The following is a 112,421-nucleotide window of genomic DNA, read 5'->3' on the forward strand; positions in this document are numbered from 1 at the left end:
CTCGCCAATGCCGGCAAGGTGCGGACTCGCGGTCTGGAGTTCGATTCGGCCTTCCGCCCCACCGAACGGTTCAGCGTCTACGCCAATGGTGCCTATACGGACGCGAAATACGTGAAGTTCGTCGATGCGCCGTGCCCGCCTGAGCTGTCGGGCGGATCCGCACCGACCGCGACAAGCTTGCCAGGTCCGGCCGGGACGGGGACAGTCAGCCCGGCCAATTGCGACATCTCCGGCCAGCGGCTGCCCGGCGTGTCGAAATGGGCGTTTTCGTACGGCGCCGAATATGATTTGCCGGCCACGATCGGCGGCGTCGATGGTCAGGTGTATCTCGGCTATGACGGCAGCTACCGGTCGACCTTCTCGTCGAACCCGTCGCGCTCGCTCTACACCGACATCAAGGGCTATGCGCTCAGCAACTTCCGCTTGGGATTCAAGGCGAAGGACAGCTGGAACGTGTTCGGCTGGCTGCGTAACGCGTTCGACCACAACTACTATGAAGTGCTCGCGCTACAGTCCGGCAGCACCGGCCTGGTCGTCGGACAGCCCGGCGATCCGCGCACCTATGGCCTGACCGTGTCGCGATCGTTCTGATCGCGACACGCGTTGCGTCACGACGCGTTCAGGTTGGGTGCGATAGGTGTTGAATACGGCCCGGAGGGACGTCGCAGTCGGAAGCTTCCGATGTCCCTCCGGTTCCGGATCCGGGACTTCTTGCTGCGTGCCCACGTCCTCTTGCGTAAAGCCCTCGCCGAGCGCAGTCTGCTGCCAATAAACACTCAGGGGCGGCGACATGTTCTTCGTACGACAGGGGCCCTTGTGGTTTCGCATGACGACAGGCGTGCTCGTTCTCTGGGGGCTCGTCGGCTGTTTCATGTGCCTGCAACAGCTTAGGCTGGGCGCAGACGCGATGGGGCAGGCGAGCGCCTATGACCGGGCGCTCTATGCAGCATTGCCCAACTGGTATGATTCGTTGTTCGCCATCGCCGTGCTGACCGGACTCGTTGGCGCGGTCCTGCTGTTCATGCGGCGTGCCAGTGCGCGTCCGTTCCTGATCGCATCGCTGGTGGCGACGATCGCACAGTTCGGCTGGCTGTTCGCCTCGACCGACATCGTTGCGCACAAGGGCGCAAGCGAGACGCTGGGCTTGCCCTTCGTGATCATCGCGGTCGCGGCCTTCACGCTCTGGCTCGTCGGCCACGCCCGGCTGAAGGGCTGGGCAGTATGACGCGCACGACACTGGGCGAGCGCGACGCCGCACGCTATTAGCGCCGCCATGTCCACGACCTACACCCTCGACACCGCGACGAGTCGCGCCAACCCGACGCCCGCTCCGCTCAAGCGCCTTACGATTCCCGCGATCCGCCGCCAGAAGGGCAAGACGCCGCTCGTCATGCTCACCGCCTACACCGTGCGGACCGCGCAGTTGCTCGACCCACACTGCGACATGCTGCTGGTCGGCGATAGCCTGGGCCAGGTGATCTACGGCTTGCCCTCGACCGTGCCCGTAACGCTGGACATGATGGCGGCGCACGGCGCGGCGGTGGTGCGGGGCAGCTATCATGCGGTGGTCGTGATCGACATGCCGTTCGGCAGCTACGAAGCTTCGCCCGAAAAGGCGTTCGAGAGCGCGGCGTATCTGCTCAAGCAGACCGGCGCAGCGGCGGTGAAGCTCGAAGGCGGTATCGCGATGGCGCCTACCGTCAAGTTCCTGACCGAGCGCGGCATTCCGGTGATGGGGCATGTCGGACTCACACCGCAGGCGGTCAACGTGCTCGGCGGCTACGGCGCCCGAGGCCGGACGCCCGAGGAAGCCTCCAAGATCGTCGCCGACGCGCAGGGTATCGCAGAGGCAGGTGCATTCTCGCTCGTGATCGAAGGCGTGGTCGAGCCGATCGCGATCGAGATCACCAACACCATCGCCTGCCCGACGATTGGCATCGGTGCATCCGCGCAGTGCGACGGTCAGGTGCTGGTGACCGAGGACATGCTGGGGATGTTCGAACGTACCGCGAAGTTCGTGAAGCGGTTCGCCGACATCGCCGATACGATTTCCTCCGCGACGCAGACCTATGCGGACGACGTCCGATCGCGCGCGTTTCCGGGCGCCGAGCAGGTCTACGCGCCCAAGGATTGATCCGCTTCCGTTTCGGTTCCGGCGCGGCTAAGGTCCGCGCCGCCCACCCCCTCACTATTTCCGGAGCATTCCTTGGCCCTCCCGCCGAAAACCGATCAAGCATTCCTGCGTGAGGTCGACGAAGAGCTGCGACGCGACCAGCTCGCCGGGTTCTGGACGAACTGGGGCAAATGGGTCGTGGTCGGCGTCGTCGCCGCACTCGCGGCTCTCGCCGGCTTTCTCTATTGGCAGCATCACAATGGCGAGGCCGCTGGTGTCGAGGGCGAGCAGCTTCAGGCCGCTTACGATTCGCTCGGCGCCAACAACGCCGCGGCCGCGTCGAAGCCGCTGGCCGAACTCGCCAATTCGAACCGCGACGGCTACCGCGCACTCGCGCTGTTCACGCAGGCCGACGTGCTCCTCCAGAAGGACGACCTGAAGGGGGCGGCTGCCAAGCTCGGTTCGATCGCTGCGGATACGTCGCTGGCAAAGCCGTTCCGCGATCTCGCGCTGGTTCGCCAGACTTCGGCCGAGTTCGACACGCTGAAGCCACAGGTCGTCGTCGAGCGGCTTCGTCCGCTGGCCGTGCCCGGTGGTCCGTGGCTTGGCAGCGCAGGCGAGATGGTCGCGATCTCCTATCTCCGCATGAACCAGCGCCAGCAGGCGGGGACCATGTTCGGCCAGGTCGCGCGCGATACCGGCGTGCCCGAGACGATCCGTCAACGCGCGGTTCAGATGTCGGGCGTACTGGGTGTGGACGCTGTTGCCAGCACGGGCGCTACTGCCAGGGTAATCACTCCGGCTGCATCAAACGAGGATACCAAGGCGCAATGATGAAGACATATCGGGTGACGGTCGCCGTCGCCGCGCTGGTGGCGCTCAGCGGTTGCGGGATTTTCAAGGGCAGCGTGAAGAAGACGCCGACGCTCGGCGACCGCGTGTCGATCCTGGTGGCGGAGAACGAGGTCGAGACCGACAAGACGATCGCCGACGTCCAGGTCCTGTTGCCGGCGCCTGCGGTCAACGACGCCTGGGCCCAGCCCGGCGGCAACCCCGCCAAGTCGATGGGCCAGCTCGCGCTCGCCGATCAGCCCAAGCGTCTCTGGCAGACCGGTATCGACGGTGGCTCGAACCGCGAACGTCTCGGCGCGGCTCCGGTTGTTGCCGACGGCAAGCTGTTCGTCACCGACGTCACCGCGACGATCCATGCATTTACCGCCGACACCGGCGCCGCGCTGTGGAGCGCGGGGATCACCGAGGGCAAGCTCAACAAGGCGGCACGCTTCGGTGGCGGCGTCAGCTATGACGACGGCAAGCTCTACGCCACCGACGGTGTCGGCGACGTCGTCGCCATGAGCGCTGCCGACGGCAAGATCCTCTGGCGCGCCAAGCCGGGCGCCCCACTCCGTGGTTCGCCGACGGTTGCCAACGGCGCGGTCTATGTTCTGACGCAGGACAACCAGGTCTTCTCGCTTAACCAGACCGACGGCAAGGTTCAGTGGGTCCAGTCGGGCACGCTCGAGACACAGGGCGTGTTCGGCGTCGCGGCACCCGCCGTGAGCCAGGGCACGGTGGTCGCCGGCTTCTCCAGCGGCGAACTCAGCGCGTATCGCTACGAGAACGGCCGTATCCTGTGGCAGGACGCGCTGTCGCGCACTTCGATCACGACGTCGGTGTCGAGTTTGTCTGACATCGATGCCGCACCGGTCATCGACGGCGGCCGCGTCTATGCGGTGGGGCAGGGTGGCCGCATGGTCGCGCTCGAACTGTCGACCGGACAGCGTCTGTGGGAGCAGAACTTCGCCGGCATCTCAACGCCGTGGATCGCGGGCGAATGGCTGTTCGTGGTGACCGACGATGCCAAGCTCGTTTGCTTGTCGCGTTCGAATGGCAAGGCCCGCTGGATCGCTCAGTTGAAGCGGTTCCAAAACGAGAAGAAGCGTAGCAACGCGGTCACTTGGTTCGGTCCGATACTGGCCGGCAACCACCTCGTCCTGACCAACTCGCGCGGCGAGATCAATTTCGTTTCGCCGACCGATGGCACGGTAAGCTCGACGATCGAGACGAAGACGCCGTTCTCGCTTCCCCCGATCGTGGCGAACTCGACGCTTTATACGCTAGACCAGAAGGGTAAGGTCACCGCGTACAGGTGACGTAGACTCCCTCGCCCCTCCGGGGAGAGGGAAGGGGCCCGCCGCGCTGGCGGTGGGAAGAGAGAGGGGAGTGAGGCTCGAAACGCCCGCCCCAACTACCCTTCACCCTTCCGTCGCCTAAGGCTCCTCCCTCCCTCTCCCCAGAGGGGCGAGGGACTAGGTGACCTTTGGCGCGACACGCGCTAAGGGCACGGCATGTCCAAACTCCCCGTGGTCGCAATCGTCGGCCGCCCAAATGTCGGCAAGTCGACTCTTTTCAACCGCCTCGTCGGCAAGAAGCTTGCGCTGGTCGACGATCGCCCTGGCGTCACGCGTGACCGCCGCGAAGGCGACGCGTCGCTGATCGGCCTCGAATTCCGCATCATCGACACCGCCGGCTATGAAGACCACGACGCGCAGACTCTGCCCGGCCGCATGCGCCAGCAGACCGAAGCCGCCGTCGAACAGGCCGACGTCGCGCTGTTCCTGTTCGATGCCCGCGCCGGCATCGTGCCCTTGGACGAAGAAATCGCGCGCTGGCTCCGCACAGCCGATGTTCCAGTCCTCTTGGTTGCCAACAAGGCCGAAGGCCGTGCAGGCGAAGACGGTATCCTCGAATCGCTCGCGCTAGGCTTCGGCGACCCGGTCCAGCTGTCGGCCGAGCACGGCGAAGGCATGGGCGACCTGTTCGAAGGCCTGCTCCCGCTACTCGAAGGCAAGGAAGAGCCGCCCGAGGAACAGCCCGACAATGAATATGAGGGCCCTCTGAAGCTCGCGATCGTCGGCCGCCCGAACGCGGGCAAGTCGACGCTCGTCAACCGCATTCTCGGTGAAGATCGCATGATCACCGGCCCCGAAGCCGGCATCACGCGTGATTCGATCAGCGTCGACTACGACTGGCATCCGACCGGTGGCGAGGCGCGGAAAGTGCGCCTGATCGACACCGCGGGCATGCGCAAGCGCGCCAAGGTGCAGGACAAGCTCGAGAAGATGTCGGTCGAGGACGCGCTGCATGCGGTCGACTTCGCCGAGGTCGTGGTGCTGCTGCTCGACGCGACGTTGGGGCTAGAGGCACAGGATCTCCGCATCGCCGACAAGGTGCTGCAGGAGGGCCGCGCACTCGTCATCGCGCTCAACAAATGGGACATCGCCGAGAGCGCATCCTCGCTGTTCAACGGCGTCAAGCGCGCGCTCGAAGACGGACTGTCGCAGGTCAAGGGCGTCACGGTGATGACCGTGTCCGGGGCGACCGGCAAGGGCATCGACCAGTTGCTCCAGGCCTGCTTCGACACGCGTGATGCATGGTCGAAGCGCGTCGGCACCGGCGAACTGAATCGCTGGTTCGAGCGCGCAATCGAGGCGACTCCGCCACCGGCTCCGGGCGGCAAGCGGATCAAGATGCGCTACGTCACGCAGGTCAAGACGCGTCCGCCCAGCTTCGTCATCTTCGGCACGCGCGTCGATCAGTTGCCGGCTAGCTATGAGCGGTATCTGGTCAATTCGATGCGCAAGGATCTTGGCTTCGGCGCGGTGCCGGTGCGACTGATGTTCCGCGCGCCGAAGAATCCGTACGACGACGGCAAGGGCGGCGGCGGCCACTAGGCGGGGTGTCGGGCGTGGTCCGTATCGACGCCAGGGGCATGCGTTGTCCTTGGCCTGCGGTGCGGCTTGCCCGCGCGTTGCGCGACGGTGCGACCCGCGTCGAGGTGATAGCGGATGACCCTCAAGCCCCGACCGAACTCGCGGCGGTCGCGGCGTCCGCCAATGCAACAATAGAAATCGTTTTGGATGTATCTATTTCAGTCTTTGTCGTAACTTGTCGTTAGTTTTTCAACACTGTGTTTACCTAGGTTATGTATGATACGGCTCTGACCTTCATGGCGCTATTTGCTTAACGGGAGAAGGCGACAGTGGCGTTCGAGGGAAGCACCCTGATCAATTGGCCCGCGTTCGTGCAGGCGCGCAACGAACTGGGCGCGGGATTTGGCCGCATCCTCGGATATTTTCGGGAGGACGGCGTGAAGTCGGTTGCCGCGATCGAAGCAGCGATGCGCGCGCTGAATGCTGCAGCGATGGTGATACCCGCGCATACGCTCAAGGGTGAAGCGCGGCAGTTCGGGGCGGAGCCGCTTGCCGATCTGGCGGAGGCGATCGAGACGATTGCGCGCGATTGCCTGGAAATGCAGGACACGCCCGACGAGGCGCTGGAGCATATCGTTCGGTTGCGGCCGCTGTTCGTCGAGACGCTGACGCTGCTGGAGCGCGAGGCCAACCCGGTCGCAGTGCGCAAGCCCGTTGCGGGCGGTGGGTTTGGGCGTCGTGCCGTACCGACCGGGTTCGGCGGGGAATAGATTCGTCGCCAGACCGGCGGACAACGCAGCCCTGTCATCTCACCTTTTAGGGAGATGACAGGGGGGTGGATCAGCCCTTCAGATACGGCGCCGCGCCCGCCTTGGGCGAGTCATGTTCCGAGATCGAGTTGAGCTGGATGTAGTTGTGGATACCCATCCGCGCGATCATCTCGAACTGGCGCTCGAGCGTGTCGACATGCTCTTCCTCGCTGGCGAGGATGCGGGCGAACAGGTCGCGGCTGATATAGTCCTTGACGTCTTCGCAGTAGGAGATCGCGCCCTTGAGCTGGACGGTGGCCTCGACTTCGAGCGCCAGATCCGACTTCAGGACCTCCTCGACGGTCTCGCCGATGCGGAGACGGCCGAGCAGCTGGAAGTTCGGCAGGCCATCGAGGAACAGGATGCGCTCCGACAGCCAGTCGGCATGCTTCATCTCGTCGATCGATTCCATCCGCTCATACTGGGCGAGCTTGTAGACGCCCCAATGCTCGAGCATCCGGTAATGGAGCCAATATTGATTGACCGCGGTCAGCTCGTTCTTGAGCGCCTCGTTCAGATATTCGATTACTTGTGGGTCGCCGCGCATGGCCATATCTCCGTCACCTCTGAGGAGCATGTAGCGGGCTGACACAGATTAGCACAACCCCCAAAAATGGCGGTTTTCCGGGCTTTCTTAGCTGTTGCGACGCTTATGCAGCGGCGCGTTCCTCGTCGATAATCGCTCGCGCTATCGATGTGCACTGGCCGCATTTGGGTTTCCGGCCCATCGAGCGGAAGGCCTGGCACGGTGTAGTGCAACCGCCGCGTGCGCAGTTGCGAACGTCGGATTCTCGTATGGCATTGCAAACGCAGACGACCATGGGAACTCCCTAGCTGTAAGCCCGGGATACCGATAATGCGAACCAATCGCAAGCTGTTTTGCGTCTTATTCGCAACTAGTCCGATCGGTTCGTCGTGAATGCCGAACCGCGCATCGGCTGCCATGCGAAGCGGGAGAGGCTGCGCCATAGCCATTCGAGCGGACCGTAGCGGAAGCGGTCGAGCCACGGCTTCGACCAGAGTAGCATCAGCAACCAGATCGGCACGACGACGAGGTATAGCTGGGCGCGGGAGAGGTCGCCGTACAGTCCGAAGCCGTAGCCGTAGAAGATGGTCGTACAGATCAGCGTCGTGCCGAGATAGTTGGAGAACGCCATGCGCCCTGCCGCGGAGACGCGAGTCGTCAGCCAGCCGCCGGGTCGTGCAAGCAGGATGATCGCGGCCGCATAGCCGATGATCGTGAGCGGCCTCAGCGGGGTCGCAAGCGTCAGCCACGAAAGAGCGACGTACCGTGCGTCGAACCCGTGGGCGATGTCGAAGGTCGCGATGGCGGCGTACGCTGCCAAGCCGATCGTGACGCCGGTGACCGCCACGACGGCATAGCGCTTTCGTGACCAATCGCCGGTCAGGAAGCCGGATCGCAGCCCGGCCATGCCAAGCAGCATGAAGCCGAGCGTTTCCGGGCCGGTGGCGGTCAGCGACGTGATTGGCCCGACCGCGTGTTGCCAGCGCCACGCGACCATATCGCTCCATCCGCCGCGCCCGACGGCCAGTTCGCGCTCGACACCGGCGGGGGAGGGCTGGCCGAACTGATCCGCCAGCGATTGCCAGTTGGCGATGATCCGCGCCGTTGCACCGGGCCGGTGCGCGGCGGCGTGAAGGTCGAACGTGTAGGCGACGAGCGTCGTCAGCTCGACCGTTTGGAGCGCGATGCAGCCGAGCCCGACGCCGATCAGCCAGCGGACCGGCAACCGCGCGAACATGTACGCGATCGCGCCGACCAATGCGTAGTGCGCGAGGATGTCGCCCCACCACAGCAGGTACAGGTGTGCGATGCCGAACACGAACAGCCACGCCATGCGGCGCAGATGGACGGTCGCCGGGTCCTCGCCATTTGCCTCGGCGCGGTCGATGACCAGCAACATCGACGCGCCGAACAGGAACGAGAACAGCCCGCGCATCTTGCCGTCGATGACGATGAAGGTGGTGGTCCAGGCGATCAGGTCTGGCGTGCTCGGCCAGCCCATTGAGGCGGGGGTCATGTAGGCGAATTCGGGGAAGCCGAACGCGGCAATGTTGGCGGCCAGGATACCCATGACGGCGACGCCTCGGATGAGGTCTAGCGTGGCTATTCTGGCGGGGGTGGGGGTCATGCGAGCTGCCGGAAGTGCACAAAGTGCAGACGCTGGCGCAGTATTTCGCGGGGCTGTTGTAGGGGTAGTGGCATGACATGGGCGCGTTCGGCTGCACTTTAGGAGTGGTCGGCTTTGGCTGGGTTGGACGGACCTAGGCAGCGCTTCATCGACACTTGGGTTCGGGCGCGGCGTCTTGGTAGCGCGGTAGGAGAGTAATGCGGTCATGGTTTGACGCTGGCATATCGCGGTGGTGTAGGACAGGCCGGTTTGACGGGTATCTTAGGGTAGCGTTGCGTTTCGTTTTGGCGGATCCGTCAGCTGGTCGGTGATGTGATCCACCTGTCGTTTCTGCGTGATGCCCTGCCGAACTGCGCCTCTTGTCGTCCAAGCTGCTCCACCTCTCCCGTTACTCTAGGTGAAGCTGGGGTATTGCTGTTGGCGAGCGCTGTGGTCCGATGTGGGAGATCCCAGCTTTCGCTGGAATGACGGAGGGGGGTGGCCGAGCTCTACTTTAGAACGATCGGACGACATCTCTTGGTTCGTTGTTCTCCCGCGAAGGCGGGAGCCCAGACTGGTTCCCTGCCTTTGCGGGGAAACATGGTGGAAGCGCGGCGGCTTCTCAGTGTTGCCACCCCGGCGGAGGCCGGGGCCCAATTGGGGGACGGTTGTGACTGGGGGCAGCGCTTCGTTACTGCGGCTTTCCCGGTTGGGCCCCGGCCTTCGCCGGGGTGGCGCTCGTGGGGGCAGGCAGTGGCAAGCAGCGGTAGCCGGTAGCCAGCAGCAGGCTGCGTTCTAGTTCGCCCGCCGTCGCGTTGCCTTAAGCCAAAGCGGCATCGACCCCCATCAGTTTCGGGAAGAATCCCTCGTGCGCGGTGCGCAACGTATCCAACGCGATGACGTCGTCGCGGTCGGGGCGTTCGAAGATCAGGCGCTTGCCGCCGGTGCGGCCTAGCGGCTCCGCCTCGACGTCCGCCGCATGCGCCGCGCCGAGGAAGTCGAGCAGCGAATGGTCGTCGACCGTGACGATGTAGACGCCCTGGTCCTCGGCGAAGAACGAGCGCGCGCAGTCGAAGGGCTGCTTCCGGTCGATCATCGCGCCGATCCCGCCGGCGAGCGCCATCTCGGCCAGCGTCACGGCGATGCCGCCGTCGGACACGTCGTGTACCGCGGTCAACTGGCCCAGCGCGATCGCGTCGCGGATCAGGTCGCCCACGCGACGTTCGGCGGCGAGATCGACCGGCGGGGGCGGGCCGGCGTCGAGCTGTTCGCGGCCGTGGCATTCGCGCAGCCAGAGCGACTGGCCGAGATGACCACCGCGCGTGCCGACCGCGAGGATGATGTCGCCCGAGCCCTTGAACGCGATCGTCGCGTTCTTCTGCCAGTCGGCCAGCAACCCGATCGCGCCGATCGCCGGGGTCGGCAGGATCGCGGAGCCGCCGCCGGTCGCCTTGGATTCATTGTAGAGCGAGACGTTGCCCGACACGATCGGGAAGTCGAGCGCGATGCAGGCGTCGCTCATGCCTTCGAGGCAGCCGACGATCTGGCCCATGATCTCGGGGCGCTGCGGGTTGGCGAAGTTGAGGCAGTTGGTGACGGCGAGCGGCAGCGCGCCGACCGCGGTCAGGTTGCGCCAGGCCTCGGCGACCGCCTGCTTGCCACCCTCGACCGGGTCGGCAAAGCAATAGCGCGGCGTGCAGTCGGTGGTCATCGCCAGTGCCTTTTGCGTGCCGTGGACGCGGACGACCGCGGCGTCGCCACCGGGGCGCTGCACCGTGTCGGCGCCGACCATGTGATCGTACTGCTCCCAGATCCAGCGGCGCGAGGCGATGTCGGGCGAGCCCATCAGCGTGAGCAGGTCGGCGGCGATGTCGCTGCTGTGCGGCGCGTTTTCGAGCGGCGCGGGCTTGGGCGTCGGGACGTGCGGGCGATCGTAGAGCGGCGCTTCGTCGGCGAGCGGCCCGAGCGGGATGTCGCAGACGGTCTCGCCCTTGAACGTCAGCACCATCCGGCCGGTGTCGGTGACGCGGCCGATGACCGCGAAATCGAGCTCCCACTTCTTGAAGATCGCCTCGGCCTCCGCTTCGCGGCCGGGCTTGAGGACCATCAGCATGCGCTCCTGCGATTCCGAGAGCATCATCTCGTACGGCGTCATGCCGGTCTCACGCTGGGGCACGTCGTCCATCGTCAACTCGATGCCGACGCCGCCCTTCGACGCCATTTCCACGGCGGACGAGGTGAGGCCCGCTGCACCCATGTCCTGGATCGCGACGATGACGTCGGTCGCCATGAGTTCGAGGCAGGCTTCGATCAGCAGCTTTTCGGTGAAGGGATCGCCGACCTGCACGGTCGGGCGCTTGGCGTCCGAATCCTCGCCGAAATCGGCCGAGGCCATCGTCGCGCCGTGGATGCCATCGCGGCCGGTCTTGCTGCCGACATAGACGATCGGATTGCCGATGCCGCTCGCGGCCGAATAGAAGATCTTGTCCTGGTCGGCGATCCCGACGGTCATCGCGTTGACGAGGATGTTGCCGTCATACGCGCTGTGGAAGTTCACCTCGCCGCCGACGGTCGGCACGCCGACGCAATTGCCGTAGCCGCCGATGCCGTGGACGACGCCCGAGATCAGGTGGCGCATCTTGGGGTGATCGGGGCGGCCGAAGCGGAGCGCGTTGAGGTTGGCGATCGGCCGCGCGCCCATCGTGAAGACGTCGCGCAGGATGCCGCCGACGCCGGTCGCTGCGCCCTGATAGGGCTCGATATAGGACGGGTGGTTGTGGCTCTCCATCTTGAAGATCGCCGCCTGATTGTCGCCGATATCGACGACGCCGGCGTTCTCGCCGGGGCCGCAGATGACGCGGGGGCCCTTGGTAGGCAGTTTCATCAGGTGGATCTTGCTGGATTTGTAGCTGCAATGCTCGGACCACATGACCGAGAAGATGCCGAGCTCGACCATGTTCGGCTCGCGGCCGATGGCGCGCAGGACGCGCTCATATTCTTCTGGGGACAGGCCGTGGTCGGCGACGATCTGCGGTGTGATCTCGGTCATGGGGCGGCAGATAGCGGTGCCGGCGGTCCGCGTCACCCTTTGTACGTCAGATTCCTGTGGCGGAGCCGCGTAAAAGGTTTCGGGGCCAGTCCATACGCGTCTCGACCGGTTCGTTTCGGACCCAATCCCGCTGGACTCGACAGTCGTCCCGTGAGGAACTCCAGTAACGGATCAGCATGGATCCGGAGGAGGAAATACTCATGACCGAGCCGGTTGGATATTACCAAGTAAAGCTGGACGTCAAGCATGGCGGATTTGCAGGCGCGCCGACGCTTCATCTCGATCTCGGCGTGAATGCACCGACCGGACAAATCTCCGGATCGGCGCAAATCACGCAAGCATTGCCACCACCTTACGGCACGACCGTCATTCCCCATGTCACGGGTGCGATCCTGCACACTGGGTTCGGGCACGACACCTTGCTCGTGCACGTCACCGGCCAATATGTCGTTTCGGTGCCACCACCCGGAATCGGATCGTATCTCGCCCACTTCAGTGCCGCGCTTGCCGTGGCGAAGGATTGGAACGGCAAGGGTTCGTTCGAATATAGCGGACACGTCATCACCGACTGTACGGTGAAGAACGTGTCCGCAGGCTGACGCTATACGTAAGGCGGCTGCGTGTAGCCCTTGGGGCTGAGCGTGAAGATCTCGCAGCCGTCTTCCGTAATGCCGATCGAATGTTCGAACTGCGCGGATAGCGAGCGATCGCGCGTGACCGCCGTCCAGCCGTCGTCGAGCAGCTTCACGTCGGGGCGGCCGATGTTGATCATCGGCTCGATCGTGAAGATCATGCCGGGGCGAAGCTCGGGGCCGGTGCCGGGCTTGCCGACATGGACGACCTCGGGGGCGTCGTGGAACAAGCGGCCGACGCCGTGGCCGCAGAAATCGCGGACCACGCCGTAACGGTGCTTTTCGGCATGGCGCTGGATCGCGTTGGCGACGTCGCCCATGCGGTTGCCGGGTTTCGCGTGCTCGATGCCGATCATCAGGCACTCATAGGTGACTTCGACGAGGCGGCGCGCCTTGATCGGCACGTCGCCGATCAGGTACATTCGGCTCGTGTCGCCGTGCCAGCCGTCCAGCAGGGGTGTGACGTCGACGTTGACGATATCGCCCGACTTCAGCGTCTTCTCGCTCGGGATGCCGTGGCAGACGACGTGGTTGATCGAGATGCAGACGCTGTGCGTGTAGCCGCGATAGCCGAGCGTCGCGGGGACGCCGCCACCGGCGACGATGAAGTCGTAGATCAACCGGTCGATCTCGGCGGTGGTCACGCCCGGCACCATGTGCGGGACGATCATATCGAGCGTCTCGGCGGCGAGTTGCCCCGCCTTCATCATGCCTTCGAACGCGGCGGGGCCGTGCAGCTTGATGGCGCCGGTGCGTGCGTCGGGCTGGTCCGAGGTGACGGTTACATATTCGGTCATGACGCGCGATATAGCGTGGCGGGCGCGGTTTTGCGAGGCTATGCGAGGAGCATGGTAGAGGAACGCATCTGGACGGCCGCGCTGACGATCATCGGCGACGAGATCCTGTCGGGCCGCACGCAGGACAAGAACGTCGCGCAGATCGCGGCCTGGCTCAACGTGCAGGGCATCCGCCTCGCCGAGGTGCGCGTGGTCGCCGACAAGACCGAGGCGATCGTCGAAGCGGTGAACATCCTGCGCGCGCGCAACGATTACCTGTTCACGACCGGTGGGATCGGGCCGACTCACGACGACATCACCGTAGATGCGATCGCCGAGGCGCTGGGCGTTGCGGTCGAGCATCATCCGCGCGCGATGGCGGTGCTTGAGGCGTATTACGCGACGCGCGGTGGGCTGACCGAAGCGCGCGCGCGAATGGCACGGGTGCCGGTCGGGGCGGACCTGATCGACAACAAGGTGTCAGGCGCGCCGGGGATCCGGATCGGCAACATCTTCATCATGGCGGGCGTGCCGCACATTACCGCGGGGATGCTGGACGCGCTGACGGGTACGCTCGAGGGCGGGCGGCCGGTGGTGTCGAAGACGATCGGGTGCTGGGTCGCGGAAAGCGAGGTCGCGGATATTCTGCGCGATGCGGAGAAGACGCATGAGGGCGTCGCGATCGGCAGTTATCCGTTCTTCCGCGACGGCAGGACGGGCGCGAACTTCGTGGTGCGGAGTTCGGACGAGGCGCTGGTCGACCGCTGCCTCGCGGACCTGACGCGTGATCTGGAGGCGACCGGTCGCGTGGTCACCGCGCAGGGTATCTAGTTCATCCCATTCGGGGGTGATGCGTCACGCGCCGCATTCGGGACCTTCGGGATCGGGAAAGAAGGCGTCCGGATCGAACGACGCCGGGCGGGGCTGTGATGGCGTGGCCGCTTCGGGATCCGGCAGTGTCGGCGCGCCGCCGCCGAAGCGGATGCGAACATAGCCGTAGCTGCCGACCAGGGCCTGGAATATGGCGACGTGCTCCTCCTCCTGCATCCGCCGCCCGATCAGCGGCGCACGTTCGGCGGACAGATAGCCCATCTGCACGCCGCGCTGGCTGAACACCGCCACCGCGTTCGTATCATACGGGTTCTTCGGTTCGCGGCGTAGGTCGACAGGTTCGCCGGGAGTGCAGAGCATCAATTCCATGCGGCGGTTGCTCTTGCTCTTGTCCGCGTTGGGGAAGTCGATGCCGACCACGTTGCACGTCAATTCGTCCATGCCCCACGATAGCGTGGTAACTGCGCGCATGAAAGGCGCACGCAGCGTGCAGCTTACGCACGCGACGTGTTGGATGCTCGTCGACGTGCTGTTGCTATGCCGCGTGGTGGAGCCACGGGGAATCGAACCCCGGACCTCCGCAGTGCGATTGCGGCGCTCTCCCATCTGAGCTACGGCCCCGCGCGGTTGGCCACAGGCCAGGATCGGTGGCTTAGCGGCTCGATTTCGCCGTTGCAACTGGGTTGGTGCGACTGCGCCAACTAGCCTCCGGCATGTCGTCGCAACGTAGCGTCGGGTCACCGTCGAGCCCCGCAATTCCAGGAACATTCCGCCAGTTTGGCGTTTGTAGTCCTCGGAATGTACGACCCCGCGATCGACGGGGCCGGCAGCCGCAGGACAGCAATTAGGAGGTTCCTATGGTCTACGAACGCAACACCCGAGATCGCCAGTCGGGCGACTATTACGGTCGGCCGAACTCGAACGATTATGGTCGCGATTTCCGCGCAGACGGTGGCGGCTATGGCCGTTCCAGCGCGCGTGAATACGAAGCCGCCGGCGAATATGACCGCGACGATAACCGCGGCGGCCGCGGCCAGGGATCTCAGGGGCGTGACGACCAGGGACGCGGCGATCAATATGGTCGCGAGCAGGGCGGTCGTGACTATTATGGCGGCCACAATGACCGCTCGCAGCCATCGGGCGGCGATCGCTACGGCCAGTCGCGCTACGGTCAGGGATCGGGCCAGGGTTATGGCCAGCAGGGTAACGGCCAGCAGCGGTCTGGACAAGGCTATGGCCAGCAGTCCTACGGCCAGCGCAGCCAGGGTTCGGGCGATACCGAATATCACGGTAGCTACGCATCGGATGGCCGTCGCTTCGAGGACGTAGGTCGCAACCGCGATGCCGATGACGACAACCGCAACTCTTCGCGCGGCGGCAGCCGTAACGAGGGGCGTGACTATGGTCGCCAGCCACAGGGCTATGACTATGACGATCGCGGGTTCATCGCGCGCGCAGGCGATGAAGTTCGCTCGTGGTTCGGTGACGACGAAGCGGAGCGACGTCGCGAAGCCGATGCACGCTATGACGAGCGCTCGTATGGCAATTCGGACAACCGTGCGTTCGGTAATCGCTCGTCGAACACGCATGACGACCATTACCATAGCTGGCGGAGCACGCAGATCGCGGCGCTCGACCGCGACTATGACGAGTATCGCAACGAGAACCGCTCGAAGTTCGAAAACGAGTTCTCGTCGTGGCGCAACGAGCGCCAGGGGCAGCGCAGTTCGCTGTCGCAGGTTACCGAGCATATGGAAGTCGTCGGGTCTGACGGCAGCCATGTCGGTACGGTCGACAAGGTGAAGGGCGACCGGATCCTGCTGACCAAGAACGACCGCGATGCGGGCGGCGTGCACCACTCGATCCCGTCGCGCTGGATCAAGACCGTCGATGGCAAGGTCACGCTGTCGAAGTCGGCCGACGAAGCCAAGTCGGCGTGGAAGGAAGAAGAGCGCAACTCGGCGATGTTCGAGTACGGCGATCGCACGGGCGGCGACAAGAAGGATGCCGGCACCAGCGGTTATGCTTCGAACTCGCAGACGGGCAGCACGGCGACCAGCAGCACGGCGACCGGCACGGCATCGACCACTGGCACGACGACCGGCGGCACCACCACTGGCACGACGTCGGACGCGCTCGGCAAGTCGGGGTCGACCACGTACTAACTGGTTGAAAGCGTTGGCTGGCGTCGCATGATGTCAGCCGTAGAGGGGCCCGGGCGGAAACGTCCGGGCCTTTTTGCAGGTTGCGTTGGGTGTGCGTTTCGCCATACCCGCAACACGAATAATCAAGACAGGAGCAAGTTTATGGCCCATGCATGGAGCCTGAAGGCACGTCCGCAAGGCATGCCTAAGCATACCGATTTCGCCATGATCGATCTCGACCAGTCGACGCTCGGCGCCGGCGAGGTGCGGATCGCCAATCGCTGGCTGTCGGTCGACCCGTACATGCGCGGGCGGATGAACGACGTGAAGAGCTATGTCCCGCCGTTCGCGCTGGGCGAAGCGATGCAGGGCGGCGCGGTCGGCGAAGTGGTCGAGAGCAACGACGATGGCATCAAGGTCGGCGACATGGTGCTGCATATGGCAGGCTGGCGCGACGAGGCGGTGGTTCCGGCGGCACAGGTGCAGAAGCTGCCTGCGCTCGACGTGCCGGCGCAGGCGTTTTTGGGTCAACTCGGCATGCCGGGGATGACCGGGTATTTCGGACTGCTTCAGGTTGCCGAAGCCAAGGCTGGCGATACGGTGTTCGTATCGGCGGCGGCGGGTGCGGTTGGATCGACCGTGGTGCAGGTCGCCAAGGCCAAGGGCATGACGGTGATCGGCTCGGCTGGCGGCGCGGAGAAATGCGCTTGGGTGAAGTCGCTCGGTGCGGATGCGGTGATCGACTATAAAAGCGACGTGCCGGTGCTGAAGGCGCTCGGCGAGGCTGCTCCGAAAGGTATCGACGTGTATTTCGACAACGTCGGTGGCGAGCATCTCGACGCGGCGTTGGCGCATGCGCGGATGCACGCGCGGTTCGCGGTGTGCGGGATGATCGACGTCTACAACAGCGGCGCGGCGACGCAGTTGAAGTACCTCGCGCGGCTGATCGGCAACCGGGTGCAGATCCGCGGGTTCATCGTCAGCGACTACATGAATCGTGCCGAGGAGTTCTACAAGGACATGGGCGGGATGCTGGCGGCGGGGACGCTGAAGCGGCAGGAGACCGTGCACGAGGGGCTCGAGACGATGCCGGATGCGTTCCTGGGGCTGTTCTCGGGTGGGAATACGGGGAAGATGCTCGTCAAGGTTTGAGCTGCTCTTCGATCCTCCCCCGCCAGGGGGAGGTGGCACCGAAGGTGACGGAGGGGGAGGAACGCGCAACCACAGTTATCCCTTACCTCCCCCTCCGTCTGGCAAGGGCCAGCCACCTCCCCCTGGCGGGGGAGGATGCAATAGAGGGACGGCTGCATCCCCGCGTCACCCCGGACTAGTTCCGGGGTCCACCGTGCCGCGTATCGACGGCCGACGAGTATGCGGATCGGTGGATGCCGGAACGAGCCCGGCATGACGGAGTGGGTGATCGGTTCCGCTACAACCACTTCGCCTGCTTGAACTTCACGTACAGCGCTGTGCAAACCACCGCGATCACACCCAGTACGACGAAATACCCGTATTCCGTCTTCAGCTCGGGCATGTTCTCGAAGTTCATGCCGTAGATCCCCGCGATCGCGGTTGGGACCGCGAGTATCGCGGCCCAGGCGGCGAGTTGGCGGGTGATCGCGCCGGTGCGTTGCTGTTCGAGCAGGTTGCTGAATTCGAACACCGACGTCAGCACTTCGCGCAGGCCCTCGACCATCGTCTGCACCCGGCGGACGTGGTCGAGCACGTCGCTGAAATACGGTTTCGCCTCGGTATCGATGCAGGGGAGGTCGAGGCGGACGATCTTCCCCGCGACCTCGCCCATCGGTCCGAGGATACGCTGGAAGCGGATCATCTCGCGTCGGAGCCCGAAGATGCGGACGATCTCGTCGCGGCCCAGGAACGCGTCGATCGTGCGTTGCTCCATCGCCAGCACCTCGTCCTCGATGCTCTCGACGATCGGGAGATAGCCGTCGACGACGTAATCGAGGATCGCGTGGAGGACATAGTCGACGCCGTTGATCAGCAAGGTCGGCGCGGCTTCGAGCTGTTCGCGGAGTGCCTTGTGCGAGCGTGCGGAGCCGTGGCGGACGCTGATGATGTGGCTGTGGCCGACGAAGATCGCGGTTTCGCCGTACGCGATCTTGTCGCCCTCGAGTTGCGCGGTGCGGGCGACCGCGAACAACTGGTCGCCATAGACGTCGATCTTGGGGAGCTGATCCGCCTTGATCGCATCCTCCACCGCCAGCGGGTGGAGGTTATACTGGTCTTTGAGCGTCCGCATCTCGGCGTCGGTCGGGTCGCAGATGCCAATCCAGACGAACTCCGAACGGTCCGCGGGGCAATCGACCTTTTCGTCGATCGAGACCGCGCGGACGCGCTTGCCATGGCGATAGAGATACGCGGCGACGACCGTCATGGAGCCTCGATGGTTACGCGGACTGGGGCCGCGCCGGTATCAGAACGCCGGCAGCACCGCACCTCGATAATGCTGCTCGATGAAGGTCTTGGTCGCCGGGCTGCGCAACGCGGCGATCAGCTTCACGACGCGCGGGTCCTTCTCGCCGCCCGGCAGGCCGACGACGAAATTGACGTAGGGGCTGTTCTTGTCCTCGATCGCGAGCGCATCGCGGACCGGGTTGAGCTTCGCGTCGAGCGCGTAATTGGTGTTGATCAGCGCGAGATCGACCTCGCCGAGCGTGCGGGGCAGGGTTGCGCCCTCCAACTCCTTGAACTGCAGGTTCTTCGGGTTGGTGGCGATGTCGTTCAAGCTCGATAGCGGGTTGGTCGGGTTCTTGAGCGTGATCAGCCCGGCCTTCTGGAGCAGCAGCAGCGCGCGGCCGCCGTTGCTCGGCTCGTTAGGGATCGCAACGGTCGCGCCGTTGGGGATCTGCGCGATCGACTTCCACTTGCGCGAATAGGCGCCGAGCGGTTCGACGTGGACGCCTGCATAGGTCACCAGATGCGTGCCGCGCGAGGCGTTGAACTCGTCGAGATACGGCTTGGTCTCGAAATAGCTGACGTCGATCTGCTTCTGCTCAACCTGGAGGTTGGGCTGGACGTAGTCGTTGAAGACGCGGATCTGGAGGTCGACGCCTTCCTTGGCGAGCGTTGGCTTGATCGACTCGAGGATCTCGGCATGCGGCACTGCGGTCGCGGCGACGGTCAGCGTCTTGCCGTCATTGGTCTTGGTGCCACCGCAGGCGGCGAGCGCGAGCAGCGAGAACGAGGCGAGCAAAATGCGGCGGTTCATGCGAATTCCTAGCGGCGTTAAATCAGCGGCGGGTGAAGTGGCGGGCGAGCGCGTCGCCGGCATATTGGATGATCTGGACGAGTACGACCAGCAGCACGACGGTGACGACCATGACGTCGGTCTGGAAGCGCTGATAGCCGAACCGGATCGCGAGATCGCCGAGGCCGCCCGCGCCGACCACGCCCGCCATCGCGGTGAACGAGACGAGCGCGACCGCGGTGACGGTGGCGCCCGCGATCAGCCCGGGGAGCGCCTCGGGGATCAGCGCGCCGGTGACGATCTGACGCGTGGTGGCGCCCATCGCCTGCACCGCCTCGATCGTGGTGCGGTCGACTTCCTTGAGCGATCCCTCGACGAGGCGCGCGTAGAACGGTGCGGCGCCGACGACCAGCGGCGGGATCGCGCCGGCCACGCCTAGCGAGGTGCCGACGAGCATCACGGTGAGCGGGATCATCACGATCAGCAGGATGATGAACGGCACCGAGCGGAGGATGTTGACGATGATCCCGAGCACGGCGTTGGCGACGCGGTTCTGCGACAGGCGGCCCCGGTCGGTGAGGTAGAGCAGGACGCCGAGCGGGAGGCCGAACGCGATCGTGAGGATCAGTGATCCGCCGAGCATGATCAGCGTGTCGAGGCACGCCTGGCCGATGTCCGACCAGTCGATGTTGGCGAAGAAGCTCATGCCGCCAGCGCCGCCAGCATGCGCTGCGTTGCCGGGTGGGCGGCGTTGGCGAAGATGTCGGCGACGTCGCCGGTCTCGACGATGCGGCCGCGTTCGAGCACGGCGACGCGGTCGCAGACGTAGCGTACAACGTCCATTTCGTGGGTGATCAGGACGATCGTCAGACCGAGGTCTCGGTTGAGGTCGCGGAGGAGAGTGAGGACCGAGCGGGTGGTTTCGGGATCGAGTGCGCTGGTCGCTTCGTCGCAGAGCAGGATGTCGGGGTCGGTGGCGAGCGCGCGGGCTATGCCGACGCGCTGTTTCTGGCCGCCGGAGAGTTGGGCAGGGTATTTGGCGGCGTGATCGGCCAAGCCTACGCGGTCGAGCAGCGCGGCGACTTTCGTCTCGCGCTCGGCTTTGGATACGCCCGCGAGCACCAGCGGGAACGCGACGTTCGCCGCGACCGTCCGCGACGACAGCAGGCCGAAATTCTGGAAGATCATGCCGATCCGGCGGCGTAGCGCGCGCAGATCCGCGGCGGACAACGCGGCTACGTCGACGCCATCGACTTCGACCCGGCCCGAAGTCGGGCGTTCGAGTGCGTTGATCAGGCGGATCAGCGTCGACTTGCCCGCGCCGGACTGGCCGATGACGCCGAACACGCCGCTTGCTGGAATCTCCAGCGAGACCCCGTCGAGGGCTGCTGCTTCGCTTGCCGGGTAGGTTTTAACAACGTCGGTGAGGCGGATCATGCGGAGCCCATCACCTGCACCGCGAACCGCTCCATCTCTTCGGCCTGCGGACTCATCTGGAGCAGCAGCAGGTCGAGACCGGCGGCTTCGTACTCCGCCACGCGCTCCTTCAACTGTTCGGGCGTGCCGACCAGATTGGGGCGCAGGCCGCGATTAGAAACGGAGTATTCCTGGATCTTCAACTCGCGTTCGAGCTGCGTGCCCGACAACCACTGGTCGAAATTCGCATAGCCGGCGGGGAGTTCGGTGACGCTGGTGATGCGCTCCAGCTCGCGCTTGGCCTCCGCCTCGCTGTCGCGGACGATCGCGTAGGCAGCCATGCCGTATTGCATCGGCGCGCCGCCGGCTGCCTCTCGTCGCGCGGCCATGTCGGCGATTTTCGGCGCGATCGCGTCGGCGGGGTCGCCGTGCATGACGTACGCGTCGCACTGCGCGGCGATCATCGTCTTAGCCTTCTCGCTTTCGCCGCCCGCGTAGACGGTCGGGCGCTTGGCGGGCTTGGGCGAGCAGATCGCCTGTTCGGTGGTGTAGAACTGGCCCGCGAAATCGAACCGCTCCTGCGTCCAAAGCCCGTCGACGACGGTCAGCCATTCGGCGGTGCGTGCGTAGCGATCGTCGTGCTGGTCGAACTGGAGGCCGTATTGCTTGGCCTCGTCCGCCCACCAGGACGAGACGACGTTCAGCGCGAGCCGCCCGCCCGAGATCCGATCGATGTTCGCTGCTGCCTTGGCGAACAGCGCGGGGTGGTGGAAGTTCGGGCGGACCGCGACCATCAGCTCGATGCTGTCGGTCACCGCGGCGAGCGCGGCCGCGGTCGACCACGCGTCGAGCGCGGGCTGTTCGATGCCCTTGATATCGTTGAGGTTGAGCTCGGCGATCAGCGTCAGGTCGTAGCCCCAGCGCTCGGCGTTCTGCGTCAGCGCCTTGGTATACGCCCAGCTCGCCTCCATCCCCTCGTCGGGGACATTGCGAAGCCAGCCGCCGAAGACGGGAGTCCAGTAACCATAGCGCATCAGCGGGCCTTCTCGATCTGTTCGACGAGGTAATCGACGAGGCGGTCGTGCGGATCCCAGCCGAGCACGTCCAAGGGCTTGGCGACGAAGTTCGACAGCGCGTTGATGTCGTAGAAGCGCGCCACGCCGTCACGGTCGTCGATCATCACCTCGACCCCGCCGACGTCGAGATCGACCGCGCGGGCGATCGCCTCGGCGGCGTCCTTCAGCGTATGCGAGGGCTCGACCGCGGCCATCTTGATGCCCGAGCCGGGGACGACGCACGCATCCGCCGGGCAGAGATCGAACGCGCCGCCGCCTGCGACCTCGATCGCGTAGAGGAATTTGCGGTCGAGCGTCTCGATCCGGGTGATCGCGCCGTCGCGGACGGGGACGTATTCCTGGACCAGCAGCACGCCGTCGACGCTGCTTGGGAGGCCTGCGTCGGCGACGGCGGTGCGCAGTTCGTCGAGGCTGTCGAAGCGGATGATGCCTGCGCCCGATCCGCCGATGTTCGCTTTGACGACCAGCGGGAAGCGGAGCGTCTGCGCGGCGGGGACGACGTCGGCGGCGCGGTGGACGACGCGGGTCTCGGGGATCGCGAGGCCGAGCGAGGCGATCAGCGACAATTGGCGCGCCTTGGAGGCGTCGATCGCGAGCACGTCGGTGCCGTTGATCACGCGCGCGCCTGTGCGGCGCCAGTGATCGAGCATCGCCATCGTGTCGAAGATCGGATGCTCGTCACTTCGCAGGAAGCTCGACATCGCGATGCGGTTGAAGACGACGGGGGCGGGGGCGCTCTGGTCGGCGGGGTTCCAGAAGCCGTCGGGCGTGGCGCGGGTGAACGCGACGCCGCGGCGATCGAGGGCGGCGAACAGCGGTTCGAACCAGAGCGGGTGCTCGTAGAGAATGGCGAGATCGGTCATCGCTCACCGGATACGCATTGCGTGCGGGCGTGCAAACCCAAGCAAAACTTTGCCGCGCGCAATATCGTGTCGCGGGGCCGCTGACAGGAGCGGGGCGACGCGGTAGCGTAGCGGATGATCTCCAGATTCGTCACGCTCGCTCTTGCCGTCCTCGGCGCGGTTTCCGTCTCGGCGCAGGAGGCTCCGCTTGCGCCGCCGCCCGTTGCTCCGGCGACCGTCTCGATCGTGATGACGACGAGCGAGGGGCCGATCACGCTGGCGCTGGAGAAGGAGCGCGCGCCGCTGACGACCGCGAACTTCCTGCGCTATGTCGACCAGAAGCGGCTCGATGGGGTGACGTTCTACCGGGCGATGAAGCTCGGGGCGGACGCGGGGTTGATCCAGGGTGGGCCGCAGGGCGAGGTGAAGCGGCTGCTGCCGCCGGTGAAGCATGAGCCGACCAGCCAGACCGGGCTGTCGCACGTCGACGCGACTATTTCGATGGCACGGTTCGCGCCGGGGAGCGCGACGGCGGACTTCTTCATTACCGTCGGGCCGGTGTTGTCGCTCGATGCGAATCCGGCGGGGAGTGGGGATACGGCTGGGTTCGCGGCGTTCGGGCATGTGGTGGAGGGGATGGACGTGGTTAAGCGCATTCTTGCTGCGCCGACTTCGCCTACTGCCGGGGTCGGGGTGATGAAGGGGCAGATGATCGCCGCGCCGGTGAAGATTTTGACGGTGCGGCGGGTGAAGTAACGGGCGTCGGATAGAGTGCAATCACGCTTCTCAGCGACCACCCCGGCGGAGGCCGGGGCCCAGTTGGGGGACGTCGGCAACTGAGCGCTGCGCGGCGTTACTGCGACCTTTCCAACTGGGCCCCGGCCTTCGCCGGGGTGGTGCACCGATGAGGGTGGTGCAGAATACTGGCGGCTTCCCCCGGTTTTGTGTTTCCCCGCGAAGGCGGGGACCCAGTCTGGGCTCCCGCCTTCGCGGGAGAACAAGTAACTGGGCGGTGCGGCTAGACGTGCGCGCCGTCAGGCCGGCGCCATCACCCGGATAATTCCAGCCGCGACCTTGGCCGTCACCGGGGTCTTCGCCAGAACCTCGCCGTCGATCGAGATAGGCAATGGCGGGATCGTGTTGATCTTCAGGCTCTTCCCCCGAAAATCGCGCACCTTCTCGTGACGTGACTCGAGCCGGAACACGCTGGCATACCAGTTCTGCACCAGCCGCCGCTTCACATGCCCCATCACCGCCTGCACCACGATCTCGCCCGAATCGACTGCCGCCGCATCCACCAGTTCGGTGCCACCGTGATACGGGCCGTTGGAAATCCGCACCTCGACGACGCGGATCTTCACCGCGGTCGGTCCCTCGCCGACGATCAGCGTGAACGGGCGGAAGCGCATGTATTGATACGTCGCCCAGGCCAGATAGCCGACCTTGCCGAAGACCTTCTTGAGGCCGTGCGGGACCGTCTCGGCGATCTTCGGGCTGATGCCCATTGCCGCGCAGTTCGCGAAATAGTCGCCGTCGATCATGCCAAGATCGATCCGGCGCGGCTTGCCGGTCCGGATCACCTCGACCGCGCCCTCGATATTCAGCGGAATGCCGAGCGTACGGGCGAAACTGTTGGCGGTGCCGAGCGGCAGGACGCCGAGGATCACGTCGTGGCCGACCATCAGGTCGACCAACCCGCTGACCGTACCGTCGCCGCCGCCGAGGATCAGCAGGTCCGGCTTTTTCGCAAGCGCCCGTAGCACCGTCGCCTCCAGATCCTTCGGATCCTCGACGGCATGCGCGTCGACCTCATAGGGCAGCCCCGACATCGCCGCACACGCGCGCTTAAACAGCTTCTGGCCCTTGCGCGACTTGGCGTTGACGACGAGCGCGGCAGAGGTGATCGTATCGTTCGACATAACGCCCCCAACGCACGGCATGCGGTTTCGCACCCGTAACGCTTCTCCCGTAAAACTTGATCCGTCGCCGTGCATCCCGCAAAGCCCGCCGCATGACCGCAAGCTATCCCGCGCTTCGCCTCCGTCGCACCCGCGCCTCCGCCTGGAGCCGCCGCCTCCATGCCGAGACCGTGCTGACTCCCGCCGACCTGATCTGGCCGTTGTTCGTCACCGAAGGAGCCGGCGTCGAGCAACCGATCGCCAGCCTGCCGGGCGTGTCGCGCTGGTCGGTCGACGGGATCGTCGCGCGGGGGCGCGAGGCGCGCGACCTCGGCATCCCGTGCATCGCGCTGTTCCCGTACACGCAGGTCGATCGCCGGACCGAGGATGGCCGCGAAGCGCTGAACCCCGACAATCTGATGTGCCAGGCGATCCGCGCGCTGAAGGATGCGGTGCCCGAGGTCGGCGTGCTGACCGACGTCGCGCTCGATCCCTACACGAGCCACGGCCATGACGGGCTGGTCGACGCGGCCGGCTATGTCGTCAACGATACGACCGCCGAGATGCTTGTCGCGCAGGCGCTCAACCAAGCGAACGCGGGCGCCGACATCATCGCGCCGTCGGACATGATGGACGGCCGGATCGGCATGATCCGCAGCGCGCTCGAGGCGGACTCGCACCACAACGTCCAGATCATGTCCTACGCCGCCAAGTACGCCAGCGCATTCTACGGCCCGTTCCGCGATGCGGTCGGCTCGCGCGGGCTGCTCAAGGGCGACAAGAAGACCTACCAGATGGACAATGCCAACGCCGAAGAGGCCTTGCGAGAGGTCGCGATGGATCTGGCGGAGGGCGCCGACACGGTGATGGTCAAGCCCGGCCTGCCGTATCTCGACATCATCGTCCGCGTGCGTCAGGCGTTCGAGGTCCCGGTGTTCGCGTACCAGGTGTCGGGCGAATACGCGATGATCGAGCACGCGGTCGCGGCTGGCGCGGCGGAGCGCGACGTGATGGTGCTGGAGACGCTGATGTCGTTCAAGCGCGCGGGTTGCTCGGGCGTGCTGACCTACCACGCGGCGCATGCGGCGAAATTGCTCGGCGGATGATCGAGACCGAACGGCTGATCTTGCGCGGCTGGCGTGATGACGATGCCGCCTTGCATCATGCGATGTGCGCCGACCCGGCGGTGATGGCGTATCTCGGGCCGGCGCCGACGCTGGCCGACTCCGTCGCGGTGGTGGCACGCCAGAAGGCGATGTTCGCCGACTATGGCGCGTGCTTCTGGGCGCTCGAACGACGGGATACCGGAGCGTTTATCGGCTGGTGCGGGATCAAGCCGGGCCCGGTCGGTACGCCGATCGAGGGGAAACCTGAGATCGGCTGGAGTCTCGCCCAGAGCGAATGGGGGCAGGGCTATGCGCGGGAGGCAGCGGAGGCTTCCCTCGCCTGGGGGTGGCGTGAGATGGACGTGCCGACGGTCTGGGCGATCACCGTCCCTGCAAACACGGCCAGCCGCACACTCATGGAACGGCTCGGAATGACCCGCGTGGTCGACGGCGACTTCGATCACCCGAAGCTCGCCGAAGATGACCGCCTTCGCCGCCACATCCTCTACCGGATCGACCGTCCCGCCCATGTCTGACACCGATGCGATGGAAGTGCGGCCCCTGATGGCGCGCTGGTGCCGGACGATGTTCGTGGCGACGATCTTGACGGGGTCGTTCCTGCTGTTCCTCGTCCAGCCGATGGTGGCGCGGATGGCGTTGCCGCGGCTGGGTGGCGCGCCGGCGGTGTGGAACTCGGCGATGCTGGTGTACCAGGCGTTGCTGCTCGCGGGCTATGCGTATGCGCATTGGCTCGGGCGGGTGAGGCCGCGGGCGCAGGCGGCGATCCATCTGGGGGTGCTGATCGCTGCGGCGTTGTGGTTGCCGATCGGGCTGATCGCGATGGACCTGCCGGCGGACGCGTTGCCGGCCTTGTGGGTGCCGTGGCTGCTTGGGCTGTCGATCGGGCCATTGTTCTTCGCGGTCTCCGCGCAGGCGCCGTTGATCCAGCGCTGGTTCAGTGCGGCGAGCGGGGGCGGCGATCCGTATGCGCTGTATGCCGCGTCTAATCTCGGCAGTTTCGCGGGGCTGATCGCGTATCCGCTACTGGTCGAACCGCTGATGGCGGTGCACGGGCAGAGCCTGTTGTGGAGCGGCGGGTATCTGCTGCTGATCGTGCTGGTGCTCGCCTGCGCCACGCGCCTGCCGAAGACCGCGGCGGTCGATCATGTCGCCGCGACCAGCGCGCCGCCGGGCGCGCGGCGGATCGCGCATTGGATCGCGCTGGCGCTCGTGCCGTCGGGGATGATGCTGGCGACGTCGACGTACATCACTACCGATATCGTCGCGATGCCGTTGCTGTGGGTGATCCCGCTCGGGCTGTACCTGCTGAGCTTCAGCGTGGCGTTTGCGAACGATCGCTGGCTCGCCGACCTGCTGACGCGGATCGCGCCGATCACGATTTTGCTGTTCGGTGGCATCATCATGGGCGGGGTCAACGAACGGCCGTTCTTCAGCGCGGGGATCGCGCTGGTGCTGCTGTTCATGATCTCGGTTGCGCTGCACACGACGCTGTACCGCAAGCGGCCGGCGCCCGATCGTCTGACCGGCTTCTATCTTGCGATGTCGGCGGGTGGTGCGCTTGGTGGTGTGTTCGCTGCGCTGGTGGCGCCGGTGGTGTTCGACTGGACGTATGAGTATCCGCTGCTGATCCTCGCGGCGGGCGCGCTCGTGCCGCAAATCTATCTGTTCGGGCGGTTTCGTACGCTGTGGATGGGCAAGGGGCCGGCGAAACACGTCGCGTTGCTCGCGATCGTCGTCGCGCTGGTCATTCTTACCGGATTGCGGATCGGCAATCCCGATGGCGTGTTCGGCGAGGGGCGGCAGGGCCTCGTGTTCCTGGTGATAGCGGCGATCGGATTCGTCGCGATCGGTGCGCGGCGGCCGTACATGGTCGTGCTGGCGGGGGCGCTGGTGCTGTTCGGCGGGTATCGGTCGCTCGAGTTCTCGCTCGATCCGGGCGCGCGGGTGCGGAGTTATTTCGGCGTCTATACCGTGCGAGACGAGCCGGGGCCGAACGGCGGCACGCGCGAACTCGATCATGGGACGACGGTGCACGGCATCCAGTTGCGCGGTTCGCCTGCGCGCGAGCGGACGCCGACGACCTATTATGCGGCCGGATCGGGCGTCGGGCAGGCGATGCAAGCCGCGCCCGCGCTATACGGCCCGCAGGCGCGGATCGGCGTGGTCGGGCTCGGGACGGGGACGCTCTCCTGCTATGCTCGACCGGGGCAGCGCTGGCGGTTCTACGAAATCGATCCGGCGGTGGTGCGGATCGCGCGGGATACCGGGCAGTTCACCTATCTGTCCCGGTGCCTGCCCAGGTCGGAGATCCGGATGGGCGATGCGCGGATCGCGCTATCGCATGATGCGCCCGACAGCCTCGATCTGCTCGCGCTCGATGCGTTCTCTTCGGATTCGGTGCCGATGCACCTGATGACGCGCGAGGCGTTCGCGACCTATGGCCGGGTGCTGTCACCGCGCGGCCTGTTGCTGGCGCATATCTCGAACCGGTTCATCGATCTGGAGCCGGTGATCGCGGCGGCGGCGCGCGAGGGCGGATGGACTGCGGTCGAGCTGAAATACCGTCCGTCGAGCGTGCTGGTCGATCGCGCGTCGGCGTCGGATTGGGTGGCGTTGTCGCGCGATCCGCGTGTGATTGCTGCGTTGCGGTCGGGTGACCCGGCGTGGGCGCCGCTGGTGCCGCGCAAGCGCTTCACCGCGTGGACCGACGATTATTCGACGATCCTGCCGTTGTTGAAGGGGTTCTAGCCTTCTGATCCTCCCCCGCCAGGGGGAGGTGGCGCCGAAGGCGACGGAGGGGGAGGACACGCGACCGCCGTTTCGCCTTCCTCCCCCTCCGTCTGGCAAGCGCCAGCCACCTCCCCCTGGCGGGGGAGGATTGACGGGTAGGGATCAAGCAGCGGGGAGGCTTGCCTGGATGCGCGTGATCGTGGCGCCCTGGCGATCGTTTTCCGCCTGTGCCTTGTCGCGGATCGCGGCCAGCGCGGGATAGTCGGCTTGCAGCTTGGCAGCGCGATCGGTGGCGCGTTGTTCGATGTCCGTCACCAGCGCGGACGATTGTGCGCGCCAGTCGTCGAGTCCGGCAAGCCCGGTTTGGGCGGCTAGCCACGCATCGCTGCCGACAGAGCCGCCGCGTGCGGTCCGTGCGAGGGCTTCGGTCTTGGCTGCGTCGCGCGTGAAGCCGGTGGCGATCGCGTCGAGCTTGCCCGATATCGTCCGGATATCGGCATCGAGGGCGGGATCGGGGGCGGCCACGGCGGTCTTCACCTCGGGCTCGGCGAATCCGAGCTTCTCGACCGGACGCAGGCCGAGCGACGGATAGGCGGTGGTATCCTTGCTGCATGCGGACGCCGCGAGCAGGGCGAAGAGCGACAGCGAGCGGAGCGGAGCGGCGAGTTTCATGCCCGCCGCTCTATGCGTCCGCGCCGCGCGATACAACTTTATCGCGCTACGCCCTTGCGCCCCCGAAAATGCCTGCTATCAGCGCCCCTCCAGTGCACCCATAGCTCAGCTGGATAGAGCATCAGACTACGAATCTGAGGGTCGGGCGTTCGAATCGCTCTGGGTGCACCAGGATTTTCCGCTTCACGGCGGGCTTGTCGAACCGGTCACGGAACGGCGATGCACCCATAGCTCAGCTGGATAGAGCATCAGACTACGAATCTGAGGGTCGGGCGTTCGAATCGCTCTGGGTGCACCATTTTTCCTATCATCGGGCGTCGAGCCAGCGGGCGATGCGAGCGAGCAGCCTGTCGGTCGCGTCCAGCCTTCCGCCCATTTGCAGGAAGGCGTGGATCATGCCGTCGAACTGGTCGTGGTCGACGGTGACGCCTGCGTCGTGCAGATGCTGGCCATAGGCTTCGCCCTCGTCGCGTAGCGGGTCGTTCTCGCAGGTTACGAGCAGCGTCGGGGGCAGGGCGGCGAGGTCGTCTGCCAGGATGGGTGACGCGCGCGGATCGGTGCGGTCTGCGTCCGAGGCCAGGTACAGGTCGATCTGCCGCTCCAAGGACTTCGCGTCGATGATGTTGCCGTCTTCGCTTTGCCGCGACGGGTGGGTGGCATCGCGGCGCAGGTCGGTGTTCGGATAGAGCAGGATCTGGCCTTGTAGCGCTGGTCCGCCTTCGGATGCCGCGCGGGAGGCGAGCGACGTTGCGAGCGTACCGCCTATACTGTCTCCGGAGACGACGACGCGCGACGGGTCGATATCCAGCGCGCCGGCTTGCGCGACGAGGCCTTGCAACGCCGTCCAGCTATCGTCGAGTTGCGCGGGGAAGCGGTGTTCGGGTGCCAGGCGATAGGCGGGGGCGGCAACCAGCCAGCCGGTTCGGTTCGCCAGCGCGCGCAACGCCGGGTCGTGGCCGTCGATCGAACCGGCGATCGCGCCGCCGCCGTGGATGTGCAGCAGGAGCGGCAACGGGCCGGGTTTCGGGCGATAGAGCCTGACGGTAAGCGGTCCGGACTCGGACGGCAGCAGGAGGTGCGTAATCGCATGGACCGGTTCCGGATCGCCGGAGAAGGCCTTCAGCAGCGCGGTCTGATAGCGGAAGTCGGCCAGCCACTGCGCGTCGTCGGCGTGCGGATCGGCGTCTGGGGCGAGTGTCTTGATCGTGTCGAGTATCGTTCGGGCCTGTGGATCCACCGGCGCATCTCCTTCGCGGACCGGACGTTCGGTGGCCGTAACGGGTTCCCTGCGCGGACGGCTGCGACTTTGGACAAAGCCGGGCGTTCAGCGCACAGAGATATCAAGGAGATGGCTATGAAGCGGACGGGCAAGCGATTGATCGGCGGGGCGCTGCTGGCGGCGGTATCGGGGATTGGGCTGTCGCTCTATTCGAGCCGCGTCGCGCGGCTTGCCGAGGACCTGGTGCCGGCGGAAGGGCGTTTTCTCGACGTCGCGGGCGCTCGGCTGCACTATATCGATGTCGGCAGCGGGCCGGCGATCGTCATGGTCCACGGGCTCGCCGGGCAGTTGCGCAACTTCAGCTATGCGCTCGTCGACCTGCTCAAGGACGACTACCGCGTGATCGTCGTCGATCGGCCGGGGTCGGGCTATTCGACCGCGACGGGGGCGATGCCGGGGATCATCGGGCAGGGCGCGATCATCGCCGACTTCATCCAGAAGCTCGGGCTGGATCGGCCGTTGCTGGTGGGGCATTCGCTGGGCGGTGCGCTCAGCCTCGCGGTCGGGCTCGACCATCCGCATCTGGTTCGCGCGCTCGCGCTGATCGCGCCGCTGACGCAGCCGTTGGAGCAGGTGCCGGAGAGCTTCCGCGGATTGGCGCGGATTCCGTCGGGTGCGCGTCTGGCGTTCGCGCAGGTGTTGGGGACGCCGCTTAGCCGGTTGACGGCGAAGAAGACGCTGGAAGGCGTGTTTGCGCCCGAGGCTGTGCCGGAGGATTTCATCACACGGGGCGGCGGTGCGCTGTCGGCGCGGCCGATCGCGATTGCTGCGGCGGCGACGGATCTTGCCGGGGCGAACGACGATGTGACGGCGATGGTCGGGCGGTATGCGGAGATCGGTTTGCCGGTGCGGATATTGTTCGGGCGGCAGGATGCGATTCTGGATCCGGCTTGGAATGGTCACCGGACTGCGGCGGTGATTTCGGGGGCTAAGATCGATACGATCGAGGGCGGGCATATGATCCCGATTACGGCGCCGGAGGCTTGTGCGCGGTTTGTGAGGGCTGCGTTTGCGGCTGGGTGAGGGATTATTCCAGTAGTTTGTCCACCCCGGCGAAGGCCGGGGCCCAATTGGAAAGGTTGATGTAACTGAGGGTTGCGCTTCGTTAGCTAGCTTCCCCAATTGGGCCCCGGCCTTCGCCGGGGTAGTGCTTTGGTGGGGAGCGCGTTCTCGACAACAAGCACTCGCGGCGTTGGAAGTTGCCGATGCTCGTGTTGATGCAATATCGAAAGCTGTCTGGGAGACGGCAACGAACGCCATCTCCCGCTCCTTGTTCTCCCGCCTTCGCGGGAGAACAAGCTTGCGTTTGAGTACCGGTCAGCCCGCGACGGGGAGCTTCACCTTGCCCTTGTCGTCTCGTTCCAACGGACCGTAGGACAGTACGACCTCGAGCAGCAGCGGCCCGCCATAGATGTGTGGGAACTGCTGTCCCCCACGCGACTCTTCCCACTTCACGTCGTCGCCGAGCGCTTCGAGATCGATCGCAGCCACATGCAGGTCCGACTGACCGGCGAAGTGCTTGTCGACCGTTTCCGTCAGCTGCTCCGCCGTCGACAGGTGGATATAGCCGTCGGCCACATCCACCGGCGCGCCCGCAAAGCTCCCGCTCTCCAGCGTCGCCAGCTGCTCCCCCGTCAGCACCTTATAGGCGATCGGATCGCGGCTCATTCGCCGTCCTCCGGGCCTGCTGCGTCGTCCTCGCCGATCGTCGCGCCGGTGTCCGGAGCGACCTCCGGCACGGCATCCGCCAGGTTGATCTCGGCGTCTTCCTCGGTTTCCTCGATCCGTGCAGCGGAGACGACGTGCTCGCCCTTCGCCACGTCGAACAGCTTCACGCCCGCCGAGTTGCGGCTGATGACGCGGAGCGACGCGAGCGTCGTGCGGATCAGTTTTGCCTGGTTGGTCACCAGCATCAGCTGATGGCCCTTCGCCGCGGCGAAGCTCGCCACGACGGGGCCGTTGCGCGCGATGTTGTCGATGTTGGTGATGCCCTGACCACCGCGACCGGTGCGACGATAGTCATAGGCGCTCGACAGCTTGCCATAGCCGTTCTCGCAGACCGTCAGGATGAACTGCTCGCGGTCCTTGAGGTCGTTGTAGCGGTCGGCGCCCATGCCGTGATCGCCCTCGCGCTCGCCCTTCCACGGCGCGAACTTGAGATAGGTCTCGCGCTCCTCGGGGGTGGCGCCGACACGGTGGAGGACCGACAGCGAGATGACCTCGTCGTCGCCCTTGAGCGTTACGCCACGAACGCCGGTCGACGTCCGGCTCTGGAACTCGCGGACGTCGTCGCCGGCAAAACGGATCGCCTTGCCGAGCTTGGTCGCGAGCAGCACGTCGTCATGCTCGCTGAGCAGCGCGACGCCGATCAGCTTGTCCTCCGAACCCTCCTCGAAGCGCATCGCGATCTTGCCGTTCGACGGCACGTTGGTGAACGCGTCCATCGCGTTGCGGCGGACGAGACCGCGCTGCGTCGCGAACATCACGTGCAGGCGGCTCCACTCGCTCAGGTCCTCCGGCAGCGGGAGCACGGTCGAGATCGTCTCGCCCGGTGCCAGCGGCAGCAGGTTGATCATTGGCCGACCACGCGTGGCGGGGCCACCCTCGGGCAGGCGCCAGACCTTGTAGCGATAGACCTTGCCGAGGTTCGAGAAGAACAGCACCGGGGTGTGCGTCGAGGTGACGAACAGCTCGGTGACGACGTCCTCGTCCTTCGTCGACATGCCCGCGCGACCCTTGCCGCCACGCGCCTGCGCGCGGAACGTGTCGAGGCTGGTGCGCTTGATATAGCCCTGCATGGTCACGGTGACGACCATGTCCTCGCGCTCGATCAGGTCCTCGTCGTCGATGCCGTTGGCGGCGGCGGCGATCTCGGAGCGGCGCGGGGTGGCGAATTCGTCGCGGATCGCGATCAGCTCGCCGCGCATTACTTCGTACAGCTTCGCACGGTCGCCGAGGATGTGGAGCAGTTCGCCGATCGTCGCCGCGAGCGCCTTCAGCTCGTCGCCGATCTCGTCTCGGCCTAGCAGCGTGAGGCGGTGCAGGCGGAGATCGAGGATCGCGCGGACCTGCGGTTCGGACAGCTTGTAGATGCCGTCGGCCTGCTTGTCCTCGACCGCTTCGACCAGCGCGATGTACGGTGCGATCTCCTCGACCGGCCATTCGCGGGCGAGCAGCTTGCCGCGCGCTTCGGCGGGGCTCGACGAGCCGCGGATGATCTTGACGACTTCGTCGAGGTTGGTGACCGCGATGACGAGGCCGAGCAACAGATGCGCGCGCTCGCGTGCTTTGGCGAGTTCGAACTTCGAGCGGCGGGTGATGACCTGCTCGCGGAACGTGATGAACGCGCCGATGATGTCGCGCAGGTTGAGCAGCTCGGGACGGCCGCCGCGGATCGCCAGCATGTTGGCGGGGAAGCTCGACTGTGCGGGTGTGTGCCGCCAGAGCTGGTTGAGCACCACGTCGACGGTCGCGTCGCGCTTCAGGTCGATGACGATGCGGACGCCCATGCGGCTCGATTCGTCGCGGATGTCGCTGACGCCTTCGATCCTTTTGTCCTTGGCGGCTTCGGCGATCTTCTCGACCAGGCCGTTCTTGCCGGTTTGGAACGGGATCTCGGTGAGGACGATCGAGCGACGGTCGCCCTTGCCCTCCTCGACGATATGGCGCGAGCGGACGATGATCGAACCGCGGCCGGTCTCGTAGGCGGACTTTGCACCCGCGCGGCCGAGGATGATCGCGCCGGTCGGGAAGTCGGGACCGGGGACGATCTCGAACAGTTCCTCGGTCGTGATCGCGCCATTGTCCATGTAGGCGAGGCACGCGGCGATGACTTCGCCGAGATTGTGCGGCGGGATGTTGGTCGCCATGCCGACCGCGATGCCGCCCGCGCCGTTGACCAGCAGGTTCGGGAAGCGCGCCGGCAACACCGAAGGCTCGCGCTCGGAGCCGTCATAGTTGGGCGTGAAATCGACCGTATCCTTGTCGAGATCGCCGAGCAGCGCGTTCGCGACCTTGCCGAGGCGCGCCTCGGTGTAGCGCATTGCCGCGGGCGGATCGGGGTCCATCGAGCCGAAGTTGCCCTGGCCGTCGATCAGCGGCACGCGCATCGACCAGTCCTGGGTCATGCGGGCCAAGGCGTCGTAGATCGAGCTGTCGCCGTGCGGATGGTATTTACCCATCACGTCACCGACGATGCGCGCGGACTTGCGGTAGGGCTTGCCGGCGACGAAGCCGCTTTCGTGCGCGCCGTACAGGATGCGGCGATGGACGGGTTTCAGGCCGTCGCGGACGTCGGGCAGCGCGCGCGCGACGATGACGCTCATCGCATAGTCGAGATAGCTCGACTTCATCTCGTCGACGATCGAGATCGTGGCGATGCCGGCGGGCTCGCCGCCCTGGGGTTCGGCGAGTATGGTCTCGTCGGTCAAATCTGAACGCTTTCGGCTTGTTGCGGTATGATGACACACCTTAGCCGAGGGGGGGGCACCTTACTACCCCCGCGCACGCGTACGCACGCGAGGGAGCAAGGTTTCATCGTTAATTTGAGGCTTATTTGCAGGCGGTCTTGGTCTTGTTGCCGGCGAGCGAGCAATCATAGGTGACGGTCTTGCCGTTCGCGAGCTTAGCGCTGACCATGCGGCCTTTCTTGGCCGTCGTCGTGCGCTTGGCGACCTTGGTGTTGCCCATCGGCGTGGTGGTCTTGGTCGTGGTGGTGTGCGTCGCGACGGTTTTCGGCTTGACGGTCTTGGTCTGAGCCTGGGTCGCGGCGACGGCTGCGGTGCCGGACAGCAGCGTAGCGCCGGCGAGGATCGCGAGGGGGAGGGACTTCTTCATGCGGGTATCCTCTCGTTTCGCCCTTGGTGGACGATGCGAGGAGACTGCGCCGGCGGACCTGAACGGAAAATGGCAGAAGGGTGAAATCCGCGTCATGGACGGGCTCCTCCTCACCCCTCCCTGGAAGGGAGGGGTAGGGGGTGGGTAGGCTTCCGCATTGGCTAGCGGTCGTGGTTTACAACCGGCCGACCCACCCCCAACCCCTCCCTTTCAGGGAGGGGAGCAGTTAGGGCGTGACTTCTACCCCATCCCAGGCGAACAACTTGCCGCTGTCCGGTGCGCGCAGGCCGTCGATGACGTCGAGCAACTGCACCGCCGCGCGGTCGGCCTTGAACAGGTTGCCGGGGGTGACGTTGCCCTGGAATGGCTTCGACAGATCGGTGTCGACCGTTCCCGGATGCAGTCCGACGACGATGCCGCTGGAGTTCCGGCGCTTGTCCTCGATCGAGATCGTCTTCACCAACTGGTTTAGCGCCGCCTTCGACGCGCGATAGCCGTACCAGCCGCCGAGCTTGTTATCGCCGATGCTGCCCACGCGAGCAGACAGCACGGCAAACACGATCCGCCCGGCCTTTGGCATTGTCGGCAGGAAGTGCTTCGCCACCAGCGCCGGGCCGATCGCATTGATCGCGAAGTTGCGTGCCATCCACACCGGGTCGAGCTCGCGCATCGCCTTCTCGGGGCCCTTGTCGCCATCGTGGAGCAAACCCGTCGCGACGATGACTAGCGTCGGCGACCCAACCCGCCCCGCCGCCGCCGCAATGCTCGCCTCATCCTCTAGATCGAGACGCCGATCGCCACTCTCCGACCGCGCGAACCCATGGACCTTGTCGAAAGCCCCTTCCTCGATCAGCGCCTCTTCCAGCGCCTTGCCGATCCCACCCGACACACCGATGACGACCGCGCTGCTCACTTGCGTACGAACCGGAACTGCGCGTCGCTGCTGCCCGCCGCGTCATACGCATAGCCATCGCTGTCGAACCCCTTGATCCCCTCGATGTCGTCGACACGGTGCTCGACCAGCCACCGCGCGACCATGCCGCGGGCCTTCTTCGCGTGGAAGCTGACGAACTTCTGCGCCTCGCCCTCGCGGAAATCGATCGCCACGACGCGTATGGACGAAGGCAATTTCCCATCCACCGCGGCCCAATATTCCTGGCTCGCGAGGTTGAGGATCGTGCCAGATCCCTCCGCCTCGACGTCGTCGGCGAGAAGCTCGGCGATCCTGTCCCCCCACCAGTCGGTCAGCTTCGTCTTCCGCGGCGCCCACCGCGTGCCCATTTCCAACCGGTAGGGCCGCATCAGGTCGAGCGGCCGCAGCAGGCCGTAAAGCCCCGACAACATCCGCACGTGATCCTGCGCGTAATCCACCGCCGCCTCGTCGAGCGTCTTTGCCTCGAGCCCGGTATAGACGTCGCCGGCGAACGCGAACATCGCCGGCCGCTCGGGCAGGGTGTCGAAATCGCGATACCGGTCCGCGTTGAGCTTCGCCAGCGCGGGCGAGATATGCATCAGTTCCGACAGCTTCTTCTGCGTCAGGTGCGCGGCGGCATGCGCCAGCGTCGTCGCTTCGTCGGCGAACCGCGGCGTGGTAGGCTCGAGCTTGGGCAGTGCGCTCTCGTAATCGAGCGTCTTGGCGGGCGATAGGACAGCGATCATCGTCGCGATCTAGCGGCGGCGGGGAGCGCGTTCAATCGACGTTCACCCGCTAATTTGCAGGCAGGGGATCCGGACCGCTTGCTTGAACGTATGCACCACGGACCATATAGCGTCGCGGCGCGCCACTTACGTAAGCGGGCCGACGCAGAGGGAGAGTTTCCGCATGAAGACCATTTCCAAGCTTGCACTGATTGCGGCGTTTGCCACCGGCACGAGCGGCCTCGCGCTGTCGGCGCCTGCGTTCGCCAAGGACAAGAAGGCCGAAGAGGCACCGGCAATGAAGCTGAGCCCCGAAGTCCAGAAGCCCGGCATCGCCGCGCAGACTGCGCTGACCGCCAAGGATTACGCCGGCGCGCAGACCGCGATCGATCAGGTCGATGCCGCCGCCAAGACCGATTACGAGAAGTATATCGGCGCGGCGCTGCGTTATCAGCTCGAGAACGAGAAGCTGGTTGCCGCTCAGACCGCCAACCCGAACGCGCCGATGAACGAGACGACGCTGGCAAAGCCACTCGACGCGCTGATCGCCAACCCGGCGACGCCGGCTGCCGATCGTGGTCGCTACGCCTATCGCCGCGGCGCACTCGCGTTCAACGGCAAGCAGTACCCGATCGCGCTTCAGTATTTCGCCAAGGCGAAGGAACTCGGCTACACCGATCCGAACCTGCCGCTGCAGGTCATCAAGGCGAAGATGGACAGCGGCGACGTCGCCGGTGCGACCGCCGACCTGGAGGCCAGCATCGCGCAGATGACGGCATCGGGCCAGAAGGCGCCGGAGGAATATTACCGGTACGCGATCGCCAAGTCCTACGCCGCCAAGCGCAACGCCGACACGATGGCGTGGCTGAAGAAGTGGATCACGGCATACCCGTCGGCGAAGAACTGGCGTGACGTGTTGATCCTGTCGGGCATCCAGGCCAACGCCTTGATCCCACTCGATGAGGCGCAGAAGGTCGACGTGTTCCGCCTGATGCGTGCGACCAATTCGCTCGCCGATCAGACAGACTATCTCCAGTATGCCGACAGCGTGAACCGTCGCGGCTTGCCGAGCGAAGCGCAGGCGGTGATCAAGGAAGGTCTCGCATCGGGCAAGATCCCGGCGTCGAACACGATGGCCAAGGGCCTGCTGGCGGACGCGAGCAAGAACATCGCCAACGACGGTCCGTTGTCGGGTCTCGAGAAGCGCGCTGCGGCCGCGCCCAACGGCAAGCTCGCCGCGGGTACGGCCGATGCCTATCTGGGGCAGAACAACTACGCCAAGTCGATCGAGCTGTATCGCTTGGCGCTGACCAAGGGCGGCGTCGATGCCGACGACGTCAACCTGCATATGGGCATCGCGCTCGCGCGGTCGGGCGACAAGGCTGGCGCCACGACGGCGTTCTCGGCGGTCAAGGCTTCGCCCAAGGCGGATGTTGCTGGCCTGTGGACGACCTGGCTCGGTGCGCCGGCTGCCTAAGCTGCGGCGTCTTGAACGAGGAAGCGGGGTGGCAGCAATGCCACCCCGTTTTCGTTTGAGGGTATGGCTGGCCGATCAAGGCGTCTGAACTCCCCTCCTTGAAAGGGAGGGGCGGGGGGTGGGTTGGCCTGCCTGTGTCATGAAAGTCCGAACCAAGCGGAACCCAACCCACCCCCAACCCCTCCCTTCCAGGGAGGGGCGAGGGCTGGAAGTCAGAAGATCAGTCGACCACCACCGGGATGCCCGACAACGCCTTCGCCGTCCGGATCGTCAGCGACGTCTTCACGCTTGCCACGTTCGGCGCTGGCGTCAGGTGCGTCGTCAGGATTTCCTGGAAGCTCTTCAGGTCGGCGGCGACGATCTTCAGGATGAAGTCGATCTCGCCGTTGAGCATGTGGCATTCGCGGATTTCGGGAATGTCGGCAATGTGATGCTCGAACGCGGCGAGGTCGTGCTCTGCCTGGCTGCGCAGCGACACCATCGCGAACACGGTGATCGGGAAGCCCAGGCGGCTGGCATCGAGATCGGCGTGATAGCCACGAATGGCACCCGCTTCCTCGAGTGCGCGGACACGGCGGAGGCACGGCGGCGCAGTGAGCCCCACCTGGTCGGCCAGGTCGACATTGGTCATCCGACCGTCGGCCTGCAACAGCGACAGGATCTGCCGATCGATCCGGTCAAAACTCATTACACGCAACTCCTGATGGGCATCGCAAACCAAGCGATTCATTCCTCATAGCGATAAGATTGTTGCGGCGAAACGCAATTGTCCCACAATGCGACGAAGGCCTTTGCCTACCAAAATGGGTTGTTCCTTCGCATCGCCGCGCGCGTTAAGGAATCGGTACGGAGAGCGTGCTAAGCCCGCTGAAGCCGGGGAACGATGTGCGGTTCGACGATAGCCTGAAGACGATCCTTGCCGCCGACATGGCCACCGATTTCGGTGCGCAATCGGCGTGGCGGCAGTTGGTCGACCTGATGGGACGCGGTCGCGCGGTCGTCGACGAGCCGGCGATCGCGCGGTTGCGGCTGTTGCGGCAGGCGGTACCGGTCGAGGTCCGTGCCGCGAGTGCGCGGGCGCTGGCGTTTGCCAAGCCCGATGCGCGCCTCGTCGGGTTCTTCGCGGAGGACGTTCTGGCGATCGCCGCACCGGTGTTGCGGACTGCCACGCTGGAGCCGAACGACTGGCTCGCGCTTCTCCCGCGACTGACGCCGCCGAGCCGATCCGTCCTGCGCCATCGACGTGATCTGCCCGCCGAGGTCCAGCGTGGGTTGCAGAGCTTCGGTCCGACCGACTTCGTGTTGCCGCAACCCGAAGCGCCAGTCGAGATCGAGGTGGCCGAGGCTGAACCGGTCGCACCTGAACCGATCGCCCCCGAGCCGGCGCTGAGCAAAAAGGCGCCAGTCCGCGATGAACCGATCGCGAAGCTTTCCGAACCGGCTCCCGCCGACATTCCCGAGCTGTCCTTCTACGCAGCGCCGCTCAGCGAAACCCCGTTCATGGCGCTCGGTGCGGTTGCACGCGGGCTGCCGTTCGTCGCCGAGGCGTTTCGCCACGCCAAGCTAGCCGAGACCGAGCCGAATGTCGTCGAGGAAGCTGAACCAGCGCCGGCGGACCGGTTCGAGATTTCCGACCTCGTCGCGCGCATCGAGGCGTTCAATCGCGACCGCACCGTCGATGCTGCTACGCCAGCGCCCGCGGCGGCCGAAATCGAGGGCTTCCGCTTCGAGACCGACGCGCAAGGCGTCATCCGGATGGTCGACGGCGTCGCCCGCTCGGCACTGGTCGGCGTGTCGCTCGCCTATGCCGCGCAGCAGGGGGAGGCGCATCTCGACGGAGTTGCGGCAGGCGCGTTCCGCCGACGCTCGCGGTTCAGCGATGCGCGGCTTGAAGTGGGCGGCCTGTCCGATGCGTTCGGATCGTGGCGGCTGTCGGGCGTACCGGCGTTCGAACATGCGTCGGGTCGCTTCATCGGCTTCCGCGGAACGGGGCGTCGCCCTCGTCGCGACGAGACGGCCGAGCCGGTTCGCGTCTCGTCACCAGTGTCCGACTCGCTCCGCCAGCTCGTTCATGAACTGCGCACGCCCACCAATGCGATCGCCGGGTTCGCGGAGCTGATCGAGACGCAGTTGCTCGGCCCGGTCTCGCCGACCTACCGCGACCGTGCGACCACGATCCGCACGCAGGCGGGCGACCTGCTCGCGGCGATCGACGATCTCGATACTGCCGCGCGGATCGAAGGGCGTGCGCTCGACCTGCGCCCGACGACGGTGCCGGTTCGTCCGTTGCTCGACCGGGTCGTGCGGGATCTCCAGCCGCTCGCAACGCTGCGGGGGACGAGCCTGGGCGTGGCAATGCCGGCGGGCGACTGCGACATTCGCGGCGACGATCGTGCGGTCGAGCGGTTGATCGGCCGGTTGCTCGCCGCGCTGGTTTCCGCCGGGCGGAAGGGCGAGCAGATCGGTGTAGTCGTGCGGCCGGTCGCCGATACCGTGACGATCGAGTTCGACCGACCCGCCGCGCTCGCCGCCCATGCCACCGATGTCCTGCTGAGCATCGATGCCGAACATGAGAGCGACGGCGATGGCGCGCCCTTGCTCGGGACCGGGTTCGCGTTGCGGCTGGCACAGAACCTCGCGGTCGAACTGGGCGGCGTGCTGACGATCGGCGCCGACCGGCTGACCCTTCAGCTTCCGGCCGCGGATACTGTCGATGCGGAGCGGACCGCCGACGAACAGCGGTGACCTATCGCCCCCCGCGCCTGACCGACGCACAACGCGTGGTATGGCCCGAGGAATTCGGCACGCGCTTTACCGTCTTCGCGGACGTCGAAGAGGAATTCGACTGGAACGCCCCGCTGGATCGCCGCAACCGCGCGACGACCGCGATGGTGGCCTTTCCAGAGGCGCATCGCCGGTTCGCCGAACGGGGCGTCGCGCTGGCCTGCATGGTCGACTATCCGGTCGCCACCGATCCGGCGGCCGTCGCGATCCTGTCGCGGGTCGTCGAGGACGGGCGTTCCGAGATCGGCACGCAGCTCCATGCCTGGGTCAATCCGCCGTTCCCGGACAGCGCGCCGCCGGGATCGAGCTACGCCGGCAACCTGCCGCGCGCATCGGAAGCCGCCAAGCTCGAAACGCTGACCCGGGCCATCACGACCGCATTCGGCCGAGCCCCGCGCGCCTATCGCGCCGGCCGCTACGGCATCGGTCCCAACAGTTTCGCGCTGCTCGCTAGGCTCGGTTACCGGATCGATAGCTCGGTGCGTCCCGGTTACGATTACAGTGCCGACGGGGGGCCAGATTTCTCGATGGCCGACGCCGGCGCCTATCGCGCAGAGGGGATCGTCGAGTTGCCGCTGACTACGGTTTTCACGGGTGGTGCACGATGGGGTGGCGCGCATTTGTACCGGGCACTCGGACGCATTCCGAAGGGCAGGGGCCTCTTCGCGCGCGCGCACCTGCTGTCCCGGATCGCGCTGACGCCCGAGGACATGCCGATCGCCGACGCTTTGGAGGCCGTCGCGGTGGCGGCTGGCGAAGGGCTGCGGTTGCTCAACCTGTCGTTCCACTCGCCGTCTTTGGTCCCGGGTCACACGCCTTATGTTCGTGACGCGGCGGACCTGAAGCGTTTTCATGCATGGTGGACCGTGATGCTCGACGAGTTCGAGCGGCGTGGGATTCGCAACGCCTCGCTTGACGAGATCATCTCGGCGCTCGAGTAGCGGCCGGATCGCGGGCTTGCTCTATTCGAAGGTTCGCAAACAAATTTGATCGCGACGCTACGGCTAAGTCCAACGGGCTCCCCTCCCTGGAAGGGAGGGGCAGGGGGTGGGTTGGTTTCCGCATGTCCGACCGTTGGGGCTCAAGCTGGCCGACCCACCCCCGCCCCCTCCCTTCCAGGGAGGGGAGATCGTCGTGGTTTGGGCTTCGTTGGAACTCCCACCCTCAAATCACAGCTGTACCCCAAAACCAGAAAGGGCGGCCCGTTGCCGGACCGCCCTTCTGATACGCAGATACTGAAAGCGAGATTAGCGCTTCGAGAACTGGAAGCTACGACGGGCCTTCGCCTTGCCGTACTTCTTGCGCTCGACGACGCGGCTGTCGCGGGTCAGGAAGCCTGCTGCCTTTACCGATGCGCGCAGCACCGGCTCGAAGCGGGTCAGGGCTTGGCTGATGCCGTGCTTGACCGCGCCGGCCTGGCCCGAAAGGCCACCACCCTTGACAGTGCAGACGACGTCGTACTGACCTTCGCGCTCGGTGATCCCGAACACCTGGTTGATGACGAGACGCAGCGTCGGACGTGCGAAATACACTTCCTGGTCACGACCGTTGATCGTGATCTTGCCGGTGCCGGGCTTGACCCAGACGCGCGCGACGGCGTCCTTGCGACGGCCGGTCGCATAGGCGCGGCCCTGCTTGTCGAGGATCTGCTCGCGCAGCGGCATCGGCTCGCGGACGGGCTCGTTCGAGACCGGCGCTGCGATATCGCCTTCGCTGGTCGGCAGAGCCTGCTCGGCGGGGGCAGCCGGCGCGGGCTGGTTGGTCAGGCTCGCGAGATCGGCGAGCGACTGGCGGTTGTCGGACATTATGCGCCCACCTTGTTCTTGCGGTTCATGCTGCCGATGTCGAGCACGGCAGGGTTCTGTGCCTCGTGCGGATGCTCGGTGCCCTTGAAGATACGCAGGTTGCGCATCTGCTCACGACCCAGCGGGCCGCGCGGGATCATGCGCTCGACAGCCTTTTCGAGGACGCGCTCGGGGAAGCGGCCGTCGAGGACCTTGGCGGCAGTGATGCCCTTGATGCCGCCGGCGTAACCGGTGTGCTTGTAATAGATCTTCTTCGCGGCCTTGTTGCCGGTGAAGCGGATCTTGTCGGCATTGATCACGACGACGTTGTCACCGCAATCGACATGCGGAGTGAACGACACCTTGTGCTTGCCGCGCAGGACGTTGGCGATGATCGATGCGGCACGGCCGACGACGAGACCTTCCGCGTCGACGATATGCCACTGCTTGTCCACCTCTGCCGGCTTTGCCGACTTGGTGGTCTTCATGAGCGCCTTCATGGGCGTTAGACCTTCCAGATTGAATGCAAGCGCACCAAGGGGAGGCCCCGCAGCGCGAATGCCGGCCTAATGCTGAAAGGGGGGCTTCAAGTCAAGCTTTCCGCCGGTTTCCTGACGGGTATTATTATACCCGCTGCGTAATGCGGGGTGCGCTGCCGACTGCGTGCGCGGCGAACATCGCGGCGATCAGGAGGAGCGCGGCGTTGCCCTGGTGTGCGACCGCGACGTCGATCTGCACGCCGGTCATCAGCGTCGCGATGCCAAGCATGATCTGGAGTGTGACGAGTCCGACGACGAAGAACCCCGCGCTGCTGCCCGTTTTGGTCGCCTTGATCGCCAGCCAGATCAGTCCGGCTGCGGCCGCAAACGCGAACCAGCGGTGGATGAACTGGACGACGATCGGGTTGTCGACGGCGTTGCTCCAGGCGGGGTTCACCATCGGCACGTCCGCGGGGAACAGCCCGTCGCCCATCAGTGGCCAGCTCGCGAACGCATAGCCAGCGTCGAGCCCGGCGGTGAACGCGCCGTAGACAAGCTGCACGAACAGCAGCGCCAGTGCGAGGATCGCTACCGGCGCGAGCCGGGCAGGGGCGGCGAGCGGATTGCAGTGCAGCGCCATTAGGTCGAGCGCGGTCCACACGATCCCGGCGAGGATCGTCAGCGCGGTCAGCAGGTGGACGGCGAGTCGGATGTGGCTGACATCAGTCCTCACCGACAGGCCGGACGCAACCATCCACCAGCCTATCGCGCCCTGGAACGCACCGAGCGCCAGCAACGCCGACAGCCGCCAGCCATAGCCGACCGGGATACGCTTGCGCACCGCGAACCAGATGAGCGGCACCGCGAACACGAAACCGATCACGCGGCCCCACAGCCGGTGCAGATATTCCCAGAAGAAGATCGCCTTGAACCCGCCGACCGTCATGTCTGCGTTGAACGCGGCGTATTCGGGGATGCGCTTGTAGGCGTCGAACTCGGCCTGCCACTGTGCGTCGTTGAGCGGCGGGATGATCCCGCTGATCGGCTTCCACTGCGTGATCGACAGCCCCGACTCGGTCAGCCGCGTGATCCCGCCGATGACGACCATCGCGACGATCAGGCCGGCGACCGTGAACAGCCACAGGGCGACGGAACGAGGACGGGCTTTGGTGAGGAAGGCGGCGCTGGGTTGAAGCATGGTGAGGAGATAGTGGTTTGCGCGGCGGGGCGCCATCGGTTCGTGGTGCGCCGTTGCTTCATGTTGCTGGGGGCGATCGAGGGCCAAGACTCCAGTAGCCGCTGAGGGAGTGAACCCTTCAGAATCTGGCCTAACTTACCGCCAAAATTGACAATGTAATGTTGTATCCTGTCAACGAGGCGTCTATATCCGACGAACGATGACGCCCTCGGCCACGCATACCCACCGCTTCGCCGGACTCGATCGCTATGCGATCGGGCTGTCGGGCCTGTGCATGGTGCATTGCCTGGCGACCTCCGTGCTGGTCGCGCTGATGTCGACCGCGGGCGGTTTCCTGCTCGACCCGATCTTCCACGAAGTCGGCCTGACGATCGCTATCGGCCTCGGCGCGCTGGCGCTCGGTCGCGGCGTGTTGAACCACGGCTATATGATGCCCGCCGCGATGGGTGCACTCGGACTCGGCATCATGGCGGGTGCGATGACGCTGCCGCACGACAGCGGTGGCGGCGAGACGCTGTGGACGATCGTCGGCGTCGGCCTGCTCGCATTCGGCCACGATCTCAACCGTCGCGCGGAAAGCTGAGCGGGTTGCTGGAACCCCTCCGGCATCCTACTTCACCAGCATGGCGCACGCTCACAACCACACCGAACCGCAGGGCGCCGATCTTACCGTCGCAGCACAGACGACGCTCGAAAAGGCCGGCGAGCAATGGACGACGATGCGCGCCAGCGTGTTCGCAGCCCTCGCCAGCTTCGAGAAGCCGGCATCGGCCTACGATATCGCCGAGGCCGTTTCGAAGGCCGAAGGTCGCCGGGTCGCCGCGAACAGCGTGTACCGCATCCTCGATCTGTTCGTCGGCGCGAACCTAGCGCGGCGAGTCGAGAGCGCGAACGCCTATGTCGCCAACGCGCATCCCGATTGCCTGCACGACTGCATCTTCCTGGTCTGCGACTCGTGCGGCCAGACCACGCATCTCGATAACGACACGATCACCAAGGGTGTGCGGAACGCGGCGGAGGCGGCGGGCTTTTCCCCGGTGAGGCCGGTGATCGAAGTCCGCGGGCGATGTGCGGAGTGCGAAGCGAAGTAGAAGCTTACCCCGCACGCTTAATCTCATGATTGAGCCGTCCCTCCCTGGAAGGGAGTGGTAGGGGTGGGTCGGCTGGCTTTGGCCGGCGCCGCCTGGTCCGGAAGCCGACCCACCCCCGGCCCCTCCCTTTCAGGGAGGGGGGACCGTTGTGTTCTTGGCGTGCGTCAGTTCAAATCCTTCCCCATCCGGATCATTGGCACCGGCACGTCTCCCGGAGTCTCGATCCGCTCGATCGGCAGATACCCGCAGGCCCGGTACAGCGGTTCCCCCCCTAGCGTCGCCATCATCTCCGCCCGCGCAAACCCGGCCTCTCGCGCTGCCGCCTCGCAAACCGACAACACCAGCCGCCCGACACCCCGCCGCGTAAAGTCCGGGTCGGTATACATCGCGCGGATCCGTGCCGCGTCGCGCACCGGATCGAGCAACGCCGCATCGCGCAACGCCGTGCTGTGATCGCCGCCATAGAGCGTCGCGCGCCGACTCCATCCGCCACATCCGGCCAGCCGACCGTCCGCCTCGACCAGCAGATACGTCCCGTCCGCGATCAGCTGCGTATCGAGCCCCATCACCGCGCGGCTCGCCTCGACCTGTGCCGGCGTGAGGAAGTCCCCCTGCAACGCGCCGATTGCGCGGGCCATCAGCGCGGAGATCGCCGGAATATCGGCGGCGACGGCAACACGGTGCGTAAAGTTCATATTTGTGCACTTTCCGAGCGATTCCAGCGCGAATGCTACGCCATGACACGGTAACAATCGACACGATACGCGCGCTGCATTAAGCCCGTCCGATGGCCGACCTTCCCTCGACACCGCTGCTCGACACCGTTTCGACGCCCGACGACCTCCGCAAGTTGCGCCCGGACCAGCTCCGCCAACTCGCCGACGAACTGCGTACCGAGACGATTTCCGCGGTCGGCACCACCGGCGGGCATCTCGGCTCGGGCCTCGGCGTTGTCGAACTGACCACCGCCATCCACTATGTCTTCGATACCCCGCGCGACCGGCTGGTGTGGGACGTCGGCCACCAATGCTATCCACATAAGATCCTGACGGGACGCCGCGACCGAATCCGTACGCTGCGCCAGGGCGGGGGGCTCAGCGGCTTCACCAAGCGTAGCGAGAGCGAATACGATCCGTTCGGCGCGGCGCATTCCTCGACCTCGATCTCGGCGGCGCTGGGCTTTGCGATCGCCAACAAGATCGCGGGGACGCCCGGCAAGGGCATCGCGGTGATCGGGGATGGCGCAATGTCCGCGGGCATGGCGTACGAGGCGATGAACAACGCCGCGCAGGCGGGTAACCGGCTGGTCGTGATCCTCAACGACAACGACATGTCGATCGCCCCGCCGGTCGGTGGACTGTCGGCGTATCTGAGCCGAATCGTGTCGAGCCGCGAGTTCCTCGGCTTCCGCGACCTCGCGCGCAAACTCGCCAAGCGGCTGCCACGGCCGATCGCCAGCGGCATGCGCAAGACCGACGAGTTCGCGCGCGGCATGACGATGGGCGGCACGCTGTTCGAGGAACTCGGCTTCTATTATGTCGGCCCGATCGACGGGCATAACCTCGAACATTTGATCCCGGTGCTCGAGAATGTCCGCGATGCCGAGGAGGGCCCGATCCTCGTCCACGTCGTCACCAAGAAGGGCAAGGGCTACGGCCCCGCCGAGGCGGCCGCGGACAAGTATCACGGCGTCCAGAAGTTCGACGTGATCTCGGGCGTGCAGACCAAGGCGCCGCCGGGACCGCCGCAATACCAGAACGTGTTCGGCGCGCAGCTCGTCGCGGAGGCCGCCAAGGACCCGCGGATCTGTGCGATCACCGCGGCGATGCCTTCGGGCACCGGGCTCGACGCGTTCGCCAAGGCGTATCCCGACCGCTTCTTCGACGTCGGTATCGCCGAGCAGCACGGCGTCACCTTCGCCGCCGGGCTCGCCGCACAGGGGATGCGACCGTTCTGCGCGATCTACTCGACGTTCCTCCAGCGCGCGTACGACCAGGTTGTGCACGACGTGGCGATCCAGAACCTGCCGGTCCGTTTCGCGATCGACCGCGCGGGGCTGGTCGGCGCGGACGGCGCTACTCATGCCGGGTCGTTCGACGTCACCTACCTCGCGACGCTGCCGAACTTCGTCGTGATGGCGGCGGCGGACGAGGCCGAACTCGTCCACATGACGCACACCGCGGCGCAGTACGACACCGGCCCGATCGCTGTGCGCTATCCGCGCGGCAACGGCACCGGCGTCGCGCTCCCAGAGACTCCGCAACTGCTGGAGATCGGCAAGGGTCGCGTCGTGCGCGAGGGCAAGAAGATCGCGATTTTGTCGCTCGGCACGCGTCTCGAGGAAGCGCTCAAGGCCGCCGAGGTTCTCGAAGCCAAGGGGCTGAGCACGACGGTAGCGGATCTCCGCTTCGCCAAGCCGCTCGACGTCGATCTGATTCGGAAATTGCTTACCACGCACGAAGTCGCGGTGACGATCGAGGAGAACTCGGTCGGTGGCTTCGGCGCGCACGTGCTGACGATGGCTTCGGACGAGGGCTTGATCGACGGCGGGCTCAAGCTGCGTACGCTGCGTCTGCCCGACGTGTATCAGGACCAGGACAAGCCCGAAGTCCAGTATGCCGAAGCCGGGCTCGACGCGACTGCGCTGGTGGATACCGTGCTCAAGGCGCTCCGCCACAATTCGGGCGGGGTCGCCGAAGCGCGCGCATGACCGGGCCAACCAGAGGTCTTGTGATCATTGCGCTGGCGGTGGTCGTGATGGTGTCGTTGAATATCGCGATGTGGCGGCGGATGCGGGGTGGGCTGGCTGCGGCGAAGGCCGAGCAGGCGGCGAACCCCGAGCTGTTCGATGAGGACGGTTCTCGGATTTCTTGAGCGGACTTTGGTAGCAGCCACCACCCCGGCGAAGGCCGGGGCCCAATTGGGAGACGTTGGTAACCGAGCGCGGTGCATCGTTACTGTGACCTCACCAATTGGGCCCCGGCCTTCGCCGGGGTGGTGTACCGTCAGGTAGGTGAGGTTAACCGCCCAAGTAGTGCGTTTGCGCGGCGTCGGTAGCGCTCACCGCAAGGATCGACCGCGCTTTGCTTGGCGGCAAAGCCTGCCCTCGACCATCGCCACTCGCCGCGATCACCCGCTCCAGCAGATCCTGCCCCTCGCGCCACCAGCCGATCCCACTCGCGGCATTCAAATGTCCCTGCGGGCCTGCATCGACGAAGTGGCTGCCCCAGTCCGCCGCCATGCTGTGCGCGCGTTCCGGCGTGACCCAGGGGTCGTCACTGCTCGCGACCACGATCGACGGGAATGGCAGCGGCGTGCGCGGCGTCGGCGAGAAGCCCTTCAGTTCGGCCTGCGCGCCGCCGCGATCGACGTCCGCCGGCGCCACGAGAAGCGCGCCCGCTACCGGCCAGCCATAAGGCTGCGGGCTGAGTTCGGCCCACCACGCCACTGCGAGGCACCCGAGGCTGTGCGCGGCGAGGATCACCGGCGCCTGTGCCTGCCGGATCGCTTCGTCAAGTCGCGTCACCCAGGCGTTGCGGTGCGGCGTGTTCCACATGCCGAGCTCGACGCGCACCGTGTCGGGCCGCGCCTCTTCCCATAACGTCTGCCAGTGCGAAGGACCCGATCCACCAAGGCCGGGCACGGTCAGGATCGTCGGCTGGACGGAATCATACGGTGCGAAACTACCCACAGCGCTTCTCCTTCTCCAAAACCTCGTTCTTCGAGGTCGGGAGCGTGGCCGAAGGACGCTCTAGGGCACGCCATCCGGTCACGATCCCATGTGCTCAAGATAATCCTACTCGTTCGGTAGGCAATGACATTGCGGCGAAAGGAAGGCAGCTTGCGGCAATCGGATCGGGCGGCGATAGCGGGCGGATGGTGAAGGTACGTGCAGACCAGATGCTGGTCGACAGGGGGCTGGTCGAGTCGCGGACGCGCGCGCAGGCGCTGATCATGGCGGGCCTCGTGTTTGCGGGGACGAAGAAGGTCGACAAGCCGGGACAGACGCTCGCGGACGACGTGCAACTCGACGTACGCGGTCGTGACCATCCCTGGGTTTCTCGTGGTGGGATCAAGCTGGCGCACGGCCTTGCGCATTTCGGCTGGGACGTGACCGGCGCGGTGGCGATCGACGTGGGCTCGTCGACCGGCGGCTTTACCGACGTCATGCTGAAGAACGGCGCGGTGAAGGTCTACGCGGTCGACAGCGGGACGAACCAGCTTGCCTGGTCGCTCCGGCAGGATGAGCGCGTCGTCGTCCACGAACAGACCAGCGCGCGGATTCTCACGCCCGCGCATATCCCGGAGTCGATCGACCTGATCGTCTGCGATGCGAGCTTCATCGGCTTGGCGAAGGTGCTGGAGCGGCCGATATCGTTTGCCAAACCGGACGCGCGGCTGATGGCGCTGGTGAAGCCGCAGTTCGAGGCGGGGCGCGGCGAAGTGGGGAAGGGCGGTGTCGTCCGCGATACCGCGATCCACCAGCGCGTCTGCGACGAGGTCGCGGCGTGGTTGACGGGGCAGGGGTGGAGTGTGGTCGGTGTGGTCGAGAGCCCGATCACGGGGCCCGAGGGCAATGTCGAGTTCCTGATTGCGGCTTTGCATGGCGAGAGTCTAACGGTGGAACAGCCTGCCTCGGACGCGCCAAACGATCCCGAAACGCCTCTGTCATCCTGACAAACGTCAGGACCCAGAGCCACACTGGGTGCGCTCGGTATCCTGGATACTGACTTTCGTCAGGATGACGGCGTGGGGAGGTGGCGTACCGGAATGAACCACTAGCGGAACGATTCTCCACCAAACTCGGTTTACCGATCGCAAAATGCGCGCCAGGACGAGCGCGCGTAGAGGCGGAAGGATTTGTGTGGGCGGTATCGCTTCGAAGGGCCAGTTGAGGATGTCGTTCCTCCGCTGGGCGGTCGTGACCGTGCCCCTGATCCTGTTGCTGGGCTTTCTGTCCGGCCGGTCGGTCAGCGTCGGCAGCGAGAATGCCTGGTACATGGCGCTCGCCAAGCCCGCGCTGAACCCGCCGGGCTGGGTGTTCCCGGTCGTCTGGACCACGCTCTACATCCTGATTGGCCTCGCGCTCGCGATGATCCTCAACGCACGGGGCGCTCGGTTGCGCGGGCTGGCCGTCGCGCTGTTCGTTGGCCAGTTCCTGCTCAACCTCGCCTGGACGCCGATGTTCTTCGGCGCGCACAAGATCGGGCTGTCGGTACTGGTGATCGTCGCGATGCTGGCGCTGTCGATCGCCGCGACCTTCGTATTCGCGCGCATTCGCCCCGCCGCGGCGTGGCTGATGGTGCCGTACATGGTGTGGATCAGCTTTGCCGGCGTGCTCGCGTTCAGCATCGGGCAGTTGAACCCCGATGCCGAAACCCTTGCACCCGCGCCGCATACGTCCCAAATGCTGTGACGCAGCAGTCACTGTAACAGTCACTGCGACAGTCTTTGGGATTTTGAAGCAATGCAGTCCGAAAACCGCGTGTTCGACGATATCGTCAAGGTCTTGAACGGTGCTGCCGGTACGCTTGCGGGCGTCGGTCGCGAAGCCGGTTCCGGCGCGCGGGAACGCGCGCGCGAATGGCTCGGCGGGCTCGACTTCGTCAGCCGCGAAGAGTTCGACGCCGTGAAGGCGATGGCCGCTGCCGCGCGCGACGAGAACGATGCATTGAAGGCCCGGCTCGATGTGCTCGAAGCCAAGTTTTCGGCACAATCGACAGTAGGTGCGCCGGCCGGGGCGTCTTTCGACTGACTTTTCCACAGTTTTCCGCAGAATTGGGGCCGATGGGGTTGCCGGGGCGTTTTTGCCTCGGCACCCTTTGTCGTGCGATAAGGACCGCCAGGACCCTATGATGCTTGAACACGCCGACCACGACCACGAAGACGCCGCCCCGATCGACATGCTCGAGAGCTATTACGCCGCGCATGGCTGGGAGCATGAGCGCCACGACGACGAGATCGTCGCGACCGTCAAGGGAAGCTGGGCGACCTATGAATTGCGCGCGCTGTGGCGCGACGACGATAGCGTCCTGCAATTCCTCGCTTTTCCAGACATCAAGGTGCCCGACGAACGCCGTCAGGCTGTGTATGAGACGATCGGGCTGGTCAACGAACAGCTCTGGATCGGGCATTTCGAACTCTGGTCGTCGAGCGGCATATTGCTGTTCCGGCACGCGGCTATGGTCGACGGCGGCGATGACGGCACGATGTCGCTCGACGCAGCGGAACTGCTGGTCGAATCGGCGATCGAGGAGTGCGAGCGCTTCTATCCGGTGTTCCAGTTCGTGCTGTGGGGCGGGAAGAGCCCCAAGGAAGCGATCGCCGCGGCACTGATCGAAACGCACGGCGAGGCATGAACTTTCCGGCAGGTCCGCTGTGGCTGATCGGCTGCGGCAACATGGGCGGGGCGATGCTGCGGCGATGGATCGCCGCCGGGCTCAATCCGGCGACCGTTACGGTGATCACGCGGAGCGGGCAGGGGGCACCCGAAGGTGTCCGTTCGCTGACTGCGCTTCCCGACGAAGAGGCGCCCGCGACGGTGATGCTCGCGCTGAAGCCGCAGCAGATCGATGCGGCGCAGGCATTGCTGGCGCCCATGCGAGGCAAGCCGCAGCTGCTCCTGTCGATCCTCGCCGGTGTCGACTACGCGGCACTCTCCCAGCGGTTCGCGGCTGACACGATCGTCCGCGCGATGCCCAACCTTCCGGTGGCGATCGGCAAGGGCGTGACGTCGCTCTACACCGCTGGGGCGTCGGAAGAGGCGATCGCGGCGGCGGAAGCGTTCGCTGTGCCGCTCGGTCACTACGAATGGATCGCCGACGAAGCGCATTTCGATGCGGTGACCGCGCTTGCCGGATCCGGCCCTGGGTTCGTGTTCCGATTCGCCGATGCGCTCGCCAAGGCGGGGGCAGCGCTCGGGCTGCCGGTAGACCAGGCGGCGCGTTTGGCGATCGCGACGTTGGAAGGGTCGGCGATCATGGCGGCCGAAGCGGACGTATCACCCGGCATACTCGCCGACCGCGTCGCGAGCCCCGGCGGATCGACCCGCGAGGGCCTGAACGTCCTCGACCGCGACGATGCCCTGGTCGCGCTGCTTACCGCGACGCTTGCCGCCTCGGAACGTCGCAACGCCGAAATGGCAGCAGCGGCGCGCTAGAGGCGGCGTCGAATGTCGTGGGAGTCGCTAGCCGCGCGGTGCAGCCGCAGTGAAGGCCGCGGCGATTGCGGCGTGCATCGGCTTGGCGACGAACGCGGCGTCGTACGGGCAGGGGCGGCGGCGAGCCTTGTCCTTGCGCGGCTCGAAACCCTCGATCCAGCTGTAGCGGTCGGTCATGCCCCACAACAGCACGTCCTTCAGCGCCGGGTAGGCGAACATCAGGTCTAGATAGCTGCGCGTGAAGTCGGCCACGCCTTGGTCGCGTGTGGCGACGTCGGCGGGGAGATTATTGTCGCGGACGTCGAGCTCGGTGATCACGATGGCATAGCCCATCGCGGTGACGGCATCGATGAAACGGCGCCATTCGCCTTCCAGCGCGGCGATCGTGGCGCGGGTGTCGGTGCCTTGCGTGACGAGGTGCGACTGGACGCCGAGCGCGTCGACCGGAACGCCGCGCGCCTTGAACCCCTCCAGCAGTTTGAGGACGCCGGCGCGGTGCTGTGCGTTGCCCGGCTCCCAGCTCATATAGTCGTTATAGACGAGTTGCGCGTGCGGGGCTGCGGTGCGCGCCGTGTGGAAGGCAAGGTCGAGCGTTGCCTCGGGGCTGCCGAGGGCGCGGGACAGGGCGGTCGTGTACAGCGTGCCGTCGGCGGGGGTGACCGCCTCGTTGACCACGTCGTAGCTGCGGATGCGCGTACCGTAGCGCTGGCATACCGTGGTGATGTGCCGGACGAGCAACTGTTCCGCCGCACGCGCAGGCGTCGCGCCGAAATCGTGGCTTTCCTCCCATTTCGGCATCCATTTGGGCTGGTGCCACAGGAGGTTGTGGCCGCGGACGGGCAGCGCGTTGGCATCGGCCCACGCCATCATCGCGTCGAACCGCGTGAAGTCGAAGGTCGTGGCGCTGGGGCGGAGCGCCTGCCACTTCATCTCGTTCTCGGGGACCAGCAGCCCGCAGTCGCGCTTCAGCAGTCTCGCATAGGCCGGGTTGGCGAACGAGCCGCGGTCCGCGCCAGGTTCGCTCCACGCGAAACAGGAGCCGAGGCGCATGCCCTTGGCTGCTGCCAGCGATTGCAGGCTCCCGTCGGCTCCCGTCGCGCGCAGGATCGATCGCGCCTGAGCATTCGCCGCAGCGCCGGCAGCCGCGAGCCCCGCCAGCATGCCCAGTCCGTCCCGTCGTGTAATGTCCACGAAGCATCCTCATTATATTTTTGTGATAGCGCTATCGTTGTTAGATATCGGGACGATGTCAATCGCTTACCGGGCCGCCAAGGCCTGCGCGAAGCCAGGTTGCAGGCGGGTGACGCAGGCGGGTGACGGGGCGGGTGACGTGGCGGCCGGCATCAACTAGATCGACATCATGCCTGGGCTCTTCGATCATCTTATGCCGGCGAAACGCTGGACGCCTTCGCGGTACCGTGCGTTGCTGCGTGCACGTGGGCCACGGTCCGTGCAGTTCCGCACTCGTGCGGCGATTCTGACAGGTGCGATCCTGATCGGCGTCGTCGCGACGCTGTTCGCCGAAGCGGCGGACTGGGCGGCGGGGGTGTTCGCCGGGTACGCGCAGAGCTGGCACTGGCTGCCGCTGTTGACGACGCCATTGACGTTCATGGCGCTGGTCTGGCTGACGCGGCGGTACGCGCCGTTCGCGCGGGGATCGGGTATTCCACAGGTGATCGCGGCACAGGCCGATCCGAACGAGGCGACGCGGACGCTGATCTCGCCGCGCACCGTCGCCGCCAAGGCCGTGCTGACGATCGGCGCGGTGCTAGGCGGCGCGTCGGTCGGGCGCGAGGGACCGACCGTGCAGCTTGCCGCGGCGGTGATGGGCGCGACGCATCGGCTCGTCCGCGTACCGTTGCGGGGCGGCGTGCTGATCGCTGGCGGGGCGGCGGGTGTCGCAGCCGCGTTCAACACACCGCTCGCCGGGCTGTTGTTCGCGATCGAGGAACTGGCGTCGGCGTACGAGCAGCGCGTGACGCTGCTGGTCCTCGCGGCGATCGTCATCGCCGGGATGGTCGCGCAGTCGGTGCAGGGCGACTACATCTATTTCGGCGCGATCGGCGCACATATGCCGTTGCTGTCGGCGCTGCTGGTAGCACCGGTCGCCGGGATCGCCGGCGGGATGGCGGGCGGTCTGTTTTCCCGCACGCTGCTGGCGATGGCGCAGAGCCGCAACCGCATGACGACCTGGACCCGCGCCAATCCGGTCAAGTTCGCCGGAGCGTGTGGTGCCGTCGTCGCGGTGCTAGGCGTGTTCACCGGCCTGACCTGGGGAACGGGCTATTCCGCGGCGCGCGCGATGATCGTCGGTGTCGATGCGCCCTTGTGGTTCGGACCCGCCAAGTTCGTGGCGACCGCCGCGACCGCGATCGCGGGGTTGCCGGGCGGGATCTTCGCGCCGTCGCTTGCTGTCGGGGCTGGCGTCGGCAATTTGCTCCGCGAAGTGTTTCCCGGCGAACCCGCAAGCGCGATCGTGATCCTGGGGATGGTCGCGTATTTCGCGGGTGTCGTCCGCGCGCCGCTGACCGCGGTCATCATCCTGTCGGAGACGACCGCCAGCCGCGGACTGATGCTGCCGATGTTCGCGACCGCGTTCATCGCCGATGCGGCCAGCCAATGGGTCTGCCGCGAGAAGCTGTACCACGGGTTGTCGAAGACGTTCGCGATGCCCGGAACGTCGAAAGCCCCTTAAGGCCCGATATCGATCGCCTGCGCCTCGGCGCGTTTGGCGGATGCCTTGGCGAAGCCGAGTTGCTCCGCGATCGGATCGTTCCAGCCGTAAGGATCGGTCCGAAACGCGACCTTGCCGGCATCGTCGACATAGACGTTGTGGTACAGCAGCCGGACCGGAATGCGGCGGGGCAGGGGGACGAAGCTCGTCTCGCCCGAATCCTGCGCCGTCTGCCACGCTTCGCCGACGCCTTCGTCCTCCGCGAGGATACGCGCGAACCCCAACGCATCCTCCACACGGACGCAACCATGGCTCAGATGACGCTGGCTGCGATCGAACAAGCCCGGCGCGGAGGTGTCGTGCAGGTAGATCGCCTGATCGTTCGCCATGTCGAACTTGACCATGCCTAGCGCGTTGCTCGGCCCCGGCTGCTGGACGATCCAGCCATCGCGGACGACCATGTTGTGCGCGGTGAGATACTCCTCGCCGACATTGGCCATCTCGCCGTTCTGGATCGATTTCGGCACGGTCCAGGTGGGATTGGCAACCAGACGATAGATCGGTGACGACAGCGCCGGCGTCTCGCGGCCGGGTTCGCCGACGATCACCTTGCGCTGATCGATCATCGTGCCGTCGCGGTAGTAGCGAAGCTGTGCGGCGGCGGTGTTGACGTCGATCCGGGTGGGCGGCGGCGTTCGTGCCAGCCATCGCCGCCGTTCGAGCCCGACCGCGAGCGCGCGCGCACGGTCGCCCGCACCAAGGTTCAGTACCTTTAACGTCTCGGGGCCGACCACGCCGTCGGCGGCGATGCCGTAGTCGGTCTGGAGCCCTTTCAGCGCCTCGGCCATTGCCTGCGTGTAGATCATTGGTGCCGCGGTCGTCGGCGTGGTCGCTGTCGGCGAAAATGGCGTCGGTACGGGCGCTACGGCGAGCGGGTCGGTCGACGAGGGAAGATATCCGCTCTCAGCGAGCTGCTCGACGATCGTGGCGACGCGCGCGTCGCGGTTGCCGACGCGGATGACGCCGGAGGGTATCGCTTGCACCGGCGTTGCGGTCGACGCCTTGGCGCTGAACGCGAGATACGCGTCGGAGAGTTGCTTATACTCGGCATCTTGCGGTGGGAGACCGTCGAACCAAGCGACGAGATCGCCCTTGGCCAGCGCGCGGGAGAGGCCGGTGGCGAGATCGACCTTGGGACGGGGCAGAGTGTAGACCTGATGCAGCGAGGCGGGGTCGATGCGGCCCTGTGCGAGCGCGCCGGCATAATCGAGTGCGGCCTTGGTTCGCGCGGCATCGTCGATCGGCGTGGCGCCATCGGCGGATGCGGGTAGGAACTCGACCCGATCGAGGCCGTGGCGCGCACGGTCGGCAAGGATCTGATCGAAGGCTGCGATGTTTCCCGCGGTCCAAGTTGCCTTGGCCGGAGTGGCCTTGCCAACTGCCTTTGGTGCCGACTTCGACGCGGTGCGGGACTGGCCTTCCGCGATGGCCTTTGTTGGGACGATGGGCTTCGGCGCGGGAGCAAATCCACCGAGCGCCAGAGCCAGGACCGGCATGCAACCCAAAGCGAGCTGCATCCGTGAAGTTCGTACTGTCATAGGTGGATAACGTTTGGACGGTTCGATGGGCTCACATTAGCGGCAGATTTCTCGGTTTCTCGGTTCGGCTCTCGTCGATCAGCGGAAATCGAAGACGCCGCCGGGTGGCGCTGCGACAAACCTCTCGCGAGGTATCGCCGCTGCGGCCAGCGCTTCGGCCAGCGCGATTTGCGGCGCGTCGCGTGCTTCGTCGGTCAGCTGGAACGTGCCCCAATGGATGCCGAGCGCCCGTTTCGCGTCGACCTCGCCGAAGATGCGCACCGCCTCGGCGGGATCGACATGCTGCCCGGCCATGAACCAGCGCGGGGCGTAGGCGCCGATCGGGATCAGCGCGACGTCGGGCGCGCCAAGACGCTCGCGGATCTGGCCGAAGATCGCGCCATTGCCGTACGCGGTATCGCCCGCAAACCAGATCGCACCGGCTGGCGTGTCGAGCCAGTGCCCGGCCCATAAAGCCATCCGGACGTCGCTCGGCCAGCGGTTCGCCCAGTGATAGGCGGGCGTGATCGTGGTAGAGATGCCGTCACCGATCGGCAGGCGGTCCCACCAGTCGCCGACGATGCACCGGGCGTCGAGCACCGCGGCGCGCAGGATCGTATCGTTGCCGAGCGGGAGGACGAACAGAGGCGCATGCGCCGCCTGGAGCCTGCGCAGAGTGGCGACGTCGAAATGATCGTAATGGCAGTGGCTGATGAGGACGAGGTCGATCGGCGGCAGGTCGTCGAAGGCGATACCGGGCGCGGCGACTCGCTTTGGCCCGGCGAACGAGACGGGGCTCGCGCGCTCCGACCAGATCGGGTCGGTCAGGATGTTGAGCCCGGCCACCTGGATCAGCATCGAGGCGTGCCCGATCATCGTGATGCGGATGCCGTCGACGCGCGCGTCGGGCTTGGCCGGCGTGACCGGTACCGAGCGCGGCCATTTCGCGACGCCGGGCGCCAGCTTCCACCGTAGCACGTCTTTCAGGCCGCGGTCGGTCGGCGCCTGCCCCGGATTGAAGAACCGGAGACCATCGAAATGGTCGGACGGGGGACCCTGATAGTAACGGTTCTTCGGCATGTGCCTGCCTAGCCCGAAGCCCCCCGGCCGCCCAGACGCTACTTTGCGTTCTTCACGTATTTGTCGAACCACGCGATCGACCGCTGCCGGACGTCCGCGGACTGTTCGGGGCCCGTCACGCAGTGGCCCGCGTCGGGATAGATCACGAGGCTCACGGGGACGTTGCGATCCTTCAGCGCGTGCCACCATTCGATCGACTGGGTCGGCGGCACTTCGATATCGCGTTCGCCGACATAGACGAACGTCGGCGTCCGCGCGGTCTTCGCGTGATAGATAGCGGAGACGTCCTCATACGCCTTCATGTCGTCGTACATCGACTTGCCGAAGAACGGCAGCAGCCACTGGTCGATGCCGTTGGTGCCGTAATAGCTGACCCAGTTCGACAAGCCGGCACCCGCGACGATGCCCTTGAAGCGGTTGGTCTGCGTGTTGGCCCACATCGCCATGAACCCGCCATAGCTGCACCCGCCGAGGCCGAGGCGCTTGTCGTCGACCGGCGCGACGCGTTCGACCGCATCGACGCCGGCCAGTACGTCGCGCAGGTCGCCACCGCCGAAGTCGCGCTTGTTCGCGGCGGTGAATGCCTCGCCCTGGCCGTAGCTGCCGCGCGGATTGGGCAGGAAGACGTAATAGCCCGCCTTGACCAGCGCAGCGTTGAGCGAGGTCGGATAGAGATAGCCGGGGGTCGAGGCCGCCGATGGGCCGCCGTGGACGATCGTGATCATCGGCGCCTTGCCGGTCGGTGCGATGCCCGAGGTGGGGCGGGGCGCGAGCAGCCAGCCCTGGACGTCGAAGCCCTCGTTCTTCCAGCTGATGCTTCGCGCGGCGGCGAGCGCGGGCATCGCGTCGTTGTCGTGCGTGATCTGCTTCACGCCCTGTCCCTGGGGGTTGAGCGGACCTGCGTAGATGGCCGGTGCGTGATCGTAATCTTGTACCACGGCGGCAGCGATCCGCCCGTCCGCTGAGAACACGGCGCGGCCATCGCCTGCGCTCGAGCTTGCCGGCTTGGCAAACCCCGGCACGACCGGCTGGCCGGGGGTGAGCGTGCCGAACTGCATCTGGTCGCCGGCCAGCGTCACCGTGCGCAGTCCGCCACGGGTCCAGGCGATCGTCGTCACCGTTGACTTGGCGCCGGCGGTGACATTGCGCGGGGTGCCGCCCTCCAGTCCGACCGTAAAGACGTCGCCGCCGATCGAGCCGAAATCGCTCATCAGGCCGCCGACATAGGCGATGGTGCGGCCATCGGGGGACACGCGCGGCTGGTTGATCTGCGTCGTCGGCTTGGCGATCGAGCGGACCGCGCCGGTCTGCGCGTCGATCGCGTCGAGCGTCGCCACCCACCAGTTGTTGTCGCCATTGCCGAGCGCGGTCGTCGCGACGAACCCGCGGCCGTCCGGCGTCCAGTCATATTCATAGACATAGCGACCCGCAGGCGACAGTGGCGTCACCGTCGTCGTCGCCTTGGCGATGTCGAACACGGCCAGGCGCTGCTCGTCGCTCTTCTCGCCGATCTCGCCGATCATCCGTACGCCGGCCTGCGTCGCGCCGGACTCCTTGGCGGCGCCGAGCGTCACCAGCAGCGCAATCCGCTTGCCGTCGGGCGACACGCGCGGCGTCTGCGCGATACCGGCGATGGTCGCGACGGTGCGCGTCGCCTTGGCGTCGGCATAGGTCAGCCGGACGTTGCCCGCCGCGGTGTCGCGGACCAGGAATACGAGGTCGCCATTGGGCGCGAACGTCAGCCCCGCATAGCTGCACGTCGCGCAAGGATCGATCGTCCGCAGCACGCGCCCGTCGGTGACGTTGCGCAGCGTCACTACCCCGTGCCCGCCGCTGCTCTCGATGGTCGCGATGCGATCGCCCGCGGGAGACAGTGCGAGCCCACCATATTGGTGAAGCGTCTGCGCGGACGCAGGCGCGGCGGTCGCGAGGAGAAGGGCGGCGGTGACGGTAAGACGCATCGGGGGCTCCGGCAGAACAGCGGTTGCCCCTGCTTAACGCGTGGCGGACCTGCGGCAAGCCGGTGTCGCGACTACGCCGGCCAAAGACTTCGCGCCGCGACCGCCAGGCATCCTTAGCGGGCCGAAATCGTCCGTGATCGCGGGTTTGTACCTGCTAAGTCTGGCAGTGAAATCCACGAGACGCGCTTAAGCCTATTTTTGCCGCAGTCACTAGCGCTGACGCTTCACCAAAACCGGTCGTTCGCCGTCGATCAACGCTTTGAAGCCACCGAAACCAGACTGCTTGATGATGACCGCGGTGCCGGGGCGCGGTGCGAGCGTCAGAGGCTCGATCGTCTCCCACGCCGTATTGTTGGCCAGCTGGATTAAGTAACGCGCGTAACTTGACGACCTTACACCAGTGATTGTCGTCTTCACCTCGGTAACCCTTGTGAGCCGGTCGGCCTCGCCGCCGCCAAGGGGGTTTTTTGCCGCATCTGCGAGCCCAAATCGCTGCTGTTTACGCTCGACGACAGCCGCGCGGTCCAGCGCCAGCAAACTGCCGGACTTGCGCGCGCTCGCTATCTCGCGAGCGGCTGCGTCGAAGCATGACAGCCGAGCAGCATCGGTCGCAACCTGCTGGCATTCGGCAAGCGCGTCCAATGTTCGCGACGAGGTCCGATCGGGGGCGGCGGTTGCCGGTGCACCGCCGGAGAAGCCCGTAAAAGCGAGGAGTGCAAACGGAACGCAATAGGCACGCAAATCACGCATTGGACTACCTCGAGACGAATAAAGGAAAGAATCTATCGGCCGAAACCGGCGGGGGACACTATGTTGCGCTTATGTCACTCTACTGTCGCAAACGGAACCCAAAAGGGCCGAATCGACGATATTCGTTGCAGTGCGCCAATAGCGATCGATACACCTCTCCCAGAGCCGGTTCTTTTCCGGGGGCAAATGCACGGCGATACGCCGGCAAATAAGGGGCTAATATGACATCTGCTGCTCGTGCACACCTGCTTGCGACCACGCTGCTCATGGGAGCGGCGACGCTTGCCACGCCAGCGTTCGCGCAGGTCCAGGGTGACAATTCGGGGATCCGCGCTGGCGGCGCGACCGCAACCCAGGCGACCACGCCGGGCGCGAACGCCCAGGGCGAAGTCGGCATGACGACGTCCGAAGCAGCGCCGACCACCGAGAACAGCCAGGGCGACATCGTCGTCACTGGCTCGCTGATCAAGAACCCGGCGCTGATTGCGTCGGCACCTGTTCAGGTCGTTGGCCAGGAAGAAATCAGGCTCCGCCAGTCGAACACGGCCGAAGACGTTCTTCGCACGTTGCCGGGCGCAACGCCGAGCATCGGTTCGGCCGTCAACAACGGCAATGGCGGCGCATCGTATGTCGATCTTCGCGGTCTGGGGTCGTTCCGTAACGTCGTTTTGATCGACGGCAATCGTATCGCTCCGTCGGGCCTGTTGGGTCGCGTCGATTTGAACAACATTCCGCTCGCATTGGTCGAGCGCGTCGACATGCTGACCGGCGGCGCGGCGACGACTTACGGCGCTGATGCCGTGTCCGGCGTCGTCAACTTCATTACCCGCTCGGATTTCTCCGGGATCGACGCATCGGTGTCCAACCAGATCACCGAGCGTGGCGATGGCGCGTATTTCCGCGGCGATATCACGATCGGCGCGAATTTCGACGATGGTCGTGGCAACGCGGTCTTCTCGGTCGGCTATCAGCAATCGGATCCGGTCTATCAGGGTGACCGGCCTTACTCGATCCAGAACTACGATTCGTTCTCGGGCGCATCGAGCGGCTCGGGTACGACCACTCCATCCGTGTTCACGCTCGGCGGTCGCCGTCAGATCAACCCGACCACGGGCGCACTGTCGACGGCGGTAACGCCGTTCAACTTCAACCCGTACAACATCTTCCAGACGCCCTTCGAGCGTTTCAACATGTATGGCGCAGGCCATTACGCCGTGTCGGACACGGTCGAAGTCTATACCCGTGGCCTGTTCTCGAAAAACACCGTCGACACGATCATCGCGCCGTCGGGCGTCTTCAACTCGTCGGTAGTTGTCCCGCTGTCGAACCCCTATCTCCCAGCAGCAGCGCGTTCGCAGTTCTGCACCGCCGCCGGAATCACGGCAGCGCAGTGCACGGCTGCTGCCGCAGCGACCAGCCCGACCGATCCGAACTTCCGCACGATCACGACCAACCTGTCGCGGCGTACGACCGAAGTCGGTCCGCGCATCTCGAACTACCAGACGACGATCTTCGACTATCGCGCTGGTGTGAAGGTCGGCCTCACCGAAGGCATCAAGCTTGATGTCTCGGGCGGTTATGGCGAATCCGAGAATACTCAGACGCTTCAGGGCTATGTCCTGACGTCGCGAGTCCGCTCGGCAGTATATGCAACCAACACCACGTCTTGCCTGGGCAATGCACCACAGGGTGCGGCGATCACCGCCGGTAGCGGCTGCGTTCCGCTCAACATTTTCGGCGCAGACGGTTCGATTACCCCGGCGATGACCAACTACATCACGGGCGAAAGCACGACGACCGTCCGGACGTCGCTGGCGCAGGCCCGTGCGGTTCTGAACGGCGATTTCGGCTTTGCCTCGCCATTCGCAAGCGACGCAATTGGCTTCGCGGCTGGCGGCGAATACCGCAAATATCGTGCGTCGCAGCGCTCGGACACGCTGGCGCAGACCGCCGGCGAGCTCGGTGGTGCCGGTGGCGCCGCGCCGAACATCGACGGTGGCTATGAGGTAAGCGAAGGCTTCGGCGAGTTGATTGCGCCCCTGATCCAGGACAAGCCCTTCTTCCAGAGCCTCACTCTCGAAGCAGGCGTCCGCTATTCGCACTACAAGATCCTTGCCGACTCGTCGCCGACGTTCAACACCACCACCTACAAGGGCGGTGGTAGCTGGGAGCCGGCAACCGGTCTGAAACTGCGCGGGACGTATCAGCGGGCCGTGCGGGCTCCGAACATCAGCGAACTTTTCTCGCCGGTGAATACGGGCCTCACCAATCTGTCGACCGATCGTTGCGCGGGTGCGGCACCGGTCAACAATGCGAACCTCCGTGCGGTGTGTCTTGCGCAGGGCGCTCCGGCGTCGACGATCGGGCTGATCACCAACCCGACGGCAGGGCAGGCGAACATCACCTCCGGTGGCAACATCGCGCTTCGTCCTGAGAAGTCGGACAGCTACACACTTGGTGTCGTGATCCAGCCAACCAGCTTCATTCGCGGGCTGTCGATCACGGTCGATTACTTCAACATCAAGATCAAGGGTGCGATCTCCCAGTATGCTCCTGGCGATCTCATCTCGGCGTGCTTCGACAATCTGGGTGCTGCAAGCGCAACTAGCCCGGCTTGCCTTGCGATCTCGCGCAACCCGGTGACGGGCGGTCTGGATGGCGATCCGGCGACCACCCGTGGTCTGGTCGCGGCAATTTCGAATCTCGGGACGGTCAAGACCGACGGTATCGATCTCAACGTGACCTATCGTACGCCGCTGATCGAGGGCGTTAAGATGGCGTTGGCGTTCCAGGGTAGCTGGGCGAACTCCTCCACCTTCCAGGCAGCGCCCGGCCTCATCAATCGTGAGTGCATCGGCTATTACTCGATCAACTGCGGTGGCGCTGCCAGCGCAGTTGCAGGGGGCTCTGGTTCGATCCAGCCGGAATTCACCTGGAACACCCGTGCGACCTTCACAGTCGACAACAACATCGACCTGTCGGTTCTGTGGCGCCATATCGACGGTGTTCGTCAGGAGCCGGACGATATCGCCAACGGCAACGGGCAGGCCTTCGCTGGCAATCTGTCGGGTGGCGCGCTTGCTGGTCAGGCCGTCGATTTCACGCGTATTCCAGCGTACGATTACATCGATCTGGCAACGCGGATCGGTGTTGCCGAGAATTTCGACCTGACCGTGACGGTGGCCAACCTGTTCGACAAGCAGCCGCCGCTCGTCGGTTCGACGGTTGGCTCCACCAGCTTCAACAGCGGCAACACCTATCCGTCGACGTACGACGCGCTGGGCCGTCGCTTCTCGGTCGCTGCCCGCCTGCACTTCTAGGATCGGTTGCGATCCGACTTCTGGGGTGGCTCTTCGGAGCCACCCTTTTTTTGTCTGCTTTCGAGCGACCCGGTAACGGCACAGTGCTCGCCAGTCCGTCTGATATGGGTTGACCAGGGGCTCGAGTTGGCTTCGAGGCTTTTAGCCGAGCAGTGGCGCCGGCGGATCGAGCGCCACCCCGGCACCGCGCGCGACGGCTTCAGCCCATATCAGGACCTTATCGATCTCGTCGGCGTACAAGGTTGCGCCGTCCATCTGCTCGCGAGTGCGGTCGGCCGCGCGATAGGTCGTGCCGTCCTTGGCATTGCGCGCAAAGGCTTCGCTATGTTCTAACGCATCCAATGTGGCGATGTTTATCGGCAAGGCATATAAATCGCAGATTGCGTGCAATGCCGCGCGCGGCGCCGCGACCAACGTCTCGCTTTGCAGCGACCGGACCCGGCCTGGGAAGCGGTGGGCAAGCGCCGCAAACAGATCCGCCTGTGCGATCCAGCCGACCGCAGCTGCTTGCAGATCGGTCAGCCGGAAGTAATCCTCGGGCGCAAATCCTAGATCGACCATGCCGTCGGCGAGTTGCTTGGCCAGCAGTTCGCGGACCCATAACCGCCCCCACATCCCCTTACGCGCGATCGACGTCAGGAACACGCGAAGTGGTGCATACAGGAGCACCGCGCGGGCGTCGGGACGAAGGTTCAACATCGTCGGCGCCAACGCGTTGACGACGTTAGACGGCTTGATGATCATTGCCTCGCCCGGAACGAACGCACGCGCCGATAATGTAAGCGCGTCGTTAAGCACCTCTGCGATCTTAGCGGGATCGCCGCCGCGATGTCGCCAGCCGACCAGATCGTTGAGGATCACAGGCTCCTTCAACGTCGACGCGAACCCGACGCGATCAAGCGCTCGCGCGAGCAGGGTCGAGCAGCAATAGGCCGAATGAAAGATGAAATGGACCGGATCGATACGCTGTACGGCGGCGACTGCCTCACGTCGGGCGACGACGACGGGGTTCGCTGCGGTGGGTAGATGTTCGTCGGTCAGGAAGGTCGCTGTGCCACGCATCGCCCGATCCGCCGCGACAAGATGCACGGCGTCGTGTTCCGGATCGTAGCGGTGCGCTAGCCAGCAGGGATCGGCGATCCCTGTGGCATTGCCGGTCGTGTCTCGATTCTTGGGGGGCGTGCTTCGAGCCTGGCTGGTCATCGCTATTGGATGGCATATCGCATTCGCGTTCGCCATCGGCGAAGTACATTGCGAAACCGTCGGATTTGGATTGTGCGCCGACACGAATAAGGCATGATGCCGGTCTTATCGAAAATGTCGAAAAGGGTGGGCAATGATAAAGCAGGTTACGTTCGGTTTGGCGTTCGTCCTCGCGACGGCCCCAGCTATCGCGCAGCAGCCGGCGACCACGGACAAGGTGGCTGACAAGACGGCCAGCAAGCCGCATCCGAAGATCTGCAAGCGATCGGCCCCGGCGGGGTCGATGATCGAAACGCGTCGTGACTGCCACACGCGAGAGGAATGGAACGAGATGGCGCAATCCGCTCGCGCGACGGGCCAGGATATGGTCGATCGGTCCGCGGCGGGCGGCCACTAAGTAGAGCCTCACGGTCATTATGAACGCCGATGTTACTTCGCGGTTAGACGGCCTGCTGCGCGACGCCGATCGCGCGCAGCGCGCGGGCGACAAGGCTAGGGCTATTGCGGCGTTTCGCGATATCCTGGCGATCGCGCCCGACCATCCGATCGCGCTTAACGCCCTCGGGATGGCGGCGTTGGGGCGTGACGACCGCGCGGCGGCGGAATATTTCGCGCGGGCAGCGGCCGCCGATCCCGCCGCCGCACCGCTCTGGATGAATCTGGCGAGCGCGCATCGCGGGGTGGGCGATGCCGTGGCGGAACGCACCGCGCTGGAGCGGGCGCTGGCGCTCGACCAGCGCAACCTGATGGCGAACGTGCGTCTTGCCGAACTGCACGACCGGACCGGCGATGCGGCCCAGGCGGCGTTCCGCTGGGGCGGGGTGGCGACGATCGTCCAGTCGATGGCGGACCGATCGCCACCGCTCGATCAATTGCTAGCGCGCGCGTCGGACCGTATCGCATTTCACGCGCGTGCGCTGTCGGACGATGTCGATGCTGCGATGCAGCCGTTGCGAGCGGGCGCGGACCCTGCGCAGCGTCGCCGGTTCGATGCGTGCGTCGATGCGATGCTGGGGCGTCGGACGATCTACGCACCCACGCCGCATGGGATGCATTTCCCGTTCCTCCCGGCCGACGAGTTCTTCGCACGCGACCATTTCGCCTGGCTGGCCGAGTTCGAGGCGGCGACGCCCGTCATCCTCGCCGAACTGAAGGCGTTGCTCGCCGAACCGTCGGCGGGCTTCACGCCTTATGTCGCGATGCCGCTCGGCACGCCGGCCAATCTGTGGAGCCCGCTCGATCGCTCGGACCAATGGAGTGCACGCTATCTCTGGCGCTACGGGGTCCGCGACGATGCGGTCTGCGCGCGGTGTCCGCAGACCGCGGCGATCCTCGATGCGTTGCCGCTGGCGGATATTCCTGGCCGCGCACCGACCGCATTCTTCTCGGTCCTCAAACCGGGCACGCATTTGCCGCCGCACACCGGGGTCAGCAACATCCGCTCGGTCGTGCACCTGCCGCTGATCGTGCCCGACAAATGCGGCTTCCGCGTCGGCGGTGAGACCCGCGAATGGCGCGTCGGCGAGGTGTTCGTGTTCGACGATACTATCGAGCACGAGGCCTGGAACGACAGCGACACGATCCGTGCCGTCCTGATCGTCGACGTCTGGAACCCCCATCTGACGCGCGACGAGACGACCATGCTGCGCCGCCTATTCGGGGCGCTCGGCAGCAAGCTCGGCAATAGCGGAGACGTTGCCGACTGAAGCCGGTGGCAACGGGCCAACGGCGGCGATGGACTCAGCCGGTGTCGATCGCTGCGCCCTGATAGGTGTCGATGGCCTCGAAGATATCTGTCAGCGCGGCGCGTTCGTCGGCGGTCAGTTCGGGTCGCCAAACCTCGAACAGCAGAACGATCCGGGTTTCCGTGCCGCGGTTCCACGCCTCATGCTCGAACGAATCGTCGAAGATGAGCATCTCGCCGGCTCGCCACGCGCGCGTTTCGGCCCCCACCCGCAGCGCGCATCCCTCGGGAGCGATCAGCGGTAAATGACAGATCAGTCGTGTGTTGAGCATCCCGTGATGCGGCCGAATGTGCGTGCCCGGCTTCAGCAGCGAAACGATCGCCATCGGCGAGCGGCCCGCGATGATCGGGATCGGTGCCTTCTCCAGCGCGGCCATCGTATGCGGACAGGAGGATGCGTTGGGTTCCACGCGCTCGCCACCGCGCCACAACTGGAACGCGCTCCAGCTAGGATCGTCGAGCAACGGGTTGGCCGGCGCTGGCCGGTCTGGCGTCGACTGGACATAGGGCGCAAAGCCCTTCTCGGCCGCGACGATGCTTTCGAGCTCGGCATGCATGTCTGCGGTCGCGGCCTCGATGGCGGCAACCCACGCGAACTCGTCGCGCTCGAAGAACGCACGCTGCGCAAGCCCGGGAAAATAGAACATCGACGGCTGTTGTAGATACAGTTCGCGCCGTCCGAGCAGCAGGTCGAGCGCGTACCGCGTACGCCCTCCCGATACGCCAGCGGCAAGGCCAGTACCCGCCAGCGCATCGCCAAGATGTGCGGCAAACCGTTTCGCGCAATCCGCCAGGAATGCCTCACCCGCCTTCAGCATCGGCACCAGCACGGGCGCGATCGGGGCATCCGGCAGGGTGGCGACGTTCAGTGCAGTGCGATAGAATGATTGCGCCGCGCGCTCGTCGCCGCGTCGAACCTTCAGCGCGGCCATCGTCAACAGCGCAGCCAAGTGGCGTGGTTCTGCTGCCAGGAAATGCACCAGCGCGGTTTCCGCCTCGTCGTCGCGGCCGAGCGACTGTGCGGCTTGTGCGATCAGGAACCACGGCGCGGGCATGCCCGGTGCACCGTCGCGTAGAAGGGACAGCATTTCATAGGCGCGTGCCGCGTTACCGTTGCGGAGCGCAGCCATCCCCTCGCGCGCGAGAGTTTCTGCTTGAGGCCGGGTGAGTTGCATTCCTCCAGCGTAACGATGTGGAGGCGGATGCCAAGTGCGCGGGTCGCAACCTGACTTGAGGCGTGGCATGCTCCAGCCTGGGAATGCCACGCGACCACGATAGGCACATTTCGAAGTGTCGATAATCGATCAGGCGACGTGGTGATAAAGGACCCGGAGCGAGCCAAGACTGTGACCAGTCCGCGGCCACGCTGTTGGCACAGTCGGGCGTGCTACTGGCGGCGGCTTGCCGATCAATACGGCAGATCCGGAATATTGTAAGACTTGGCTGGGGCGGCAGGGTTCGAACCTGCGCATGGCGGCATCAAAAGCCGCTGCCTTACCACTTGGCGACGCCCCAACAGAGGCGGCCTTATAGCGGGGCAGCGGCGTGTGAAAAGCCCTTGCGGACGTCAATCCGCGAGATGGTGCAGCCAGTTGTTCTCGTCCGGCGCGGTGCCGCGCTGGATCGAGACGAGCGCGTCGCGCATCCGCATCGTCAACGCACCCGGAGCGCCGTCGCCGATCGTGAAGCGGCCCTCGGGGCTCGCGACCGTGCCGATCGGCGTGACGACCGCCGCGGTGCCGCAAGCGAACGCCTCGACCAGCCGGCCGCTGGCAGCGTCTGCGCGCCACTGGTCGATCGTGTAGCCTTCCTCGCGGACCGTAATGCCGTTCGCGCGAGCGAGCGTCAGGATCGAGTCGCGGGTGATGCCGGGCAGGATCGTGCCGGTTAGAGCAGGGGTCGCCATGCTGCCGTCGTCAAACACGAAGAAGATGTTCATGCCGCCGAGTTCCTCGACCCAGCGCCGCTCGGCCGCATCGAGGAAGACGACCTGGTCGCAGCCGTTGCGGATCGCCTCCGACTGCGCGAGCAGGCTGGCGGCGTAGTTGCCGCCACACTTGGCCGCGCCAGTGCCGCCCTGTGCGGCGCGCGTGTATTGCTGGCTGACCCAGATCGACACGGTGGGGGCGCCGCCCTTGAAGTAGGCGCCGACCGAAGAGGCGAGCACCATGTAGAGATATTCCGCGGACGGCTTCACGCCGAGGAACACTTCGGAGGCGAACATGAATGGGCGCAGGTACAGCGCGCCGCCATCGCTCTCCGGGATCCAGTTCGCGTCGGTCTTCACGAGGCGCTCGACCGACTCGAGGAACAGCTCGGTCGGCAGCTCGGGCATCGCCAGGCGCCGTGCCGAATCCTGGAAACGGCGCGCATTCGCCTCCGGACGGAACAGCGCGGTGCCGCCATCGGCGAGTCGATACGCCTTCATCCCCTCGAAGATCTCCTGCGCGTAATGCAGCACCGACGATGCCGGATCGATCGTCAGCGGCGCGCGTGCGGTGATCCGCGCGTCGTGCCAGCCCTCGGTCTCGCTGTAGCGGATCATCGCCATGTGATCGGTGAAGACTCGCCCGAATCCGGGATCGATCAGCCGCTTCGCCCGCTCGTTCGCCTCGACCGGAGTCGCGTTCGGCTCATGGCGGAAGGCGGAAGACGGCGTAAAAGCTGGAACGGACATCGAAAATCTCTCTCGTTGCGGGTTGCCGACGACTACGGGCGATGTCTAAACCGGTCAACATGCCTGCCACTCCGTCTTCTGCTTCACCCCTGTTCCTTCGCGAACCCGAACTCCGCCGCGGCATGGAGCTGCTGTACTTCGGTTATAGCCACCTGACGCGGTCGATCGACCAGGGTCTTGCCGAAGAGGGGCTGGGCCGCGCGCACCACCGAGCGCTGTATTTCATCGCGCGAAAGCCCGACATGACGGTGAGCGAGCTGCTGTCGTTGCTGGCGATCACCAAGCAGTCGCTGGGACGCGTGCTCAACGAACTCGCGGACCGCAAGCTGGTCGAGACGCGGCCGGGCGAGCGCGACCGGCGGCAGCGTTTGCTGCGGTTGACGGCCGAGGGTTCGAAGATGGAGCGCGAACTGTTCGAGGCGGCGCGGATCCGGATGGCGGACGCATATGCGAGCGCAGGGCAGAGCGCGGTATCGGGGTTCTGGGCGGTGCTCGAAGGGCTGGTGCCGGAGGCGGACCGTTCGCAGGTGTTCGGCCTGCGCGGTTAGTCGATCCGCGCAAGGCGGGTCGGTTCACGCGGGACGATTTGGCGTTGACGTCGCCGCAAGGACTGTGGCACTCGGCCGGTCATCGAGAGCCGGTGCAAGACCCGGACCGACAGGCGTAGATCGCCGTTCGCGGGTGTAGCTCAATGGTAGAGCTTTTGCTTCCCAAGCAAGTGACGAGGGTTCGATTCCCTTCACCCGCTCCACGTTTTCGCTGAAATCACTAACGTCGCCGTTCCGCGTCCGCCATTCTACATCGGCTCCGCGAGTTGCGTACGGTTCCTGCCGCCGGATTTCGCCGCGTAGAGCATCGTGTCGGCCCGTTCGAGCCAGGCGGTAAGCGTGTTGAAGGATGCGGACAGTTCAGCCACGCCGAAGCTCGCGGTTACGTGGATCGTACCGCCGCCATGGAGCGTCATCGGATGTTCGGCGATGGTATTCCGCAGTCGCTCCGCGACGACGAGGGCTGCCGCGCCGCTGGTTTCCGGCATCAGAAGGGCGAATTCCTCGCCACCGAGGCGACCGAACAGATCGCAAGGGCGTAGCGTGGTTTCGGCTAGGCTGGCGATCTGCTTCAGGACCTGATCGCCGATCGAGTGGCCGTAAGTATCGTTCACCCGCTTGAAATGGTCGACGTCGATCATGATCAGCGAACTTGCCCGCCCGTAGCGAAGCGTACGCTCCATTTCCCGTTGCGCCTGGTCGACGAAGCCACGCCGGGTCAGCGCCCCAGTCAGATGATCGACTTGTGCGATCAGCCGCAGTTCGAGTTCGTCACAAACGATGTTGGCGAAATTGCTCAGGATGGCGATGTCCGCAGGGCTGAACCGTCTGGGCCGGGTATCCATCGCGCACAGCGCCCCGACATTATATCCTTCGGGCGTGCGCAGGGGGATGCCCGCATAGCTCCGCACATAGGGCGGGCCCACGACCAGCGGACTTTCGGCGAACCTCGGGTCGTCCAGCGCGTTTTCGATGATCAACGGGTCGCGTTGCTGGATCGTATGCGTGCAGAAAGATACCACGCGGGGCGTTTCGCTCTGCTCCATGCCGCGCCGCGCCTTGAACCATTGCCGATCGCGATCGACGAGCGTCACGGTCGCTATGGGTACCGCGAGCACCGTGCGGACGAGCGTGACGATCTTCTCGAAGGGCTCTTCGACCGCGGTGTCGAGCACGTCGAGGCGACGCAAGGCTGCGACCCGGCCATCGTCGTCGTCGAGCAGCAGGGCGTTATCCATGATCCGGTGCCTTCATCATCGCGCGGATTGCTACGGTGAGATCGTCGGCATAGCTGTCGACCAGCGTGCGGATGCTCGCATCGACGACGTCCTCGCCGAGTCCCGCCGCCCGCAGGCTGACGATCAGTTCGGCAAGATGTGCTTGGTGACGCTGTACGCTGGCCAACAACTCCGCGGGGATCTCGAGCGGTTCCGCCACACTGGGAGTAGGCTGAAGTTGATCGATGCGCACTTTCGGCCCCTCATGGTGGTCCCGAGTCTTTACAACCGAACGGTTAACAGAGCTCAAACGAGGGAGTGCGACACCATGGCAGAACGAAGAGGCTGAGCGGTACCGCATCGATGCGAACGATGACGCGTGCCTTGCGCCACTCGCCAGTACTGGCTCGCGTAAACGACGTGGCGGACCGTCAGGCGAACGTCTCGCTCGGCGCGTACCAGCCTAGCGCTTGCGAAATCTGCGTTGCGGCGCGCTTCAGTGCGACCAGTGCTTCTTCGGCGGAGATATGCGGCGTTTCGTCGATGACCTCGAGGAACGGGATGGTCAGCGCGGCAACGACGTGGCCGTCAAAGCCGAAGATGGGGCAACTTATGTCGGAAACGCCGCCCATCCGCGCGCTGCGGATCGATTCATAGCCGCGTTCGCGGATCTCGGCGAAAGACGCATCGAGCGCGTCGCGGGCCGCCGGGTCCATCGTTTGGTCGAGTATCGTGGATCGGGCATCGTCGGTCATGAAGGCGAGCAGGACGTGACCCGAGCAGTTCGTCGCCAAGGCTATGCTGGTGCCGAGACGGACGGCGAAACCGGTCGGGCCGGGGCTTTCCTGCCGAAGGATGATCAGCCCGGACGTGCCGTTGACGACGACGAGATGGCAGGATTGCATCGCGGTCGCCGCCAAGGTCTGCATCAGCGGCGCGGCGACGTGCGTCAGTTCCTGCGCAGGGGTCGCGCGGTGCGCCGTTTCGAGGAGCTTGTAGGTCACGCGGTAGCGATCGCTGCCGGGATCCTTGTGCAGCCAGCCGCGCCGGTCGAGCACGACGATCACGCGGAAGAGTTCGCTGATCGACCGCGACAGGCGGGCTGCGATTTCGCTGACCGTCAGGCCGTTCGGTTCGCGCGCGAGCAGTTCGATGATGTCGATCGCCTTTTCCAGCGCGGGCGCCGAATAGACGCGCGGACTGGCGCTATTGGTGTCTGGCGGGGGCGGCGGCGAGGGAAGCGGCATGGTCGAAGCTAACGTGATTGCGGGCGCGATCCTTATGCCGCAAGCGCGCGGCGTCGAAACAACAATCTTTCATATCTGAAAGTTGCTGGCGGGGGCGTTGGCTTGCTAGGGGACGTTGCACGCCGCGATTCCGGGATCGATGCGCATAATATGGGAGACGCCGCATGACGATCGCCTCGACGCTCGATTTCCGCGAGGCTGCACGCAAGCGGCTGCCGCGATTCCTGTTCGAGTATGCCGATGGCGGTTCCTATGCGGAGGCAACGCTGGCGCGCAACGTGAGCGACCTGTCGGGGATCGCGCTGCGCCAGCGAGTGTTGCGCGACGTGTCCGATATCGATCTGTCGACGACGCTGTTCGGCCAGCATCAGGCGCTGCCGGTCGGGCTTGGGCCGGTCGGGATCGCGGGCATGTACCATCGCCGCGGCGAGACGCAGGCGGCGCGGGCCGCGCATGCCGCGGGCGTGCCGTTCTGCCTGTCGACGGTGTCGCTCTGTTCGCTTGGCGAGGTGGTGAAGGCCGCGCCGACCGGCCCGACCTGGTTCCAGCTCTATGTCATCCGCGATCGGGCGTTCATGCGCGATCTGCTCGCCACGGCGAAGGCGGAGGGTGCGAAGGCGCTGGTGTTTACGGTCGACATGCCGGTGCCGGGCGCGCGCTACCGCGATCAGCATTCGGGGATGTCGGGCCCGCGCGCGCCGCTGCGCCGGATGTTGCAGGCGATGGGCCGACCCGGCTGGGCGTGGGACGTGGGCTTGCATGGGCGGCCACACCAGCTCGGCAATCTCGAGCCGGTGCTGGGCAAGGCGAGCGGGTTGAACGATTACATGGGCTGGCTTGGCAACAATTTCGATCCGTCGATCGCGTGGAAGGACCTCGAATGGATCCGCGAAGGCTGGGATGGGCCGCTGATCATCAAGGGCATCCTAGATCCGGATGACGCGCGCGAGGCGGCGGCGATCGGTGCGGACGGGATCGTCGTGTCGAACCATGGCGGACGGCAGCTCGACGGCGTGCTGTCGAGCACGGCGGCACTGCCGGCGATCGCGGAGGCGGTGAAGGGGCAGCTTACCGTGCTCGCGGATTCGGGCGTGCGGTCGGGGCTCGACGTGGTGCGGATGCTGGCGCTGGGGGCGGATGGCGTGCTGTTGGGACGGGCGTGGCTGTATGCGCTGGCGGCGCGGGGCGAGGCTGGGGTGACGCAGCTGTTGACGCTGATTGAGCGGGAGATGCGCGTGGCGATGGCGCTGACGGGGGTGCGGTCTATCGCCGAGATCGACCGGAGTATTCTGGTCTAGGTTCCGCGCACCTTTCCTCCCGAAAGAAGCATGTTTCCCCGCGAAGGCGGGGACCCAGACTGGGCTCCCGCCTTCGCGGGAGAACAAGGAGGTGGGTGGCGCGCTAGGTTGCTCAGTGGATCGTCGGCTGAAGCGCCTCGCCCGACAGCGTCCGCCCGGCCTTCACCGCGAACGCCAGCACCACCAGGAAGCAGACCGCCGGCACGAGCATCGCGGTGTCGATCCCAGCGAGATCGGACATATGCCCCATCAGCCCGGTCAGCACCGCGCCGCCGATGATCGCCATGATGATCAGCGAGGCTCCCGCGCGACGGAGCGGACCAAGGCCGTCCATGCCAAGCGCGAAGATCGTCGGGAACTGGATCGACATGAACAGGCTGGCGAGCACCAGGGCGTACAACCCGACCTGCCCACCGACGAGACCCGCGACGGCGGCAAGCACGGCGCTGACCACCGCGAAGATCGCGAGCAGGCGAGGGGGCGCGATCTTGCCCATCAGTGCGGTGCCGGCGAAGCGGCCGATCCCGAACAGCACGAGGCTGGCGAACAGGTAATCCGCGGCGTCGTGCTCGGCCATGCCGGGCACGTTCGCCTGCGCATACCGGATGGTGTAGCTCCACATCCCCACCTGCGCGCCGACGTAGAAGAATTGCGTCACCGTCGCGAAGATCAGCCGCGGGTGGCGAAACACGTCGACGAACCGCGACGGTGCACCGACGGTCTCTTCAGCACGGTGCTCTGGAAAGCGTATCACGGCGGCGGCAACCGCGAACAGCAGCACGACCAGCCCGATCACGAGATAGGGCGTCTGCACCGCGACGACTTCGCTGCGATAGAATGCCTCGCGCGCCGCCGGGCTCATCGCCGCGACCGCGCTCTCGTCGTGGACGATCGCCGAGAGGATGAAATACTTGCCGATCAGCACGCCCGCGACGGTGCCGACCGGGTTTGCCGCCTGCGCCCAGTTCAGGCGCTTGGCCGCCGTCGTCGGGTCGCCGAGTTCAGTCATCAGCGGGTTCGCCGACGTTTCGAGGAACGCCAGCCCGCACGCGATCACGAACAACGCGGCGAGGAAATACAGATACTCCCCGTAATGCGCGGCCGGATAGAAGAGCAGCGCCCCCGCCGCATACAGCACCAGCCCGGTGACGATCGCGGTCTTGTAGCCCTTCGCGCGCGTCACCAGCGCGGCCGGCACCGCGAGCAGAAAATAGCCCATGTAGAAGGCCTGCTGGACGAAGCTGGTCTGGAAGTCGGTGAGCGTGAACGCCTTCTTGAACTGCGCGATCAGGATGTCGTTGAGGTTGTTCGCCATCCCCCAGAGGAAAAACAGCGCGACCGTCAGCACGATCGCCGGCACATATCTTTTGTCGGCGGTCGTTCCGCGCATTGATCCACTCCTGATTATGTTTTTTGTCAGTCTATCGCGCGGTCGAGATGGGTGTATCCGCCATCGACGTATAGCCATTGCCCGGTCGTGTGGCTCGCCCGGTCGGAGAGCAGGAACACCACCGTATCGGCAATCTCGCGATCCTCTGTCATGCGGTGGCCTAGAGGAATGCGCGATACGATGCCGCCCAGCTTCGCCTGCGGATCGTCGAAACTGTCGATCCAGCGCTGGTACAGCGGCGTCATCACCTCGGCCGGGATCACCGCGTTGACGCGAATCCCGTCGCCGCGCAGCGCGACCGCCCATTCACGGGTCAGCGCGAGTTGCGCCCCCTTGGCGGCGGCATAGGCGCTGGTGTCGCCTTGCCCGGTAACCGCGGTCTTCGACGAGATGTTGACGATCGCGCCGCCGGTCTTGCGCAGATGCGGCACCGCGTGATGCGCCATCGCGAAATAATGGACGAGGTTCTGGTCTAGCGAGGCGCGAAACTCAGCCGGCGTCCGGCCGAGCCCGATATTGTCGTTGGCGCCGGCGTTGTTCACCAGCCCGTCGATTCGACCATAGCGCGCGACCGCCGCTTCGACAGCCGCTGCGCACGCGTCGTCGTCGGACAATTCGGTCGCGACGAACAGATGCTCGGGGGTGAAATCCTCCGGCGCGCTTCGCGACACGATCACCGGGATCGCGCCCTCCTCCGCCAGCCCGCGCGCGATGGCGAGGCCGATCCCGGCCCCGCCACCCGTGACGATCACGACCTTGCCGTCGAGACCGAGCTTCATCCGGCGAACCGATAGTCGATCAGCGACTGCGGCTTCATCTCGATCGAATAGCCCGGCAGCGTCGGCGGCATGTACGCTGCGTCACGGATCACGCAGGGGTCGACGAAATGCTCGTGGAGATGGTCGACATACTCGATCACGCGCCCCTCCTTGGTCCCGGAGAAGCAGAGATAGTCGATCATCGACAGATGCTGGACATATTCGCACAGCCCGACGCCGCCCGCATGCGGACACACCGGCAGGTCGTACCGGGCCGCCAGCAACAGCACCGCGAGCACTTCATTGACGCCGCCCAGACGGCAACTGTCGATCTGTACGACGTCGATCGCGCCTGCCGCCATGAACTGTTTGAACATGATGCGGTTCTGGCACATCTCGCCGGTCGCGACCTTCACCTCGCCGATCGCTTCGCGGATCGCCTGATGGCCGAGGATATCGTCGGGGCTGGTCGGCTCCTCGATGAACCACGGCTTGGCGAAGGCGAGCGCGTTCACCCATTCGATCGCCTGCGGCACGTCCCACACCTGGTTCGCGTCGATCATCAGCTTGCGGTCGGGGCCGAGCACTTCGCGCGCGATCGTCAGGCGACGGATGTCGTCCTGCAGATCGCGACCGACCTTCAGCTTGATATAGTCGAAGCCGGCATCGACCGCCTCCTGCGCGAGCCGCCGCAGCTTGTCGTCGGGATAGCCGAGCCAGCCCGCCGACGTGGTGTAGCAAGGGAAACCGGTCGCCTCGAGATCGGCGATCCGCTCCGCCTTGCCTTCCGCGCGCTTGGTCAGCAACGTGAGAGCGTCCTCCGGCGTGATCGCGTCGGTCAGGTACCGGAAGTCGATCGTCCGGACCAGTTCCTCCGGCGTCATCTCCGCGACGAGGCGCCAGACGGGCTTGCCGACCGCCTTCGCCCAAAGGTCCCAGATCGCGTTGACCACCGCGCCGGTCGCGAGATGGATCGCGCCCTTGTCAGGGCCGATCCAGCGCAACTGGCTGTCACCGGTCAGATGCCGCCACATCCGCCCCGGATTCTCGATGATCCAGTCGAGATCGAGCCCGATGACGAGATGCCGCATCGCCTCGATCGCCGCGACGCAGATGTCGTTGCCGCGGCCGATCGTGAAGGTGAGGCCGTGACCTTCGAGGCCGTCCGTATCGGTGTCGAGCACGACATAGGCGGCCGAGTAGTCCGGATCGGGGTTCATCGCGTCGGACCCGTCGAGTCCCGCGCTGGTCGGGAAACGAAGGTCGATCGTGCGCAGACCGGTGATGGTCGTCATGCGGCGGCGACCATCGTCTGCGTCTGCTCGCCAAGGCCATCGATACCAAGCCGCACCGTCTGGCCCGCACGCAGATAGACCGGCGGCTTCTGGCCGAGACCGACGCCCTTCGGCGTACCGGTCGAGATGATGTCGCTGGCTTCGAGCGTGCAGAAGTCGCTGAGGTAGGAAACGATCGTCGCGACGTCGAAGATCATGTTGGCGGTGGTGCCGTCCTGATAGCGATGGCCGTCGACTTCGAGCCACAGGCCCAGCTTTTGGGGATCGCCGACCTCGTCCGCGGTGACGAGCCACGGACCGATCGGCCCGAACGTGTCACAGCCCTTGCCCTTGTCCCACGTGCCGCCGCGCTCGAGCTGGAACGCGCGCTCGGACACGTCGTGGACGACGCAATAGCCGGCGACGTGCGACAGTGCGTCTTCCTTGGCGATGTGGCGGCCGGGCGTACCGATGACGACGCCAAGTTCGACCTCCCAGTCGGTCTTCTCCGAACCGCGCGGGATCTCGACATCGTCGTTCGGGCCCTGGATCGCGCTGGTCCACTTGCCGAACACGACCGGCTCGGCGGGGAGGGCCATGTTGCTCTCGGCGGCGTGGTCCGAATAGTTCAGGCCGATGCAGATGAACTTGCCGGTGCGCGTGACGCACGGGCCGATCCGCGGCGCGCCCTCGACCTTGGGCAAGGTCGTCACGTCGAGCGCGGCGATCTTCGCAAGCCCCTCGGGGGAGAGCAGTTCGCCGGCGATATCGCCGAGGTCCGCGGGCAGCGCGCGGATCGCGCCGTCCTGATCGAGGATACCGGGCTTTTCCTGGCCGCGCGGGCCGTAACGAAGAAGTTTCATCTGATGATCCTTAGTTGACCCAGCCGCCGTCGATCACGTGGACCGCGCCGGTGGTGAAGCTCGATTCGTCGCTGGCGAGATACAGGAACAGCGCGGCGATCTCCTCGGCGCGGCCCAGCCGGCCCATCGGCTGGCGCGCGACGAACGCCGCGTCGGCCTCGCTGACCGATATGCCCTGCGTTCCCGCCTGCGAGACGATCCGTTCGCGAAGGGACGGGGTCTCGATCGTGCCGGGGCACACGCAGTTGCAGCGGATCCCGCGACCGACGAAATCGGCGGCGATCGCCTTGGTCAGTCCAACCACCGCCGCCTTCGACGCGCCATAGGCGTAGCGGTTGGGGATGCCCTTCACGCTCGACGCGATGCTGCTCATGTTGACGATCGCACCGCCACCGCGTGCGAGCATGCCGGGCAGGAACGCGCGGGTCATGCGGTGCATCGCGTGGACGTTGAGGTCGAACGACAGCATCCAGTCGTCGTCGCTGCCCTGGAGAATATCGCCTGCCGCGACGAAGCCGGCGACGTTGGCGAGAATGTCGATGTCGCCGATCGTGGCGGGCAGGGCGGCGATCGCGCTGGCGTCGAGCAGGTCGACGACCAGACGTTCGACGCTGTCGATCGCCTGCAGCGCATCGCCATCACGGTCGAGCGCGAAAACACGTGCGCCCTCGTCGCGGAAGCGTTCTGCGGTGGCGCGGCCGATGCCTTGTGCCGCCGCGGTCACTACCGCGGTCTTGCCGGACAGTCTCATTCCATCTCCTGCGCGTCGTTATGCGTTTCGCCGGTTTTATTAGTCAAAGTGACTTTTGAAAAGGGGCGGCGGCGCTATTGTCGCGGGAGTACGCCGTATCGAAGGAATTTCCGTGACGTATCGCATCGTGACCGCGCTGGACCTCGTCGACGACGCAGCGCTGATCGCCGCCTACCGCGAACGACACGCGCCGGGCGCCGTGTGGCCCGAGATCGTGCGCGACATCGTCCAGCGGGGGTATCGAGAGATGGAGATCTGGCAGGTCGCAGACCGGCTCGTGATGATTGCCGAGGTCGAGGACGATTTTCCGCGCGCAGCCGACCCGGCGTTGCAGCCGGTCGTCGCGTCCTGGGAGACTGCGATGGACGTGTATCAGAAGCCGATCGCTGCGGCAGGGCCGAAATGGGCGGTGATGGAGCGGATCTTCTCACTCGCGGATCAGACCGCCGGCTGATCGTTTTCCCGGTTGATGCCGTTAGGGCGTGAGTGTCACGAAGCTGTCCATCACGCGCTTGCGGCCGGACTGTTCGAAGTCGATCTCCAGCTTGTTGCCTTCGATCTCGGCGATCGCGCCGTAGCCGAACTTCTGGTGGAACACGCGCATGCCGAGCGACAGGTCGTCGCGGCCCTTGTTGCCGAGGCTGATCGCGCTGGAGCGGCTTTCGACGACGCGGGCGGGTTTGGTGGAGAAGGTGCTGCCGGTGCCCGACGCGCGTTGCCAGCCGGGGCCGCGGCCGGTGCCGCGGGCGACGTCGGCGAACGGATCGGCGCGGTCGGACCAGTTGGCCTGCCACAGGCTCGCGCCGCCCGACATCGTGGTTTCGGTGTCGATATGCTCAGACGGGAGTTCGGCGACGAAGCGCGAGGGGATCGACGAGTTCCACTGGCCATAGATGCGGCGGTTGGCGGCGTGGATGATGACCGCAAGCCGGCGTGCGCGCGTGATCGCGACATAGGCGAGGCGGCGCTCCTCTTCGAGGCTCTTCACGCCGCCTTCGTCCAGGGAACGCTGCGACGGGAACAGGCCTTCCTCCCAGCCGACCAGGAATACGGTGTCGTATTCGAGGCCCTTGGCGGCGTGGATGGTCATGATCGTGACCTGTGGATCTTGCGCGCCGCCCTCGTTGTCCATCACGAGCGACACGTGTTCGAGGAACGCGCCGAGCGAGTCGTACTCCTCCATCGCGCGGACGAGCTCGCTGAGGTTCTCCAGGCGCCCGGTGGCCTCGACCGATTTCTCGGCCTGGTACATCGCGGTGTAGCCGCTTTCGTCAAGCAGCTGGCGAGCGAGTTCGGCGTGCGGCAGGCTGGTCGCCATATCGCGCCAGCGGGCGATGTCGCCGACTAGGCGTCCGAGCGACTTCTTCGCCGCGCCGGTCAGTTCGTCGGTGTCGAGGATGCGCGCGGCGGCGGTGGTCAGCGGCGTCCCGGTGGCGCGCGCGAGCTGATGGATGCGCGCGACCGCCTTGTCGCCGAGGCCGCGCTTGGGGACGTTGACGATGCGTTCGAACGCGAGGTCATCGGCCGGCTGGTTGACGACGCGGAGGTACGCCAGCGCATCGCGGATTTCGGCGCGTTCGTAGAAGCGGAAGCCGCCGACGATCTTGTACGGCATGCCGATCGCGATGAAGCGGTCCTCGAACTCGCGCGTCTGGTGCTGCGCGCGGACCAGGATCGCGACCTCGTCGAGCGACTTGCCCGAGCGACGGACGATGTCGATCTCCTCGCCGACGCGGCGCGCTTCCTCGGGGCCGTCCCAGACGCCGATGACCTTCACCTTCTCGCCGACGTCGCGTTCGGTCCAGAGCTGCTTGCCGAGCCGTCCGCCATTGTTGGCGATCACGCCCGACGCGGCGCCGAGAATATGCGGCGTGCTGCGGTAATTCTGTTCGAGGCGGATGACCTTCGCGCCCGGAAAGTCGCGTTCGAACTTCAGGATGTTCTCGACCTGCGCGCCGCGCCACGAATAGATCGACTGGTCGTCGTCGCCGACGCAGGCGATGTTCTTGCGCTCCTGCGCGAGCAGCCGAAGCCAGAGATATTGCGACGAGTTGGTGTCCTGATACTCGTCGACCATGATGTATTTGAAGCGCTGCTGGTACAGGCTCAGCACGTTGCGGTGCGTCTTCAGGATGACCAGCATGTGCAGTAGCAGGTCGCCGAAATCGCACGCATTGAGCGCGATCAGCCGCGCCTGATATTGCTGGTACAGCTCGCCGCCGCGACCGTTGGCGTAGCGCTCGCTCTCGCCCGCATCGATGTCCGCGGGGACGAGGCCCTTGTTCTTCCACTGGTCGATCAGCCCGGCGAGGCTGCGGGTCGGAAAGCGCTTCTCGTCGATGTCCGCGGCGAGGATGAGCTGCTTGAGCAAACGCAACTGATCGTCGGTATCGAGGATGGTGAAGTTCGATTGCAGCCCGACGAGTTCGGCGTGGCGCCGCAGCATCTTCGCGGCGATCGCGTGGAACGTGCCGAGCCACGGCATGCCCTCGACCGCGTCGCCGACCAGCCGACCGACCCGCTGGCGCATCTCGCGCGCGGCCTTGTTGGTGAAGGTGACGCTGAGGATCTCGGACGGCCATGCCTTCTTGGTGAAGACCAGATGCGCGAGGCGGGCGGTGAGCGCCGCGGTCTTGCCCGTGCCGGCGCCTGCGATGATCAGGACGGGCCCGTCGGTGGTCAGCACCGCCTCACGCTGCGGCGGATTAAGGCCGCGCAGATAGGGAGGCTCTGCTTGCGGCGCGGACGTTTGGGCGATCTGGTTCACCGGTGAACAGGTAGGGAACGGGTGGCGATGGGGCAAGCGGGTATGGCTTGCGCGGTTCGACGATACGTGGAACAAGTTGAGAACATAGAGGGAGGCGGGCATGCTGGCGGGACGATGTCATTGCGGAGCGATCAGCTATGTCGCGGAGGGCGAGCCCGAGCATCACGCGCTGTGCCATTGCGGCGATTGCCGGCGAAGCGCGGGTGCGCCGATGGTAGGCTGGATCGCATTCAGGTCCGAGCAGGTGACCATCTCGGGCGATCCGATGACGTATGAATCGTCGGCGAGCGGTCGGCGTCAATTCTGCGGACGGTGCGGGACGGGACTGTTCTATACCAATGCCGAGTATCTGCCGGGGATCATCGACGTTCAATCCTGTACGCTGGACGATCCCGAGGCGGTCGCGCCGGGTGCGCATATCCAGGTGGCTGACCGATTGGCGTGGATGGCGGATGTTGCCGCTCTGCCTGCGTTCGAGCGATATCCGGGGATGTGACCTAACGCCTCATCTAGAGTTTCGGCGCGTCGTCGGACCGACGCCAAACCGTCGCGCGAGCGTAACGAACCACGGGTAGGGGATGCGTAGCGACGTGGTTCGTCGTCGGAGATGCCGCACCCAGAAAGGTGTCCCGACGCGCTGGCGCCGTCGCCCGCAGGCATCGCCTTGCGGACCGCAGGACCATTTGAGGAACATCATCATGAAGCTTTTCATCAGCGTCGCTTCGGCGGCGATCGTCGGCGCTTGCCTGTTTTCCACGGGTGCTTCCGCGAGTTCCGGGCGCGACCCGGTATCGGTGCGTGTGTCGCGCGCCGGGCTCGACCTGACCAGCGACGCCGGGCGCACCGCGTTCCAACGCAGGTTGCGTTCGGCGATCACGAGCGCTTGCCAATCGCACGGTGCCGGCCTCGCGGCGCTCGCCGACGCGCAGCAATGCCGCAAGGAAATGACCGCGGATGCGGACGTGAAGATGGCCACATTGTTCGGCCGCAATGGCATGCAGCTTGCCAGCATCGGTGAAGTTCGGTGAATTAACTTACTCACGTCCAACGAAGTCGGTTCCGAACGATCCTCCCCCGCAGGAGGGAGGTGGCGCCGAAGGCGACGGAGGGGAAGGACACGGAACGCACGTTGTCCTCTGCCTCCCCCTCCGTCTGGCGAGGGCCAGCCACCTCCCCCTGGCGGGGGAGGATTGTAGGGGGCGACGTCCCAAATAGGGTCGAACGATCGCTTGATTTACATCTGTCATAAGATTGTCATCGTAAGGGCCGACTGCACATTCCTATGGCAACCTCCACATTTGCACCCGATGCGGTGACGGCTGATTCGAGCGCTACCGCTGCGCCGCATACCGGTCCCAAGCTCGATCATTCGCTGCATCCGTCCGGGCGCTGGATATTCCTCGCCGTGCTGATCGGCGGGCTTGCCTATGCGGGGTTCAGCATCGCCTTCGATACCGCGCAGGTCGGCGAGAGCCTGGCGGGCGGGGCGTTCGCGTTCCTCGCGCTCGCGCTGCTGATCGCGCTCGGGTTCGAGTTCGTGAACGGGTTCCACGACACCGCCAACGCGGTCGCCACCGTCATTTATACGCATTCGATGCCCGCGCCGCTCGCGGTCGTCTGGTCGGGGTTCTTCAATTTCCTCGGCGTGATGCTGTCGTCGGGCGCCGTGGCGTATTCGATCGTCACGTTGTTGCCGGTCGACCTGATCCTGAACGTCGGCAGCGTCGGCGGGTTCGCGATGATCTTCGCGCTGCTGCTCGCGGCGATCCTGTGGAACCTCGCGACCTGGGCGGTCGGGCTGCCCAATTCGTCGAGCCATGCGCTGATCGGCTCGATCCTCGGCGTCGGCCTTGCCAACCAGATCATCAATGGCGGCGGCGCGGACGGCACGTCGGGCGTCGACATGGTGCAGGTCTGGAAAGTTCTCTCCGCACTCGCGTTCAGCCCGATCGTCGGGTTCGTCGGCGCGCTCGTGCTGCTGCTCGTGATGAAGGCCTTCCTGCACGACAAGAAACTGTACGAGGCGCCGGAGGGCCAGACGCCGCCGCCACGCGGCATCCGCGCGCTGTTGATCGGCACCTGCACGGCGGTCAGCTTCGCGCATGGCAGCAATGACGGCCAGAAGGGGATGGGGCTGATCATGCTCATCCTTATCGGCTGCGCGCCGACCGCCTATGCGCTGAACCGGACGATGCCCGAGAGCGCGATGCCCGCATTCGTGCAGTCGGCGCAGGCTGCATCGGCCGCGTACCGCGCGCATGCCGGCGGCGCGCCGGCCGACGTCGCCACGTCGCGTGCGCAGGTTACGCAGGCACTGAAGACCAAGCATGTCGCCGACCCGGTCATCTATGCCGCGCTGGCGACGCTGTCGGACGACGTGTCGAGCCGGATCGAAAGCTATGGCTCGCTCGGCAAGGTGCCCGCCGCGGCGACCCCGAACCTGCGCAACGACATGTACCTCGTGCTCGATACGACCAAGCTGATCGCCGAGGACAAAGCCGCGCAGAGCCGGTTCACCGTGCAGGAGATCACGACGCTCAAGAGCTACAATAGCGGGCTCGAGCAGGGCACGCGCTACATCCCGACCTGGGTGAAGGTCACCGTTGCGCTGGCGCTGGGGCTGGGGACGATGGTCGGGTGGAAGCGGATCGTCGTCACCGTCGGCGAGCGGATCGGCAAGACGTATTTGACCTACGGCATGGGCGCGTCGGCCGAGCTGGTCGCGGCGGCGACGATCCTGCTGGCGGTGAAATACGGCATGCCGGTGTCGACCACGCATATCCTGTCGTCGGGTGTGGCGGGTGCGAGCGTTGCGAACGGCGCCGGTTTGCAGCGGCGCACGGTCATGAACATGGCGCTGGCGTGGGTGATGACGCTGCCGGTGGCGATGCTGCTGTCGGGCGGGCTGTATTGGCTGCTGCTGACGCTAGCGCATTCGCTGGGGTACTGAGCGGGCGCTTGATCCTCCCCTGTAAGGGGAGGTGGCTGGCTCTTGCCAGACGGAGGGGTGTCGCCCTGAGTTGTTGGCGGATACCCCTCCGTCAGTCCCTATGAGCCTGCCACCTCCCCCGATGGGGGAGGATGTAGGTAGGGCGGAACCGGTCCTTAGCGCCGCGGGTTGCCGGAAAATGCGATTACGATGCTCGATCTGTGGGAACTGGGACTGGCTCGTGCGCGAGGATTGGTTCGAGTGTAGCCACTGCCGCCTGCTTGTTCGCGACGCGAACGAGGTCGGTGCGGTTGCCGACGAGATCGTCGCGCGGTTGCGAAGCGGGCTTGTCGACCTACAGCGCGATCCTGCGGAGCGCTGGATGCTCGACCCAGCCGGTTTGCGGAACGCGGCGTGGCGGTTCGGGTTCGAGGTGGAGCCGGTCGCCGTCGCGCGGGGCGATGTCCGCTTTCCCCCTGATTACCGTCCAGCCCAAGCGCGTTCGGCTCCCGCGACGACTGTGCCGCACGCGATAGGGCTCGGCATCATGGCGCGGCCCGCCGACGCCAACGACATCGTCGAGATCGCGACACACTATCGCACCGCGTTTGCCCGGATCGTCGTCCTGCTCGACGGCACGGCAGACGAGGCAGGGGAAATCGCAGCGCAGGTCCCGTGGATCGAGGTCGCCCATCACCCTCTCACCGGCGATTTTGCCGCGCAGCGCAACCGCCTTCAGGACACGATGCAGACCCGCTGGGTCTTGCAAATCGATACCGACGAGCGCCCCGACGGCGCGTTGCTCGACGCGCTCGGCTGGCTAGTCGCGGCGGCGGATCGCGACGGGTTGCGCTCGCTCGGCCTGCCGCGCCGCAACCTCGTCGATGGGGTGCAGTCCGCGTCCTATCCGGACATCCAGTACCGCCTCAACCGCAGCGACATCCGCTTTGCCGGGCGCGTCCACGAACGGCCGGTCGTGCCGTTCGTCGAGAGTTCGCTAGCGCTGGCGGGTGCGCTCGAACACAGGCTCGACGGCGAGCGGGTGCGTGAGCGGACGCGGATCTACGAGGCGATGTCGACCGGCGCGGGCAGGCCGGAGGACGAGGCGTTGCTGCTCGCCCCCTTCGACCCGATCGCGGTGCGATAGACCGCGGTCGTCTGCGCGGACAGGGTATCGCGCGTGAACATCCCCGACGCTTGGCGGCTCGCCGCAGCGTAATGCTGACGCAATGCCGGGTCCTCGATCAGCCGCTGGATCTGCGTGGCTAGGTCGTCGCCGGTGCAGGTCTTGGCCAGCAATCCTGCACCGCTTTCGCCGATGAACAGCCGTGCGCTCGGATCCTCGGCGCAGGCGACGACCGGTCGGCCGAACATCATCGCCTCCTGGTACACCAGCCCGAAGCTCTCGTAGCGTGAGGGTGCGACGATGACGTGCGCCGCGCTCATCAGGTCGTGCAACATCTGTTCGTCGACACGGTGATGGCATCGCAGCCGCGCACGAGCAGTGGACGGGAGCGCCTTCACGTCGTCCGCATGCACGCCAACGATCGTGAGGCGGAAATCGCGCATCCCGGCATCCGCACGCCGCGCAAGGATCCTCAGCGCCATGATCAGGGCATCGAACCCCTTGCGGTGCTCATCACGTCCGACGAACAGCAGTTCGATCGGCTGGTCCTCGGGGATATCGTCGGGATAGGCTGCGGCCGTTCCTCGTGCAACGATCTCCGGCGGCAGGCTGAGGCCGATGACCGCGTGGCGCCCGGTTGGTCCGGGGGCCTCGACACCGTACAGATGGGCGATCTTCTCGCCGTGGAGCTGCGTGTTCGAGACCAGCGCCTTGCTGAAGCGCGCTGCGACCTGCTCCGCAAGCATCGCCGCGCGCCGATCGAACCGGTCGCGGAGACTGGTTACCGTCTCTGCCGAGGTCGCTGCTGGGGTCGAGTTTCTCGTCACCAGCGGCGCGGGGCCGGTGAGCGCGATCGCCAGTCCTGGTGCGTACCAATTGGTTGCCTCGACCACGTCAAACGGTGCCCGTCGGTGCTCGCGCGCGACCGCTCGACGGAACGCGAACGGCGCGACGAGGTGCCCGATACCCGCAATCTTGCGGAGGCGCGCGGCGAACGATCCCTCGCGCAGACCGCAACCGATGACCGACACCCGGCCGTCGTGGCTGTCCTCGCGCCGGTCCATAGTGAAGACCCAGACGTCGTTGCCAGACTGTGCCAACGACTGCGCTATCTCGCGCGCGGCGCGAGTAAGTCCGCTCTTTTCAGGAGGATAGGCCCAGGTGAGTAGAGCGATTCTCACAGCGATCGATCACCGAGCGAACGAAGCACCGCAGGGAACGTAATAACCTGCGTCAATACCGGCATGTAAAGTATCATCGGCCCGGAACTCGGCAACCCCGTGAGCGGTTCCTTACGTGAATTGCAGATGAACGGGGGAAGGGTGTTCGTACTACATATCGCGTTGCAGGGGTGTTTACGCGCAACCGACGTCGAATACGGAATCACCGCGGATACCGGGGGCCATATCCGGTACCTTCTCGATCTCGTCGCTGCCAGCGGCCGCAATCCGGCGATCGACCGCATGGAAATCGTTACGCGTGCATTCCATCATGCGGCGTATGCCGAATGCTATGCCGAACCGATCGAGACGATCGACGGCACGACGCGTATCGTCCGATTGCTGACCGCGTCCGATGCGTATCTCGTCAAGGAAGACCTGTGGACCGAGCATGACAGCCTGGTCGAGGCTTTGGTGGCGCATATCGCCACGCTCGATCGCGCGCCCGACGTCATGCACGCGCACTATGCCGATGCCGGACTGATTGCGGCGCGCGTTTCTGCAAGGACCGGCATCCCCTATGTTTTCACCGCGCATTCGCTCGGCCGGGTGAAGCTTGCCGCGTTCGATCGTGAGTGTGCGGAAACCGCGGGCCTCGATCGCCGGATCGCGATCGAAGAAGAAGCCATCGCCGGGGCGGCCGCGATCATCGCGTCGTCGCGTGACGAGGCCGAAGTCCAGTATGCCGATTATGATGCGTATGATCCAGGCCGGATCCGAGTGTTCGCGCCGGGTAGCGATCTCAAGCAGTTCGCGAACTGTGGCACCGATGCTCGCGTCGATGCGCTGATCAATCGGTTCCTCGACGATCCCGCCAAGCCGGTAATCCTCGCGATTGCGCGCCCGGTGACCAAGAAGAACCTTGCGGCGCTCGTCCACGCTTATGGCCGGTCACCCGCGCTTCAGGCCGCGGCTAACCTCGCGATCCTGGCGGGCACGCGTGACGACAGTGCGACGCTGGAGCCCGAGATCCGCGACAACATCGCCGAGCTGTTGCAGTTGATCGACCGCTACGACCTGTACGGCAAGGTCGCCTATCCGAAACAGCACCGGCCGGACGATATCGCCGCGGTCTATGCTCATGCTCGAACCCGGCGCGGCGTCTTCGTCAATCCGGCGCTCAACGAACCGTTCGGGCTGACTTTGCTCGAAGCGGCGGCGAGCGGCCTGCCGGTGGTCGCGACCGACAGCGGCGGTCCGAACGATATCGTCGAGACCTGCGGCAACGGCATTCTCGTCGATCCGCGTTCGCCTAGCGCCATCACCGATGCGATCCTGAAGATATTAGACGATCCGGCGCTGTGGTCGCGCTACTCAGCGGCAGGATCGGTAGCGATCCGCGCCTATGACTGGGACCGGCACGTACAGCTTTATACCGGGTTGCTCGCAGAGGTCGTGAACGCCGCGCCTGCGGCCACGGACCGGAAGCCGGAATTGTTGTTGGTGTCGGACATCGACGGAACGCTGCTCGGCTGTGCAAAAGGCGTCGATGATTTCACCGCGTGGCACGACGCGCAGACCGATGTCGCGTTCGCGATCGCGACGGGGCGCAGCTTCCACAGCGCAATGGCGGTGCTCGGGCAGCATGATGCGCCACGCCCCGAAATCCTGATCACTTCGGTCGGCTCGGAGATCTATTACCGGACGGTACGCGGGGCCGTGTACGACCGCGATACCGAATGGGACGGGATCATCGCTGCCGGTTGGGACCGCGAGGCGGTCGCCGCGCTGATCGGGCAACATGCCGGACTGACGCCGCAGAGCCCGCTCGAACAGCGCCGGTTCAAGCTCAGCTATTTTGCCAATGGCGACATTGCGGCGGCCGAGCGGGTGCGGGCTTTGCTGGCGGAACACGGTCACAGTTGCTCGATCATCCAGAGCCACGGTCGCTATCTCGACATCCTGCCGCATGCCGCATCGAAGGGTACCGCGGTCGAGCATGTCCGCCGTCGCCTCGGTCTCGAACCGCGACAGGTGATCGTCGCGGGCGACAGCGGCAACGATATCGAAATGCTGCGATCGTCACGCCACGCGATCATCGTCGGCAATTATTCGGATGGGTTAGGGTCGCGCGCGGACTTGGCGCACGGCTATGTCGCGATCGGCCATCACGCGCGCGGCGTGATCGAAGGCGTCGCGTTCTTCCGCGAGGCCGCGGCTGGGATCGACGTCGAGGGTATCAGGAAGGCATCGTGACGTCCTCGACGGTCAGCGTGCTGACGCTGGTACGCGGTCGCCGCGCGCATCTGGTGAACCTGATCGCCGGCCTCAACGCATCGACGCGCAAGCCTGACGAATTGGTGATCGCGTACATGCAGGATGCGCCGTACGCCGATCTCCCGCCGACCGACTTTCCGGTGCGCGCGGTGTTCGTCGCGGGGGAGGCGATGCCGTTGGCGGCGGCGCGTAACCACGCGGCGGCGGCTGCGCGTGGGGATCAGCTGATCTTCCTGGACGTCGATTGCGTCCCTGCGCCGACGTTGGTCGAACGCTATGCGGCTACGGCGATCGAGCCGGGCGGTATTCGGTTGGGCGAGGTGCTGTATCTCCCCGCTGGCGCGATCGATGCCGGGCTGGACTGGGAAATGCTCGACCGGGTCGGCCTGCGTCACCCGGCCAAGCCGCCGATCGCGCCCGATGAAATACGCCCGACACCGAGCCATGGCGAGCTCTGGGGCCTGTCGTTCGCGATCTCCGCGGCGGACTGGACGAGGGCCGGGGGGATGGACGAGCGCTATGTCGGCTATGGCGGCGAAGAAACCGACTTTGCCGCGCGGCTCGAGCGTGCCGGAGTGCCGATGTGGTGGGTCGGCGGTGCGCGGGCGTATCACCAGCATCATGTCGTGCACACGCCGGCCTACCAGCATTTCGATGCGATCGTCCGCAACGCTCGGCTGTTTCGCGGCACCTGGGGGAGGTGGTGCATGGACTATTGGCTTGGGCATTTCGCCGAGCGCGGGCTGATCGCCTGGGATGCGGATACGATTACCGTGTTGCGGGCGCCGACTGCGGACGAGGTGGCCGCGTCGAGGATGCCGCCGGAGGTTTTGTTTAGCTGAGATGCTGCGGAACGTTTCGATCCTCCCCTGGCGGGGGAGGATCGACTAGCGCTCGATTTCTAAGCGGGCGCCCAAAGCGAGACGGCCAGTCCTTCCAGATAATCCGCGGCGACCTTGGCCGCATCCGCGTCGTACAGGTCCGCGAGCGAGACCGGATCGAGTGCCTTCGCCTCGTCGAGGATACCGCGCCATGGTGCCAGTGCGCCGGGCCATGACGGTAGCGCGACCGCAGCGCCAAGCTCCGCGAGACGCTCCGCCTTCCGGGTCTGTTCGCCGAAATACCGCCATTCGGGCGCGCAGACATAAGGCCGACCGACGCGGGCGATCTCGTGCACCGTGTTGTCGCCGGCCGATGCGATGACGACGTCGGCGGCGGCGATGTGATCGGTGACGCCGGGGACCCAGCCGAGTTCGACGAGATTGCCGAAGTCAGTCTCGTGCCCCTCGCGGTGGACCGGCCCGAGCACCAGCCACAGCGCATCCGGCACCGCGCGCGCCGCCATCGTCAGCGGCGCGTAGGGCGTGCCCGCACCGCCGCCGCCGGTGAGGACGACGATGATTTCCTTGGTCGGATCGAGGCCGAGCTTGGCGCGCGCTTCTTCCTTGGTCGGAACGGGATCCACGGTCGTGCACAGGCCGCCTGCGTAGCACGTGTTGGCGCGGACCCAGTCCGGCGTGTCCGCCTGTTCGAGTGCCTCGCCGAACGGTGCGAGCAGGCCCACGCTTGCCTGGTAGGCGCCCAGATGACCCGGATCGAGCCGGTCGCCGTGCATCCGGATGCTGATTGCGGGTACGCTCGCGATCCGCGCTAGCAGCGCGATCTCGGCGGAGACGTCGACGACGAACAGCGCCGGATCGACGTCGTCGAGATGGTCGACGATCGTTCGCATCGTCGCGCGCGTCTTTGCCACGCCGAGCGGGACGCAGTGCATTACCTCGGGCGTCGCCTGCGCGAACAGCCCCGGCGTCGGCACCGGCGCGCCGATCATGTCGGGCAGCGCGGCAATCGTGATCGGCCGCTCGAACCCGTCGAACAACGACGGCTTGGCGGTCAGGATCGTCACCGCGCGCTCGGCAGGCAGCTCGCGGATGATCGCCATCGCACGGTTGGCGTGGCCGCGACCCTGGTGGTGGATGAAGAACGTGATCGGCTTGGTCATGCCGAACATTGTACCGATCCGGCCTCCGAAGGCGATTGATATCGATCAGCATAGTTCGCGCTCAGTCCGAATGCCGCCTCGACCTCGGGATCAAGCCACGCGGTGATGTGTTCGGCATCAGCAGGCGCGAGTTCGGGATAAGCCGTCGGAACATAGGGCGCATAGCCTTGCCCCTTGTAGCTGGTGATCGGCACATATTCTTCGCGCCGCGGGATCCCGGTCGCCTCGGACAACGCCTCGACGAACGCCAACGGTGCTCGCGCGAACGCATCATAGCCGAGCAACGCGACGTTGTGCGTCCGGTTGGTCAACGACGCCCAGTGGCGCAGCTTCGCGGTGCGCTTGGCGATGCAATTGGCGAAGCGTTCGCCGGTTTCCGGATCGCGCTCGTGCAGCATCTCGTCGCCCTGCATTGGGTGCCCCGGCTCGATGGGACCGAAATGATCGTCCCAATAACTGTGCCACTGGCTGCGGATGAACACGTCGAACGGCTCCGCCTTGAGGTCCGGGTGCGCGTGCCACGGCTGGCGGTGAAGGCTACGGGTCCAGTCGAACGCGTCGCGCGCGACCACCAGCACCAGCGTATCCTTCACGAACAACGTCTGCGGCGGCACGAACCAGTGCTTGAAGCCGAAATCCTCGGTGATCGTCACGCTCGGCATGTTCGCCTCGATCGCGCGCGTGACGAGGTTGGTCCCGCTGCATCGCTGGCCGTAAACCTGGACTCGCGTGATCGGCACGTCGCCGCGTTTCAGTATACGCAGGCCATCCAAAGGCTGGAGCCAGTTCAAGGGTTTAACGTGCGGTTTGGCGGGCGTCGACATGGGGAATGCCGCTAGCGCCGACTCGTGTCCGGTACAACCATCGCGCCGGGAAACGCGTCAATGGTCGTGATGGTATTTAAAAAGCGGAGATCATCCGGACGGTCCGCGGCAACGGCTATATTTTCAAGCCAACGGTCGTCGGGAAGTAGCGCTCGGTCAAAGCAACACGTCGGTCCGATTGCTGCGCCGGCGTGCACGCGGTACGTTCTTCGGATGCAGACACAACCGACAAGCCAGGCGCGGATCGCCGCGTGACTCGTATCGACGCGCACCAGCATTTCTGGTCCTATTCGGCGTCTGCGTTCGACTGGATCGATTGCGACAGCGTGCTCGCCCGGGACTTTTCGCCTGCCGATCTGATGCCATTGCTGGACGGCGCTGCGATCGATGGTTGTATCGCGGTACAGGCGCGGCAGAGCGAGGCCGAGACCGACTGGTTGTTGGAACTCGCGGCTGCGCATCCGCGGATCATGGGCGTGGTCGGCTGGGTCGATCTGCGGGCCGACAACATTGCGCAGCGGCTGGAGACGCGGTCGGGATCGTCCAAGCTGGCTGGGTTTCGGCATATCGTCCAGGACGAGCCGGACGACGATTTCCTGCTGACACCCGACTTCGTTCGCGGGGTGCGGGCGAGCGTGGAGCGCGGTTTCAGCTACGACATTCTCGTCAAACCCCGCCAGGCGATCCATGTCCGTCGCTTCTGCGATCTGGTCGCGGCGGGGCGTACAACGGCGCCGCGGCTGATCCTCGATCATGGTGCGAAGCCCGACATCGCGCGCGGTGGCTGGCAGCCCTGGGCGGACGCGATCGCCGACATGGCGCAGGTGCCGTCGCTTTATTGCAAGATATCCGGGCTCGTCACGGAGGCGGATCACGCGACGTGGACGGTAGACCAGATCGCGCGGTATCTCGATCACCTGCTTGCGTGCTTCGGCCCCGATCGTTTGATCTTCGGCTCCGACTGGCCGGTCTGCCGCCTTGCCGCCGAGTATCGCCAGGTCGTCGACCTGATCGACGGATTGGTCACGCGCGCTTGCTCGGAGGCGCGGGACGCGATCTTCGGTGGCAATGCTCGGGCGGCGTACGGGGTCTAGAGGTTCACGCCCGACCAGTCGCCGCGGCTGATCCGTTCCGCCGCATCGGCGATCGCGGACCGGGCGGCTGCGTCGTCGCGGAGTTCGGGGGGGAAGCCCAGTCCCGAGTCGATCAGGCGCGCGACGACCTCGCTCGGCGTTCCATCGCGTGCTGCGTCCGCCAGGTGATCGCCGGCTGGATCGACGATCGGAATATTGTCGCGGGTGCGCTGCATCAGGAACGCTACCCACGCGCCGAGCGCGGTGACGACGCCCGCGGGCATGCGACCCGCGCGGCGGTTTGCGACCAGTGTGTCACCTAGCCGGTAGGGTAGCTTCTGCGATCCGTCCTGCGCGATCTGGTCGAGCCGGTGGACGATGACCGGGTTGCGGAACCGCTGGAGCACGGCGGCGCGGTAGGCATCCAGGTCGAGGCCGGGGGTGCTGGGCAGCATCGGAATGATGTCGTCGCGGATCATCGCGTCGACGAACCCGGCGAGCGCCGCATCGTTCATCGCGTCCGCCACGCTCGCCGCGCCGCGGAACAGGCCGACATAAGCGAGCGTCGAATGCGCGCCGTTGAGAATGCGCAACTTCGCCTTCTCGTAGCTGGCGACGTCGGTTGTGATCGTGGCGCCGACCGACGCGAGATCGGGGCCGAGCGGCGTGCCGATGTCCTCGATCACCCACTGTGCAAAGGATTCGCGTTGGACCGCGGCGAGGTCTTCGAGCCCGATCGCTTGGGCTACGTCGTCGTAGAGAGCAGGATCGGACGCGGGCGTGATCGAATCGACCATCGTCGACGGGACGCGCACTTCGCCGGCGATCCAGTCCGCCAGATCCGTATCGCCCACGCGCGCGAAGGCGACCAGGGCGGCGTGGAGCTTGGCGCCGTTGCTGGCGAGATTGTCGCATGGCATCGGCACGAACGGCGCGATCCGCGCATTTCGGCGCGCGGCGAGGCCTGCGACTAGCCATCCGACCAGGCTGCGCGGCGTTGTCGTCCCGGCGAGGTCATGGACGATATCGGCATGCGACAGGTCGAGTGTGCCGTTGGCGGCAAGGCAATAGCCCTTCTCGGTCACGGTCGAGGTCACAAGCCGTACCGCGGGATCGGCGAGCAGCGAATGTGTTTCTGCGGCGTCGTCGGGTCCGAGGAATCGGCGATGTGCCCCAATTACCCGGTTCGACGACTCGGCGTCGCGGATCGCGAGCGTGTAGAGTCCGTCCTGCTCGGCGAGTGCTGCGACCGTCCGCTTGCTGCGCATCGAGACTGCGGCAATGCCCCAGCGTAGATCATGGTCCAGCAGCGCGTCGATATACGCCGCCTGATGCGCGCGGTGGAATGCGCCCGGCCCGAAATGAACGATGCCGATCGAGGGGAGGGGGCGGCCTCGAGGGCTCTGGATCGTCGCTGCAAGCTGGTCGAGCGTCGCATGGGTCAGTCGTGTCAAAGCGTTACTCCACGTTTCCATATCGCGATTTCGCGTTCGCCATTGCGCTCGGCGGCGGTCTCGCGGCCCGATGCGATCGCGGCGATGCAGTCGAGCAACGCCGTTTCGGCCGAGGCGAACCCCTGGTCGAGGACCTGCCCGGCGTCGAAATCGATCCAGCCCGGCTTGCGCTGGGCAAGGTCGCTGTTCGACGCGATCTTGATCGTCGGTACGGGAAAGCCGAGCGGGGTGCCGCGTCCCGTCGTGAACAGGATCACGGTCGCGCCGGCGGCTGCGAGGGCGGTCGAGGATACCGCGTCGTTGCCGGGCGCCTCCAGCATCGTCAGCCCGTCGGTCCGTGCCTGCGCGCCATAGCCGATGACGTCGACGATCGGCGAGCGGCCGGCTTTCTGCACGGCGCCCAGCGACTTTTCCTCCAGCGTCGTGATTCCGCCGACGACGTTGCCGGGCGACGGGTTCTCCGACACCGGCTCGCCATGGTCGATGAAATATTGCTTGAAGCCGTTCACGACGCCGACGATCGCGTCGAACACCGAAACGTCGGCAGCGCGGTTCATCAGCGCCTGTTCCGCACCGAACATCTCGGGAATTTCGGTGAAGATCACGCGGCCGCCGGCGCCGACGACCTCGTCGCTCATCCGGCCTACCAGCGGGTTGGCGGTCAGCCCTGACAAGCCGTCGGACCCGCCGCACTTCACGCCGAGCACGAGCCGGTCGAGCCCGACCTCCTGCCGTTCGCAGGCCGCCAACGCCGCCAGTTCCTCGACCAGCGCGATGCCTTCCTCGACCTCGTCGACGCTCAGCTGTGCCGTCAGCGTGCGGATTGCCGGGCGTCGCCATGCGGGGATCGCCTCGACCAGCGCATTGATCTGGTTCTCCTCGCAGCCGAGTCCGACGATCAGCACGCCGCCGGCATTGGGATGGCAGGCGAGGCTCGCGAGGATCTGGCGCGTGCCGTCGAGATCGTGGCCGAGTTGCGAACAGCCGTGCGGGTGGCTGAACGCGTGGACGCCGTCGATCTTGCCGGCCAAGGTCGCCCCGGCCCTGGTGGCGATCCGCTCGGCGGTCCGCGCGACGCATCCGACGGTGGGGAGTATCCAGATCTCGTTGCGCGTGCCGACCCGGCCGTCAGGACGAACGTAACCGTGGAAGGTCGTATGGCGGGGGGATGCCGCGACCGGCTCATCCGTTGGGGCGAAACCGTAATCGAGCGTGCCGGCCAATCCGGTCGACAGGTTCTGACTGTGGACATGATCGCCCGGTGCGATGGTGTCCGTCGCCCGCCCGATCGAATAGCCGTATTTCGTCACGTCCGCCCCGGGTGCGATCGCGTCGAGTGCGATCTTGTGGCCGCGCGGAACGGCCTGCGTCAGGGTGAGCAGGGCGTCGCCGGTATCGATCCGGTCGCCGATATCGCAGTCGCGCAGCAGCGTCGCGACGCTGTCGCCTGCGCGGACTATTACTGCATCGACCATTCCGAACCCTCCGCCCCGTTTTCCCGTGCAGGACCGCATAGTATCAAATCGGCGCACGACGCACGAATAAAGCTATCGGGTAGCATCATCGGATCGAGCAGGGCGCGCGTGTCTCCGCTACGATTATTGGTAGTTCGGCGCTTTTTGAGGGCCAACGGCAATGAAGTGCGTGTCTCGACGCGGCTTCAGCCGAGCCCAAGTCGATTGGACCGGTGCATGACACCGGTCCAACAGATTAGTTGCTGTCGGAATCGTCGCCATCGTCGATCGCGAGATACAGACCACCACCGACCGCAACGGCGGCAAGAGCGATGATAATGAAACCGCCGTCGGCGACTTTGGATTTCTTGACGGTCGGCGTACCGACGCGTGCCGACTTGATCGTCGAGAGGCTGGATGCCGGGTTGGCGGAAGCCGCGTTCGCTGCAACTGGTGCGGCGAGCAGCATGAGGCCAGCCGATGCCGTGGTAAGTGACTTAAGAAACATGAAATCTCCACTGTTTGAGTAAGACTTCATCCTAAACCACAAAGTATCTTAACATGAAATAAGTTTCATGAACTAAAGAATGTTCGTCAGACCTAAGTGTCGGTAGAAGCTACGAATTTGCGCGAATACCCGCCAAATGCCGCCCATCACGAACGCGTCCCGCCCGGGATCTGCTTTGAGCTTGGACTTTTAGGCATCTGGGGGGAGCGGCAGGTCAGACGTCGTCGCAAGAATGACCGAAACTGGCTGAAGGCATTTGCAAAGGGGGTTCCGGCCTACCGGCATCTCGCGAAGAAGCGAGGACTTGTCCGGCTAAAAAAATGGCTCCCTGAGTAGGATTCGAACCTACGGCCACTCGATTAACAGTCGAGAGCTCTACCGCTGAGCTATCAGGGAACGTTGCCGGAGGCGGCTCTATAAACGGCCGGTCGGACGATGCAAGCGCGTTTCGCCGCAAAAATGCAAAGTCCGCGATAAACCGCGTTCAGGCGACGAACTGTTCCATCGTGATCCGGTCGTCGAGCGCGTGCTCGGGATCGAACAGCAGCGTGAGTTCGCGGGCGCGGTCCATGCAGATGTCGACCTGCGCGACGTCGCGGATCTCGCGCTGGTCGGCGACCGCGGAGACGGGGCGCTTGCCGGGGTCGAGCACGCGGATGCGGATGCGGGCCTTGTCGGGTAGGATGGCGCCACGCCAGCGTCGTGGGCGGAACGGGCTGATCGGGGTCAGCGCGACCATGCCCGAGCCGAGCGGCAGGATCGGACCGTGCGCGGAGAGATTGTACGCGGTCGAGCCGGCCGGCGTGGCGACGAGGATGCCGTCGCAGGCGAGTTCGGCGAGGACGACGCGGTCGTTCACCGTCACTTCGAGATTGGCGGTCTGGCGGGTCTCGCGCAGGAACGAGACTTCGTTGATCGCGGGCAGCGTGTGCGTCCGGCCATCGACGCCGATCGCGGTCATGCTGAGCGGGATGACCTTGAACGGTTTCGCGCGCTCCAGCCGGTCGGTGAGGCCGTGGTGGCGCCATTCGTTCATCAGGAAGCCGACCGTGCCCAGGTTCATACCGAATACGGGGACGGGCGGCTTGCGGCGCTCCAGCATCGTGTGCAGCGTCTGGAGCATGAACCCGTCGCCGCCGAGCGCGATGATGACGTCCGCGTCCTCGACCGGCACCCACTCGCCCATGTCGGCGAGCTCCGCTTCGGCGGCACGAGCAGGCGGGGTATTGGACGCGACCAGCGCCCGCCGCTCGTATCGGCTCATCCGCCGGTGACGCTCATGTGGCGTGCGACCGCGGGTCCTTCGCCCTGGCCGATGCGGAAGTCATGCGCCTTGGGCTTGGCGAACAGACCAGCGTCGATCGCTTCGTCGAGACCAGCGGTGCCACCTTCGCGCAATGCCGCCTTCAGGTCGACCTGATCGTCATGGCCCAGGCACATGTACAGCTTGCCCTCGGTGGTCAGGCGCACCCGGTTGCAGCCTTCGCAGAAATTGGCGGTCAGTGGCGAGATCAGGCCGAGGCGCGTGCGCGTGCCGTCGACGTTCCAATAGCGTGCGGGGCCGCCGGTCTTGTGCGCGTCGCGGGCAAGCGTGAACTGTTGGCCAAGGTCATCGAACACCTTGGTCAGCGGCAGGAAGCGGTCGGTACGGTCCTCATCGATCGCGCCGAGCGGCATCGTCTCGATCAGCGACAGGTCAAAGCCCTCATCGCGACACCAGGCGAGCATCGGTGCGATCTCGTCCTCGTTGAAGCCTTTCAGCGCGACCATGTTGATCTTGATCGCAAGCCCCGCGTCGCGTGCGGCGTAGATCCCGCCGATCACCTGCGACACGTCGCCGTGGCGGGTGATGTAGCGGAACCGCTCGGGATCGCGGCTGTCCATGCTGACGTTGACGCGGCGGATGCCAGCGTCGACCATCGCCTCGGCATGCTGCGCGAGGCGCGTGCCGTTGGTGGTCATCGTCAGCTCTTCCAAGCCCGATCCGATGTTGTGACCCAGGCGCTGGACCAGTTCGGCGACGTCGCGACGCACGAGCGGCTCACCGCCAGACAAGCGAATCTTCGTCACGCCGCGCGCGATGAAACGCTCGGCGATGATCGCGATCTCTTCGAGGCTCAGCAGCTTGCTGCGCGGCAGGAACGTCATCTTTTCGGACATGCAGTACCGGCAGCGCAGATCGCAGCGATCGGTCACCGAAATCCGCAGATACTTGATCGTGCGACCATGCGTATCGCGCAGCGGCTTTTGCTCGAGGGTGGGCGCGATCGTCATCTCCTCCGAGCTAAGACCTGACTGTCCCACTAACAAGGCCAGATCGGCTGGTATTGGATTGGCGCGCGGCGATACGGCGGCTAGGCTCGCACCGATCGAGCGAGGTGCGACGGATATGGAAGACATGCAGATCGCAACGACGCTGTTCGCGGTATCGTTCCGTCAACGTGATGAGATCGCGGAGATTTTGGCAAGCGCAGGCGCAGGTGCGGGCTGGCAGGCGGCGGTCGTGAGCGATGCCGATGGGTTGGAAAGCCGGTTCCTGGGGAGTGGTGCCGCGGTCGCGTTGATCGATGCGCGCGGTGCGCTCGACGACGGACTTTCGGCGACGCGCAGGCTGGGCGGGTTGGTCGCCACCAACGGTGCGGCCTTGCTGGTGCTGGTATCGCGCGGCGATGTCGAGGCGATCGGCGAGTTCTTCGATGCGGGCGCGACGCAATTCCTGGCTAGTCCGGCCAGCGAAGGCGAACTCGTCCAGGCGCTGCGGTTCGCGGGGCGCCACGCCGCCCGCGCATCCGGCGGCGCGATCGATCGGCGCGGCATACCGGGCGCATCGCACTATGACAGGGAGACCGGCGAAGCGCGGCGCTGGATCGTCAGCCGTATCGCCGAGGAGCGGCCGGTGGCGGTGGTGCTGGTCGCGCTGTCGCGCCTCGACATCGTAAATGCGGCGCATGGCCGTCCCGCGGTGGATGGCCTGATCGAAGCCGCGGTGTTGCGCGCGGAGACGGTCGCGCGCCAGGCGATCGGCGTGGATGCGATGGTCGCGCGGCTTGGCGGGTCGGAGTTCGTGCTCGTGATCGAGGCGGCCGGTGCGGCGGTGACGGCGGCGATCACCGCGCTGGATGCCGCCCTCGCGCGGCCGTTCGCGGTGGCGGATACGCGCGCCGTGCTAGGGTGCCGCTTCGGCGTGGCGCAGCGCCAGCCGGGCGACGATGCGGCGGCGTTGCTGCGCCGGGCGAGCGAGGCGCTGGCCGAGGCGAAGGCGAGCGACGGATCGGTGCTCCACGTCGCGCTGCCCGACGGCGTCGCGCCGATCGACGCGCTTGCGATCGACCTGCACCATGCGATCGAGCGCGACGAGATCGACCTGCGCTGGCAGCCGCAGGTCGAGATCGCGAGCGGCGAGATCACGGGGGTCGAGGCCTTGGCGCGCTGGAACCACCGGGCGCTCGGGCCGCTCGGCGCGGATACGCTGTTCGACGCCGCCGACCGCGCCGATCTGGGCATCGCGTTGTCGGACCACATCCAGCGGCTGGTGCTGGCGCGTGCGGTCGCGTGGCCGGAGGTTCTGGGGACATTGCGCGTGTCGCTGAACCTGACCGCGGCGGATATCACGCGGCCGGGGTTTGCGGCGCTGTTCCTCGCGCGGATCGACGAGAGCGGCTTCCCGCGCGGGCGGCTGACGGTCGAGATTACCGAGACAGGGTTGATCGAGGATCTGGCGGCGGCATCGGCACTGCTGGCGGAACTGCGTGGGGCAGGGTGCCGGGTGGCGATCGACGATTTCGGGACGGGCTATTCCAGTCTCGCCTATCTGAAGTCGCTGCCGCTCGATTACGTGAAGATCGACAAGTCGCTGGTGCGAGACATCGACGGCAGCGCGCGCGACCGCGTGGTGGTCGCCGGCGCGATCACGATGGCGCGTTCGCTGGGGCTCGCGGTGATCGCCGAGGGGGTCGAGCGGCCGTCGCAGCTCGAACTGCTCGCCGCGGGTGGATGCAGCCTGTACCAGGGCTTCCTGCTGTCCGAGCCGGTCGGCGAGGCGGCCTTGCTCGAACTGATGGCGAGAGAATGATGCGTACCCTGATGCTACCCCTCGCGATCGTCGCGATCGCAGCACCCGCGATCGCGCAGACGCCCGCCGAAATCGCGATCCGCAAGGGCATGGAAGCGAGCGGGGCGGGCTGGAACGCGGGCGATCTCGCGCGGTTCATGGACATCTATGCCGAGGACGCGGTGTTCGTGACGCCGAAGGGATTGCTTCGCGGCAAGCCGGCGATTTCGGATAAATACCGGTCCAGCTTCAGCGGCACGGGCAATGCGCGCGGCAAGCTGTCGTTCGCGTTCCTGGAGATGCGCGGTCTGGATCCGGCGCATGCGATGCTGTTCGCACGGTGGACGCTGACCGGGGCGTCGACCAGCGAATCGGGCATGACGACTTTGGTGTTCGAACGGCGTGGCGGCGCGTGGAAGATCATTTCGGACCACAGCAGCTGAATGTCCGACGAACGATGTGGGAGGACACGATGACACAGCGGCTCGACCGCGCGACTGCTGCGCGATTTGCCGGGCTGACGCTGGGGCATCTGACGCGCGAATGGCCGTACAAGCTCGACCAGGTCCTCGACGGGCCCGGTGACCTGGCGCTGCCGAAGACGCTGCATCCGGTGTTTCACGGCAGTTTCGACTGGCATAGTTGCGTGCATGGCTGGTGGCAGGTGATGCGCCTCGCGCGGCTGTATCCGGACATGGCGGAGGCCGCCGCGGTCGAGGCGCTGGCCGACCGGATGCTGGTGCCCGCGCTGATCGCGGGAGAGGTGGCGTATCTCGATCGGCCGGGCACCGGCGGGTTCGAGCGGCCCTATGGCTGGGGATGGCTGCTCGCGCTGCACGACGAGTTGGCGCGGCGGCCAGATCGGCCCTGGGCGGCGGCGGTCGAGCCGTTGGCACGCGCGTTTGCGGCGCGGTTTGCGGCGTATCTGCCGAAGCTGATCTACCCGGTGCGGAGCGGGAAGCATGACTGCACCGCGTTCGCCTTGGTCCATGCGCTGCGCTGGGCGCGGGGGCACGATGCGTCGCTCGCCGCGTTGATCGAGGCGCGCGCGAGGGACTGGTACGGGGACGACCGCGACTGTCGGCCGTTCGAGCCTAGCGGGGAGGATTTCCTGTCGGCGACGCTGTGCGAGGCGGCGTTGATGAAGGACGTGCTCGGGGCCGAGTTCGCGGCTTGGTTGGCGACGTTCCTGCCCGATCCGTTCGGTGCCGCGACGGCGTGCCTGCGCTCCCCCGCGATCGTCAGCGACCGGTCCGACGGCCGCCTCGCGCATCTCGATGGCGTGAACCTGTCGCGCGCGTGGTGCTGGCGGACGATCGCCGACGCGCTGCCCGATCCTGCCGCCGCCCGCGCGATCGCCGACGCGCATCTGGCAGAGGCGCTGCCGCATCTCGCGGACGATTACATGGGCGAGCATTGGCTGGCGACGTTCGCGCTGCTCGCGCTGGAGGCTGCATGATCTGAAGAGAAGGGCTGGCGTAGCGGACCGCGCTGCCTACAGTCGCATCACTGAACGATAAGAGAGTGATGATGCAAAGACGCCTGCCGTTCCTGGCCTTGCTGGCCCTTTCGACGACCGCGCTGGCCCAGACGCCGGCCCCCGCTACCGATCCGAATGCGTATCTCGAGGACATCCACGGCACGCGTGCGCTCGATACGGTGAAGCGATGGAACACGCAGTCGCTCGCCGCGCTCGAAGCCAAGCCCGGCTATGCGCGCTACCGCCAGCGTGCGCTCGACCTGTTGCAAGCAGACCGCCAGATCGCGACGCCCGACCAGATCCTCGGCGATCAGGTGCTGAACCTGTGGCAGGACAAGACGAACGTGCGCGGGCTGTGGCGGGTGGCCTCGCTCGCGTCGTTCACCAGCGGCAAGCCGGTATGGCGGACGCTGATCGACGTCGATGCGCTGGGCAAGACGGAGGGCAAGAGCTGGGTGTGGAAGGGCGCGACGTGCCGCTCGCCGTCCTATGATCGCTGCATGGTCGCGCTGTCGAACGGCGGCGGCGATGCGGTCGAGGAACGCGAGTTCGACATTCCGACGGGCAAGTTCGTGACCGACGGCTTCGTCGTGCCGAGCTTCAAGACCGGGCTGAACTGGGCCGGGCCTGACGCGCTGTATGTGGCGACCGATTTCGGCGCCGGCAGCCTTACGAAATCAGGCTATCCGCGCACCGTGAAGCGGTGGCAGCGCGGCACGCCGCTCTCGGCCGCGGCCACCATGACGAGCGCGACGCCGGACGATGTCGGGATCGAGACCAGCGTCTTCACCGATGGCGACCGGCGCTATCCGCTAGTGTCGCGCAACGTCGATTTCTTCCATTCGAAGCGCAGTCATATCGCCGAGAATGGCCGGCTGGTGCCGTCGCCGTTGCCCGATGACGCGGAGATCAACGCCGTCCTCGATGGCCGGTTGATCGCGACGCTGGCGTCCGACTGGAAGGGGATCCCGAGCGGGTCGGTCGTGGCGTACAGCGTCCCCGACGTGCTGGCAGGCCGCGCGCCGACGATCGAACGCGTGCTGGTACCGACCGCGACGCAGGCGGTGGAACAGGTCGATTCGAGCAAGTCGGTGCTGTGGGTGAAGATGCTCGACGACGTCTCTGGCCGGCTCGTGTCGCTGACGCGGGGCGCGGACGGCGTCTGGACGCAAGGCGTATCGGCGTTGCCGACCGCATCGACGATCCACCTCGAGGCGACCGCGGGCAAGGACGACGTCGCGTTCGCGGTGGTCGAGAGCTTCCTCAGCCCGCCCGCGCTCTATGCCGTCCGCCCAAATGCCAAGCCGGTCACGGTCGACACGCTGCCAGCGCGGTTCGATGCCTCCGCAATGCAGGTCGAACAGCGGTTCGCGACCTCGAAGGATGGTACGAAGATCCCCTATTTCCTCGTGCGCAAGAAGGGCACGACGGGCCCGATGCCTGCGCTCGTCCACGCCTATGGCGGGTTCCGCAATGCGCAGACGCCGACCTATCTCGTCGACCAGCCCTATCGCTCGGGCCCGGCCGGGCTGTTCTGGGTCGAGGAGGGCAACGCGTTCGTGCTCGCCAACATCCGTGGCGGTGGCGAATACGGGCCGCGCTGGCACCAGATGCCGCTGCGCGAAAACCGGCAAAAGGCATATGACGATCTCCACGCGGTCGGCGACGATCTTGTCCGGACCGGGGTGAGTGCCAAGCGCAAGATCGCGGTCTCGGGGCGGTCGAACGGCGGCCTGCTGGTCGGCGTCGCGATGGAGCAGCGGCCCGACCTGTACGGCGCGATCGTGATGGGATCGCCGCTGCTCGACATGCAGCGCTATTCGCATCTGTCGGCGGGCGCGTCGTGGATCGGCGAATATGGCGACCCGGACAAGCCGGCGGACTGGGCGTTCATCTCGCAATATTCGCCGTACCAGAATTTGAAGCGCGGCGTGAAATACCCGACGCCGTTCATCTACACCTCGACCGAAGACGACCGCGTCCACCCCGGCCACGCGCGCAAATTCGCCGCGCGGCTGGAGGCGTATGGCGATCCGTTCTTCTATTACGAGAACCCCGAAGGCGGTCACGCGGCGGGCGCCGACAAGATCGAGGACGCCAAGCGCGCGGCGCTCGTCACCGTCTATCTGAACGCACAACTCGCGCCACAGCGCTGATCGTCAGGAATACATGATGCGTAATTTCCGTCTGTTGCTCGGCGCCGCGATGCTCGCGCTGCCCGTCTCGTCGATCCCCGCGCCCGTGCTTGCCGCGCAAGCCGAGACGAGCGCGTTCGCGTCGCTCTCGAAGCGCTACGTCGATGGCCTCGCCCGCCTCAATCCGTCGTCGGCGACATCGCTCGGCGATCATCGCTTCGACACGCAGGTCACCGACATGTCCGCCGCAGGGCGTGCCAAGCGAGAGGCGTTCTCCAAGGCTATGCTCGCCGATCTCCAGCGGATCGATCGCAAAGCCCTGTCGCGCGAGGAGCAGGTCGATGCGGCACTGCTCGACAACGCGCTGCGCTACGACATCTGGGATACCGAGACGCTCGGCGGCTGGGCGTGGGATCCGCAGGTCTATAACGACATCGCCGGCAGCTCGCTCTATTCGCTCGCCGCGCGGGACTTCGCGCCGTGGCCACAGCGCCTGAACGCGGCGACCGCGCGGATGGCGGCGCTTCCTGCGTTGCTGGCACAGGCGCGCGCCAACATCGTGGTGGCGCGCGTGCCGTCGATCTACGCGACGACCGTGGCGAAGCAGAACAGCGGCATCGTCGACATCGCCGAGAGCATGCTCGCCCCACACAAGAGCGAATTGTCGGCAGCGGACGCCAAGCGGTTCGACGCCGCGCTCGTGACACTGAAGGCGGCGGTCGCCGAGCACCAGGTCTGGCTCGACAAGACGCTCGTGCCCGGCGCGAAGGGAGATTTCCGCCTCGGCGCGGCGCTATACGACAAGAAGCTCGGCTTCGCGCTGCAATCCGATCTCACCCGCGCTGAAATCAAGCGACGGGCGCAGGCCGCGATCGTCGACACGCGCGCGCAGATGTACGCGATCGCGCGCCAGATATTCGGCGCCAAGAAGGGCGCGCTGCTGCTTCCCGACAAGCCGTCCGAAGCGCAGCAACAGGCTGCGATCCAGGCTGCGCTCGATCTCACTTACGCAAAGCGTCCCGCGCGCGACGGCATGATCGACGCCTCGACCAAGGCGCTGGCGCAGGCGACCGCCTTCGTCCGCGAGAAGGGACTGGTCGGCATGCCCGACAGCCCCGTGAAGATCATCACCATGCCCAAGTTCCAGCAGGGCGTCGCGGTCGCATACTGCGATTCCCCCGGCCCGCTGGAGAAGAACCTCGGGACGTTCTTTGCCGTCTCGCCAATCCCCGACGACTGGACCGAGGCGCAGGCGACCTCGTTCCTCAGCGAATATAACGACTACATGATCCACGACCTGGCGGTGCACGAGGCGATGCCGGGGCATTATCTCCAGCTCGCGCACGCCAACGCGACGCAGTCGACGTTGCGCGCGGTGCTCGGCTCGGGGCCGTTCGTCGAGGGCTGGGCGGTCTATGCCGAGGGCATGATGGCGGACGAGGGCTATCTGAACGGCGATCCGCTGTTCAAGCTCACCGTGCTCAAAATGCGGCTGCGCTCGATCTCGAACTCGCTGCTCGACATCGGTATCCACACCGAGGGCATGACTCGCGAGCAGGCGATGCAGCTGATGACGCACACCGCGTTCCAGCAGGAGCGCGAGGCGGCGGGCAAATGGGTCCGCGCCTCGCTCGGCTCGACGCAGTTGCTGAGCTATTTCACCGGCTATTCGGAGCACATGGCGCTGAGGGAAGAGGCCAAGAAGCGGCAGGGCGCGGCGTTCGATCTCAAGCGCTACAACGACGCGTTGCTCGCGCATGGTTCGCCGCCAGTGCGCTACGTCCGCGAACTGCTGTTCGACCTGCCGATCGAATGACGGCAGGGGCGCGCGTGACGCATATCCCGTGATCGATCCGGTCGTCGGCACGGGCGGCGAGGGGCATGTCTCGCCCGGCGCAGTACGCCGTTCGGATCCCTCGCGACCCTATTCGATGACGCCGTATTGAGAATGCCGTCGTGATCGTCGTTGGGTTCGCCCGTCCGGGCGCAGAGCGATTGACGCGGATCGCACTACGCCGACAGCGTATGGTTTCATACAGTGGCCACGGTAACGGGCGCACGCTTTCAGATTGTCACAGCCCATGCGTCTTCCTCGCCTGTTCAGCCGCCCGTCGAACGACATGGCGATCGATCTCGGAACGGTGAACACCGTCGTCTATCTGCGCGGTCAGGGCATCGTCCTGAACGAACCGTCGGTGGTGGCGATCGAAACGCGCAACGGCGTACAGCAGGTGCGCGCGGTGGGTGCCGAAGCGAAATTGATGATGGGCAAGACGCCCGACGGGATCGAGACCATCCGGCCGATGCGCGACGGCGTGATCGCCGACCTCGACGTCGCCGAGCAGATGATCAAGTTCTTCATCGAAAAGGCACATGGCGGGCCCAGCCGACTGCCACGCCATCCCGAGATCGCGATCTGCATCCCGTCCGGCGCGACCTTGGTCGAGCGTCGCGCGATACGCCAGGCGGCGTCCAATGCCGGCGCGCGCAAGGTCTATCTGATCGAAGAGCCGATGGCGGCGGCGATCGGTGCCGGACTACCGGTGACCGAACCGGTCGGGGCGATGGTTGTCGACATCGGCGGTGGCACGACCGAAGTGGCGGTGCTGTCGCTGCGAGGGCTTGCCTACAGCACGTCGGCGCGGGTCGGCGGCGACAAGATGGACGAAGCGATCAGTTCGATGATTCGTCGCAAGCACAATCTCATGATCGGTGAAGCGACCGCAGAGCGCGTCAAGCTGGCGGTCGGCATGGCACGGATGCCGGAGGATGGAATCGGCGAGGTCATGCGCGTCAAGGGACGCGACCTGCGCGCAGGGGTACCACGCGAGATCGAGGTGACGCAGGCGGATATCGCGGCGTCGCTGGCGGATCTGATCGGTCAGATCGTCGAAACCGTGCTGACTGCGCTCGAGAAGACCGAACCCGAACTGGCTGCCGATATCTGCGATCAGGGCATCGTCATGACGGGCGGCGGATCGCTGCTCGCGCGGATCGACGAAGTATTGTCGGACGCGACGGGGCTGCCGGTCACGGTCGCCGAGAACGCGCTGACCTGCGTCGCGATCGGTGCGGGCCGCGCGATGGAGGAGCCGATCTATCAGGGCGTGATGACGGAAATCTGAGTTGGGGGAGCACCGGCGCTCTACGGTTTCAGCAACATCGGCATGCACTGCACGTTGTGAAGGTCTCGAACCCGACATCGGTATTCAAGCGCTTGGCTCGATGACGGGGAAAAGGGTTGGTGGGCCCGGCAGGAATCGAACCCGCAACCTAGCCGTTATGAGCGGCCAGCTCTAACCGTTGAGCTACAGGCCCAACCCGTGACCGCGTTAGCGCAAGCGTCCATCCCGCAAAAGGGCGCACAAGCAAAACGGCAAAGAAAAAGGGCGCTCCCGAAGGAACGCCCTTTCCGACACTAATACTCTATCGAGCGCGAACGCCCGACAGGGTCTTAGTTCATGTTGTCGGTCTTCTCGTCGGCAGCGTCACGGACGTTGTCGGCAGCTGCGTTCATGTTGTCAGCAGCGTTCTCGAGCACGTCGGTAGCGACTGCGTTCGAGGTGTTGTCCGCCATAGCGTCCATGTTGTCAGCCTGCATTTCCATGTTGTCAGCCAGCATGTCCGCGTTGTTCTCAACTGCGGCGGCTTCTGGCGACTTGCTGCAGGCTGCGACGGACATCAGGCCGGCGGCAGCAGCGATCAGAACGATCTTCTTCATTCGAATGCTCCCAAGCATAGTTTCACTCGCGGCCGACCCGATTGCCGTCGCGAAGTCACGTCAAATAGCGGCCCCCGGCGGGGGGTCAATCCGCTAAATTCATCTGTCCGCAAGGTTTGCGGCAGAACGATGACAGATTGGTTCATGCAATTCGTCACTTCTGGGGCACAATTGACCCGATTTCCTCGGGCGCATTGGCCACCGTCGCGATCACCGTGGTCCAGGCCGCGACGTTCTGGCGGAGCTGTTCGGGGTCGATCAGATCCAGCGTGTCCTCGGGCGTATGGTGATAGTCGAAGTAGCGCAGACCCGACTGGTTGAGGTCGATTCCGGCGACCCCCGTGGCGATCACCGGGCCGACATCGGTGCCGCCATGCGGGGCATCGGCGCCGCGAACGATTCCGAGCGGCGCAAGCGCGACGGCCAAGCGATCCTCGATCGGCTTGGCAGCGTCGGGCAGGCTGCTCTCGAACCGCCAGACGCGATCGGCGCCGAAATCCGATTCGGCGGCAGTCGCGTGGCGTTCGCCGGCATGTGCCTTGGCGTAGGCGGCTCCGCCGAAGCCGCCGCTCTCTTCGTCGCCGAACCAGACGACGCGGATCGTCCGGCGCGGGCGCTGGCCACTGTCCATGACGATCTTGGCGGCGGCTGCGGTGATCGCTATGCCCGCCCCGTCATCGATCGCGCCGGTGCCGAGATCCCAGCTGTCGAGATGGCCACCGACCAGCACGATCCCGGCCTTGGGATCGGTGCCGGGGACTTCGGCGACGACGTTGCCCGATTCGCGCATACCGACCTGCTTGTCTTCCAGCACCAGCTTCAGCGTCACCGGCTTGCCGAGCTTCATCAGCCGCTCGACATGCTCCGCGTCCGCGACCGACAGCGCGGCGGCGGGAATCGGCGTCACGCCGGCTTCGAAATTGGTGTTGCCTGCGTGCGGCCCGCGACCGTGATCGGTGCCGATCGACCGGATCACGATCGCCGCCGCGCCCTTCCTGGCGGCGACGTTCGGTCCGACGAAGCGCGCGGTGCCCTGCGATCCATAGCTCGACCCGTCCTGCGTCGGCTGCATCGCGTTCGACACGAAGGCGATCTTGCCCTTCAGGCTGCCGTCGGCGGCGAGCGCCAGGTCGTTATATGTCGGGAAATAGACGATCGGCAGGGTCAGTCCGCCCGGCGGCGTCGCGCCCGAATTGCCGAGGCCGACCAGATGCAGCTTCTGCGCATAGGGAGCGACCAACTCGCCACTCTCCGTACCGCGCGACCAGACGGGCAGCTGGTAAGGCTCGATACGCACGTTCTTGAACCCCAGCGCCTTCAGCTTGGCGACCGACCACGCGCGCGCGCGCGGTGCCGCCTCGGTGCCAGTCATCCGCGGGCCGACCTCGGTCGTGATCCCCTCGACGATCTTGTACGCGGTATCGTCGGTCAGCGCCTTGTCGCGCAGCGCCGCGACCTTCGCGTCGACCGCGGTCGCGGGCGCAGCGGTGCGCTGCGCGGCAAGAGGAACGGCGGTGATTGCGGCACAGGCCGCCAGAAATGGTGCGATACGCGTCATCAGCAATTCCCCTTGGTGTCGGCCTCCTTCGTTAGGTCCCAGCTCGCGCGTTGCCAACCTTCGCGGCTGCCCTTACATGCGCAGATCAATCCCTCCCTCACGAACACCCGAACGGAGACCCCCGTGGCCGGCCAATACGCCTATGTCATGAAGGACATGACGAAGACCTTCCCCGGCGCGCCCAAGCCGGTGCTGTCGAACATCAATCTGCAATTCTATCATGGCGCCAAGATCGGCATCGTAGGCCCCAACGGCGCGGGCAAGTCGACGCTGATCAAGATCATGGCCGGCATCGACAAGGACTATACCGGCGAGGCCTGGCCGGGCGAGAACGTTACCGTCGGCTATCTGGAGCAGGAGCCGCAGCTCGACGCCACCAAGACCGTGCTGGAGAACGTCAAGGACGGCGCGCGCGGTGTCGCGGACATGGTCGATCGCTTCAACGCGATCTCCGCCGAGATGGGCGATCCCCAGGACGACACCGACTTCGACGCGCTGCTGGAGGAGATGGGAACGCTTCAGGAGCAGATCGACGCGATCGACGGCTGGACGCTCGACAACCAGCTCGAGGTTGCAATGGAAGCGCTGCGTTGCCCGCCGGGTGACTGGCCGGTCGACAAGCTGTCGGGTGGTGAGAAGCGCCGCGTCGCGCTGACCCGCCTGCTGATCCAGAAGCCGGGTATCCTTCTGCTTGACGAGCCCACCAACCATCTCGATGCGGAGAGCGTCCAGTGGTTGGAGAATCATCTGAAGGATTATGCGGGCGCGGTGCTGATGATCACCCATGACCGCTATTTCCTCGACAACGTCGTTGGCTGGGTGCTCGAACTCGATCGCGGCAAGTATTTCCCGTATGAGGGCAATTACTCGACGTATCTCGAGAAGAAGGCCAAGCGCCTCGAGCAGGAGGATCGTGAGGAGTCCGGTCGTCAGACCGCGATCAAGAACGAGCTCGAATGGATTCGTCAGGGTGCCAAGGCGCGCCAGACCAAGTCCAAGGCGCGTATCGCCAACTTCGAACGCCTCGTCTCCGCACAGGAGAACCGCTCGCCGGGCAAGGCGCAGATCGTCATCCAGGTGCCCGAGCGTCTCGGCGGCAAGGTCATCGAGCTCGAGAACGTCTCCAAGGCTTACGGCGACAAGCTGCTGTTCGAGAACCTCTCGTTCACGCTGCCCGCGGGCGGTATCGTTGGCGTCATCGGTCCCAACGGCGCCGGCAAGTCGACGCTGTTCAAGCTGATCACTGGGCAGGAGACGCCGGACAGCGGCACGATCGACAAGGGTTCGACCGTGCGGCTCGGCTATGTCGACCAGAGCCGCGATCATCTCGACGACAAGAAGAACGTCTGGGAGGAGATTTCCGACGGCCTCGACTCGATGAAGGTCAACGGGTTCGACCAGTCGACGCGCGCCTATGTCGGGGCGTTCAACTTCAAGGGCCAGGACCAGCAGAAGAACGTCGGCAAGCTGTCGGGCGGCGAGCGCAACCGCGTCAACATCGCCAAGATGTTGAAGCGCGGCGGCAACGTGCTGCTGCTCGACGAGCCCACCAACGATCTCGATGTCGAGACCTTGGGCGCGCTCGAGGAAGCGATCGAGAATTTCGCAGGGTGCGCGGTGGTGATCAGCCACGATCGCTTCTTCCTGGATCGTCTCGCCACGCACATCCTGGCGTTCGAGGGCAACAGCCATGTCGAATGGTTCGAGGGCAATTTCGAATCCTACGAAGAGGACAAGCGCCGCCGTCTGGGCGATGCGGCGGATCGTCCTACCGCGCTGTCCTATAAGAAGCTGACGCGCTGACCCGATGTTGCGGGGGCTCGACGAGGAACTGGTCGCTCACAAATACGCGCATGTCGAGCGCGAGCGCCGGTTTCTCGTCGATCCTGCGCGTCGGCCCGATCTGGCCGACGCGTCGTATATCCTGATCGAGGACCGGTATATCGAGGGCACGCGGCTGAGGTTGCGCTCTATGACCGATAGCGTCTCGGGGCGTGTGGTCCTTAAGATCGGCAAGAAATACGACGTTGCCGATGTACTGAGCAGGCCGACGGTCACGACGTATCTCGATCGGGACGAGTATGACCGGCTGGCGCAATTGCCGGCCCGATCGTTGAGGAAACGCCGGTATCCGGTGGGCGCGGACTTCGGCATCGACCTGTTCGAAGGAGCGCTCGCCGGGCTGGAACTCGCCGAGATCGAGCAGGACGACGCGGCCGCTTTGACGTCGATCGTCAGCCCCGAATGGGCAATCGCGGACGTCACCCATGATCCGCGATTTCAGGGTGGGCGACTGAGCCTGCTGGATGCGGCAGGCGTGACGAGACTTATTGCCAGTAACATCGAGTGAGTATGACGGTTATCGAACAATCTCCCGGCGGCGATCGGCCCCCTGGCGCAGGCGAACTGGAATATCGTCTTCGTCAGCAGTCGATCCTGGCTGATTTCGGGATCGAGGCGCTGCGGGCGCGGGATCTGCAGCCGATGTTGCAGCGCGCGACCGAGCTGTGCGGCGAGGGAATGCGGTCGAAATACTGCAAGTTCCTCGAATACCGTCCCGAACAGAACACCTTGTTGGTCCGCGCCGGGATCGGCTGGGCGCCGGGGGTGGTCGGGTCGACCGAGATGCGCACCGATCTCGGATCGCCGGCGGGGTTCGCGCTGGAGACCGGGC

General features: G+C 65.7%; 105 protein-coding genes and 7 tRNA genes (2 of these 112 only partly in view). 55 read left to right on the forward strand and 57 right to left on the reverse strand.

What is annotated here, in order from left to right; all coding sequences use genetic code 11:
- The 8 genes from ASE82_RS10635 to ASE82_RS10665 all read left to right on the forward strand — a co-directional run.
- A protein-coding gene (locus ASE82_RS10635; RefSeq protein ID WP_056062634.1) for a TonB-dependent receptor crosses the window boundary here: on the forward strand, positions 1 to 591 show its 3' portion. The gene continues 1,851 nt to the left of window position 1, outside the view; only the last 591 of its 2,442 coding nucleotides appear in the window; its start codon lies beyond the left edge, outside the window; the stop codon is at positions 589 to 591.
- A gap of 235 nt (positions 592 to 826) precedes the next feature.
- Positions 827 to 1,225, forward strand: a complete 399-nt coding sequence (locus ASE82_RS10640; RefSeq protein WP_235524659.1) for a hypothetical protein — start codon at positions 827 to 829, stop codon at positions 1,223 to 1,225.
- 48 nt (positions 1,226 to 1,273) lie between these two features.
- Entirely contained in the window at positions 1,274 to 2,134 is an 861-nt protein-coding gene (gene panB / locus ASE82_RS10645) for a 3-methyl-2-oxobutanoate hydroxymethyltransferase (RefSeq protein ID WP_056062638.1), read from the forward strand.
- A gap of 72 nt (positions 2,135 to 2,206) precedes the next feature.
- Entirely contained in the window at positions 2,207 to 2,947 is a 741-nt protein-coding gene (locus tag ASE82_RS10650; RefSeq protein WP_056062641.1) for a tetratricopeptide repeat protein, read from the forward strand.
- The gene (locus ASE82_RS10655) at positions 2,944 to 4,266 is read left to right on the forward strand and encodes an outer membrane protein assembly factor BamB family protein (protein WP_056062644.1); all 1,323 of its coding nucleotides are present in this window, start codon (positions 2,944 to 2,946) and stop codon (positions 4,264 to 4,266) included. The genes ASE82_RS10650 and ASE82_RS10655 overlap by 4 nt, the downstream gene beginning before the upstream one ends.
- A 195-nt stretch (positions 4,267 to 4,461) precedes the next feature.
- Positions 4,462 to 5,847, forward strand: coding sequence for a ribosome biogenesis GTPase Der (gene der / locus ASE82_RS10660; protein ID WP_056062647.1), 1,386 nt, complete (start codon positions 4,462 to 4,464; stop codon positions 5,845 to 5,847).
- A gap of 14 nt (positions 5,848 to 5,861) precedes the next feature.
- The gene (locus tag ASE82_RS18915; RefSeq protein ID WP_333961718.1) at positions 5,862 to 6,071 is read left to right on the forward strand and encodes a sulfurtransferase TusA family protein; all 210 of its coding nucleotides are present in this window, start codon (positions 5,862 to 5,864) and stop codon (positions 6,069 to 6,071) included.
- A gap of 84 nt (positions 6,072 to 6,155) precedes the next feature.
- Entirely contained in the window at positions 6,156 to 6,596 is a 441-nt protein-coding gene (locus tag ASE82_RS10665; protein ID WP_056062651.1) for an Hpt domain-containing protein, read from the forward strand.
- Between the two features lie 70 nt (positions 6,597 to 6,666).
- On the opposite strand, the gene bfr is transcribed toward ASE82_RS10665, so the two are convergent.
- From bfr to purL, 4 genes are all read right to left on the reverse strand, one after another.
- Positions 6,667 to 7,182 (reverse strand): bacterioferritin, encoded by a 516-nt coding sequence (gene bfr / locus ASE82_RS10670; RefSeq protein WP_056062654.1) that lies wholly within the window; start codon positions 7,180 to 7,182, stop codon positions 6,667 to 6,669.
- A gap of 103 nt (positions 7,183 to 7,285) precedes the next feature.
- Positions 7,286 to 7,456, reverse strand: a complete 171-nt coding sequence (locus ASE82_RS20070) for a (2Fe-2S)-binding protein (protein WP_082441433.1) — start codon at positions 7,454 to 7,456, stop codon at positions 7,286 to 7,288.
- A gap of 75 nt (positions 7,457 to 7,531) precedes the next feature.
- Positions 7,532 to 8,731, reverse strand: a complete 1,200-nt coding sequence (locus tag ASE82_RS10675) for a DUF418 domain-containing protein (protein ID WP_235524660.1) — start codon at positions 8,729 to 8,731, stop codon at positions 7,532 to 7,534.
- A gap of 856 nt (positions 8,732 to 9,587) precedes the next feature.
- The gene (gene purL, locus ASE82_RS10680; RefSeq protein ID WP_056062659.1) at positions 9,588 to 11,816 is read right to left on the reverse strand and encodes a phosphoribosylformylglycinamidine synthase subunit PurL; all 2,229 of its coding nucleotides are present in this window, start codon (positions 11,814 to 11,816) and stop codon (positions 9,588 to 9,590) included.
- A 200-nt stretch (positions 11,817 to 12,016) separates the two neighbouring features.
- On the opposite strand from purL, the gene ASE82_RS10685 reads away from it, so the two are divergent.
- Positions 12,017 to 12,415: a DUF1842 domain-containing protein gene (locus tag ASE82_RS10685; RefSeq protein WP_056062662.1), complete on the forward strand. Its 399-nt coding sequence runs from the start codon at positions 12,017 to 12,019 to the stop codon at positions 12,413 to 12,415.
- 2 nt (positions 12,416 to 12,417) lie between these two features.
- On the opposite strand, the gene map is transcribed toward ASE82_RS10685, so the two are convergent.
- The gene (gene map / locus ASE82_RS10690; protein ID WP_056062665.1) at positions 12,418 to 13,245 is read right to left on the reverse strand and encodes a type I methionyl aminopeptidase; all 828 of its coding nucleotides are present in this window, start codon (positions 13,243 to 13,245) and stop codon (positions 12,418 to 12,420) included.
- Positions 13,246 to 13,296: 51 nt separating this feature from the next.
- Between map and ASE82_RS10695 the strand changes: the two genes are divergently transcribed.
- Positions 13,297 to 14,055, forward strand: a complete 759-nt coding sequence (locus tag ASE82_RS10695) for a competence/damage-inducible protein A (RefSeq protein WP_056062668.1) — start codon at positions 13,297 to 13,299, stop codon at positions 14,053 to 14,055.
- Between the two features lie 24 nt (positions 14,056 to 14,079).
- On the opposite strand, the gene ASE82_RS10700 is transcribed toward ASE82_RS10695, so the two are convergent.
- Complete coding sequence (locus ASE82_RS10700) at positions 14,080 to 14,526, reverse strand: HIRAN domain-containing protein (RefSeq protein ID WP_235524661.1); 447 nt, start codon at positions 14,524 to 14,526, stop codon at positions 14,080 to 14,082.
- A gap of 74 nt (positions 14,527 to 14,600) precedes the next feature.
- A tRNA-Ala gene (locus tag ASE82_RS10705) sits at positions 14,601 to 14,676 on the reverse strand.
- Between the two features lie 236 nt (positions 14,677 to 14,912).
- Here ASE82_RS10705 and ASE82_RS10710 point away from each other — a divergent pair.
- Both ASE82_RS10710 and ASE82_RS10715 read left to right on the forward strand, forming a co-directional pair.
- Entirely contained in the window at positions 14,913 to 16,220 is a 1,308-nt protein-coding gene (locus ASE82_RS10710) for a DUF2171 domain-containing protein (RefSeq protein ID WP_056062673.1), read from the forward strand.
- 141 nt (positions 16,221 to 16,361) lie between these two features.
- On the forward strand, positions 16,362 to 17,351 hold the full coding sequence (locus ASE82_RS10715) for an NADP-dependent oxidoreductase (protein WP_082441434.1): 990 nt from the start codon (positions 16,362 to 16,364) through the stop codon (positions 17,349 to 17,351).
- 277 nt (positions 17,352 to 17,628) lie between these two features.
- On the opposite strand, the gene ASE82_RS10720 is transcribed toward ASE82_RS10715, so the two are convergent.
- Genes ASE82_RS10720 through ASE82_RS10745 form a run of 6 tightly spaced genes read right to left on the reverse strand, consistent with a single transcriptional unit; the run spans position 17,629 to position 22,765 of the window.
- Positions 17,629 to 18,597: a magnesium and cobalt transport protein CorA gene (locus ASE82_RS10720; protein ID WP_056062677.1), complete on the reverse strand. Its 969-nt coding sequence runs from the start codon at positions 18,595 to 18,597 to the stop codon at positions 17,629 to 17,631.
- A 39-nt stretch (positions 18,598 to 18,636) separates the two neighbouring features.
- On the reverse strand, positions 18,637 to 19,431 hold the full coding sequence (locus ASE82_RS10725; RefSeq protein ID WP_056062680.1) for a MetQ/NlpA family ABC transporter substrate-binding protein: 795 nt from the start codon (positions 19,429 to 19,431) through the stop codon (positions 18,637 to 18,639).
- A gap of 22 nt (positions 19,432 to 19,453) precedes the next feature.
- A complete protein-coding gene (locus ASE82_RS10730) occupies positions 19,454 to 20,116 on the reverse strand; it encodes a methionine ABC transporter permease (RefSeq protein ID WP_056062682.1) in 663 nt (220 codons plus the stop codon).
- The gene (locus ASE82_RS10735; protein ID WP_056062685.1) at positions 20,113 to 20,847 is read right to left on the reverse strand and encodes a methionine ABC transporter ATP-binding protein; all 735 of its coding nucleotides are present in this window, start codon (positions 20,845 to 20,847) and stop codon (positions 20,113 to 20,115) included. The genes ASE82_RS10730 and ASE82_RS10735 overlap by 4 nt, the downstream gene beginning before the upstream one ends.
- Positions 20,844 to 21,860: an LLM class flavin-dependent oxidoreductase gene (locus ASE82_RS10740; RefSeq protein ID WP_056062688.1), complete on the reverse strand. Its 1,017-nt coding sequence runs from the start codon at positions 21,858 to 21,860 to the stop codon at positions 20,844 to 20,846. The genes ASE82_RS10735 and ASE82_RS10740 overlap by 4 nt, the downstream gene beginning before the upstream one ends.
- Positions 21,860 to 22,765, reverse strand: coding sequence for an ATP-grasp domain-containing protein (locus ASE82_RS10745; protein WP_056062690.1), 906 nt, complete (start codon positions 22,763 to 22,765; stop codon positions 21,860 to 21,862). Before ASE82_RS10745 ends, ASE82_RS10740 begins: the two co-directional genes overlap by 1 nt.
- Before the next feature lie 114 nt (positions 22,766 to 22,879).
- Here ASE82_RS10745 and ASE82_RS10750 point away from each other — a divergent pair, with 114 nt between their 5' ends.
- Complete coding sequence (locus tag ASE82_RS10750; RefSeq protein ID WP_056062693.1) at positions 22,880 to 23,500, forward strand: peptidylprolyl isomerase; 621 nt, start codon at positions 22,880 to 22,882, stop codon at positions 23,498 to 23,500.
- Between the two features lie 278 nt (positions 23,501 to 23,778).
- Here the strand turns inward: ASE82_RS10750 and ASE82_RS10755 are convergent, their stop codons facing one another.
- Entirely contained in the window at positions 23,779 to 24,663 is an 885-nt protein-coding gene (locus ASE82_RS10755) for a diacylglycerol/lipid kinase family protein (RefSeq protein ID WP_056062698.1), read from the reverse strand.
- Positions 24,664 to 24,755: 92 nt separating this feature from the next.
- Between ASE82_RS10755 and hemB the strand changes: the two genes are divergently transcribed.
- The 3 genes from hemB to ASE82_RS10770 are packed head-to-tail and all read left to right on the forward strand — an operon-like array spanning position 24,756 to position 28,517.
- A complete protein-coding gene (gene hemB, locus ASE82_RS10760) occupies positions 24,756 to 25,748 on the forward strand; it encodes a porphobilinogen synthase (RefSeq protein WP_056062701.1) in 993 nt (330 codons plus the stop codon).
- A complete protein-coding gene (locus ASE82_RS10765) occupies positions 25,745 to 26,284 on the forward strand; it encodes a GNAT family N-acetyltransferase (protein WP_056062702.1) in 540 nt (179 codons plus the stop codon). Before hemB ends, ASE82_RS10765 begins: the two co-directional genes overlap by 4 nt.
- The gene (locus ASE82_RS10770; RefSeq protein ID WP_056062705.1) at positions 26,277 to 28,517 is read left to right on the forward strand and encodes a spermidine synthase; all 2,241 of its coding nucleotides are present in this window, start codon (positions 26,277 to 26,279) and stop codon (positions 28,515 to 28,517) included. The genes ASE82_RS10765 and ASE82_RS10770 overlap by 8 nt, the downstream gene beginning before the upstream one ends.
- Positions 28,518 to 28,661: 144 nt before the next feature.
- Here ASE82_RS10770 and ASE82_RS10775 read toward each other — a convergent pair whose 3' ends face one another.
- Entirely contained in the window at positions 28,662 to 29,171 is a 510-nt protein-coding gene (locus ASE82_RS10775) for a hypothetical protein (RefSeq protein WP_056062708.1), read from the reverse strand.
- Between the two features lie 94 nt (positions 29,172 to 29,265).
- Here ASE82_RS10775 and ASE82_RS10780 point away from each other — a divergent pair.
- Positions 29,266 to 29,342 (forward strand) — tRNA-Arg (locus tag ASE82_RS10780).
- Positions 29,343 to 29,392: 50 nt separating this feature from the next.
- Positions 29,393 to 29,469 (forward strand) — tRNA-Arg (locus ASE82_RS10785).
- A gap of 9 nt (positions 29,470 to 29,478) precedes the next feature.
- On the opposite strand, the gene ASE82_RS10790 is transcribed toward ASE82_RS10785, so the two are convergent.
- A complete protein-coding gene (locus ASE82_RS10790) occupies positions 29,479 to 30,408 on the reverse strand; it encodes an alpha/beta hydrolase (RefSeq protein ID WP_056062710.1) in 930 nt (309 codons plus the stop codon).
- A gap of 117 nt (positions 30,409 to 30,525) precedes the next feature.
- On the opposite strand from ASE82_RS10790, the gene ASE82_RS10795 reads away from it, so the two are divergent.
- A complete protein-coding gene (locus ASE82_RS10795) occupies positions 30,526 to 31,473 on the forward strand; it encodes an alpha/beta fold hydrolase (RefSeq protein WP_200910711.1) in 948 nt (315 codons plus the stop codon).
- Between the two features lie 294 nt (positions 31,474 to 31,767).
- On the opposite strand, the gene ASE82_RS10800 is transcribed toward ASE82_RS10795, so the two are convergent.
- From ASE82_RS10800 to yaaA, 5 genes are all read right to left on the reverse strand, one after another.
- Entirely contained in the window at positions 31,768 to 32,118 is a 351-nt protein-coding gene (locus tag ASE82_RS10800) for a DUF952 domain-containing protein (RefSeq protein WP_056062717.1), read from the reverse strand.
- On the reverse strand, positions 32,115 to 34,880 hold the full coding sequence (gene gyrA, locus ASE82_RS10805) for a DNA gyrase subunit A (RefSeq protein WP_056062720.1): 2,766 nt from the start codon (positions 34,878 to 34,880) through the stop codon (positions 32,115 to 32,117). The genes ASE82_RS10800 and gyrA overlap by 4 nt, the downstream gene beginning before the upstream one ends.
- A 121-nt stretch (positions 34,881 to 35,001) precedes the next feature.
- Positions 35,002 to 35,286, reverse strand: coding sequence for a hypothetical protein (locus tag ASE82_RS10810; RefSeq protein ID WP_056062722.1), 285 nt, complete (start codon positions 35,284 to 35,286; stop codon positions 35,002 to 35,004).
- 226 nt (positions 35,287 to 35,512) lie between these two features.
- Positions 35,513 to 36,199: an SDR family NAD(P)-dependent oxidoreductase gene (locus ASE82_RS10815; RefSeq protein ID WP_056062725.1), complete on the reverse strand. Its 687-nt coding sequence runs from the start codon at positions 36,197 to 36,199 to the stop codon at positions 35,513 to 35,515.
- Positions 36,196 to 36,945, reverse strand: a complete 750-nt coding sequence (yaaA, locus tag ASE82_RS10820; protein ID WP_056062728.1) for a peroxide stress protein YaaA — start codon at positions 36,943 to 36,945, stop codon at positions 36,196 to 36,198. Before yaaA ends, ASE82_RS10815 begins: the two co-directional genes overlap by 4 nt.
- A gap of 163 nt (positions 36,946 to 37,108) precedes the next feature.
- Here yaaA and ASE82_RS10825 point away from each other — a divergent pair, with 163 nt between their 5' ends.
- The gene (locus tag ASE82_RS10825) at positions 37,109 to 38,401 is read left to right on the forward strand and encodes a hypothetical protein (protein WP_056062732.1); all 1,293 of its coding nucleotides are present in this window, start codon (positions 37,109 to 37,111) and stop codon (positions 38,399 to 38,401) included.
- A gap of 220 nt (positions 38,402 to 38,621) precedes the next feature.
- On the opposite strand, the gene ASE82_RS10830 is transcribed toward ASE82_RS10825, so the two are convergent.
- Positions 38,622 to 39,089, reverse strand: a complete 468-nt coding sequence (locus ASE82_RS10830) for an Lrp/AsnC family transcriptional regulator (protein ID WP_055880606.1) — start codon at positions 39,087 to 39,089, stop codon at positions 38,622 to 38,624.
- Positions 39,090 to 39,256: 167 nt separating this feature from the next.
- Here ASE82_RS10830 and ASE82_RS10835 point away from each other — a divergent pair, with 167 nt between their 5' ends.
- Both ASE82_RS10835 and ASE82_RS10840 read left to right on the forward strand, forming a co-directional pair.
- A complete protein-coding gene (locus tag ASE82_RS10835) occupies positions 39,257 to 41,146 on the forward strand; it encodes a histidine kinase dimerization/phospho-acceptor domain-containing protein (protein WP_235524662.1) in 1,890 nt (629 codons plus the stop codon).
- Positions 41,143 to 42,126, forward strand: coding sequence for a polysaccharide deacetylase family protein (locus ASE82_RS10840; protein ID WP_056062734.1), 984 nt, complete (start codon positions 41,143 to 41,145; stop codon positions 42,124 to 42,126). Before ASE82_RS10835 ends, ASE82_RS10840 begins: the two co-directional genes overlap by 4 nt.
- A gap of 306 nt (positions 42,127 to 42,432) precedes the next feature.
- On the opposite strand, the gene rpsI is transcribed toward ASE82_RS10840, so the two are convergent.
- The 3 genes from rpsI to ASE82_RS10855 form a co-directional block, all read right to left on the reverse strand.
- Complete coding sequence (rpsI, locus tag ASE82_RS10845; protein ID WP_082441435.1) at positions 42,433 to 42,990, reverse strand: 30S ribosomal protein S9; 558 nt, start codon at positions 42,988 to 42,990, stop codon at positions 42,433 to 42,435.
- Positions 42,990 to 43,469: a 50S ribosomal protein L13 gene (rplM, locus tag ASE82_RS10850; protein ID WP_082441436.1), complete on the reverse strand. Its 480-nt coding sequence runs from the start codon at positions 43,467 to 43,469 to the stop codon at positions 42,990 to 42,992. The genes rpsI and rplM overlap by 1 nt, the downstream gene beginning before the upstream one ends.
- Positions 43,470 to 43,593: 124 nt before the next feature.
- Entirely contained in the window at positions 43,594 to 44,646 is a 1,053-nt protein-coding gene (locus tag ASE82_RS10855) for a COX15/CtaA family protein (protein WP_056063395.1), read from the reverse strand.
- Positions 44,647 to 44,845: 199 nt separating this feature from the next.
- Between ASE82_RS10855 and ASE82_RS10860 the strand changes: the two genes are divergently transcribed.
- Complete coding sequence (locus ASE82_RS10860; protein WP_056047781.1) at positions 44,846 to 45,229, forward strand: MerC domain-containing protein; 384 nt, start codon at positions 44,846 to 44,848, stop codon at positions 45,227 to 45,229.
- Positions 45,230 to 45,269: 40 nt separating this feature from the next.
- A complete protein-coding gene (locus ASE82_RS10865; protein WP_056062737.1) occupies positions 45,270 to 45,737 on the forward strand; it encodes a Fur family transcriptional regulator in 468 nt (155 codons plus the stop codon).
- Between the two features lie 164 nt (positions 45,738 to 45,901).
- Here ASE82_RS10865 and ASE82_RS10870 read toward each other — a convergent pair whose 3' ends face one another.
- Positions 45,902 to 46,432, reverse strand: coding sequence for a GNAT family N-acetyltransferase (locus ASE82_RS10870; RefSeq protein ID WP_056062740.1), 531 nt, complete (start codon positions 46,430 to 46,432; stop codon positions 45,902 to 45,904).
- 92 nt (positions 46,433 to 46,524) lie between these two features.
- Between ASE82_RS10870 and dxs the strand changes: the two genes are divergently transcribed.
- Positions 46,525 to 48,447 (forward strand): 1-deoxy-D-xylulose-5-phosphate synthase, encoded by a 1,923-nt coding sequence (gene dxs / locus ASE82_RS10875; protein ID WP_056062743.1) that lies wholly within the window; start codon positions 46,525 to 46,527, stop codon positions 48,445 to 48,447.
- Positions 48,444 to 48,611 (forward strand): hypothetical protein, encoded by a 168-nt coding sequence (locus ASE82_RS19470; protein ID WP_156348866.1) that lies wholly within the window; start codon positions 48,444 to 48,446, stop codon positions 48,609 to 48,611. The genes dxs and ASE82_RS19470 overlap by 4 nt, the downstream gene beginning before the upstream one ends.
- Positions 48,612 to 48,756: 145 nt before the next feature.
- Here ASE82_RS19470 and ASE82_RS10880 read toward each other — a convergent pair whose 3' ends face one another.
- A complete protein-coding gene (locus ASE82_RS10880; RefSeq protein WP_056047792.1) occupies positions 48,757 to 49,428 on the reverse strand; it encodes an RBBP9/YdeN family alpha/beta hydrolase in 672 nt (223 codons plus the stop codon).
- Between the two features lie 185 nt (positions 49,429 to 49,613).
- Between ASE82_RS10880 and ASE82_RS10885 the strand changes: the two genes are divergently transcribed.
- The 5 genes from ASE82_RS10885 (at position 49,614) to proC (ending at position 52,896) form a co-directional block, all read left to right on the forward strand.
- Positions 49,614 to 50,414, forward strand: a complete 801-nt coding sequence (locus ASE82_RS10885) for a TlyA family RNA methyltransferase (RefSeq protein ID WP_056062746.1) — start codon at positions 49,614 to 49,616, stop codon at positions 50,412 to 50,414.
- Positions 50,415 to 50,634: 220 nt separating this feature from the next.
- Entirely contained in the window at positions 50,635 to 51,153 is a 519-nt protein-coding gene (locus tag ASE82_RS10890; protein ID WP_056063399.1) for a TspO/MBR family protein, read from the forward strand.
- 51 nt (positions 51,154 to 51,204) lie between these two features.
- Positions 51,205 to 51,492 carry an accessory factor UbiK family protein gene (locus ASE82_RS10895; RefSeq protein ID WP_056062749.1) on the forward strand — a complete coding sequence of 96 codons (288 nt, stop codon included), beginning with the start codon at positions 51,205 to 51,207 and terminating at the stop codon, positions 51,490 to 51,492.
- A 97-nt stretch (positions 51,493 to 51,589) separates the two neighbouring features.
- Positions 51,590 to 52,096, forward strand: coding sequence for a YbjN domain-containing protein (locus ASE82_RS10900; RefSeq protein WP_056062753.1), 507 nt, complete (start codon positions 51,590 to 51,592; stop codon positions 52,094 to 52,096).
- Entirely contained in the window at positions 52,093 to 52,896 is an 804-nt protein-coding gene (proC, locus tag ASE82_RS10905; protein WP_056062756.1) for a pyrroline-5-carboxylate reductase, read from the forward strand. The genes ASE82_RS10900 and proC overlap by 4 nt, the downstream gene beginning before the upstream one ends.
- A gap of 27 nt (positions 52,897 to 52,923) precedes the next feature.
- Here proC and ASE82_RS10910 read toward each other — a convergent pair whose 3' ends face one another.
- Positions 52,924 to 54,087: an endo-1,4-beta-xylanase gene (locus tag ASE82_RS10910; RefSeq protein WP_235524664.1), complete on the reverse strand. Its 1,164-nt coding sequence runs from the start codon at positions 54,085 to 54,087 to the stop codon at positions 52,924 to 52,926.
- Between the two features lie 169 nt (positions 54,088 to 54,256).
- On the opposite strand from ASE82_RS10910, the gene ASE82_RS10915 reads away from it, so the two are divergent.
- Positions 54,257 to 55,591 (forward strand): chloride channel protein, encoded by a 1,335-nt coding sequence (locus ASE82_RS10915; RefSeq protein WP_056062762.1) that lies wholly within the window; start codon positions 54,257 to 54,259, stop codon positions 55,589 to 55,591.
- Here ASE82_RS10915 and ASE82_RS10920 read toward each other — a convergent pair.
- From ASE82_RS10920 to ASE82_RS10935, 4 genes are all read right to left on the reverse strand, one after another.
- Positions 55,588 to 57,126: a L,D-transpeptidase family protein gene (locus ASE82_RS10920; RefSeq protein ID WP_082441437.1), complete on the reverse strand. Its 1,539-nt coding sequence runs from the start codon at positions 57,124 to 57,126 to the stop codon at positions 55,588 to 55,590. The genes ASE82_RS10915 and ASE82_RS10920 overlap by 4 nt on opposite strands.
- A 120-nt stretch (positions 57,127 to 57,246) precedes the next feature.
- Positions 57,247 to 58,227, reverse strand: a complete 981-nt coding sequence (locus ASE82_RS10925; protein WP_056062765.1) for an MBL fold metallo-hydrolase — start codon at positions 58,225 to 58,227, stop codon at positions 57,247 to 57,249.
- A 38-nt stretch (positions 58,228 to 58,265) separates the two neighbouring features.
- Positions 58,266 to 60,188, reverse strand: a complete 1,923-nt coding sequence (locus tag ASE82_RS10930) for a S9 family peptidase (protein ID WP_056062769.1) — start codon at positions 60,186 to 60,188, stop codon at positions 58,266 to 58,268.
- 210 nt (positions 60,189 to 60,398) lie between these two features.
- Positions 60,399 to 60,938 carry a hypothetical protein gene (locus tag ASE82_RS10935; RefSeq protein ID WP_056062772.1) on the reverse strand — a complete coding sequence of 180 codons (540 nt, stop codon included), beginning with the start codon at positions 60,936 to 60,938 and terminating at the stop codon, positions 60,399 to 60,401.
- 221 nt (positions 60,939 to 61,159) lie between these two features.
- Here ASE82_RS10935 and ASE82_RS10940 point away from each other — a divergent pair, with 221 nt between their 5' ends.
- On the forward strand, positions 61,160 to 64,258 hold the full coding sequence (locus tag ASE82_RS10940; RefSeq protein WP_056062775.1) for a TonB-dependent receptor domain-containing protein: 3,099 nt from the start codon (positions 61,160 to 61,162) through the stop codon (positions 64,256 to 64,258).
- Positions 64,259 to 64,399: 141 nt separating this feature from the next.
- On the opposite strand, the gene ASE82_RS10945 is transcribed toward ASE82_RS10940, so the two are convergent.
- Positions 64,400 to 65,461, reverse strand: a complete 1,062-nt coding sequence (locus tag ASE82_RS10945) for a hypothetical protein (RefSeq protein ID WP_235524665.1) — start codon at positions 65,459 to 65,461, stop codon at positions 64,400 to 64,402.
- A gap of 133 nt (positions 65,462 to 65,594) precedes the next feature.
- On the opposite strand from ASE82_RS10945, the gene ASE82_RS10950 reads away from it, so the two are divergent.
- Both ASE82_RS10950 and ASE82_RS10955 read left to right on the forward strand, forming a co-directional pair.
- Positions 65,595 to 65,858 carry a hypothetical protein gene (locus ASE82_RS10950; protein WP_056062779.1) on the forward strand — a complete coding sequence of 88 codons (264 nt, stop codon included), beginning with the start codon at positions 65,595 to 65,597 and terminating at the stop codon, positions 65,856 to 65,858.
- Positions 65,859 to 65,877: 19 nt separating this feature from the next.
- Positions 65,878 to 67,167 (forward strand): aspartyl/asparaginyl beta-hydroxylase domain-containing protein, encoded by a 1,290-nt coding sequence (locus ASE82_RS10955; protein WP_056062782.1) that lies wholly within the window; start codon positions 65,878 to 65,880, stop codon positions 67,165 to 67,167.
- 34 nt (positions 67,168 to 67,201) lie between these two features.
- On the opposite strand, the gene ASE82_RS10960 is transcribed toward ASE82_RS10955, so the two are convergent.
- From ASE82_RS10960 to ASE82_RS10970, 3 genes are all read right to left on the reverse strand, one after another.
- Entirely contained in the window at positions 67,202 to 68,335 is a 1,134-nt protein-coding gene (locus tag ASE82_RS10960) for an aspartyl/asparaginyl beta-hydroxylase domain-containing protein (protein WP_156348867.1), read from the reverse strand.
- Between the two features lie 310 nt (positions 68,336 to 68,645).
- Positions 68,646 to 68,720, reverse strand: a tRNA-Gln gene (locus ASE82_RS10965).
- Between the two features lie 52 nt (positions 68,721 to 68,772).
- On the reverse strand, positions 68,773 to 69,882 hold the full coding sequence (locus tag ASE82_RS10970) for a branched-chain amino acid aminotransferase (RefSeq protein WP_056062788.1): 1,110 nt from the start codon (positions 69,880 to 69,882) through the stop codon (positions 68,773 to 68,775).
- Between the two features lie 41 nt (positions 69,883 to 69,923).
- On the opposite strand from ASE82_RS10970, the gene ASE82_RS10975 reads away from it, so the two are divergent.
- The gene (locus tag ASE82_RS10975) at positions 69,924 to 70,430 is read left to right on the forward strand and encodes a MarR family transcriptional regulator (RefSeq protein WP_056062791.1); all 507 of its coding nucleotides are present in this window, start codon (positions 69,924 to 69,926) and stop codon (positions 70,428 to 70,430) included.
- A gap of 129 nt (positions 70,431 to 70,559) precedes the next feature.
- A tRNA-Gly gene (locus ASE82_RS10980) sits at positions 70,560 to 70,633 on the forward strand.
- Positions 70,634 to 70,678: 45 nt separating this feature from the next.
- Here ASE82_RS10980 and ASE82_RS10985 read toward each other — a convergent pair.
- From ASE82_RS10985 to ASE82_RS10995, 3 genes are all read right to left on the reverse strand, one after another.
- Positions 70,679 to 71,668: a sensor domain-containing diguanylate cyclase gene (locus ASE82_RS10985; RefSeq protein ID WP_056062794.1), complete on the reverse strand. Its 990-nt coding sequence runs from the start codon at positions 71,666 to 71,668 to the stop codon at positions 70,679 to 70,681.
- Positions 71,661 to 71,900 (reverse strand): hypothetical protein, encoded by a 240-nt coding sequence (locus ASE82_RS10990; RefSeq protein ID WP_133018988.1) that lies wholly within the window; start codon positions 71,898 to 71,900, stop codon positions 71,661 to 71,663. Before ASE82_RS10990 ends, ASE82_RS10985 begins: the two co-directional genes overlap by 8 nt.
- Before the next feature lie 178 nt (positions 71,901 to 72,078).
- Positions 72,079 to 72,894: an IclR family transcriptional regulator gene (locus ASE82_RS10995; protein WP_056062799.1), complete on the reverse strand. Its 816-nt coding sequence runs from the start codon at positions 72,892 to 72,894 to the stop codon at positions 72,079 to 72,081.
- Between the two features lie 164 nt (positions 72,895 to 73,058).
- Here ASE82_RS10995 and lldD point away from each other — a divergent pair, with 164 nt between their 5' ends.
- Complete coding sequence (gene lldD / locus ASE82_RS11000; RefSeq protein WP_056062802.1) at positions 73,059 to 74,192, forward strand: FMN-dependent L-lactate dehydrogenase LldD; 1,134 nt, start codon at positions 73,059 to 73,061, stop codon at positions 74,190 to 74,192.
- A gap of 112 nt (positions 74,193 to 74,304) precedes the next feature.
- Here the strand turns inward: lldD and fucP are convergent, their stop codons facing one another.
- Genes fucP through ASE82_RS11025 form a run of 5 tightly spaced genes read right to left on the reverse strand, consistent with a single transcriptional unit; the run spans position 74,305 to position 79,228 of the window.
- A complete protein-coding gene (fucP, locus tag ASE82_RS11005) occupies positions 74,305 to 75,582 on the reverse strand; it encodes an L-fucose:H+ symporter permease (RefSeq protein ID WP_056062807.1) in 1,278 nt (425 codons plus the stop codon).
- A gap of 26 nt (positions 75,583 to 75,608) precedes the next feature.
- A complete protein-coding gene (locus ASE82_RS11010) occupies positions 75,609 to 76,361 on the reverse strand; it encodes an SDR family oxidoreductase (RefSeq protein WP_056062809.1) in 753 nt (250 codons plus the stop codon).
- Positions 76,358 to 77,635, reverse strand: coding sequence for an L-fuconate dehydratase (locus ASE82_RS11015; protein WP_056062812.1), 1,278 nt, complete (start codon positions 77,633 to 77,635; stop codon positions 76,358 to 76,360). The genes ASE82_RS11010 and ASE82_RS11015 overlap by 4 nt, the downstream gene beginning before the upstream one ends.
- On the reverse strand, positions 77,632 to 78,477 hold the full coding sequence (locus ASE82_RS11020) for a fumarylacetoacetate hydrolase family protein (protein ID WP_056062815.1): 846 nt from the start codon (positions 78,475 to 78,477) through the stop codon (positions 77,632 to 77,634). Before ASE82_RS11020 ends, ASE82_RS11015 begins: the two co-directional genes overlap by 4 nt.
- Positions 78,478 to 78,487: 10 nt before the next feature.
- Positions 78,488 to 79,228 (reverse strand): SDR family oxidoreductase, encoded by a 741-nt coding sequence (locus ASE82_RS11025; RefSeq protein WP_056062819.1) that lies wholly within the window; start codon positions 79,226 to 79,228, stop codon positions 78,488 to 78,490.
- 112 nt (positions 79,229 to 79,340) lie between these two features.
- On the opposite strand from ASE82_RS11025, the gene ASE82_RS11030 reads away from it, so the two are divergent.
- Complete coding sequence (locus tag ASE82_RS11030) at positions 79,341 to 79,682, forward strand: L-rhamnose mutarotase (protein WP_056062822.1); 342 nt, start codon at positions 79,341 to 79,343, stop codon at positions 79,680 to 79,682.
- Between the two features lie 21 nt (positions 79,683 to 79,703).
- Here ASE82_RS11030 and ASE82_RS11035 read toward each other — a convergent pair whose 3' ends face one another.
- Positions 79,704 to 81,986: an ATP-dependent helicase gene (locus tag ASE82_RS11035; protein ID WP_056063409.1), complete on the reverse strand. Its 2,283-nt coding sequence runs from the start codon at positions 81,984 to 81,986 to the stop codon at positions 79,704 to 79,706.
- Between the two features lie 109 nt (positions 81,987 to 82,095).
- Between ASE82_RS11035 and ASE82_RS11040 the strand changes: the two genes are divergently transcribed.
- From ASE82_RS11040 to ASE82_RS11055, 4 genes are all read left to right on the forward strand, one after another.
- Positions 82,096 to 82,491 (forward strand): GFA family protein, encoded by a 396-nt coding sequence (locus ASE82_RS11040; RefSeq protein ID WP_056062825.1) that lies wholly within the window; start codon positions 82,096 to 82,098, stop codon positions 82,489 to 82,491.
- Between the two features lie 202 nt (positions 82,492 to 82,693).
- The gene (locus ASE82_RS11045) at positions 82,694 to 83,023 is read left to right on the forward strand and encodes a UrcA family protein (RefSeq protein WP_056062828.1); all 330 of its coding nucleotides are present in this window, start codon (positions 82,694 to 82,696) and stop codon (positions 83,021 to 83,023) included.
- Positions 83,024 to 83,277: 254 nt separating this feature from the next.
- Positions 83,278 to 84,945, forward strand: coding sequence for an inorganic phosphate transporter (locus tag ASE82_RS11050; protein ID WP_082441440.1), 1,668 nt, complete (start codon positions 83,278 to 83,280; stop codon positions 84,943 to 84,945).
- A 220-nt stretch (positions 84,946 to 85,165) separates the two neighbouring features.
- On the forward strand, positions 85,166 to 86,071 hold the full coding sequence (locus ASE82_RS11055; protein WP_235524666.1) for a hypothetical protein: 906 nt from the start codon (positions 85,166 to 85,168) through the stop codon (positions 86,069 to 86,071).
- Here the strand turns inward: ASE82_RS11055 and ASE82_RS11060 are convergent.
- A complete protein-coding gene (locus ASE82_RS11060) occupies positions 85,987 to 87,231 on the reverse strand; it encodes a glycosyltransferase family 4 protein (RefSeq protein ID WP_056062834.1) in 1,245 nt (414 codons plus the stop codon). The genes ASE82_RS11055 and ASE82_RS11060 overlap by 85 nt on opposite strands.
- Before the next feature lie 141 nt (positions 87,232 to 87,372).
- Between ASE82_RS11060 and ASE82_RS11065 the strand changes: the two genes are divergently transcribed.
- Positions 87,373 to 89,466 carry an HAD-IIB family hydrolase gene (locus tag ASE82_RS11065; RefSeq protein WP_056062838.1) on the forward strand — a complete coding sequence of 698 codons (2,094 nt, stop codon included), beginning with the start codon at positions 87,373 to 87,375 and terminating at the stop codon, positions 89,464 to 89,466.
- Complete coding sequence (locus tag ASE82_RS11070) at positions 89,463 to 90,329, forward strand: glycosyltransferase family 2 protein (RefSeq protein WP_056062841.1); 867 nt, start codon at positions 89,463 to 89,465, stop codon at positions 90,327 to 90,329. The genes ASE82_RS11065 and ASE82_RS11070 overlap by 4 nt, the downstream gene beginning before the upstream one ends.
- A 59-nt stretch (positions 90,330 to 90,388) precedes the next feature.
- Here ASE82_RS11070 and ASE82_RS11075 read toward each other — a convergent pair whose 3' ends face one another.
- Both ASE82_RS11075 and ASE82_RS11080 read right to left on the reverse strand, forming a co-directional pair.
- On the reverse strand, positions 90,389 to 91,489 hold the full coding sequence (locus ASE82_RS11075; protein ID WP_056063415.1) for a glycosyltransferase: 1,101 nt from the start codon (positions 91,487 to 91,489) through the stop codon (positions 90,389 to 90,391).
- On the reverse strand, positions 91,486 to 92,313 hold the full coding sequence (locus tag ASE82_RS11080; protein WP_056062844.1) for a hypothetical protein: 828 nt from the start codon (positions 92,311 to 92,313) through the stop codon (positions 91,486 to 91,488). Before ASE82_RS11080 ends, ASE82_RS11075 begins: the two co-directional genes overlap by 4 nt.
- A 251-nt stretch (positions 92,314 to 92,564) precedes the next feature.
- Here ASE82_RS11080 and ASE82_RS11085 point away from each other — a divergent pair, with 251 nt between their 5' ends.
- Positions 92,565 to 93,407: an amidohydrolase family protein gene (locus ASE82_RS11085; RefSeq protein WP_056062846.1), complete on the forward strand. Its 843-nt coding sequence runs from the start codon at positions 92,565 to 92,567 to the stop codon at positions 93,405 to 93,407.
- On the opposite strand, the gene ASE82_RS11090 is transcribed toward ASE82_RS11085, so the two are convergent.
- From ASE82_RS11090 to moaA, 6 genes are all read right to left on the reverse strand, one after another.
- Positions 93,404 to 94,840, reverse strand: coding sequence for a mannitol dehydrogenase family protein (locus tag ASE82_RS11090; protein WP_235524668.1), 1,437 nt, complete (start codon positions 94,838 to 94,840; stop codon positions 93,404 to 93,406). The two genes, ASE82_RS11085 and ASE82_RS11090, sit on opposite strands and share 4 nt — an antisense overlap.
- Positions 94,837 to 96,315 carry a UxaA family hydrolase gene (locus ASE82_RS11095; RefSeq protein ID WP_056062853.1) on the reverse strand — a complete coding sequence of 493 codons (1,479 nt, stop codon included), beginning with the start codon at positions 96,313 to 96,315 and terminating at the stop codon, positions 94,837 to 94,839. The genes ASE82_RS11090 and ASE82_RS11095 overlap by 4 nt, the downstream gene beginning before the upstream one ends.
- Positions 96,316 to 96,550: 235 nt before the next feature.
- The gene (locus ASE82_RS11100) at positions 96,551 to 96,802 is read right to left on the reverse strand and encodes a hypothetical protein (protein ID WP_235524669.1); all 252 of its coding nucleotides are present in this window, start codon (positions 96,800 to 96,802) and stop codon (positions 96,551 to 96,553) included.
- A gap of 321 nt (positions 96,803 to 97,123) precedes the next feature.
- A tRNA-Asn gene (locus ASE82_RS11105) sits at positions 97,124 to 97,198 on the reverse strand.
- 88 nt (positions 97,199 to 97,286) lie between these two features.
- Positions 97,287 to 98,066: an NAD kinase gene (locus ASE82_RS11110; protein WP_056062860.1), complete on the reverse strand. Its 780-nt coding sequence runs from the start codon at positions 98,064 to 98,066 to the stop codon at positions 97,287 to 97,289.
- On the reverse strand, positions 98,063 to 99,076 hold the full coding sequence (gene moaA / locus ASE82_RS11115; protein WP_056062863.1) for a GTP 3',8-cyclase MoaA: 1,014 nt from the start codon (positions 99,074 to 99,076) through the stop codon (positions 98,063 to 98,065). Before moaA ends, ASE82_RS11110 begins: the two co-directional genes overlap by 4 nt.
- A gap of 124 nt (positions 99,077 to 99,200) precedes the next feature.
- On the opposite strand from moaA, the gene ASE82_RS11120 reads away from it, so the two are divergent.
- From ASE82_RS11120 to ASE82_RS11145, 6 genes are all read left to right on the forward strand, one after another.
- Positions 99,201 to 100,874: an EAL domain-containing response regulator gene (locus ASE82_RS11120; protein ID WP_235524670.1), complete on the forward strand. Its 1,674-nt coding sequence runs from the start codon at positions 99,201 to 99,203 to the stop codon at positions 100,872 to 100,874.
- Positions 100,871 to 101,296 (forward strand): YybH family protein, encoded by a 426-nt coding sequence (locus ASE82_RS11125; protein ID WP_162236738.1) that lies wholly within the window; start codon positions 100,871 to 100,873, stop codon positions 101,294 to 101,296. Before ASE82_RS11120 ends, ASE82_RS11125 begins: the two co-directional genes overlap by 4 nt.
- A gap of 29 nt (positions 101,297 to 101,325) precedes the next feature.
- The gene (locus ASE82_RS11130) at positions 101,326 to 102,312 is read left to right on the forward strand and encodes a DUF2891 domain-containing protein (RefSeq protein WP_056063419.1); all 987 of its coding nucleotides are present in this window, start codon (positions 101,326 to 101,328) and stop codon (positions 102,310 to 102,312) included.
- Positions 102,313 to 102,380: 68 nt separating this feature from the next.
- Positions 102,381 to 104,489, forward strand: a complete 2,109-nt coding sequence (locus ASE82_RS11135) for a prolyl oligopeptidase family serine peptidase (RefSeq protein WP_056062873.1) — start codon at positions 102,381 to 102,383, stop codon at positions 104,487 to 104,489.
- Between the two features lie 16 nt (positions 104,490 to 104,505).
- Positions 104,506 to 106,284 carry a DUF885 domain-containing protein gene (locus ASE82_RS11140; RefSeq protein ID WP_056062876.1) on the forward strand — a complete coding sequence of 593 codons (1,779 nt, stop codon included), beginning with the start codon at positions 104,506 to 104,508 and terminating at the stop codon, positions 106,282 to 106,284.
- A 265-nt stretch (positions 106,285 to 106,549) separates the two neighbouring features.
- The gene (locus ASE82_RS11145; protein WP_056062879.1) at positions 106,550 to 107,593 is read left to right on the forward strand and encodes a rod shape-determining protein; all 1,044 of its coding nucleotides are present in this window, start codon (positions 106,550 to 106,552) and stop codon (positions 107,591 to 107,593) included.
- 117 nt (positions 107,594 to 107,710) lie between these two features.
- Here ASE82_RS11145 and ASE82_RS11150 read toward each other — a convergent pair.
- The 3 genes from ASE82_RS11150 to ASE82_RS11160 all read right to left on the reverse strand — a co-directional run bounded on the left by ASE82_RS11150 (position 107,711) and on the right by ASE82_RS11160 (position 109,747).
- A tRNA-Ile gene (locus ASE82_RS11150) sits at positions 107,711 to 107,786 on the reverse strand.
- A gap of 136 nt (positions 107,787 to 107,922) precedes the next feature.
- Positions 107,923 to 108,189: a hypothetical protein gene (locus ASE82_RS11155; protein ID WP_031393308.1), complete on the reverse strand. Its 267-nt coding sequence runs from the start codon at positions 108,187 to 108,189 to the stop codon at positions 107,923 to 107,925.
- Positions 108,190 to 108,343: 154 nt separating this feature from the next.
- Positions 108,344 to 109,747 (reverse strand): M20/M25/M40 family metallo-hydrolase, encoded by a 1,404-nt coding sequence (locus tag ASE82_RS11160; protein ID WP_056062882.1) that lies wholly within the window; start codon positions 109,745 to 109,747, stop codon positions 108,344 to 108,346.
- Between the two features lie 123 nt (positions 109,748 to 109,870).
- Between ASE82_RS11160 and ettA the strand changes: the two genes are divergently transcribed.
- The 3 genes in view from ettA to ASE82_RS11175 are tightly spaced (at most 4 nt apart) and all read left to right on the forward strand, a layout consistent with a single transcriptional unit that may run on beyond the window.
- Positions 109,871 to 111,550, forward strand: a complete 1,680-nt coding sequence (gene ettA, locus ASE82_RS11165) for an energy-dependent translational throttle protein EttA (protein WP_056062887.1) — start codon at positions 109,871 to 109,873, stop codon at positions 111,548 to 111,550.
- Between the two features lie 4 nt (positions 111,551 to 111,554).
- The gene (locus tag ASE82_RS11170; RefSeq protein ID WP_056062890.1) at positions 111,555 to 112,097 is read left to right on the forward strand and encodes a hypothetical protein; all 543 of its coding nucleotides are present in this window, start codon (positions 111,555 to 111,557) and stop codon (positions 112,095 to 112,097) included.
- A 2-nt stretch (positions 112,098 to 112,099) separates the two neighbouring features.
- Positions 112,100 to 112,421, forward strand: partial view of a sensor histidine kinase gene (locus tag ASE82_RS11175; RefSeq protein WP_082441442.1) — the beginning only. The gene runs 878 nt beyond the window's last position; 322 of the gene's 1,200 nt are visible here — the first part of the coding sequence; it begins with the start codon at positions 112,100 to 112,102; its stop codon lies off the right edge, out of view.

Origin of the sequence: Sphingomonas sp. Leaf230 (assembly GCF_001421745.1) — a bacterium.
Taxonomy (GTDB): domain Bacteria; phylum Pseudomonadota; class Alphaproteobacteria; order Sphingomonadales; family Sphingomonadaceae; genus Sphingomonas.

Excerpts from the sequence above, each read along its gene's own strand:
- der (WP_056062647.1), top strand. The coding sequence starts at position 4,462 with ATGTCCAAACTCCCCGTGGTCGCAATCGTCGGCCGCCCAAATGTCGGC.
- ASE82_RS10715 (WP_082441434.1), top strand. The coding sequence starts at position 16,362 with ATGGCCCATGCATGGAGCCTGAAGGCACGTCCGCAAGGCATGCCTAAG.
- ASE82_RS10640 (WP_235524659.1), top strand. The coding sequence starts at position 827 with ATGACGACAGGCGTGCTCGTTCTCTGGGGGCTCGTCGGCTGTTTCATG.
- ASE82_RS20070 (WP_082441433.1), bottom strand. The coding sequence starts at position 7,456 with ATGGTCGTCTGCGTTTGCAATGCCATACGAGAATCCGACGTTCGCAAC.
- hemB (WP_056062701.1), top strand. The coding sequence starts at position 24,756 with ATGACCGCAAGCTATCCCGCGCTTCGCCTCCGTCGCACCCGCGCCTCC.
- yaaA (WP_056062728.1), bottom strand. The coding sequence starts at position 36,945 with ATGATCGCTGTCCTATCGCCCGCCAAGACGCTCGATTACGAGAGCGCA.
- ASE82_RS19470 (WP_156348866.1), top strand. The coding sequence starts at position 48,444 with ATGACCGGGCCAACCAGAGGTCTTGTGATCATTGCGCTGGCGGTGGTC.
- ASE82_RS10765 (WP_056062702.1), top strand. The coding sequence starts at position 25,745 with ATGATCGAGACCGAACGGCTGATCTTGCGCGGCTGGCGTGATGACGAT.
- ASE82_RS10865 (WP_056062737.1), top strand. The coding sequence starts at position 45,270 with ATGGCGCACGCTCACAACCACACCGAACCGCAGGGCGCCGATCTTACC.
- lldD (WP_056062802.1), top strand. The coding sequence starts at position 73,059 with ATGACGATCGCCTCGACGCTCGATTTCCGCGAGGCTGCACGCAAGCGG.
- ASE82_RS11095 (WP_056062853.1), bottom strand. The coding sequence starts at position 96,315 with ATGGTCGATGCAGTAATAGTCCGCGCAGGCGACAGCGTCGCGACGCTG.
- ASE82_RS10740 (WP_056062688.1), bottom strand. The coding sequence starts at position 21,860 with ATGCGCTATGGTTACTGGACTCCCGTCTTCGGCGGCTGGCTTCGCAAT.
- ASE82_RS11170 (WP_056062890.1), top strand. The coding sequence starts at position 111,555 with ATGTTGCGGGGGCTCGACGAGGAACTGGTCGCTCACAAATACGCGCAT.
- map (WP_056062665.1), bottom strand. The coding sequence starts at position 13,245 with ATGACCGAATATGTAACCGTCACCTCGGACCAGCCCGACGCACGCACC.
- ASE82_RS11075 (WP_056063415.1), bottom strand. The coding sequence starts at position 91,489 with ATGACCAAGCCGATCACGTTCTTCATCCACCACCAGGGTCGCGGCCAC.
- ASE82_RS11080 (WP_056062844.1), bottom strand. The coding sequence starts at position 92,313 with ATGTCGACGCCCGCCAAACCGCACGTTAAACCCTTGAACTGGCTCCAG.
- ASE82_RS10745 (WP_056062690.1), bottom strand. The coding sequence starts at position 22,765 with ATGACCGATCTCGCCATTCTCTACGAGCACCCGCTCTGGTTCGAACCG.
- ASE82_RS11140 (WP_056062876.1), top strand. The coding sequence starts at position 104,506 with ATGCGTAATTTCCGTCTGTTGCTCGGCGCCGCGATGCTCGCGCTGCCC.
- ASE82_RS11020 (WP_056062815.1), bottom strand. The coding sequence starts at position 78,477 with ATGAAACTTCTTCGTTACGGCCCGCGCGGCCAGGAAAAGCCCGGTATC.
- ASE82_RS10695 (WP_056062668.1), top strand. The coding sequence starts at position 13,297 with ATGGTAGAGGAACGCATCTGGACGGCCGCGCTGACGATCATCGGCGAC.
- ASE82_RS10935 (WP_056062772.1), bottom strand. The coding sequence starts at position 60,938 with ATGCGTGATTTGCGTGCCTATTGCGTTCCGTTTGCACTCCTCGCTTTT.
- ASE82_RS10700 (WP_235524661.1), bottom strand. The coding sequence starts at position 14,526 with ATGCGCGCAGTTACCACGCTATCGTGGGGCATGGACGAATTGACGTGC.
- purL (WP_056062659.1), bottom strand. The coding sequence starts at position 11,816 with ATGACCGAGATCACACCGCAGATCGTCGCCGACCACGGCCTGTCCCCA.
- ASE82_RS11160 (WP_056062882.1), bottom strand. The coding sequence starts at position 109,747 with ATGACGCGTATCGCACCATTTCTGGCGGCCTGTGCCGCAATCACCGCC.
- ASE82_RS11125 (WP_162236738.1), top strand. The coding sequence starts at position 100,871 with ATGATGCGTACCCTGATGCTACCCCTCGCGATCGTCGCGATCGCAGCA.
- panB (WP_056062638.1), top strand. The coding sequence starts at position 1,274 with ATGTCCACGACCTACACCCTCGACACCGCGACGAGTCGCGCCAACCCG.
- ASE82_RS10675 (WP_235524660.1), bottom strand. The coding sequence starts at position 8,731 with ATGGGTATCCTGGCCGCCAACATTGCCGCGTTCGGCTTCCCCGAATTC.
- ASE82_RS11100 (WP_235524669.1), bottom strand. The coding sequence starts at position 96,802 with ATGTTTCTTAAGTCACTTACCACGGCATCGGCTGGCCTCATGCTGCTC.
- dxs (WP_056062743.1), top strand. The coding sequence starts at position 46,525 with ATGGCCGACCTTCCCTCGACACCGCTGCTCGACACCGTTTCGACGCCC.
- ASE82_RS10900 (WP_056062753.1), top strand. The coding sequence starts at position 51,590 with ATGATGCTTGAACACGCCGACCACGACCACGAAGACGCCGCCCCGATC.
- ASE82_RS10940 (WP_056062775.1), top strand. The coding sequence starts at position 61,160 with ATGACATCTGCTGCTCGTGCACACCTGCTTGCGACCACGCTGCTCATG.
- ASE82_RS11010 (WP_056062809.1), bottom strand. The coding sequence starts at position 76,361 with ATGAAGCTCGGTCTCGACGGCAAGGTCGTGATCGTCACGGGTGGCGGG.
- ASE82_RS10800 (WP_056062717.1), bottom strand. The coding sequence starts at position 32,118 with ATGAGCCGCGATCCGATCGCCTATAAGGTGCTGACGGGGGAGCAGCTG.
- ASE82_RS10755 (WP_056062698.1), bottom strand. The coding sequence starts at position 24,663 with ATGTCGAACGATACGATCACCTCTGCCGCGCTCGTCGTCAACGCCAAG.
- proC (WP_056062756.1), top strand. The coding sequence starts at position 52,093 with ATGAACTTTCCGGCAGGTCCGCTGTGGCTGATCGGCTGCGGCAACATG.
- ASE82_RS10710 (WP_056062673.1), top strand. The coding sequence starts at position 14,913 with ATGGTCTACGAACGCAACACCCGAGATCGCCAGTCGGGCGACTATTAC.
- ASE82_RS10855 (WP_056063395.1), bottom strand. The coding sequence starts at position 44,646 with ATGCTTCAACCCAGCGCCGCCTTCCTCACCAAAGCCCGTCCTCGTTCC.
- ASE82_RS10895 (WP_056062749.1), top strand. The coding sequence starts at position 51,205 with ATGCAGTCCGAAAACCGCGTGTTCGACGATATCGTCAAGGTCTTGAAC.
- ASE82_RS10685 (WP_056062662.1), top strand. The coding sequence starts at position 12,017 with ATGACCGAGCCGGTTGGATATTACCAAGTAAAGCTGGACGTCAAGCAT.
- fucP (WP_056062807.1), bottom strand. The coding sequence starts at position 75,582 with ATGCGCGGAACGACCGCCGACAAAAGATATGTGCCGGCGATCGTGCTG.
- ASE82_RS10825 (WP_056062732.1), top strand. The coding sequence starts at position 37,109 with ATGAAGACCATTTCCAAGCTTGCACTGATTGCGGCGTTTGCCACCGGC.
- ASE82_RS10960 (WP_156348867.1), bottom strand. The coding sequence starts at position 68,335 with ATGGCTGCGCTCCGCAACGGTAACGCGGCACGCGCCTATGAAATGCTG.
- ASE82_RS10985 (WP_056062794.1), bottom strand. The coding sequence starts at position 71,668 with ATGGATAACGCCCTGCTGCTCGACGACGACGATGGCCGGGTCGCAGCC.
- ASE82_RS11045 (WP_056062828.1), top strand. The coding sequence starts at position 82,694 with ATGAAGCTTTTCATCAGCGTCGCTTCGGCGGCGATCGTCGGCGCTTGC.
- ASE82_RS10995 (WP_056062799.1), bottom strand. The coding sequence starts at position 72,894 with ATGCCGCTTCCCTCGCCGCCGCCCCCGCCAGACACCAATAGCGCCAGT.
- ASE82_RS10795 (WP_200910711.1), top strand. The coding sequence starts at position 30,526 with ATGAAGCGGACGGGCAAGCGATTGATCGGCGGGGCGCTGCTGGCGGCG.
- ASE82_RS11025 (WP_056062819.1), bottom strand. The coding sequence starts at position 79,228 with ATGAGACTGTCCGGCAAGACCGCGGTAGTGACCGCGGCGGCACAAGGC.
- ASE82_RS10870 (WP_056062740.1), bottom strand. The coding sequence starts at position 46,432 with ATGAACTTTACGCACCGTGTTGCCGTCGCCGCCGATATTCCGGCGATC.
- ASE82_RS11130 (WP_056063419.1), top strand. The coding sequence starts at position 101,326 with ATGACACAGCGGCTCGACCGCGCGACTGCTGCGCGATTTGCCGGGCTG.
- ASE82_RS10930 (WP_056062769.1), bottom strand. The coding sequence starts at position 60,188 with ATGCGTCTTACCGTCACCGCCGCCCTTCTCCTCGCGACCGCCGCGCCT.
- ASE82_RS10860 (WP_056047781.1), top strand. The coding sequence starts at position 44,846 with ATGACGCCCTCGGCCACGCATACCCACCGCTTCGCCGGACTCGATCGC.
- ASE82_RS11015 (WP_056062812.1), bottom strand. The coding sequence starts at position 77,635 with ATGACGACCATCACCGGTCTGCGCACGATCGACCTTCGTTTCCCGACC.
- ASE82_RS11050 (WP_082441440.1), top strand. The coding sequence starts at position 83,278 with ATGGCAACCTCCACATTTGCACCCGATGCGGTGACGGCTGATTCGAGC.
- ASE82_RS10735 (WP_056062685.1), bottom strand. The coding sequence starts at position 20,847 with ATGATCCGCCTCACCGACGTTGTTAAAACCTACCCGGCAAGCGAAGCA.
- ASE82_RS11120 (WP_235524670.1), top strand. The coding sequence starts at position 99,201 with ATGCAGATCGCAACGACGCTGTTCGCGGTATCGTTCCGTCAACGTGAT.
- ASE82_RS10915 (WP_056062762.1), top strand. The coding sequence starts at position 54,257 with ATGCCTGGGCTCTTCGATCATCTTATGCCGGCGAAACGCTGGACGCCT.
- ASE82_RS10970 (WP_056062788.1), bottom strand. The coding sequence starts at position 69,882 with ATGTCCGTTCCAGCTTTTACGCCGTCTTCCGCCTTCCGCCATGAGCCG.
- ASE82_RS10770 (WP_056062705.1), top strand. The coding sequence starts at position 26,277 with ATGTCTGACACCGATGCGATGGAAGTGCGGCCCCTGATGGCGCGCTGG.
- ASE82_RS11110 (WP_056062860.1), bottom strand. The coding sequence starts at position 98,066 with ATGAGCCGATACGAGCGGCGGGCGCTGGTCGCGTCCAATACCCCGCCT.
- ASE82_RS10920 (WP_082441437.1), bottom strand. The coding sequence starts at position 57,126 with ATGCCGGTCCTGGCTCTGGCGCTCGGTGGATTTGCTCCCGCGCCGAAG.
- ASE82_RS10885 (WP_056062746.1), top strand. The coding sequence starts at position 49,614 with ATGGTGAAGGTACGTGCAGACCAGATGCTGGTCGACAGGGGGCTGGTC.
- moaA (WP_056062863.1), bottom strand. The coding sequence starts at position 99,076 with ATGACGATCGCGCCCACCCTCGAGCAAAAGCCGCTGCGCGATACGCAT.
- ASE82_RS10945 (WP_235524665.1), bottom strand. The coding sequence starts at position 65,461 with ATGACCAGCCAGGCTCGAAGCACGCCCCCCAAGAATCGAGACACGACC.
- ASE82_RS10925 (WP_056062765.1), bottom strand. The coding sequence starts at position 58,227 with ATGCCGAAGAACCGTTACTATCAGGGTCCCCCGTCCGACCATTTCGAT.
- ASE82_RS10950 (WP_056062779.1), top strand. The coding sequence starts at position 65,595 with ATGATAAAGCAGGTTACGTTCGGTTTGGCGTTCGTCCTCGCGACGGCC.
- ASE82_RS11155 (WP_031393308.1), bottom strand. The coding sequence starts at position 108,189 with ATGAAGAAGATCGTTCTGATCGCTGCTGCCGCCGGCCTGATGTCCGTC.
- ASE82_RS10955 (WP_056062782.1), top strand. The coding sequence starts at position 65,878 with ATGAACGCCGATGTTACTTCGCGGTTAGACGGCCTGCTGCGCGACGCC.
- ASE82_RS10775 (WP_056062708.1), bottom strand. The coding sequence starts at position 29,171 with ATGAAACTCGCCGCTCCGCTCCGCTCGCTGTCGCTCTTCGCCCTGCTC.
- ASE82_RS10830 (WP_055880606.1), bottom strand. The coding sequence starts at position 39,089 with ATGAGTTTTGACCGGATCGATCGGCAGATCCTGTCGCTGTTGCAGGCC.
- ASE82_RS10725 (WP_056062680.1), bottom strand. The coding sequence starts at position 19,431 with ATGAACCGCCGCATTTTGCTCGCCTCGTTCTCGCTGCTCGCGCTCGCC.
- ASE82_RS11135 (WP_056062873.1), top strand. The coding sequence starts at position 102,381 with ATGATGCAAAGACGCCTGCCGTTCCTGGCCTTGCTGGCCCTTTCGACG.
- ASE82_RS10975 (WP_056062791.1), top strand. The coding sequence starts at position 69,924 with ATGTCTAAACCGGTCAACATGCCTGCCACTCCGTCTTCTGCTTCACCC.
- ASE82_RS10810 (WP_056062722.1), bottom strand. The coding sequence starts at position 35,286 with ATGAAGAAGTCCCTCCCCCTCGCGATCCTCGCCGGCGCTACGCTGCTG.
- ASE82_RS11040 (WP_056062825.1), top strand. The coding sequence starts at position 82,096 with ATGCTGGCGGGACGATGTCATTGCGGAGCGATCAGCTATGTCGCGGAG.
- bfr (WP_056062654.1), bottom strand. The coding sequence starts at position 7,182 with ATGCGCGGCGACCCACAAGTAATCGAATATCTGAACGAGGCGCTCAAG.
- ASE82_RS10890 (WP_056063399.1), top strand. The coding sequence starts at position 50,635 with ATGTCGTTCCTCCGCTGGGCGGTCGTGACCGTGCCCCTGATCCTGTTG.
- ASE82_RS10730 (WP_056062682.1), bottom strand. The coding sequence starts at position 20,116 with ATGAGCTTCTTCGCCAACATCGACTGGTCGGACATCGGCCAGGCGTGC.
- ASE82_RS10720 (WP_056062677.1), bottom strand. The coding sequence starts at position 18,597 with ATGACGGTCGTCGCCGCGTATCTCTATCGCCATGGCAAGCGCGTCCGC.
- ASE82_RS11145 (WP_056062879.1), top strand. The coding sequence starts at position 106,550 with ATGCGTCTTCCTCGCCTGTTCAGCCGCCCGTCGAACGACATGGCGATC.
- rplM (WP_082441436.1), bottom strand. The coding sequence starts at position 43,469 with ATGAAGGCGCTCATGAAGACCACCAAGTCGGCAAAGCCGGCAGAGGTG.
- ASE82_RS10750 (WP_056062693.1), top strand. The coding sequence starts at position 22,880 with ATGATCTCCAGATTCGTCACGCTCGCTCTTGCCGTCCTCGGCGCGGTT.
- ASE82_RS10655 (WP_056062644.1), top strand. The coding sequence starts at position 2,944 with ATGATGAAGACATATCGGGTGACGGTCGCCGTCGCCGCGCTGGTGGCG.
- rpsI (WP_082441435.1), bottom strand. The coding sequence starts at position 42,990 with ATGTCCGACAACCGCCAGTCGCTCGCCGATCTCGCGAGCCTGACCAAC.